Consider the following 115,343-nt stretch of genomic DNA (forward strand, 5'->3'; position numbering starts at 1 on the left):
TTGCTTGGTGACAATAGCCTTGTGGAACCACCTGATCCCATCCCGAACTCAGAAGTGAAACGCAAACGCGCCGATGGTAGTGTGGGGTCTCCCCATGTGAGAGTAGGTCATCGCCAAGCGCCTAATTTAGGTTAACGTGTAGACGTTAAGCTAAAGGAGCGGTAGTTCAGTTGGTTAGAATACCGGCCTGTCACGCCGGGGGTCGCGGGTTCGAGTCCCGTCCGCTCCGCCAACATTAAGAGATAAGCCTCATCGAAAGATGAGGCTTTTTTCGTTATGGCGTCGTGGATAATTCGTGTCAGTGATGCACATGCTTTGGGTTCGAAGTATGTGGTTATCGTCATAGCCGGCCATCCCAATTCCTACGAGTGTACGTTATTGTTATTCGGATCAGTCCGAGATAATTTTAATCTCTTAGCTTGTAGCTGACGCTCTATCCCTACAGGTAACGTCTATCTTTTTCTTGTCCTAATTGACTTAATATCGTTTATATTGAAGTATTTATTATTAAGCAGATACTTAAATTCCAAGAATGATTGAAATTGAGTAATTTGCCCCAAGATCGTCTTAAGTGCTGCAGTTTTGTAGCGTCCATCAATGAGGTCTATGCCATGCTTTATGATTTAACGGTTGTACAATTTAGCAAGATGCTGAAAAATTTAAGCGTTATTCTTGAAAAAGGCGAATGCTTCGCAAACCTCAAGAAAGTTGATATGGCGGTTCTTTTAAACTCACGTTTAGCGCCGGATCAATTCAATCTTATTCGCCAAGTTCAAATTGCCTGCGATACTGCCAAAATTGGCGTAGCACGTTTGACTGATAACTTAGATACAGTACCAAAGCATGATGATAGCGAGACGACGCTGGCTGAGTTGCAAGCGCGTATTAGCTCGGTTTTGGATTATTTAGCGACGTTTAAAGCGGATGATTTTGCTAATGCGGCCACGATCCATGTCTCACAACCACGATGGGAAGGAAAATATCTTACAGGTTATGAGTTTGCCATTGAGCACGCTATTCCGAACATTTACTTCCATGTAACAACAGCCTACGCGATTTTGCGCCACAACGGTGTTGAAATTGGCAAGAAAGATTACCTTGGCGCTATGCCATATAAGTCGTAAATCTAGGCTAGATGTAGTACTGTTGCGCAGCCTAATTGTTGCGCAGCAGCGCTTTGCCGCTCGAGCTTACCAACCTTTCTGCATTACCACCTGTTCTTTCTCTACCTATGTTATGCCGCTTTGTCGCTGGAAATTTAGGGCTCGTTAGGGTTCTGTTACGCCGATGAAGTCAATCAATACTCAGTTTTTCATTTCGACCTTACGTCTCGATTATTTTTATCCTGTTAGCATGTGATTTAATTTTGTTGGCTTAGGTAAATGATATGGGCCGTAAGTTTATGAGTCGCCAAATTATCTATTACTTAAATAGTGAATGGCGAATTGACTCATTATAAAGATGACCTGTTTGTTCGTTTTGAGCAGGGATTTACTGGAAGAGCCTATTTAAGGTTCTAATTAAAGGAGTTAGCTATGTCTATCGAATCTCAAGCCGTCGAGAGTCCAACTGATGCAACGACAACTAAGAGCAAGAAAGCAAAAAAAGCCGCCATTACTAGTGGTTTGCGCCTCAAAGACAAGTTAACCCAAGACACTCGCCGCCGAATTGAAATTCTGCACGAGCAACGCCAATTATCCAATCGTTTCGGCGTGGATATAGAAATTGACTAAAGCCTTTGGCTTGTCGCTAAGTATTAGATATCACATCTAGATATTTAGCCAGCATGTACAGCTTCACGACGCCCGTCGTGAGGCTTGCTCACTCTCCTTAAACATTCACTTCTTAAATTTATATTCCATTATCGTGACCATCTCGCCCATATAATCTTCCCGTGAAATCTTTGACCAACCAAGTGTCTGATAAAAGTCTGCTTTGTCTGCGGTAAACAAATATATTTTTTGTAATCCGAGTGCTTTGGCATAATCAACGACGGCATTGACTAATAATTTCCCTAAGCCTTTATTTCGATAGTGTGGATTAACATACACATTGGCGAGCCAAGGACTTAAGTCGGTTCGGCTGTCCATATCGGCGGCGATTAATGAAGATGATCCCATCACTTGATTTGCCTGTTCGCAGATAAACATCTTGGGGATGGCGGCGTCAGTTAAATACTCGTTCATTTCCTCAATCAACGTAGTGACTGAAGCATCCGCAGAACTCAAATGTACCCATGCTTGATGATGCCACTCCGCCAATTGTGGAATGTGTTGCGGGGCCGATTTTAGGTCGATAACTTTCATATAAATCTCTAGACTGATTGCTGAAAGGGGGAATGGGCAAATTATACCCTCTATTGGCTTGCATGAACTTAGTGGTCATAGGCCGAGTGAGTATACCGCTTAATTCGGGATCGGCAGAAATACGCTGGCTTTAAGCCCGCCTTGTTTCGCATGGCTAAAACCGAGTTCGCCTTGATAACTGTCGACGATATCTTTGCAGATAGATAATCCTAAACCATGGCCCTGGATGCTTTCATCTAGCCGAATGCCGCGCTCAATGATAACGGACAGCGCGGCATCGGAGACGCCTTCGCCATCATCACTCACTTCTATCCCATAGCCTGTGGTTGGCACGTTCTGCTGACTGATATGGATCTCAATATTTTTGCTACCATGCTTGCAGGCATTATCCAGCAAGTTGCCTAAGAGTTCGAGTAAGTCATCCCGATCAAACGGCATCACTAAGCCGCTCGTGTAATGGCTATGAATAATGCGGTCTGGGTAAATGCGCTGCATTACTTGAATCAGCGGCGCAAGATCGTCATCGAGCACGGTATAACGCCCTGGAGTTGACAGGCCGACAATCTTAGTGCGCTTAAGCTCTCTCTCGATGATGTGGTGCAGGTTTGCGAGCACTTTACTGCCCTCACTTCGCTGTTCTGGTGGAAGGCTTTCTAGGTAGGACTGCAGCCCTTGTAACGGACGTTTCATTTCGTGGGCTAAGTTACCCAAGGCATTACGGGAGCGTTGTACTCGCAGGCCCAATTGATTAACTAAGCGATCTATCTCTTCGATCAGCGGGACTATCTCGCTTGGCACTTGGTCAGGATTGATTTCTTGCCCTTGGGTGCGCATTTGCCGGATAGCTTCTGGCATCTGCTCTAAGGGTTTAAAACCGCGTTTAAGTAATTGATACTGTGCTATTAATAGAATGACAATCGTGAGCAACACGGCTGCGCTGGCAAAGGCTAAAAATTGCACTTGGGTTTGTTCGAGCTCGCTGATGTCTTCTGTCACCCACAGAGTAACTAATTGGTCATCTTTGATAACGGCCTGACTGAACATCAGCCAATGTTCTTTGCCGACAAACTCAGTGGCTTGGCGTTGTTCACCAGCGGTCAGCTTAAGCATGTTTACGTTATGGTCGAATAGGGAGCGTGAACGCAGAGTTTGCTCGCCGATTTGAATCGCAAAATAATGCCCAGAATTAACCCTGTGGTACACATTGGGCAAGCGGTCGGTGGTGAGCGCCCATGTGCCATCGGGATTATGATTCAGGGCGGAGATCAGGCTGTCGGCATCGTGTTGTAGACGCGAAGCGACAAAGTCTTGGGTTAATATTTGGATGCCTTGGTATAGAAAATATAATAACAGCACCATGGCAAAGGTGAGCGTGATCAGCAGATTGCGCGTCAGATAACCCTTGAGTGAATACACGCCTTTTACTCCTTGAGTCGATAACCTTGGCCGCGACGGGTTTCGATATAATCCTTGCCTAAACGCTGGCGCAGGCGGTTGACGTACACTTCGATGACATTGCTGTCTTTGATTTGATCTTCTTCGTAAATGCGTTCACTGAGCTCTGACTTAGAGACGATCTTGCTGGGATTGACCATTAAGTAATGCAGCAGACGATATTCAATCTTAGTCAGTTCTATCACTTCACCATCAACATTAGTGACGGCTTGTTTGTCGACATCGAGGGAGACGCCTGCATGCTGCAACACATTGTCGGCGCGGCCAAAGTGGCGGCGGATCAACACTTCGAGCCTTGCGAGTAGTTCTTCAATGTGAAAAGGCTTGCCGAGGTAATCATCCGCACCCGCCTTGAGACCGTCGACCCGTTCGTGCCACGCATCACGGGCGGTGAGAATAAGCACTGGCATAGCCAAGCCTTTTTGTCGCCATTGGCCAAGGACTTGTAAACCAGGTTTGCCGGGTAAACCGAGATCGAGGATCACGGCTTCGAAGTTTTCTTCTTCGCCTAAAAAGGCACCGTCGATACCGTTATCGGCGTGCTCGACGGTATAACCCGCCTTGTTAAGGGCGGGAATGAGGCGCGCGACCAGATCGGTATCATCTTCAATCAATAGCAAACGCATCAGTCGACCTTTTCCTTTAGCCACTCGCCGGTTTTGGCGTCAATTTTGATTTCATACACTATGCCATCATCACGAAGGATTTCGAGCTCGTAGATGATCCTTCCATGTTTTTGCTCGACTTCGAGATCGAGCAACCGCCCCTTTAGCCGTGATTCATAGCGTTGCATTATGGTGTCGAAGGGCAAAACCTTGCCCTCCTTAACCCACTCGACCACTTTGTTTGAAAGATCATCGTCGTGGGCATTGCAGCTGGGGCTGCTAATCATCCCAACGGCCAAAGCCAGGAATATTAACGGTATCTTCATCGAATATGCCCTTCTCTGCGAGGTTGTGACAATTGCTGCATTGACTGAATGAGCCGACTTTGGGGTTATCTTGCACCATACGTCTTGGGATCTCATCGTGTTTGCCAATAAAATATGCCTGTTCTGTGATCTTCTGCGGCCCAGACCCTACGAGCAGCGGCGTGCTGTTTTTCATCACCTTACCATTTTGCGCCGCATGTTGAACCAGATATTCCTCAATTCTAGCAGTGACTTGAGGATCTAGACTGGCGTTGTCACCAAAGTGATTATCAAGATTTGCGGTAATGGCGCGCCACTTATTGGCGGGGAGTAAATTGGCTGGATAAGCCATGTGGCAGCTACCACATTCTGCCGTGTATTCCGCATTCTGTGGAACGGCGCGGCTGAGCTCGCGGCCATCGTCCGCATAGCCTGTGCCGGTTAAGGTTAGGCTGACACCGATAACACCAATGGCTAATGCCGCAGCTGTGAGTGATGAACCTAAGATCCAGCTAATAGGGTGTGCTTGTTTAGTCATGACATCTTCCTTTTTGTGCCGTTACCTTCTGTGAAAGGTATTGAAATTAAATGAGCTAATTAAATGAGCTAATTAAATGAGTTATAAGGTCGACATTTGGCGGTTATTGCAGGCTTAACCAGAGTAAGGCATCGCCTTTTTCCTGCGGCGTGCAGTCGCGTTTAAAGGTCCAGTTACAGTTACGGGTAAACCATTTCTCAATTTTGGCTGAGTCGGTTAACCGATCTGCGGTAATCGACGGCGCCATAGGGTCAATGGGTTTACGGGTATTTTGGTGCATCCCCATGTCGGTGACTTTGGCGGTATGGCAACTGGCGCAGCTACGGCCGTCCATGTCCTGTAGCCAAAGCTTTTGTCCTGCGGCGGCGGTAAAGGGCCCAGCGCCTTGGGCTTGATAGCTTTGCAGCTGAGTGCCGATGCGCTCGGCGCTAAGAGGCAGGCTTTGCACTTTACTGTTGGCGGCGCTAACGCTAAGGCTAGTCAGCAGCAAGGTGGAAATTGCGACGATAGCAAGGCGACTTTTATTCGTGTGTTTGGTTAATCTGTTCATAGGGCATTCCTTTTGGGCTGGATATCTTATTGCTAAGCAAAATGGCTAATGGATTAATCTTTTTGTTCCACAGGGCGTTGTTTCTTGCCCGTGACCATGGCTCTGACTAAGTTTTCTTTGTGTAAAAGGCTGCTGACGATGACGCCGCCAACATGGATAACCACAAGGAACACGGTGAAGTTGGCAAAGAATTCATGGACTTCTTTTATGGCGCCTTCGGGCCAAGTGGCGAAAAAGCTTGTGGCTAATGGGCCGTGTCCATCGGTAGCGTACAGCGCCATGCCCGAGAATCCCGTGATGGCGATGCTGGCAATCAAGGCCACTATCATCATTGCTCCAGCGGGGTTATGGCCTATGTAGTCTTTGACTTTGCCTGTGATGAGCCCTTTGAGGTACACCAGCACTTCTTTAGGGCGAGTGATAAAGTTGCTAAAGCGCGCATTGTGGGTACCCATCACGCCCCACAGCAGGCGAAACACCAGTAAAATTAAGATGCTATAACCTGCGTAACTGTGGATGGTCATCCACTCGTCTTCGCCTTCAGTGAGGTAGGCTAAGGTAAAAAAACCGACGAGTGACCAATGGAATATGCGGATCAACAGGTCCCAGACTTTGATGGTTTGCAGTGTGTTTGATGACATGGTGTGACGCTCCTAAGTGGGTTTAGGTGTAGGCTACTTAACCCAAACTTAAACCTCGCTTAAATTTTGAGGCGCGAACATTTATCGAATTGATGGGGGTGAGTGATGCGCTTGCTCGTGTGGAGAGTCTTAAATGTCAACGAAAACTCACTTGTTAACCTATTGGTATTACGGTAAATTCTGCCATCTCAACCGAGTGAAGGGATTAACTTATTTATGTCTACCGCCGTTATTCGCGCTTTTATCAGCCGCAATCCGAGTCGTAAATCCTTTTGTATTTATGCCGTTTTATTATTTTTGACTGAAGTCTTAATCGCTTTATATGCACCTGCGGGTTTTATTCGTGGTTTTGTGGGCGATGTATTGGTGGTGATCTTGCTGTTTTGCATGGCGCGCGTTGTTGTACCCCCTGTAGTCAATCCGGTAGCCAATAGTACAGACGAGGGTATTAAACGCTTTTTTCAAACACCTTGGCTGGCGTTGGCGGTATTGCTGTTTGCCTTTGCCATCGAGTTTGGCCAATATTGGGGCTTAGTCGATAAGCTGGGCTTGGGCGGAAATCGATTGGCGCGGATAGTGATAGGTAGCCATTTTGATCCACTCGATCTCGTGGCGTATTTTGTTGGCTATTTGATCTTACTGGGCTGTTATTGGAAAAGCCGTCAGTCCTAGTGCTTTGAATCCGCAAGAGTTGCGTGACGTGTATTTTCGCAGATAGACGAGATAAGTGGGGTTAGGGATGCAACCGATAACGGGGTTTTCACTGCTAACAAAGCATGCCGATGGGGTTGAGCCTCATCCACTGAAAATGTCTCTGTATTTTAATGGCCAACCTACTCACACTTTTATTGCAGGCCTAGTGATTGAAGCCCAATATCGCTGCGTTTTATCCAATAAAACCTTGGGGTATTTGGTCATCACTTCTTTTGATTGTCCCTTCGAAGAATCGACCGAGTTTAGTCTGCTTGATGAAGGGTTTAAGCTCATTGCGACAACCTCTTTGGCGCAAATGTACGATTCTTTTCTGCTTTATGCCCATTGGCCTATGAAGGATAACCGACTGAGATTGCACTATTACGGTCAGTTTGTGCTGGATTTAGTGATGACAACGGGCAGTTCTTGGTTACCTTTTCAGCCAAAACTTAAACTGGTTGAAGTTGTCGATCCCCAAAGCGATCCACAAACAGCCTCCTCTCTTGCTGAATTAGCCCAGCGTTTAGCGCGGATTGATAATATAAACTGAGTGAGGTTTGAATTAAATTCAGTTAAAAAAGAAAGGGCTATTCGCCCTTTCATGTTTATCACTTGTATCGATTACTCATGCGGAAAGTGTTATAAGCTTGCTTGCAAAGACGTTTAAAAACCTAAATAAAAGCTTCCTCACATCAGCTTGTTTGAGCCCCAAAACCTTAGAAGAAACCTAAAGGATTCACATCGTAACTTACCAAGAGATTCTTGGTATTTTGATAGTGGTTGAGCATCATCTTATGGGTTTCGCGGCCGATGCCGGATTTTTTGTAACCACCAAAGGCGGCATGGGCAGGATAGGCGTGGTAACAGTTAATCCACACGCGGCCCGCTTGAATGCCACGTCCCATACGTTGAGCCGTGTTCATATCACGTGTCCACACGCCAGCGCCTAGGCCGTACTCAGTATCGTTCGCGATCGCTAAGGCTTCGGCTTCATCTTTAAAGGTGGTGACCGAAATCACAGGGCCGAAGATCTCCTCTTGGAAGATACGCATCTTATTGTGGCCTTTCATAATGGTTGGGCTGATGTAATAACCTTCACTTTGGCCGCCATCGAGTTGGCAAAGTGTGCCGCCCAGTAGCACTTCTGCACCTTCAGCCTTACCTATGGCTAAGTAACTTAAGATTTTATCGAACTGTTCTTTAGAGGCTTGAGCGCCAACTTGAGTGTCGGTATCCAAGGGATCGCCTTGCTTAATGGTTTGCGCACGGGCGAGCACTTTTTCGATAAAGCGATCGAAAATCGATTCTTGGACTAGCACCCGAGATGGGCAAGTACAGACTTCACCTTGGTTAAAGAAGGCCAGCAACATACCTTCGACGGCTTTATTTAAATATTCGTCCTCATGGTCCATCACATCGGCAAAAAACACGTTAGGCGACTTACCGCCAAGCTCAACGGTCGATGGAATTAAGGATTCGGCGGCGCATTTTAAAATGTGATAGCCAATTTCGGTGGAGCCCGTAAAGGCCAATTTAGCGATGCGTTTGCTGGTGGCCAAAGCTTGTCCTGCTTCGGCGCCAAAGCCGTTGACTACGTTAAGAATACCCGCGGGTAATAGGTCTTCAATCAGCTCGAGCAAGACCAGAATCGAGACTGGCGTCTGCTCCGCAGGCTTGAGTACCACACAGTTACCCGCCGCCAGCGCAGGAGCGATTTTCCATGCCGCCATCAAGAGCGGGAAGTTCCAAGGAATGATCTGCCCGACCACGCCCAAAGGCTCTGGGAAGTGATAGCTGACTGTGTTGCCGTCGATATCGGCGGCGCTGCCTTCCTGTGCACGGATACAACCCGCAAAGTAGCGGAAGTGATCGACGAATAAGGGCAAGTCGGCATTTAAGGTTTCACGCACCGCTTTACCGTTTTCCCAGGTTTCGGCGACGGCTAAGTATTCGAGATTTTGCTCGACGCGATCGGCAATGCGCAGTAACAGGTTTGAGCGCTCGGTGACTGAGGTTTTACCCCAAGCGTCTTTGGCTGCGTGAGCGGCATCTAAGGCTAATTCAATATCTTGGGCGTCGGAGCGTGGGATTTGGCAAAAATTTTGGCCATTCACGGGGGAGCGATTGTCGAAGTATTTACCATTGACTGGGGCGATCCATTTACCACCGATAAAGTTGGCATATTTTTCTTTGAAGTTAACGATTGCGCCTGCGGTTCCGGGTTGAGCATAAATCATAGAATCATTCCTTCTTGTTGATTGGCTTAGTGTTCTCTTGCGTAACACTTTAGCGTTGCATACAAATGGATATCGCAAGGAGAGTGCCAAACTGGCAGGAGTTGTACACTTGTTGTGCTAACAGTATGATGAAAAGCTAATTTTGCAGATTTGAATAAGTATGGGCACTCAGGGAGAGAAGTGTGTCCTGTGGTTACTTTGTCATTGAGTGGCACACAGCAATTGTGCCGAAACGGAACACAGCTCGGGGGGCACGGCTATGACAGTTAAACCGCATTTACCATTGACACAGGCGTGGTTGGCCGATTCGTGGCAGCGCAGCATTGGCGCTGGCTTGTCAGAATTTCAGTTACCCCAGGAACTCAGGCTCGATGCTAGTGAACTAAAGCAGAAACATGAGCAATATCAAATGCTCATCGCATTAGTGCAATCCCATGCCTTGCCTTTGTTCAATCAGTTGATGGCGCATTCTAATAGCCGACTCTTGCTCTCCGATGCCGAGGGTTATGTACTTAGGCATTGGGGCGTGAGCCATTACTCCACAAAACTGGCGGATGTGGCTCTGGATATTGGGGTGAATTGGCTTGAGCAGCATAAGGGCACTAATGCGATAGGGACGGCGCTTACGGCCAAACAAGCGGTATCCGTGGTGGGTGAGCAGCATTTTATTCGCCAGAACCGTTTTATGAGTTGCACTGCTTGCCCGATATTTTCCCCCCAAGGTGAGATGCTCGGGGTGATTGATATCACCAGCGAGCAGCAAAGGCACACCCAGCAGACGCTGATGTTAGTGTCCAGTTTGGCGCAGCAGGTCGAGACCGCGCTTTTGTGCCATCTGCCCGATAGTCATTATCGAATCGATTTAGCGGCGCAGCCAAATCTGTTGAATTCGGGTTGGCAGGGCATAGTGATTGCCGATAGTGATGGTCGCATCGTGGGTTGTAATCCCATGGCGAAACAATTGCTTAATCATGCCAAGGTGGGCGATGCCGTCGAACAGTACTTAGGCGATAATTGGAGCCGTGCGGGTGGCTTTAATCAACATTTAGCTTTGCATTTACAGACTCAATCCTTAAATATTCCCAGCGCTAAGGGGCGAGTTGCGATTAGCAATAAATCGCTCAATCAATTGGGGGTTAGGTTTCGCGATCCTCTATTAGAACGCGCTTGGCAACATGCCAATAAGGTGATCACCAAGCAAATTCCGCTGCTAGTGCTCGGTGAAACCGGCGTCGGTAAAGAGCAGTTTGTTAAAAAGCTCCATGCCCAGAGTGCACGTCGCACCGAGCCCTTAGTGGCAGTGAACTGCGCCGCATTGCCCGCTGAATTAGTCGAATCTGAACTTTTTGGTTATCAGGCTGGCGCTTTTACTGGGGCAAACCGCACTGGATTTATCGGTAAAATTCGCCAAGCCCACGGCGGCTTTTTGTTTTTAGATGAGATTGGTGAAATGCCGCTGGCGGCCCAGAGTCGTTTACTCAGGGTATTGCAAGAGCGCGAAGTGGTACCCGTTGGCAGTAATCAAAGTTTTAAAGTCGATATCCAAATCATTGCTGCAACCCATATGGATTTAGAAAAGCAGGTTGCGCAAGGGCTGTTTCGACAGGATTTGTTCTATCGACTCAATGGCTTGCAGGTGCGTTTACCTGCGCTGCGTGAACGGCAGGATATCGAGCGTATTATCCATAAATTACACCGTAAACATCGTATTGCTGCGCAGGATATCTGCCCTGAATTGTTAGGACAAATGATGCAATACGACTGGCCGGGGAATTTGCGTGAGCTGGATAACCTCATGCAAGTCGCTTGCTTGATGGCTGAAGGAGACAGCACCCTCAATTGGCAACATTTACCCGATTATCTGGCGGCCAAACTCACATGCGAGCCGTTAAAAGGAGACCTGTTACAAGCTGCCCCCTTATGTGATGAATTTAAAGAGGTAAGCCGTCAACGTTCTGCATCACCCCTGCAAAGTGGTAAGTTCGCTGTGGAGCCGAATGTCACAAAGGTTCAATCGGATTCCCTAAATGAGGCGATTTATAGCAATGTCCTGCAGGCATACCAAGCCTGTAATGGCAATGTGAGCCAATGCGCTAAGCGTTTAGGGATCAGCCGTAATGCCTTGTACCGGCGATTAAAACAGATGGGGCTTAAGGATTAATACTCGCTTACGGCTCTTGTTACGAAGCTCAATCAATCGCCAAATATCTCCTAATCACCCCACGTTTATCCACTTCGCAATAGACTAAAACCGAGAGGTTTTAGTCCACAATCTCTAGCTTCAGTATCTGACAATGTGACTTTTTGTTGTTGCCAATTTATGTCTAATAGGTTTTATTGATTCATATAATCGATAAAGATCGTTTCTTCTAATTACAAATTCAGAACTATACTGCGGGCAGGCAGAAAAGAGCTTGGCGTTATGCATAGAAGAGGAACTGTTATGCATCTTACTAAAAGCCTTTTAATTATTTCTATGGGTCTGACATTGAATGTGCAGGCTCAAACTTTACCAACAAATACCCTGACACGTGACAATGGTGCACCTGTGGGTGATAACCAAAACTCGACCACAGCGGGCAGTAATGGCAGCGTGTTATTGCAAGATGTGCAGCTTATCCAGAAGCTACAACGCTTTGCCCGTGAACGTATTCCTGAGCGTGTCGTCCACGCCAGAGGCACAGGTGTCCATGGTGAGTTTGTATCGAGTGGCGATTTTAGTAACCTAACTCAAGCGGCACCCTTTGCACAAAAAGGTAAAGTGACGTCCGTATTTGTGCGCTTTTCTACTGTGATCCACTCGAAAGGTTCGCCAGAAACGCTGCGTGATCCCCGTGGGTTTGCGACCAAATTTTATTCGGACCAAGGTAACTGGGACTTAGTCGGTAATAACTTACCCGTATTCTTCATTCGCGATGCGATCAAGTTTCCTGACATGGTGCATTCACTCAAACCATCGCCAGTGACCAATATGCAAGATCCGAATCGTTTCTTCGATTTTTTCAGTCACGAAGCGGGTTCAACCCATATGTTGACTCAGGTTTACAGTAACTTAGGTGTACCTGCCAGTTATCGTGAAATGGACGGTTTCGGTGTGCATGCGTACAAATTTGTGAATCGAGATAACCAAGTTAAATACGTGAAATTTAACTGGAAGAGTCTGCAAGGTGTTAAAGGCTTACGTCCCGATGAAGTGGTTAAAGTCCAAGGGCAAAACTTTAACCATTTAACTGATGATCTTTATAGTGAGATCAACAAGGGTAACTATCCTAAGTGGGATCTGTACGTTCAATTACTCGACCCGACTGAGCTTAATAAGTTTGATTACAACCCGTTAGATGCCACTAAGGTGTGGCTAGATGTGCCAGAACAAAAAGTGGGCACTATGACGCTGAACCGCATGCCTGCAAACTTCTTCCAAGAGACTGAGCAAGCGGCATTTGCGCCATCGAATTTGATCCCAGGGATTGAGCCTTCGGAAGACAGATTACTGCAAGGCCGTATGTTCTCCTACGCCGATACTCAGCTGTATCGACTCGGCGCGAATTTGTCGCAATTGCCGATTAATAAACCCTTAGTGGCGGTGGCAAACCACAACCAAGAAGGTGCGGGCAATATGGGGCATACCCAGTCCGATGTGAACTATCAACCGAGCGTACATTTAGCCTTGGCCGAAGATAATCGTTATCGTGCGGTAACGACTGCGCTAACGGGGACTGTGCAACAAACGGCTATTAGCAAGCAGGATAACTTTAGCCAAGCGGGCGTCTTTTATCGCAGCTTGAGCAAGCAAGATAGAGCAGATCTGATCACTAACTTGGCCGGAGACTTAGGCAAAGTGAACGATGCCAATGTGAAACATCAGATGCTCAGTCACTTTTATCGTGCAGACCCAGAGTTTGGTGAGCTTTTAACCAAGGCCGTAAAGGGTGATCTGGCTGACGTTAAACAGCGTTCAATCTGATGTCGTTATTTTTAGGACTGTTTTGGTCGCAGAGATTTGCGCGTTAACAGTCCGAACCTAGTAAGTCCCGCAAGACGTAAACAAGCTCTTTTCTGCCCAGTTTAAGAGGGCGTCTTGCGGGCATTTCGTCACGTCTCATTGTTTAAATCTCTATTTTAGCTGTGCTGGGAGCCATTGATGAAACACACTATTGCTATCTTATTATTGATTATTGTGGCCCTGAGTATGTCGGTGGCAATGGGGGCGGGTTCGCTTCAAGCGCCATTGGTTACACCCGCAACTGTCAGTCAAACGGACGAGCCCGATACCGCACAAGTACAATTGCTGGTGGACTACTTTTTTGCTGCAGCGCGTACCGGCGATATCACAGTGCTTGAGCATTTTCTCGATGCGGGCTTCCCTATTGACCAGAGAAATAGTCAAACCTATACCGCGCTAATGGTGGCGGCTTATAACGGCCAAGAGGCTGCAACGGATTTATTGCTTGAGCATGGTGCTAATGCTTGTTTGCAAGATAAGCGTGGTAATACGGCAATGATGGGCGCTGTGATTAAGGCCGAATTCAATATTGTAAAGCGGCTATACGCGAAAGAATGCGATGCGAACCTAACGAATAATGCCGGAATGACCTTGACTGAGTTCGCCCGCTACTGGGGTCAAAGTGGCGCTTTACAGCAGGCGAGTTTAAAGCCATAAAGACGCTAAATCTTGCCATCTCTTGCGCTCGATCACTCTGGGTCATTATCTTTAATCTGTTTAGATCTCAGCATTTACTATTAGCAATAAGTCTGCTTGTTAATGATGTCTATGCCTTTTATGGTAACTTTTTGAATATCGTTTAATACGGTTTGGCCTTCGGAGAGCGATTTATGTTTGATGCCTTACTACTGACGCAAGAAGATAAACGTACGTTTGCTCAGGTTTCACAGATCACAGAAGCTGATTTACCAGAAGGGGAAGTCTTGGTTGATGTCGCCTATTCCTCGCTGAATTATAAAGATGGTTTAGCTGTGACCGGTGCGGGCAAAATCATTCGCCAGTTTCCTATGGTACCAGGCATCGATTTTGCGGGCGTGGTGCGCGAATCGACTGATGCGAGATACCAAGTTGGCGATCAGGTGATTTTGACGGGCTGGGGCGTGGGCGAAAACCACTGGGGTGGTATGGCGCAAAAAGCGCGAGTTAAAGCCGACTGGCTGGTGCCCATGCCGCAAGGTTGTGATGCCGCTAAATCCATGATGATAGGCACGGCCGGGCTTACGGCGATGTTGTGCGTGCAAGCGCTGCAACAGGCTGGGATAACACCGCAAAGTGGGGATATTCTTGTCACAGGTGCCAGTGGTGGAGTGGGTTCTGTGGCGGTGACTTTGCTCGCCAATGCAGGCTATCGCGTGGTCGCCTGCAGTGGTCGAGTTGAACAGAATGCGCCTTTATTGAAGGAGCTTGGCGCCGCAGAAGTGATTGATCGCAGTGAACTTGAACAAGATGCTAAGCCGCTTGAGGCGCAGCGCTGGGCGGGTGTGGTCGATACCGTTGGCAACAGGATCCTCGCCAAGGCATTAGCGCAAATGCAATACGGTGGCGCCGCCGCTATCTGTGGTTTAGCGGGTGGTTTTGCATTACCAACAACCGTTATGCCGTTTATTTTACGGGGTGTTAGCCTACTGGGAATCGACTCCGTTTCTTGTCCATTTGAGAAGCGAAAAGCGGCGTGGGAAGCTGTGATTAAAGCACTACCCGCACATTTTTATCAGCAAGCTTGTCAGCAGATATCATTGGCAGAGGTGCCTGATTTCGCGAATAAAATTATCCAAGGCCAAGTCACAGGGCGTGTATTAGTTAAGCTGTAATTTAATACTATTTCGTTAAAGTTAGATTTAACGAATCTCTCTACTTCAAATAAATGGCAACACATTAGTGTTGCTATTTTCGTATTTCATTCATAAAGCACCGGTTTATTTAAATTTAGTTTTCATTCTGTTGTGAACTCACTATTTGGAATGATTTCCATAATTCTGCTTAAGTCATTTTTCTAAAAAAAACTGAAGTTGGTTAATGTTTCCGTCATGTTGTTTATTTGTAGTCGAAGTAAGTCTTGATGTTCTCACGTTTTGGAATGTATTCCATCGTTATGATGTTTATGTCTATTAAAACAACAAGGGTGATGACAGATGAGTAACGCAAATCTGCTAGGACGCCGTAATTTTATCAAAGGTTTAGGTGCCGCTACTGGCGTAGCAATGGTATCGCCTGCGATGGCAGTTTCTGAGAAAGCTGACGGTATTAAGTGGGATAAAGAGATTGAAATTCTAATCGTGGGTTCAGGTTTTGCTGGATTAGCGGCTGCAATTGAAGCGACGCGCAAGGGCGCAAAAGATGTACACATTTTCGAGAAAATGTCTTACTTCGGTGGTAATTCTGCAATCAATGGTGGTTTATTCGCTGCCCCAGGCACACCAATGCAGAAAAAAGAAGGGGTGGAAGATTCAGTTGAAAAAATGGTTGCGGATCAAATTGCCTCTGGCCGCGGCATTGCTGACGAGAGCTTATTACGGCACGTAGCCTCACATGCCGTAGAAGCATTGCAAATGACGTTAGATGCTGGATCTGAATACCATCCATATTTGCAGCAGTTAGGTGGTCATTCCGTTGCGCGTACTTACCAGACAAGCGTGAGTTGTGGTGCAGGTATTACTCAGCCATTGTTAAAAGAGTGTCAGAGAATCGGTGTACGGACTCATAACCGTTCTAAGTTCGAAGGCTTCTTATTAGGTGAAAAGGGTAATGTTGTCGGCGTGAAAATGCGTGAGAACTATCATTTTGGTGAAGATCAACCTGGGAAAGTGCTAAATATTCGCGCTAAACGTGGCGTAATTATGGCAACAGGTGGTTTTGCACAGAACATTGATTTGCGCATGGCACAAGATCCTACCCTTACTTCCGAAGTGGGTTGCACCAACATACCTGGCGCTACTGGTGAAGGCATGTTGGAGATGTTCCGTTTAGGGGCTGTGCCTGTGCATCTTGCACATATTCAATCAGGCCCATGGGCATCTCCAGATGAGGGTGGGTTTGGGTATGTCTCAAATTATTCAATCTTTAACTTCCCGCACTCCATTGCAATTAACTGCATGACAGGTAAGCGCTTTATGGATGAGATTGCTGATCGGAAAACCCGAGCAGATGCAGAATTGGCGTGTCGTGATGCTAAAGGTGAGCCACTACCGCCCATTTTAATCACCAGCTTCAAAGATTCTAAACAGCATCCTAATACTGCTAAAGTTCTTAAATATAATGTGGGCTGGAAGTTCGATACGCTTGATGAATTAGCGAAACACTTTGGTGTACCACTTGAGCCATTAAAGGCGCAAATTGAAGAATATAACAATTATGTCAAAACGGGTATTGATAAACAGTTTGGCAAGAACATGGCGAAGGCTAAAGATAAATACATTAAAGCTCCATTTACCGTCGTTCGTTTATGGCCGAAAGTGCATTACTGCCAAGGTGGTGTCCAAGTGACAACAAAGGCAGAGGTTAAAGATAGTTTAACTGGTAAGCCAATCCCTGGACTTTATGCTGCAGGAGAAGTTTGTGGTGGTATTCATGGGGTGAGCCGTCTTGGTAGTTGCTCTATTCCTGAATGTATGGTGATGGGTATGACGGCAGCTCGCAGCATCATGAACGTCTAAATTTACCCGATAATACGAGGAATAAACCATGAATAAATTAACCATAGTATTCGCGCTGGTATTGGGGTGTTTACCGACGCTATCGCTATCAACTCAGGCTGTTGAACTTCGAGACTATCATAAAGATGTAATTGGTAAAGACTGCAAGGCTTGCCATGACAACGGTATAAAGCAATTTCCGTCAGACCAAGCTTGTTTGCAATGTCACGATCTGGATAAGTTAGCTGAGCAAACTGCTCGTAGTGAAGAGGATAAGTGGCAAAACCCACATAATAACCTTCATTATGGCAAAGAACTGCCTTGCCAAGAGTGTCATGGCGAGCATAAAGCTAAAAAGCCATTATGCAGTAACTGTCATACGTTTAAGTATGACAAGCATAAAGAATAAGATCTCTTAGTGAGAGGCCCATGTTGATCATGGGCTATCCCTAACCTTAGCTCTCCCCCTTATTTTTTAGGATTACAAGTTGTTGGCTCCTCTTAACTTGTGAAAAATGTTTAGCAACATTGGCGGTTTTATTATCCCTGCAAAGACAATTTACTGTTAACCGTTTCGCTTAATATGCTCCTTGGTTGTCATGGCTAAGGGGCTTTTTTCCATTTAATTCCATATTTTTCATTTATAAACGATTTGTAATCTGTTTTGTGGGTTGAGCGGTATTTTCTGCTGTCAAATTGTTGCAAATCAGTGCCGGTTAAATTTTTGGAATGGATTCCAAGCATATTATTCCACTCCAGAACGTGGTGAAAAATAATATGTAAATAAGGGAGAGATGAATGAAAAAGACAATTATTGCGTTGTCATTGTTTGCGGTAAATGGGGCGATGGCTGCTGACTTACCTGACTTCTTAGATCAGAGTGAAATTGATAATGCACAATTTAAGTGTCTGGGTGAGCCAGTAACCTATTCAAAGGCCGATCAGAGGTATGTCAATATGCTTTGGGATGAGACGCTAACTTATCTAAAAGCTTATGCCATAGCTTTAACTAACGGCGAAAACAGTCATTGTCTGAATTCAGATGAGGCCATGATCGACTCGACCCAAGGTGGTCAAAAGATGTGCATTATGGATCGCCGCGATATGAAGCTGATGGTGAAAAACATCTATCAGGTGATCAACAACGCCGATAAGGCCAAGCAATGTTTTGGTGTCCGTGAAGAGGTTAACTGGATCTATAACCCCGGTGGTGAATTAACCAAGAACTCACCTGTTGCGCAGCACTTTAAGCGTACAACTTTTGATGAATTCTTTAAGACGAAGGTGACCAATGAAGAGGTGCAGAAATTAGGTAAAACCTTCACTAATAATTTCTATAAGATGGTCACTGGTGATGAAGTGAAGATGCCTTCGGTATTCCCTTATGACATCAGCGCTAACGCTCTGCCCAATCTGTGGGCAGCCGCAGGCTGGTTCCCTATGTATGCCGAGGAGAGTAAGCGTAACGACAAGAACTTCAACAACATTCGCGGTGGCTACGCCTACGCTGAGATCTTCGGTCATTGGGGACTGCTGCGTATCGATGAGATCAATGGCGAAAAGGTAGGTGCCGAAGTTGGTATGACAGTACAGTCAGTCGATACGCTTTACCCCTACCATAATCACGCTATCTCAGAGATGTACTACAACATGCGCGTGCCAGCATGTACCAATCAGTTTAAGAGTTTTGCAGTTCGTGCAGACTCACCTCTAGTAAAAACAGTCAAGCAAGATGCCACGATGCGTCGAGTACAGTTTGATGCTGCACAGCATAATGGCTACACGATGTGGTTAGCAGGAAGTTACGACCAAGACCCCCTGATGTATTTCCACGAAAACACAATACACGCATTCGATATTGATGGTAGCTGTGAAGCTAAGCCAGAAGAGAGAGCCATAGTTTCTGTCTGGGCAAGAAGTAATGCCCATGACAAGCGTAATGATTATGGAACCACACTGCTTTGCGAATCAGCACAAAATCCTGGTACGCCAGCCAATAAAGATGAAGTCATTCAGTGTGATCTGACTCATTTGAAATGGTAACGACTACGTAATACGGCCAAGTATAAGGCGATATAAGCTTGTGCCGTGTACCTAAGGCGTACGGCAATTAAAATTAAAAGGTGAGATGATGAAAAAGTTAAATTTGTCTTTTGTTGCTGCAATGATACCAATGGCATTAACGACTGGAATAGTACAGGCACAAGAACAACAAGACGGTATAGATGTTGCTGGTACTGTCAGGATGAATTATGCCTATAAAGACTATAGTGAGAGCTCAAAAGACAAAGGTGGCGACTTTGCTTTTGACATGGCGGCGATTAAATTCAACGGTAAACTGGGAGAATGGGGCTTAGCGAGTGAATATCGCTTTTATGATGGTTGGCAGGCACTACGTTATGGTTATGGTTTTTATGAGTTAAACCCTGAGTGGCAACTGCAGTTCGGTGTTAACCAAGTGCCTTTTGGCAACCCAGGTTTTATCTCTAATAGCTTCTGGTTTGGTGTGCCTTATTACCTAGGCTTCGAAGATGATTATGATTTGGGTGTTAAAGGGGTGTATTCGAGTGGTGCTTGGGGCACTGAAATGGCCTTTTATAAGAATGCTGAATATGGGGCAGGTCGCGCAGATCGCTATTCAACTGATCTGTATAGCGGAGTAGTCAATGGTACCGAGTACAACAACGAAGAGACTAACCAGTTAAACCTTCGCCAAACTTATGAAACGAGCTACGAAGGTGGTAAAACCCAGATGGGGGCGTCGATTGAGTATGGCCAGATCTATAACAACAAGACTGGCAACAATGGCGACCGTTATGCCATAGCACTCCACATGGACAGTAGTTATAAAGGCTGGAACCTACAACTGCAAGTAATGCAATATGAATACGACGCCGCCGATGCGGTCGACAGCAATAAGATCGCTGTGGCAGCCTACAATTGGCAGTATGAGATTGCATCTAAAGCGCAGGCATACAGCGTAAATATAGCTAAGACAGTAACGACCGATTGGGGCAGTCTGAAGTTTTATAATGATTTCGGCATGGTGACACCGGATGTTGCCGATGACAGCTTTGATATCAGTTATCAAAATGTTACTGGCTGTGCCATTTCTGCTGGCCCAACTTACACTATGATTGATTTCATTATGGGTAAAAATATGTATGCTTCGACTCGGGATAACGGCCATGTCGGGTTGCCTGAAATGGGGGACAGTTGGGATAAGCGGGTTAATATCAATTTTGGTTACTATTTTTAAGCAGATCTAACAGACTTTGTCGCTGTTATAAAAATGCCAACCTTAGGGTTGGCATTTTTTCAAATACGTTTGCGATTACACGCAGACTAGTTAACAGCATTAGCAAAGTGTTACACATTTGCTTTAATCAAGGTAATCAATTGCATTGTGGCGTCTGTTTGCGTTTCAGGATTGAGATAAAGGGATTCGTTAAATTCGGGTAACGGTGGCAAGCCATGTTCGTATGGATTCAATATTTGCATATGCTCATTGATCCTAAATTCTGCAATAGGTGCGATGGCTAAGTCATTTTCAACTGCCATACACAGAGCATGGGGGGAAGGCGTCGACAGTAAGACATTGATTGGACGCATTGACAGCTGATGGTTGGCAAACACCTGAGCTCGGATAGGGCAGTTTTCGGGATAGAGCGCCATTGGAACGGTATTGCGTTTATGCGCTTGACCATACTTTGCGGCTGCCCAATGAAAGCGGCGTGTAAACAGCAACTCTCCGTTGGCAGGGGCTTGCCAGTGGGTAGCAACGATCAGATCAAATTCACCTTGTTGCAACCGTTTATAAAGGTTGCCACTGACGTCAGTATCAATGACCAATTCGATACAAGTAAACTCTCGGATAAACTCCAGTAAGCAGCTGTTTAAATAGCATGTAATATAGTCAGTAGGCACTCCTAGCCGGATCACTTCTTTATTTTGGCTGTCTTTCAATTCATGAATAGCTTGCGAGTTAAGTTGCATCATTTTATAGGCGTAATTTAACAGGGTCGAACCGGACTCTGTTAATGTCGTACCTTTGTTATCCCTTAGCAATAAAGATTGGCCGACCACTTCCTCAAGCTTCTTAATTTGTAAGCTCAAGGTTGATTGAGTGCGACAGACTTTGTCGGCTGCTTTAGACATGTTGCCACATTCTGCTACTGCAATAAAACTCTCAAGTAATTCTATTTTTAGCATCTAGCTACCTAGTTTATTCATAGTGGTATCAGTATTACTCAATATAGGCTGACTCTAAACTCTGTTATCGTTTGATTGTGAAGTTGCAACCTTTTTGTTTGTTGAAATGTGACGAGGTCGGTATGAGTAGCTGGGAGCAAAGGAGTGATTATTTGATACAAGTTGCACAGCGTAGTTTAAGAGGTCATAAAACGTTTGATTTATGTCGTTCTCATTTGGTAGAGGCGAGTCAAATATCGAAAGGCACAATATACAATCACTTTACAACTGAAGCGGATCTTGTGGTTGCGATTGCATGTGCTCAATACGATGAGTGGTTAGTTGCCGCTAAGCAAGATGTATTGCGTTATCCTGACCCTTTTATACGCTTTTTATATCATCACTGTTACCGCCTTCATCAAGTGTTATCGCAACAGCGGTTCGTGATTGAGCGAGTAATGCCAAATCAGGCCTTGTTATTGCAAACGACTAGTAATTATCGACAGCGCTTTGAAAAATTATCAGTCGAATACAACCGCTGGAATCGGCTAACTATTTCAGAAATCGGTGATGTATCTGGATTTAATCGAGCTGAATTAGTCATGGACTATCTTCGTGGCGCTATGATCAACAGTGACGACTCCAATAGAAAAGCGGATGATATACAACTCTATTGTCAATTTAGTTATGCGTTAAGTCAGTTAATGGGGCATTCAGATAAGCGTATTCCAACTAAGTCAGCATTTGTTCATTGGTTGTCACATTTACCCTGTATATCGGCTATTTCGGCAGTGTAATCGTCACTTTAAGGCCTGTTGGTATACGGTTCTCGGCTTTAATCTTACCTTTGTGGGCGGTGATCGCCGCTTCAGTGATTGCCAGCCCAAGTCCCCAGCCGCCACTTTCTCTTTGTCTTGCCGAGTCTGGGCGGTAGAAAGGTTTAAAAATGGCATCGAGTTCGGCGGCATCTATGCCTGGACCATCGTCTTTTATGGTAATTTGTACTTGATCAGCCGTCGCACTCGCCTGCAGGTGAATATCGCTTGCGGCATAACGGATCGCGTTACGCAGCAGGTTTTCAATCGCGCGGGAAAGTGATTTAGGAAAATGCGCTAACTCAATTTCTTCATCGATATCGATAGTAATGCTTTTACCTTGCTGTTCTGCTTCAAATTCCGCATCGTCTAAAACTTGGCTCAGGGATTCGGCCAAGCCTAAATGTACTTTGGTTTCGTTAGTACTGAGCTTGACCCGCGAGAGCTCTAACAATTCACTGATAAGCTTTTCGAGTTGCTCAGCTTCATAACCTATGCGTTCCGTTTCGGTGGTCTGCTGACCTTTTTTACGGGCGAGGGCAAGGGATAACTGTAGCCGCGTCAATGGTGTGCGTAGTTCATGGGAAATATCCCCCATGAGCCGCTGCTGATTATTCACCATAGCTTCGATGGAGTCGGCCATGCTGTTAAAAGCCGTGGCGAGCTGACCAATTTCATCGTTGCGCTGAGTGGTGGACTTATCGACTCGGTGACTTAGGTCACCCTCTGCGAGGGCATTAGCACTCTTTTTAAGTGAATTTAATGCCTTACCTAAATGCCACGCGAGCAAGCCACATAATAATCCCGAAAGGAAAATCGCTAGGCTTAAGGTTAATAACTTATTTTCGGCGAAGAAGAAGAACCAAGGCCGTGGATGGTTATCCGGTAGGCGGCCATAAAGTGAATAGGTTTCAGCGCCCAGATTAAATTGATAGGGACCAAACACCAGCTCATCTTTAAACTGATGGCTAATCGGTTGTTTTTCTTCATCTGCCATCAGCATAAAGCTGCGTACACCGCGACTCACCCTGTGTGTGTTGATCACTTGGCCTTGGCTGTTGACAAGATAGACCCGTAGAGGTTTACCTTCCATGTCTCTGTGTCTTTCCCAGCGCCGAAGAAAATCGGATTCCAGTAAGGCGGGGTTTTCTTGAATGCGCTTAGCTATCGTCGATAGGACTTTTTCAAGGTGAGGTGGCAGTGGCGCACGGTCGTGATTTTGTTGCAGCAATGGTAGCAGACCCACTAAGGCAATGATTAGCGAGCTGCAAAGCCAAAATCCGAGCAATAATTTGATAAATAAACGATTAGGCACAGTCGATACCGCCGTTATGGAAGCCAAATATAACCTTTGCCACGGATGGTTTTCACCCTTGGCCGACCATCGCTACGCTCGGGGAGTTTTTTACGTAGATTCGATAAATGCATGTCTAAGCTGCGGTCGAAGGGCATGAGTTTTTTGCCGAGTACTTTTTCGTTTAACTCTTCCTTGTTCATCAACTCTCCAGCGTGCAGTGCTAGGGTGTGCAGTAGAGTGAATTCAGTGCCTGTGAGTATGATTAATTGCTCATTACAGTAAGCTTCTTGGCGCGATGGATCTAAGCGCAGATCGCCAAACTCTTGGGCGGGCGCGGCATGGATTTCTTGGGTTGTTAAGTTCGAACGACGAATAATGGCGCGGATACGGGCAATTAATTCTCTGTCATTAAATGGTTTTGGCAGGTAATCGTCGGCGCCTATCTCAAGCCCAACCACGCGATCGATTTCATCGCCACGGGCCGTCAACATTAATACTGGGGTTTGTTTATGTTGGCGCAGTGCGCGTAGCACTTCAAAACCGTTTAATTTAGGTAGCATTACATCGAGTAGGATCAGATCGTAATCTGCGGTCAGTGCCAGATCTAAACCTTGTTTACCGTCGTAGGCCAAGGTTAATTGAAACCCTTCTAACTCGAGCAGTTGCCCTAGTAGCTCAGATAACCCCAGATCGTCATCGATTAATAATATCCGACTCATACTGTTCCTTAATCTCTGTAATGTGGCCTCGTGTGCCTGTTTATCATAGGCACTTTTAGCGCTTTGGCTGAGTATACCTGTTTTGATGTCAATTGCTGTGTAGCAATGTAAGCCAAAGTAAAGAATAGAGTTATTGCCGCAACTTTACAGTGATTTACTCAGGCAACGCCCTCACTTACATATAGGGGTTTAGACTGGAAGGGTCGAAAGTGACTCGGCTTAAAAGGGTCGTCACTGTGTCTTATTACTTGCCATATTAAAGTTGAACCATCGAGGTTAACACTATGAAAACATTATCACCTTTGAAAGCGAGCCTGTTTGCCATTCTAGCGAGTTCTGCGGTTTTCGCGACGGCAGTTAATGCTGCACCTAAGGATGCTGGCTGCGACTTCTCTAAATCTGAATTCCATAAAGGCGACCGCATGGAACATGGCGGCCGACATATGGACCACGGTGGCATGCATCGTATGTTTGAAGGGCTCGATTTAACGGATGCCCAAAAAGCTGACGTCAAAAAGTTGTTTGCCGATCAGAAAGCCACGCGCGCTGATAATCGTCCAACGAAAGAGGAACGCTTGGCACATCGCACTGAGATGCAGGCCTTAATTACCGCGCCTAGTTTTGATGAAACACAAGCAAAGGCACTGATGAGTGCGCAGCAAGAGCAGCGTCAAACTCAAGCCATTGAACGTATGAAGCTGCATAATCAAATATTTAATCTGCTGACACCAGAGCAGCAAGCTAAGTTTAAAGCGCGATTTGAAGCACAAGCTGGTAAAGAACCTCGCGGTTAAGCGTCTTAGCTGATATACAATAGGGTCATAGCTTCCCAAGATAGATCCCTTATGACTCAAACTTCCCAATACGATTTTTGGGTCAAACTGGCTAGCCGCGCTTCCGTGGCTACCGCTTTGATCCTTATTCTTATCAAGATGTTCGCTTGGCTTTATTCCGGCTCCGCCAGTATGTTGGCATCTTTGACGGATTCCTTTGCCGATGCTCTCGCTTCTATTATCAATTTTATTGCCATTCGTTACGCGCTTGTGCCGCCGGATCATGACCACAGATATGGCCATGGTAAGGCTGAGCCGTTAGCGTCTCTAGCGCAATCCGCCTTTATTATGGGCTCCGCATTTTTATTACTTTTCTATGGTGGCGAGCGTCTATTAACACCTGTTCCGGTTGAAAATGCCACCATAGGTGTAGTTGTTTCTATCATAGCGATTGTGATGACGTTAGCTTTAGTCATGTTGCAGAAACGCGCATTAGCGGCGACAAAAAGTACTGTGGTTGAAGCTGATTCGCTGCACTATAAATCAGATTTATTCCTTAATGGTGCGGTATTGTTGGCACTAGTATTAGCGCAATACGGTTGGTGGTGGGCTGACGGTTTATTTGCGGTAATGATTGCATTTTATATTGGTCATCAAGCCTTTGGCTTAGGTTATCGCTCAATTCAAGCCTTGTTAGACAGAGAGCTAGACGAAGAGACTCGCCAGCAAATCACGCAAATCGCGATGGAAGATCCACGGGTGCAAGGGCTGCATGATTTACGCACTCGTCAAGCAGGCAAAACTGTTTTTATTCAATTTCATTTAGAACTCGATGGCAATTTGAGTTTGAATGAAGCCCACAGTATTGCCGATACAACAGGGATAAGAGTCAAAGCCGCCTTCGAAGATGCTGAGGTGATTATTCACCAAGATCCGGTTAAACCTGATGTAAACGAAACATAAATTAAGGATAAGCTATGGCATGGATGCAGAAGCAAAGTCACAGATGGGATCATTCCACTCGATTGATATGTCGCTATCATAGGCTATCGACTCGCTTTGAGTTGATAGCTGAATCTGTGATTTCTGACATTAGCATTCCTATGAGTACAGAAATCACGCTCCTGATGGAACAGAAACCTTCGATAGTAAATCAAGCGGATAGTACCGTATCTCCTGTGATAGCGGGGGCTTGGAGTCAGTTAGTCCTGCGTAAACATCTTTATTACTTACCGCAGAAAATTGATCTCGACATTGCTAACCAAGCTTATCGAGTCCATGTCTGGCCATTATTTCTTTGGCGTACACGTATTACTTGTGTGGCGACTGGCAGAGTTGTCGTATCCGAATGTTTGGATGTGAGAAGGCGTCGTTCCCTCATCCGTTGGCTATATGCGAGTTTTATAGGATTGTTGCGGGTGCTAAGTTAAAATCGTTAGTTGTTTCAATTTAAAAAATAATACTTACAGTAAATATTATTTAGCCACATAACGAATAACAATAACTTCCATTTTCCGACTCAAGCTGAATCAATGCTGTATGATTTGTATTTTGATAATTTAAATCATGACACTTCAGAATTGCTTATTGTAATATCCGCGCAGTCTAATACTTTCGTTAAATCATTGGGGAATTATGATGAATAAATTATCAATTGTTGCTATCTCTTTATTATCAGCATTAGCTGCCACTCAAGTCTCTGCAGCAACCGACACTACTGGATTTTATGTGGGTGGCGCATTAAATAGAGTCACAGCTGATGCTTTTGATGGTCCAGAAACTGGTACTGGTGTAGGTGTATACGGTGGCTATAACTTCAATGAATGGTTTGGTTTAGAAGCTAACCTGTTTGCCACTGGTGACTTAGGCGATAAGGATGTTGATATTAGTGCAGGTGCATTAAGCTTCACACCTAAATTTACTGCACAAATTAATGATATTTTTTCTGCCTATGCCAAAGTGGGTATTGCATCTATGGCGGCGAATGTTGATGGCTATGGTTACGATGAAGACTTTACTGGTTTTGGTTGGACTTATGGTGTAGGTGTTAATGCCGCCGTAACAGAGCACTTAAATATCCGTGTAAGCTATGATGTCACTACAGGTGATTTAGATGCCGACCGTAGCTATTTAGGATTAAAAGATATTGACACTGATATTAAGCAATTCGCTGTAGGTATGCATTATCAATTCTAATTTTTTAGATTTGGCATATTTAATTCATGCCAATGAAAATTAATTTCAAATAGAAAGGGATGTGAAGATATCCCTTTTTATTGTTTGATATGAATAAGCTTGTATTGATATAACGAGTAGTAATGTTATTTTATCTACTCAATCCATCGACAGTTCTTTTAATTTCCGCGTTAAGGTATTTCGTCCCCAGCCTAAACGTTTCGCCGCTTCCTGTTTATGGCCTTGAGTATGGCGCAGCGCAGTTTCTAGCAGTATGCGCTCGAATGCGGGCTGCACCTCAGTTAACAGATCGCTGTTTCCTTCCAAGAGTTTTTGATCTATCCACTCAGTCAGTGCCGATTGCCAATCTTGGCTGCCTTTCGCCGTGTGGGTGACACTCACAGGGTCTTTCAGTAATTCTGGCGGTAAATCTTGGGGTAAAATTTCTTGCCCCGATGCCATTACGGTTAACCAACGACAGGTGTTTTCGAGTTGTCGGACATTACCGGGCCAAGGTAATTGGGATAGTTTTACCGCGGTCTCCTTGGTCATGATCTTAGTTTCCACGCCAATTTCCTTTGCTGCAGAGGCGAGGAAATGGGTGGCAAGTTGGGGAATGTCTTCTCGTCTTTGTGATAGTGGCGGCAAGTGCACGCGGATTACGTTGAGGCGATGGAACAAATCTTCCCTAAAGCCGCCTTTTTGCACTAATAATTCAAGATCTTGGTGGGTCGCCGCTATGATACGCACATCCACTTGCACCGCATTATGACCACCGACGCGGTAGAACTGGCCATCGGCGAGCACTCTGAGTAACCGTGTTTGTACGTCTAACGGCATATCGCCGATTTCATCTAAAAAGAGCGTGCCACCGTTTGCTTGTTCGAAGCGACCTTGGCGGACATTGGCTGCGCCAGTGAAGGCACCTTTTTCGTGGCCGAATAGCTCAGATTCGATCAAATCCTTAGGGATCGCTGCCATGTTCAGCGCGATAAACGGCTTATCTTTACGTGGGCTGTGCTTGTGTAAAGCGCCAGCCACTAACTCTTTTCCCGTACCCGATTGACCATTGATCAGCACGCTGATCGATGAGCGTGAAAGCCTGCCTATGGCGCGAAACACCTCTTGCATCGCTGGCGCTTCACCTATGATTTCGGGTGTTTTGACTTGGGTTTCTTGCGCGGGTGCAGGGCTCTGTTCAGTGGCATGGGTAAGTGCGCGCTCAACCAGAGAGATCGCCTCATCGATATCGAAGGGTTTAGGCAGATACTCAAATGCGCCCGCTTGATAGGCGCTGACTGCGCTGTCTAAGTCTGAGTGCGCCGTCATAATGATCACGGGAATATGGGGATAATGCACCTGCAATCGTTCGAGCAGGCTTAAACCATCCGTGCCGGGCATACGGATGTCCGACACTATCACGTGCGGTTGCGATATTTCTAATGCCTGCCACAGGGATTCGGCGGCGGCAAAGCTGGCGGTGCTGAGCTTAGCACCTTGCAGTGCCTTTTCGAGTACCCAGCGTATCGAGCTGTCATCGTCGAGGATCCACACTTGTTCACTAATTCGCATCTTGCTTCCTCATACGGTATGGGTAGGTACTGTCGAAATTATTTAGCGCTTAAAATTGGTAATGAAATGATAAATTCTGTGTGCCCAGCGCTGGAGAGGCAATCGATCCTTCCCGAGTGTAAACGGGCAATATTATGAGCAATCGAGAGGCCTAAACCTGAACCTTGCTCACGGCTTGTCACCATGGGATAAAATAATGTGTCCATTAGCTCAGGCGGTATACCGGGGCCGTTGTCGATAATCGATAGGGTTAACACTAGCTTGTGGCGCTGTGAGCCTATGGTGACTTGGTGTTGAGTGCGAGTGCGGATCAAAATTTCGCCGCCCGTATGTTCAAGCGCCTGCACCGCATTTTGTAAAATGTTCAGCACAGCTTGCTGCATTTGGTCAGGATCCATCTCGATATCGGGAATGGATGGATCGTAATCCCGTTTAAGCTGAATGTTAGCGGGCAGCGCCATTTCAACTAACTTATAGACCTTTTGCACCACTTGATGGATGTTGTGCAGACTGTGCTGTGTCGGCCTTTGGGGGCCGAGCAGACGGTCCACTAAATTACGCAGCCGATCGGCCTGCTCTATGATGAGGGTAGTGAATTCCTTCAGCGCCGGATCATCCAACTCCCGCGATAATAGCTGCGCCGCACCGCGAAGGCCGCCTAAAGGATTCTTGATTTCATGGGCTAAGTTGCGCACTAAAAACTGTGCCGCTTGCTGCTGTGCATCTTGACTCAACTGCTGATGAATGCGTCTTTGTTGGTCGACTTGGCGCAGTTCGAGCAGGCTGAGTTCAGCCTCGTCATCGAGGGGAATAAGGGTTAAATCAACGGTATGATGTTGGCCATCGAGCGTGACTAGTGCTGCCGTATTGACCGTTAAGCCTTGACCAGCTGTTACTGCATCCATTAATAGCTGGGCGTCGACACCGAGGACTTGATAATGCTCGGGCAAAGTTTGTTCTACGAGTCTATGGCTACCAACACCTAATAATTGCTCTGCTGCTGCGTTGGCATAACAAGGCTTGAGATCCTTATCTATGACAAGTACAGCGGTAACTAAATGATTGAGCAGTGTCTCTTTATCCATCGACCGTTCCTAGAAATAGGGTTGCACCACTATGGTGCGCCAATCTGGTGCAAGCTGCAACTTGTCTTCATCAAACGGTTTAGTCATGAGGAGTTAATCTAACTTCATGTATTTAAAGTTTTTATACTAACTTTTACTATACAAATAGTGACATTAACGCTTAGCTGCTTGATGAAGAAATATCTTTCTTGGTGAACTTGATGCAAAGACTTTGCCGTTTTGAGTCAAAGCGTCAACGACTAAGGTATGTTCACCTCGGTCGATGTTTTTGAGTTTGAAGGTACCGCCAATTTGCGGCTGACCAATGGGGTTGCCATCGAGCTTTAGGGCCATCAAATACTGACTTTTTAGCTCTGGGGTGATAGTCGCAACGACGTCGAAATCGCCATTGTTATCTCTGACGGTTTCCTCTTCGGTCGGAGAGGTAATATTGACTTGATATTGAATAGATTCAATTGCTTGGTTTGCGTTATTTGAGTCTGTTTTAGGTAGGGGAAGGGCAATTTGATTTAAGGTCTTCTCTTTTAGCTCAACGATTTGGGCATTTGGCTGCGGCTCATCTGAGTAATGGACTTTACCATCTTTATCGACCCATTTATAAACCGTCGCTTGCGCTAACATGCTAAATAGCACTAAGCCGATGAGTGTGAGTGAACGCATGCTAAAGTCCCTGTAGCCTTGAGAGAGAGTTAATCAAGATTAGTCTGTTTTACATCAAAAATCATGGTGTTTGTTGCGCTAAGTGGTTAAGGATGTCACCACAGAGAAGGTATAAAGTCGACAGAAAATGGGGAGGCAGAAACAGGGGTTAGTTAAAGTGGGTTAAGCTCGGGCACTAACATGTGCCCGAATTCTATCCATCAATTACACGCTTGCGTCGAGTTGTTTCTCGATCTCACTCGCTTTAACCCAAGCGGTATGTTGGGATAATTGAGTGGCATAGCGTTCAATGTGTTCAAATTTCGCGAGATCGCCACTGTTCGCCAGTAGCTCTACCACGAAGGACATCATGATATCCGCACCCGTGAGCTTGTCTGCAACAAGATAGGTTTTATCGGCCAACATATCATTGAAGTAATGGCTTATCTTACTGACTTCTATCGCCGCATAACCTTCAAGGAAATTGGTTTTACAACCGTCCTTTTGCACGAACATACGCAGTAACAAAGGCAGCATGGCTGAGCTTTCGGCAAAGTGTAGCCATTGCAGATAACTGACATAGTCTGCGCTGTCTCTGGCGGGGGCTAAGGTATCCGCCGCATATTTTTCAATCAGATATTCGGTGATCGCACCCGATTCTGCTATCACTTGACCGTCCATTTCGATAACGGGTGATTTGCCTAACGGATGAATTTGCTTAAGTTCGGGTGGCGCGAGAAAAGTCTGGCTATCACGTTGATAACTCTTAATTTCATAGGGTTGACCGAGTTCCTCTAGCAACCAGATGATACGTTTAGAGCGTGATTTATTGAGATGGTGCAAGGTGATCATGGGCTTTCCTTTGGACACTGAGAGTACATTTTGGCTGTCGCACCATTATGGTGCGACAGCTCTTTTTAACGCATTTAGCACACTTGTGCGCCTGTCTTTGTTCATTTCAAGCTGAGCGTCGCGTATTTATCGCTTAGCCTCTCGCGTTCAATTGCGCAACTATGGTTTCGGCTACGGCTTCGGATGATCCCGGATTTTGGCCTGTGATCAAATGGCCATCTGCGACGACAAAGCTTGTCCAGTCATCACCTTTGACATAATTGCCACCATTTTTCTTCAGCATGTCTTCAACCAAAAATGGCACGACATGAGTGAGTTGCACGGTTTCTTCTTCAGAGTTGCTGAAACCGGTAACACGCTTGCCGCCGACCAATGGCTTGCCATCACTGGTTTTAGGGTGCAGCAATGCAGCAGGCGCATGACATACGAGCCCTAGGGGTTTATTGGCTTGATAAAACTGTTCAATCAAGACGATAGAATGTTTATCTTCGGCAAGATCCCACAGTGGACCGTGGCCGCCCGGATAAAAAATCGCATCATAATCGGCTGCATTGATTTCACTTAAGCGAGTGGTATTCGCTAGCAGTGCTTGAGCCTCAGGATCTTTGCTAAAGCGCGCAGTAGCTTCGGTCTGAAAGTCTGGCTCATCACTTTTTGGATCGAGTGGTGGTTGACCGCCCAGTGGCGAGGCTAAGGTAATGTCAAAACCTTTATCTTTAAAAACATAAAAAGGTGAGGCGAATTCTTCTAGCCAAAAGCCGGTTTTTAAACCCGTATCACCGAGTTTATCGTGTGACGTGATTACCATTAATATATTCATTTTCATACCATTACCTAAGTTGCTCACATCAATATGTGTGAGCTTTGGGTTTAGTTCATTTGACGTTATAGGGCTAAGGTCAAAATGTCACGGCTCATGGTTGGGTCAATATTGCCATGTTCGCCTAGTGCCACCATGCCGTGCAGTTCAAGCTGTTTCACTACAGCATCAACGTGGCTGGCATCGAGATCATAGGCAGATAAATGTGTCGGTATGCCCATGGCTTCGAAGAAAGCCTTGGTTTTTGCGATAGCGGCGTCGATACGCTCGTCATCTGTACCTGTGTTGATGTGCCACACACGGTCGGCGTACTGGAGTAACTTGTCGCGTTTAGCCTCTTTTGTACATTGCAGCAGGGCAGGCAGTATGATTGCCAATGTGCGCGCATGGTCGATATCGTAAAGTGCAGTTAGTTCATGGCCAATCATATGGGTTGCCCAGTCGTGGGGAACGCCGACGCCAATTGTGCCGTTGAGTGCCATAGTGGCAACCCACATTAAGTTCGCGCGAATGTCGTAGTCTTCGGGTTGAACTAGTACCTGTGGACCAAGCTCAATCAAGGTTTGTAACAGACCTTCGGCAAATCTGTCCTGTACGGCGGCGTTAACTGGGTAAGTGAGGTATTGCTCTGTGATATGTACAAAAGCATCGACAACACCGTTGGCCACTTGGCGTTCTGGCAGAGTGAAGGTTTTCGTCGGATCAAGTATTGAGAATTGTGGATAAACCAAATCATTACGGAATGGCAGTTTAGCCTGTAGTGATTTACGGGTCACTACGCTGGCGTTGTTCATTTCGGAACCCGTCGCAGGTAAGGTTAAGACTGAGCCAAAAGGCATAGCTTGAGTCACATTGGCGCCCCAGCTAGTGAGAATGTCCCAAGGTTCACCTTCGAATACCGCTGCAGCGGCAACAAATTTAGTGCCATCGATAACCGAACCACCGCCAACCGCGAGGAGGAAGTCGATATTCTGCTCACGCACTTGGGCGACGGCTTTCATTAAGGTTTCATAGGTTGGGTTTGGCTCAATGCCATCGAACTCGACAACGAAACGATTACCCAATGATTGTTTAACTTCGTCTAACGTGCCTGTTTTTCTAGCACTGCTGCCGCCAAAGAGGATCATCACTTTAGCATCGCTCGGTACTAGGGAATCAATTTCGGCGATAGTGTCTTTACCAAAACGGATGCGGGTCGGGTTGTAATAGTTAAAATTTAGCATGGATGATGTTATTCCTATTATTACTTTAAATGAGCAGCGTTAATTGAGCTGCATTAATTAATAGCCCGTTAAATTAGTAGACCAGTCGTCTAATTTCGGGGCGTGAAAATGTATTCTTTAAAAATCTGGGCTGATCGATATCAGCAAATATTAGTTTTGAGTCGGTATTAGGTTAAAGGGCCGTTTTAGGCGTTAAAATGGCTTTAGTCGTCACGAGTGCACGTTCGAGTGCCGCAGGGCTGTGGCCCAACTTGTTCATTAAGCTGGCGCCTAACCACATGTGATACAACATTTCAGCGGTTGATTGCGGATCTTGCAGGGCGATTGATCTATCTGTTATGCCCACTTGAACGCAAGTCGTTAACCTCTCTATGATGCCGGCGGAGCCTTTAAGTAAGGCAACACGCATGGCTTCGGATAAATCGGCCACTTCGGCGCTGAGTTTCACGACCAGACACTTTTGATCTACGCAGCCATCGGCTTGTACGTGCAACCATTGTTGCCAGTATTGCATCAAGCGTTGATGGCCTGTCAGTGTTGAGTCATTGAATAATGCGTCTAAATCTAATTGATATTTTTCAAAATAATCAGTAATAAGCGCTTCGCCAAATTGTTCTTTGGATTTGAAGTAGTGATAAAACGAGCCTTTTGGCACTTCGGCCGCCTGCAGCAGTAGGGATAAGCCGACGCTGGAGAAGCCTTTGCGTACGATCAGCTTGTAGCCGATGTCGAGAATATGCTGGCGAGTGGATTGAGTTTCAATTTTCATGGGGGTTAGGATAAATCAAATTAGACCGGTCGTCTAGTGTTGTTTTTATCGACGATTTCAACACATTCGATTTAGTATGCTTTACCTTGTGAGTTTTACGCTGCCTTGAGCCAGCTTAATAAAATTGCCAAATTGATAAATGTCAGATGGATAAGGCATTCTGATGGTGAAATGGTTCGGTAGGACAACATACTCACAGTGCTGAGATAAACCGTCACTGTGAGTGTTCGATTAACGATTGATATGAAATATTAATCGCACTGTCACTTAATCGAGATGACTAGAGATAGCTACAGCAATATTCGGCAATGGCTGTGTTACGAATTTTAAAGCTAACATTTGCAGCCAGCTCAAACTGAGTGCCTTCGCTAAATTCTTGCCAAGTCGTTGTTTCTGGAAGTAACACCTCAAAACGGCCGCTAGTCACTTCCATGATTTCACCTTGGGAGGTTGAGAACTCATATTCCCCTGGTAATACAACACCTAAGGTTTGCTTGCTGCCATCGGCAAAAAATACGCTACGGCTAGCCACTTTGCCATCAAAGTAGATGTTGGCTTTTTTAGATACTGACACTTGCTCGAGTAAACTCATTATTAATCCTCTATAAATTGGCTTGAGATGAATTTATATGCATATTTGATAAATTTCAATGCATCATTTGTCGCATGGATGTGCGCATTCAATATAAGTTGATGCTAACGTTCGGTTTATTGCTTATTTCCCACTATATCATTTTGTTTGAAATGGTCGGTATGGCGTGGTTGTCATTTAAAGTTATTAATCATTTTTCTACTTAAAAATAATGAGTTGTCGGAATTTTAGTGAACTTTTGATGAAAATAGTCGGCACCGCTTTGTTTAGCTGAGATTCTTCTCCTATAGTTTTAAGGCAGGTTTGATTCTGCAAAGATTGAAGGAATGGAATTCGACGCGTGACAAGGAGTCTCACCATGGGTTTTACTCGTAAAATTCAGCTTATCAGTTTATTGATTGTCCTATTACCCCTCATATTTGCCACCGCAATAGTGACTTACATTGCTCGAGATGAATTGTTTGCCGAGGCTCAGTCTCGTTTAGTGGCTGTTCGTGAGATCAAGCAACGGCAGATTGTTGGTATGTTTCAGGACTTTTCCGATAACCTGCAGGCCGTCAGCGCCGTAATTGCCAGCCAAAAAAGTCTCGATACACTTACTGACATAGATCAAACCTTGCAGTCATTAAATAAATCCCTCGGTTTTTATGACCTATTTATTATTAGTGACGATGGCACCGTTTTATATACAGTGGCGAAGGAGTCTGATTTCGGCACCAATTTGCGTACTGGGCCCTTCCATGATTCGGGATTAGCACAGTTATTCAATAAGGCATTGGGATCGGCGGGCACAGTATTACTACAAGATTTCTCCGCATACGCGCCTTCAAATGGTCAACCTGCGGCATTTATTGGCCAGTCGATTCAGTTCAATCAGCAAAGATTGGTGGTGGCGGCTCAAGTATCAATCGATCGCATCAACAGAGTTATGCAAATTCGTGAGGGTATGGGGCAAAGTGGTGAAACTTATCTTATTGGCCCAAATAATCGTATGCGTTCTGATTCTTTTCTCGATCCCATTAATCGCACTGTTACGGCTTCGTTTGCGGGAACGGTAGCTCAGAATGGTGTTGATACGCTGGCGGTAAAGGAGGCGCTGGCTGGTAAATCGGGTGTGATGCAAGTGAATGACTATAACAATAATCCCGTTTTATCCGCTTATTCTCCTGTCGTTGAGCTCGGTTTACGTTGGGGTTTGATGGCTGAAATTGATGTGAGTGAAATTGCTGCTCCCGCCTACCGTATGATGTTTATCGGTTTATCTGTTTGTGCAGCAGCCTTAGTGTTGGCATTCGCTGCCGCTAAGTTAGTTACAGGGTTTGTATTAAAGCCGCTCGGCGGTGAGCCTGAGGACATGTGTAACTTGACCAGTATGATCGCCTCTGGCGATTTAACTCATAATTTACCGCATGTTCAAACGGATAATCACCTGATGAGTTGGTTGGCGCGGATGCAAACTAAGCTCAAAGAAATCATCAGTCAGCTGGTGGGCGTTGGGCATGAACTTGAATCTGCCGCCGAACAAAACTCTGCCGCTATGACACAAGCCGATTGCAGTATTCAGATGCAGGCCAAAGAAACCGATATGTTGGCTACTGCAGTTGAAGAAATGAGCTATGCCGCAGCTGAAATCAGCACGAATACGATGAGATCCTCCGATGAAGTGTCCGCCTGTACCCATTCGAGTGAAATTCTTTCGCAAAACTTGGCCAGTACTCGTAAAAGCTTAAAAGTGACCTTGAGCAGTTTTGCAACTATTCATCAACAGGTGGGCAGTCTTGAGGCGGATAGTCAGAAAATCGGCTCAGTATTGGCTGTGATAAATGCGATTGCGGAACAAACTAATCTCTTGTCTCTTAATGCGGCGATTGAAGCAGCGAGAGCTGGCGAGCATGGTCGTGGATTTGCTGTGGTTGCCGATGAGGTGCGTCAGTTAGCGGTGAAGGTTCAGTTAGCAACTCAGGATATTGGGCAAGTGTTAAAAGGTATTCAGCAACAGTCAGGTGTGCTGGCGTTGCATAGTGTGACTTGTTCCACTGAAGCCTCTAAAACCGCAGAAGATGCCGATGGAATGCAGACCGCGGTGGATGATATTGCTTTGCGCTTAGAAACCTTAAAGGCATTAATGATTCAAACCGCAACCGCTGCGGAAGAACAAACAACGGTTTCGGCGACGATTGCGCAGGGGATTGCGGGCTTAAGCGTGGCGGCGGAGGAAAATAGTGCTGCTATCAGCCAAGTGGCCGCGAGTACGCGGAGTCTGTTGGGGTTAGCAAATCAGCTTGGTTTAACAACGGCACAGTTTAAGGTGTAGATATTTTTCGCTGCATTTACAGTGTTCTCACCTTAGTTGGTGCTGTAAATGTGACTGAGCTGGATGTTACACATCCGCCAGAAATGGATTTCTGGCGGATATTTTTATCAGGACTTCAGTTGGTTATCCCATGAGTGGGCATTAACGTTTACGCCAAATTGTCATTTCTGAGATGGAATGTTGGAATTTACGTTTAGTCTCGCGGATCACGAAGGGGATTTCCTTCACTGCGACCAGCTCAAATTGGCCGATCAAGGTTTCGGTCAAACCATCTAAGGTGGTGAAGTTCTCTCCTTTGACTTTAACGCCACCTAACCATTTATCCTTGGGCGTATAATCTTCAAGCCAAGTGTATGGCGAGGCAATCACAAGGTATCCACCTTGATTAATCCGCTGGGCAATACTGGTTAAAAAGTGTTTAGGCTCGTTCAACCTGTCGATAAGATTTGAGGCATAAACCAAATCATAACCTGTGTAGATGGGCTTTAAATTACAGGCATCACCTTGCATAAAGTTGACCTTTTTCGCCTCAAGCTCATATCCCAGTTTCGCGAGACTCGCACTCTTAAATTCCTGTAAGTCGCCTTCGGTACGTATGGTGTAACGTTTTTCACCTTGTTCTGTCAGCGCATAGGCCTGTTGAATAAAGCGCGCCGAGAAGTCGATACCATCAACATGATCAAACACTTTTGCCAGCTCGAAACTCGCGCGACCAACGGAGCAGCCGATATCGAGGGCTTTAGCTGTATGAGTCAATTGAATTTCACTCAGCGCTTGCTGCACACCATTGACGCAGAAGTTAGCCACCCCGAAATATTCGGTGCCATAGTGGAATTCAAGGTATTGGGAAATCAGTTCATCCGTTTCGTATACATTGACCTCGGCCATTTGAGCTGGATTTTGGGGGGATTCCACATAGCGAAAGCCCGCGTGTTGATAAAAATGTCGACGAAACGCATAGCGTGATGAAGCAATTGCCTCATTACCCGTAGAGATCCACGATCCGCCTTTGATGAGATTATGTTTGCCATCGAAGGTTGGGGTGGAGAAATCATCATAAAGTGGGTGTACGGCGAAGCCGTCAAAACCGTCGATTGCGGTTTCTGTCCATTGCCAAACATTACCGACAATATCGAAAAAGCCATTATGTTCGAAGCGATTCACTGGGCAAGAAGAGGCGTAATAAGCCAAAGCAATATTGCCCGGCACTTCATGCCAATCGGGCGCATCGGCGGGCACATTCTCGCGTAAGATGTACCACTCAGCTTCAGTTAATAGACGTATATTGCTTTGCTTTTGTTCGGCTTTCCAATTACAGAAGGCCTTAGCTTCGAGCTGATTCACTTCAACAGGCCAGTTTAATGGCAGCGGGATTTCTTCTGCTAAGTTACGTTGCCACCATTTATCTTGTCTTAAGCGCCAAAAACGCGGCATTTGTGCTTGGGTATAGGCAAGCCAAGCTTGGCCTTCTTCATTCCAAAATTGGGGTGAGCGATAGCCGCCAGCCTCGACGAATGCGAGATACTCTTGATTCGAGACTAAGAATTTAGCAGCCTTAAAGTCGTTAACGTTAAATATTTTATGGCCGTATTCATTGTCCCAACCGTAGGTTTGGTCTTGTTCAGTTTTGCCTAAGGTCACTTTTTGCCCTTTTACAGCCAATAAACTGTTGGCCTCGGCAGGGGCGGTGTCTTGGCACGCAGGCCAGAGGTGGTTGGGTGCGACATATTCCAGCGGCAGTTGGCGTATGATCGCCGATGAGGTTTCTAAATGAATACGCTCATGTTCAATGCCCATCAAAATGATCCAAGCTGGACTATTTTGAGTGATAGGTAACGCTAGAGGCATTTCATCGATAACACGATTGACGACAGCATTAACTTGTTGGCGATAGCTTCGCACCTCTGCCACATCCGGCCACGGATAATGTTGTTCGTTCAAATCATCCCAAGACATCTCATCGACACCAATGGCGAACATGGATTCGAAGTTGTCGTTTACCCGTTCATCGAGAAATTTACCGAGTTTGAGTTTGTTGATATAGAAAGTGGCCGTATGGCCAAAGTAAAAGATTAACGGATGGCGCAGCGGCTCGGCTTTGAGGTAATAGGCGCTATCTTCTTGGATCAAATCATACAGAGACTCGTATAAAGCCCATGTCTGATTAAAGTATTGCTTAAGCTCTTGACGCTTTCCGGCCTCAGTTTCACCAATGAGCTTAAGGGTTTGAGGGGGTTGCGTTATGGGCTTATCCATAGACAAGTAAACTCCGTATTTATCGGCCTGCGGTGCAAGCATGGGAAGATTAATCTATCGTGTGTGACTCTATACGCGATTACTGAGCTCAGGATCACTTTGTCAGCTTAATGTGTCGGTTTGAGGCAAAGTGTTTTACAAACTAACAGAAAGCCCAATTGAGTCCAACATCAGTGCTGGAGCTTAAAGCATCTCAGGTATGACCCTTTGGTTTGGGATTATCTTACAAAGAAAGTGATGCGCTCAATTTAGTGATGCTACTCCTTACAGGGATTAAAATTATTTTATCCCTGAAGAGTATTTTCTCTGTCGGGGTTAAGGCAGAATGATCCCGTCCGTAAAATTATTATGCAGGATATAACGGGATGACAATTAACGCATTATGGATACCCGCCTGGTATGAGCTTGATCCGTCGATCGTAGTGGGTGTGACTGAGGAGTTTGTTTTTCACAAGACTGCCGCAAACGAGGCGTTAAAGTTTTACAGCGGTGCAAAGGAAAACGATGCCGTTAAGGCAACCGGAACTATTTCGGCCATTAAGCACAATGTCTTGGGGGACATTGAAAGTGTCGATGCGCAGGGGCTCGATTATACGCTTGTGTTGCAAGATGGACGGCGTTTGTTAGTCAACGCAGAGGAAAACCCTGGCTTGGTTTATGAGTGGGTTGATGACAGTTGGCAGCCTTCAGATATGGTCATTACAGATTGGACATTAGCAGTACAATTTGCGTCTTTATCACCATTGACGCCAATAAAGTAATTGAAGGTTTATCGTGAGTAACTAGATGGCAAAGTGCAGTTAGCACTCGGGATCCGAGGTTGACTGCACTTTTACTTGTTCAGCAAGTTGTTGGTATTCTTGTTTAATTTCTGCAATATAAACATCGTGAAAATTCAATTCATTAAATTCTTCTATACAGAGCTGATAACGGCGTAGCTGCTCAGATTTTTCTTCGGCGGTATCCCATATTTCCATTAGCATAGCGTTTGATTCCATTCATAAATTTAATATATGTATCCAGCATGCATTTTAACTATGTCTACTGATAATTAATCGAGTCGGCTTCAAAATGGTTACGCTTCATGTTGTTCTGAGACGTTATCTTTTCTATAAATCGATTTTAAACAAAGTGTTAGAGTTAATAGCTATATTATACCGTATGAGTGGATAACTTTTTTCCTCATCTTCTTCGGGACAAATGCTTACATCAAGGCGCTGCCATATCCTTATAATGTTTCTATCTTGATGATTGGATTGTGCCTGTGAGCATTTTGCTCTAGATTGATATTTCTTTGTTTTTATCTTCTGGCCTTGATGCTTTTTTGCCCTTTGGAGCCGTGTAATGGCTAATATTCTGTTAGTTGCCAATCTCAACTGTGATCGGATCTTACTGCTTGATAAACCTTTAAAAACAGGTGGACGTTTCCATTATCAAGATGGCGGCCAAAGGCTCGGCGGCGGTGGGGCAAATACCGGATTAGGTTTAGTCTGGGCAGGGCATAGCGTCGCGCTGGTGAGTCAAGTGGGCCGTGATGACATGGGGGATTGGCTCATTGCAGAAGCCAGTACTCAAGGGCTCGATTGTCGTTTAGTGCAGCGCCGTGCCGGCAATACATGCGAAATGCTGCTTGTAATGACGCCAGATGGCGAGCGCACCATTATTCGGCCACAAAGACCCATATTTGAATTATCTGTACCGCCGAAATGGCAGCCATGGGACGCGCTGTATTTTAATACTTCCGCAGAAGGCTCTGTCAGCTGGGCAAAAACAGCTTTAGAACATTGTCTTGTGGTCGCGCAATTAGCCAAGGACGACAGACAGAGACCTTGTCATATTTTATTGGCCTCCATGAGTGATATTCAGGGGCGTTGTGATGGCGCATCTTGGGAATATGGCAAAAGCATTGGCGGCGATTGTCTGCGTTACTTTATTGTCACCGATGGTATCAATGGGGCTAAGGTTTACACGCACGATCAAGTGCAGCATGTTGCCGCTATCCCTGCCACAGTTGTTGATACCACTGGCGCGGGTGATGCCTATGCGTCAGGGTTGATCCACAGTCTCTGCATCGGCCAGTCGATTACTGAGGCCATGGCAGAAGGGGCGATTTGGGCGGCATTTGCGGTGGCAACTGATAGTTCTATTCCGGGTGAGGCACTAAAACAGTATTTAGAGGCGAAGCAAATCGCATGAAAATCTGCGGGTGAGCAGTTTGAGTCATCTTTTTGTCATACGTCCTTGCTAGAGTATGTCTTGTGGCGCATAGCTTGTCCCTTAACGTTTTCTTGTACTTTTCTCCCATTTATTGGTTAGTATGTTTTTGCCTCGTTTCCCCAACGAGGCATTTTTTTGCTCAAAATAAAGTTATTCCATCGTAGAACGCCAATACGACAGAAATCTTGTGCGGCCATGGCGCAATTGCGTTAACATTTATTCAACTAAAATAGTTATCGTTAAATTAAAATAATAAGCCACTCAAGGTGTTCTGTAGTCTTTGGAGTTGAGAATGGGCAATAACGCTTGGAATGATAAAAATAAATTTATTTGGCTTCTGTCTGTTTTGCTTTTGGTCGCCTTTTTAGTGACCAGCGGTATCAGTTACAAAGTGGCCCATGATTCACTGAGCCAACAAATAGAGAGCAATACCTTACCGCTCACAAGTGACAATATTTATTCAGAAATTCAACAGGATTTGTTACGACCCATCTTTATTTCATCCTTGATGGCGCAGGATACCTTTGTTCGGGATTGGACCTTAAGTCATGAGCAAGAGCCCGAAAAACTCATTCGTTACCTTAAGGAAATCCAAGAAAAATACGGTACTGTCACTAGCTTTTTTGTGTCTGAGAAAAGTCGAAATTATTACCATTCCACGGGCATTTTAAAACAAATCCAAGATGTAGAGCCTGACGATGCTTGGTATTTTCGAGTGCGTTCTTTACCTGAATCTGAGCATTATGAGGTCAATATTGATGCCGATACGGCTGACCGCAGTAAGACAACCGTATTTGTGAATTATAAGGTTTTTGATTTTGAAGGAAAATTCATTGGTGTTACTGGTGTGGGGTTGGCGGTTGAAAAGGTTAAAGCCTTAATTGAGTTATATCAAAAGCGTTATAACCGCCGAGTGTTCTTTACCGACCGGCAAGGTAATGTCACTTTGCATGGCGATCAATATGACGGTACGGATTCGCTGCAAACGAACGTAGGGCTTGATAATTTGGCTACGCGTATTTTAACCAGCCCAAGTGCCGCCTTCAGCTATCAGAAAAATGGGAAAACGGTTTATCTCAATAGTCGCTTAGTTCCTGAGTTTAAGTGGTATTTAATTGTTGAGCAGGAGGATGCGCCACAAGAGCGGGAACTGTTAAATACGTTTTGGGGTAATTTGGCGTTAAGCCTAATGGTGACTCTAGGTATTTTATTCATCTCAAACATGACCTTAGGTCGTTATCAGCGCAAACTAGAAATTATGGCGTCTACCGATAAGCTCACTGGCGCCGCTAACCGTCAGGTGTTTGATGAGTACTTTAGGCTGGCGTTAGATAAAGCTAAGCTGACACAATCGCCGATTTCAATACTCTTGCTGGATATCGATCACTTTAAAAAAGTGAACGACAGTTATGGGCATGGGATTGGTGACTTAGTATTAAAAACCATGACTAATATGCTGCGTGGCTTACTACAACAACAGGATATTTTATGTCGCTGGGGCGGTGAGGAGTTTTTAATTTTACTCCCTGAGATGGATTTATCTCGAGCGGCAGAACTGGCAGAACAGATCCGTGACCTCATTTCCCAGCGGGAAATTAAAGTGAATGGATTACACATTTCTATTACTGCCAGTATTGGTGTTGCTGAGCATCAAGTGCAAGAGCCCGCAGAGGACCTTATCAAACGTGCCGATCTGGCCTTGTATCAGGCAAAAGAAGCGGGCCGAAATCAAGTGGTGTTAAATCATTCATAGACTCTACTCGGTTCTTCTTGGCAGCAATGTTTAGCCTACCTTTGTGGGTTATGGCGCGGGTTGATTGTGTTATTGGCGTATCGCGGTTTACACTCTGACAGTAATGCGCGATAGGTCATTGATTTGGAGTTGCAGATGTCAAAGTTGTTGATTAATAAATTGTCTGGATTGTACTTAGGAACTCATCTTCAAGAAATGTCCGGTGTTGCTACGGGGATTGATGGTAAGCAAGCGGCTCAACAACTGTTAGTGCATATCGACCATGTTGAAGGGGACGCGCAGGCCGATCCAAAACACCATGGCGGCCTTGATCGCGTCCTACATCATTTCCCCCGCGAGCACTACGGCCAATATCGTCGTTGGGACTTAATCACCCAGCTCGAAGATGCGCCCAGCATGGGAGAGAACATTAGCACAGTTGGACTGAACGAAACTCAAGTCAATATTGGCGATATCTTGCAAATTGGCGCAGTAAAAGTGCAAGTGACTCAGCCGCGTTCACCTTGTTTTAAATTGAATCTGCAATTTGGCCACAGAGAATTCGCCCTCGCTATGCAGCAAAGCCAATTATGTGGTTGGTTTTATAGAATCTTAACCCCAGGGATTATTCAGTTAAACGATAGGATTGAATTAGTTGAGCGTCGTACTGATATCAGTGTTGCCGAGGCCATGTCACTCTATTTCTCGCCAACGTTTAATGCCAGTGCCTATGATCGTTTAGCTTCCTGCGAGGGATTAGCGCTGAGTTGGGTTAATAGCCTACAACGCCGCTTAGCATTACAGACAGTAGAAGATTGGCAAATGCGTTTATATGGGCCGAGTGGAAAATAAGGCTTTATATTCAAAATGATAAAACAGGGATGACCTATGATTGAACCCGTTACAAAAAGTGATAAAGATTTTGGCTTACTGGTATACGCCTCAAGTTTTATTGGATACCTAGTGCCGTTGGGCTCTATTCTTGGTCCTTTGATCATTTGGCTGATGAAGCGTGAAGAGTCCGCATTTGTCGATCAATGTGGCCGTAGTTGTTTGAACTTTAAATTGAGCCTGTTGATTTATGTGATCATCAGTGGCGTATTAGCTTTGGTCGGCATTGGTTTCATCTTTTTAGCCATACTCGGCATATTCGATTTGGTGTGCACTGTGCTGGCGATTATTAAGGCCAGTGAAGGTAAAGTGTATCGCTATCCATTAACGATTAAATTTATTGCTATGGATTAATTACCTCTGCGAATTAAAGAAAAACGCCTTAGATGGAAACATCTAAGGCGTTTTTTATGGCGTAAGTTTTAAGGTTTTACACCTTAAACTTGGCCACTAAGGTATCTAAGCGGTGTGACAGTTGATTCAAGGCTAAACTCGCCTGTGCCGCCGCTTGTGCAGTATTGGCAGTACGTTGAGTAATGTCATTGATTTCAGTGACGTTACGGTTGATGTCCTCCACAACTGTGGATTGTTCTTCCGTTGCCGCAGCAACTTGGATATTCATGTCGCTGATAAGACCAATGCGATCGCTAATGCCAATTAACGATTTGCTGGCTTCATCAACGGCCACAACGCCTTCGTGGGAGCGGGTACGACTCTGGGCCATCGCATTAACCGCGCGGCTGGCTTCCGATTGCAGTTTGTCGATCATGCCTTGCACTTCATTGGTTGATGCCGCGGTGCGTGAGGCTAAGTTACGTACTTCATCGGCCACGACAGCAAATCCGCGTCCAGCTTCGCCGGCACGTGCAGCTTCAATGGCCGCGTTAAGTGCTAACAAGTTAGTTTGCTCAGAGATTGCGCGGATCACATCTAAAATACCACCGATGGATTTAGTGTGGGTCGCGAGGGACTCAATCACTTCACCCACTTGGCCAACGTCTTTTGACAATTGGTTAATGGTATCGCGGGCACGGGTTACCACAACTTGGCCGCTGCTGGCTTCAGTATCTGCATCTCTGGCGGCAACCGCAGCTTGGGCGGCATTACTGGCAATTTCGTTAACCGTCGCGCCCATTTCATTAATGGCCGTTACCACCATCATAGTGCGATCTTTCTGCTCGTGGCTGTCTTCTAAGGTTTGCTGTGCCTGATTCGACACATCCTTAGCCGAGAAACCGAGCTGTTCGCTGGTTTGTGCCACTTCGATGACCGAATCTTGGATCTTACTGATAAAGCTGTTAAATCCTTTAGCGAGCTGTGCAATTTCATCTTCACCATTGACTGGTAGACGTTGGCGTAAGTCACCTTCACCTTCGCCTATGTCGTGGAACATGGCGGCAACTTGGGCGATTGGACGACTCACTGAACCTGCCACCACGATGGCGAGTACAATAAAGCCCGCTGCAATTATTAGCGTCCAGATTAAGATCTGATAAGCCGCTTCGGTTAATAGTGCGAATACTTCGGCCTCTGGCACCTGTGCGACTAAGTACCAATCCATAGATGCGATATAACTACTGGCGACCAGCATGTTTTCGCCATTGATTTTGGTATTGATCAGATTGAAATCACTGCGGTTTAATAATGAGCTTGAACTCGCATCCTTGTATAAGTTGCTTAGGCTGCTCTTACCAATTTGGCTCGTATCTGGGTGGAGTTTTACCTCACCTTTAGCATCCACTAAGTAGACTAAACCGGTTTCTTCAATCTTAAACGAGCTCAGCAAACGCACCATGTCATCGAGTGATTTAGCAAGCCCGACTAAGCCGCGACCATTGGGTTGTTGGTAGTTGATGAAGAGTTTGACTTCGCCGTTGGCCTCAGTAAATACGTTCAACATACGTTCTTGGCCACTGTCTCGGTAACCAAAAAACCAGCCATCCTGCGCAGGAGTGAGCACTCGCAGAAAACCATCTTGAGTGTAGTAGGCGGCAGTTTGTCTGTCGGCGTAGGAGGCTTGCGCTAGCTTATACTGACGAGTGATGTCTTTGAGTTGGGCTACGACTTGGGTTTCTTGGGCCTGCGGTCTACCGTCTTCGAGCCATTGCAGTAACATGCGGCTACTGGCCAATTGTTCTGCAGCATTCATTAAAGTGGAAATGTCGAGATCGATCTTATTGCGAATTTGCATCATTAAGCTCGGTAATTCCGAACCTAACATCCTTTGTTGTACGACATTTTTCGCGCTACGTTGGCTTAATACGCCGACGAGTATGGTCGACAACAGTACTGCAAATGTCACTGTTAACAGAATTTTCTGCTTAATGGTGAGGTTATTAAATATCATAAATATCAATATGCCTGTGTTGGACTATTTTGAGTTATCGGTCAACGCACTCTTGTACGGTAAAAGATTATCGGACAGAAATGTGAAAAGTTAACCTTAGTCTAGGCCGGTTGCCGAATAAAACAGCGTATAGAACACTTATTTGGCCTAACCTGTTGGTCTTGCTGTAGATCTAATTATGTAGAGTATAGATGGAAATGAGATGGTGATTGAAAACGAACTCTTTTTTGTGTGGCAATTGTGGCCAATGTCGCGAGTAAGGGCAAGCAAAAAAAGTGAACTATTCGTGTAAAAGGTGAAAAAAAAGGCGCTCCATTGAGCGCCATTATTTACATTTATCATCCAAATGTTACATGTTGGGGTAGTTTGGACCACCACCGCCTTCCGGTGTAACCCAAGTGATGTTTTGGCTCGGATCTTTTATGTCGCAGGTTTTGCAATGAATGCAGTTTTGCGCATTGATTACAAACTTGGGTTGACCCGCCTCTTCGACGATTTCATACACGCCTGCTGGGCAGTAACGCTGTGCTGGCTCATTAAACTGAGTCAAGTTAATGCCCAGTGGAATGCTGCTGTCCTTGAGACGTAAATGGCAGGGCTGATCTTCCTCATGATAAGTGCTCGACAGATACACTGAGGACAGTTTATCGAAGCTAAGCTTGCCATCGGGTTTTGGATAATCAATCTTGCTGTAAGCGCTCACAGGTGCCATTTGCGCATAGTCTGGGTGCTCATCACGCAGTGTGATAGGGAACTTTCCGCCAAACCAGTTTTGATCTATATAGTTGAATGCGCCGCCTAAATAGGTACCAAATTTGTGCATTGCTGGACCAAAGTTGCGGGATTTATGCAATTCTTCGTATAGCCAGCTTTCTTCAAGGTGGGTTTGGTAACAGTCGAGATCTTTACCGCCTTCAACCCCAGCCATCATGGCTTTACCTAAGGTTTCTGCTGCAACAATTCCGCTCTTCATCGCAGTGTGAGTGCCTTTGATTTTCGCAAAGTTCAACGTACCCGCGTTGCAGCCTATGATAAGACCGCCAGGAAAACTCATCTTAGGTAGCGAGTTTAAGCCGCCTTTAGTAATCGCGCGGGCGCCGTAACTGAGGCGTTCGCCACCCGTTAAATACTTAGCAATCACAGGGTGGGTTTTATAGCGCTGGAATTCGTCAAATGGGCTCAGATGCGGATTTTTGTAGTTCAAATCAATAATAAGGCCGACCGCAATTTGGTTATCTTCCATGTGATAAAGGAAGCCGCCGCCCGATGCGCCCTCGGTTAATGGCCAGCCACCTGTGTGAACGACTTTGCCTTGTTCGTGTTGCTCGGCGGGGACTTTCCAAATTTCTTTGAAGCCTAAACCGTAATGCTGTGGAGTTTTACCATTATCTAAATGGTATTTTTCGATAAGTTGCTTGCCTAAGTGGCCGCGGCAACCCTCGGAGAAAACGGTATATTTAGCGTGCAACTCCATGCCAGGCATAAAGCTGTCTTTGGGTTCGCCATCGGCACCCACTCCCATATCGCCAATCAAAATACCTTTAACGCTGTTATCGGCGTTAAATAGCAGTTCACTGGCGGCAAAGCCGGGGAATATTTCGACACCAAGTTCTTCTGCGCGATTGGCAAGCCAGCGGGACAGATTACCGACGCTGATAATAAAATTGCCGTCGTTGTGCATGGTTTTTGGCACAAAAGCATTAGGCATGACTCTGCCGTCGGTGGCTGAGCTGAGTAGGTAAATTTCGTCGTGGGTGACAGCGGTTTTTATTGGAGCATCTTTTTCGCGCCAGTCGCTGAATAGCTCGTCTAGCACTTTTGTCTCGAACACTGCGCCTGACAGAATATGCGCGCCCACTTCTGAGCCTTTTTCTACCACACAGACGGTAATTTCTTTACCTGAATCCTGTGATATTTGCATTAATCGACATGCCGTGGCCAAGCCAGCTGGACCAGCACCGACGATAACAACATCGAATTCCATTGATTCGCGTTCCATCAGTTCACCTCTTCCTTCATGTTTCCCCGATTTTTATCGAGTGTTGTAGTTTGTAAACGGGCGTTTTATTGCTTGCACCACCTTACCTGAAAATAAGATAAGGTCACAGTGGATTAAGCTGCTGTTTAGTCTAATTCAATACAAATGTTTAGGTGAGGACTGTCACAGATTATTCACGCTAGCGTGATCTAGGTTAATAAATACCTGTTTAGGGGTATAGCTAGTGAGTACTTTCGGCCTATAATCACCGACGACGGTTCTCCGAGCTTGCCTGCCTAAGTCGAAAGATATGGAGGTGTAGCCGTGGTAATAATGCCACCGGGGTGGGATAAGAAATGCTCTCACCTCCCACACTTGGAAAGGTGATCATGTCTCAATTACAAGACAGCTTTGGTCGAAAATTTCACTATTTACGGATGTCAGTCACTGACGTTTGTAACTTCAAATGCAGTTACTGCCTCCCTGATGGTTATCATCCTGAAGGTAAACCAAAATTCTTATCTCTCAATGAGATAGAAAACTTAGTCTCCGCATTTAGCCAAGTCGGCACCCAAAAAATCCGCATTACAGGCGGTGAACCTACCCTGCGTAAAGACTTTACCGACATCATTCGTGTCGTCGCTGATAACCCGCGCATTCATACTATTGCGACGACCACTAATGGATATCGACTCGAAAAGCATGCCAAAGAATGGTTCGATGCTGGCTTGCGTCGTATCAATGTGTCCGTGGATAGTTTAGATCCCAAAATGTTTTACCAGATCACCGGCGAAAATAAGTTTGATGAAGTGATGCGGGGGATTGATGCCGCCTTGTCAGCAGGTTTCGAGCGAGTAAAAATCAATGCCGTACTGCTTAAAGGTTTAAACGATAAAGATTTGCCACGTTTTTTACACTGGATTAAACACACGCCAATCGACCTGCGTTTTATCGAGCTGATGGAAACGGGTCTTGGTCGTGAGTATTTTGAAGCCCATCACCTAGCGGGCGCCGACATCAAAGCACAGTTACTGGCAGATGGCTGGCAATTAGATACGCCAAGTGCCTCCGATGGTCCAGCCCAAAATTTCAGCCGCAGCGATTATCAGGGCCGTATCGGCTTGATCATGCCCTATGCCAATAATTTTTGTGCTACCTGTAACCGTTTACGGGTATCTGCTAAGGGTAAATTGCACTTGTGCCTCTTTACGGAATCCGGTGTCGATTTACGTGATCTGCTACAGCATTCTAACCAGCAAGCGGAATTAATTGAGCGTCTGCACGGTCAATTAGCCCAGAAGAAAGAAACCCATTACTTGCATCAAGGCATCACAGGTGTCACTCAGCATCTTGCCTCTATTGGCGGCTAGACTAGGTTTTAGGTCTGTTGCCATAGCCAATTTAGCGCGAGTACAAGCAAAATTTCCCTTGTACCCTGTTTTGACCTTAATTAAAGGATCGCTCCAATGAGCAATGTATTTACCCATATTAATGCCGATGGCAATGCCCACATGGTCGATGTCACTGAAAAAGCTGTTACCGAGCGTGAAGCCCGTGCAGAAGCTTTTATCGAGATGGCAAGCACGACACTTGAGATGATCATGAGTGGCAGCCACCACAAGGGTGATGTGTTTGCGACCGCGCGTATTGCGGGCATTCAAGCCGCGAAAAAAACCTCAGACCTTATCCCTCTCTGCCATCCGCTAATGCTGACTAAGGTTGAAGTTGATTTAGAGGCACAACCTGAACATAACCGCGTGCGTATTACTAGCCTGTGCAAGTTATCCGGCAAAACGGGCGTAGAGATGGAAGCGTTAACTGCAGCTTCAGTGGCGGCATTAACTATCTACGATATGTGTAAAGCCGTGCAAAAAGATATGGTGATCTCCCAAGTCCGTCTGTTGGAAAAGCGTGGCGGCAAGTCGGGACATTTTAAGGTTTAGCGGATCAAAAACGAGAGAAGACTATGATTAACGTGTTGTTTTTTGCTCAAGTTCGAGAATTATTGGGTACAGCTAAATTAAGCCTTGAGGCGAGCGAGCAGACACAAACTGCCGAAGCATTACGTGCGACGCTGGCTGCCACCGACGATAAATGGGGCAAAGTATTAAGCTCTGACAAATTGCTGGTGGCGGTAAATCAGACCATTAGCCAATGGGATACGCCTGTAAACGATGGTGATGAAGTCGCCTTTTTCCCACCCGTTACCGGAGGTTAATATGCGCTTATTAGCCGCAGTTCGAGTTCAAGAGGTCGATTTTAGTGTGGCTGACGAATATCGCCAGCTCGCACAAGATGATAGCGATGGTGCCGTAGTCACCTTCGTCGGCAAAGTGCGTGATTTTAACGATGGCGCCGCGGTGACAGACTTAACCTTAGAGCACTATCCTGGCATGACCGAAGCCGTGCTAGAACAAATCGTTGCCGAGGCGCGTAGCCGTTGGCCGCTCAATAAAGTGACGGTTATTCACCGTGTCGGTACTATGGCTCTGGGTGAGCAGATTGTGTTTATCGGCGTAACCAGCGCCCATCGCAAGGCCGCTTTTGCTGCTTGTGAATTCTTAATCGACTTTTTAAAAACCAAAGCGCCATTCTGGAAATTAGAAGCGGGCGAGCAAGGTAAAAGTTGGGTTGAAGCGAAAGATGCCGATGAACAAGCGGCTAAGCTATGGCAACACAAAGACTAGTCGCGTGGCAGAGATACTCGTAGTCACAACGCCGCTTGCCAGTTTAAGACCCGCGCGAATATTGCACTAAGGTGACCCAATGCAGAGTTTGACCCGTTTCTTTCATACCTGTGTTTTTGCATTACTCTGGTGCTTGGCGGTCGTGCCATCTAGCAGTCGAGCGGCGGATAATACAGCGATTCCCGCAATTGCCGCTGCCTCTGATTTACGTTTTGCCCTCGATGATATTAGCCAAAAATTTACCAATGAAACTGGGCTAAAAGTAAAAATATCCTATGGGTCATCGGGCAATTTTGCTACTCAAATCCAAAATGGTGCGCCCTATGAATTATTTTTATCTGCGGATGAAAAATATATTCAGCAATTGCATAGTGCTGGCGTTGCCCGCGATGCTGGCGTGCTTTATGCCCAAGGGCAACTCGCTATTGTTGTACCTAAAATAGGTCGTTTGTCCGTTGATCCTGAACTTAAGGGGTTAGCCGAAGCACTCGCTGCAGGAAAAATTACCCGTTTTGCTATTGCTAATCCTGATCACGCTCCCTATGGCGAAAAGGCCAAAGAAGCATTGCAGTTTGTGCAGTTGTGGGATGCGATTCAACCTAAATTGATCCTCGGGGAAAATGTGTCCCAAGCAGGGCAGTTTGCGATTAGTGGTTCAACCCAGGGCGGGATTATTGCGCTCTCTTTAGCTATGTCTCCTACTTTTGCCAAACATAGTGATTACGCCATAGTGCCAGCAAAAATGCATAGTTCACTGTTTCAGCGTATGGCATTAATGGCCAAGGCGGGTGAAACAGCTCAGCATTTTTACGATTATTTAAGAGCCGATAGTGCTCGTCGTGTTTTGGCCGATTATGGTTTTTCATTGCCAGAGCAACCATGATGGATTGGCAGGCACTTTGGTTATCGGTCAAGCTGAGTGGCATCACAGTTTTAGTGTTGATTCCTTTAGCTATTTTGGCTGGACGGGCATTAGCCTATCGTCAATTTGTCGGCAAATCTTGGGTCGAAGCGCTGATCATGGTGCCCTTAGTATTACCGCCAACTGTGATTGGTTATTACTTGCTGGTGGGGCTTGGCAGTCAAAGTTGGCTCGGACAATGGATTGAGCAAGTCATGGGTCAGCAACTCGTGTTTCACTTTTCAGGTCTGGTTATCGCCTCCGTTTTAGTCAATATTCCCTTCGCTGTGCAGCCGATACAACGCGCCTTCGAAGCTGTGCCGAATGATGTTCGCGACGCAGCCGCTTGTTGCGGCATGAGTCGACTTAAAATTTTACTTAAAATTGAATTGCCTATGGTGTGGCCGGGTGTGTTAACGGCATTCGTTCTGTGCTTCTCCCATGTGCTTGGGGAGTTTGGCGTTGTGCTGATGATGGGCGGCAATATTGCTGGCGAGACTAAGACGATTTCGATTGCAATTTATGACAGTGTGCAATCATTCGATTTTAATGCCGCTGGCACTATGTCATTAGTCTTATTGCTGTTTGCCGTGACGGCGTTAGCACTAACAACCAGTCTATCGCGGCGTTTAGGAGGTCAGCGTGGCGCAAATCATCGCTGATCTGCAGTGTCAGATCCAAAATCACAAACACATTAAACTCAACGCCGATTTCCGCTGTAAAGCGGGTGAAGTACTTGCTGTAGTCGGGCCATCTGGCGGTGGAAAAACCACGCTACTACGGATGATCGCTGGGTTGAATCATCCCGATACGGGACAAATCCACTTTGGCGATCGACCTTGGTTTGATGATAAAGCGCGTATCGCCTTAAGCCCGCAGCAACGCCATATCGGTTATATGCCGCAGCATTTTGGGCTATTTCCGAATCTCACTGCCTTAGAAAATGTAGTCGCCGGGCTGGATCATATTCCCAAGGCGGAGCGCATTCCGCGTGCGAAAGATTGGCTCGAACGGGTCAATCTACAGGGATTACCCGATAGATTACCGGCGCATTTATCGGGCGGCCAGCGCCAGCGCGTCGCCTTAGCGAGAGCGCTTGCCCGTGAACCGTCGGTTTTGTTGCTGGATGAGCCTTTTTCTGCGGTGGACAGGGAAACTCGCGAGCGTTTATACCTTGAGCTTGCGCGCCTCAAAGAGCAGTTACTCTGCCCAGTGATTATGGTCACCCATGACTTAAATGAAGCCTTGCTGCTGGCTGATTCGATGATTTTGATCAGCCAAGGCAAGATGCTACAGCAAGGTGCACCTTTCGAGGTATTGTCGCGGCCACGAAATGAAGCTGTGGCTAGGCAGATGGGGCTAAGAAATATTTTTGATGGTGAAGTGGTATTTCAAGACTGCACTAAAAATCTCACTTGGCTTAAATTTGGCGAGCAGCTAATTGCCTGCGACTATGGCAAAGATCGCCCTGTTGGAAGTCGAGTCCGTTGGGTTATCCCCAATCAAGGTATTCGTTTTAATTCGATATCCAAAGGGCGTTTATGCCGCAGTTTTAATAAATTAGATGTCACGATCGACGCTATGCTAGTGATGGGCGAATCTGTTCGGCTTATCTGCTACGTCACTGGCACCCCATTACAACTTAACACCGAAGTTTCGCTGCATTTTGCCCAAAAGCTTGCTCTTACTAAGGGGATGCAAACTACGGTGGCACTCAAATCCGAACAAATTCATATTTTGGAATAGCTTAGTCCACCATGATAACTCTGAGTAAACCAGCCACCATTTTAGGTGCGATTTCGCATTATCGCGTCTAGCTCAGTTATCAATTGGGCTATTGTCGTTTGAAATTGAGCCAATTCCGCTTCAGCATTATTATTTCCCTGTTGCCTCATTTTTTCTTCGAGTATCCAAGCGTGCTCTGCTATTGATGTGAGCCCTAACATACTGATAGTTCCTGCACATCTATGGATCTTATCCGCAAGTTGAGGTGTTTTAAGTTGGATATCCTGAAGTGAGGTTTCGAGTTCAGTTTTAAACATTAATAGCATTTTGCTTAATGTCTCTTCCCGACCAAAGGCATCCTCTAATATTTTTATATCGATAAGTGCTGGTTTTGCAGAGGGTAGCCATTTCAAAAGCATTTCATACAGCTCATCTAAGTGCAGTGGTTTTGCCAGTAAGTCATCCATCCCAACTGCGATGCACCTTTGCTTCTGCTCATTTAGCACGTTGGCCGTGAGTGCGATGATGGGAATATGTTGCCCCTCGATTTCCTGCGATCTCACTTGTTGGCAAAAAGTGTAGCCATCCATCACTGGCATGCGGCAATCGCATAACACTAAGTCATATTGAGTCTTTTGCATGAGGGCGAGCGCTTGGGCACCGTTATCTGCGATATCGCATGTTAGGCGTAACTGTTTCAGCTGTCGCTGCACCAATATCTGATTAAGTTGATGATCTTCAACTAATAATATTTTGCATTCTGGCCAGTTAAACTTAAATTGAATATCCCTTTGCGGGGTTGAGACAATAGTATCAATCCACCCCATGTTGATGTAACACACATCCTTCACAGCCTGTGATGTTAAGGGGTTAGCATTCAATAAACATTGCTCATTTTGATATCTATAACCCAGTGCTTCATTAAAGTGAGTGCAGAGTATGTGTTGCCGATCATCCGAAGCATTATCAGTAAACAACAGGTCTGCATTGGCTTTATTCTCTGTTAATACAATGCCTAATGAAGCTAAATGCCAAGATAAAGTGTGACGTAATTTTATATCGCCGATGGCGATATATGCTTTTAATCCCTGCAATTGTTCATCAAATTCATTCTGAGCCACCACAGGTAAGCGAATGCGTAAACCAATAAATGTGCCTAAATGAGGGGCGCTATTCAGGATGATGTCGCCGCCCATCATTTCGGCGAGTGTATGGCTAATGGCAAGGCCCAAACCTGCACCACCATAGCTACGTGTTGTCGAGACATCAGCTTGCTCAAAAATATTGAATATTCGCGCTTGAGTCTCAGTGTTCATGCCGATACCCGTATCTTGTACGCCAATGAGCAGTAATTGTTGACCTTCTTGTTCGGCTTCAAGCTTGACTGAGACTTCAATAAACCCGCGTTCAGTGAATTTAATGGCGTTATTTACCCAATTGAATAGGATTTGCTTTATGCGAAGACTGTCTCCTGTTACCCGTGCTGCTACGCCTTGGTCAACGTGTAAGTAGAGGCTTAAGCCTTTAGTGCGTAAATCATTCATGACCATATTAAGCGTACTATCGAGAACTTCACGTAATAGTATTGGTGTTGATTCTAGACGCATTTTTCCCATGTCTATTTTAGAAAAATCGAGAATATTATTAATGATTTGGAGGATTTCTTCCGCGCCATTACTAATGATTTGCACCATTTGTTTTTGTTCTATGCCAAGAGGGGTAAAGCTGAGTTGCTCTGCCATACCCACGAGCCCATTCATGGGCGTGCGGATCTCATGGCTCATGGCTGCGAGAAATTCAGCTTTTCTTTTAGTGGCTTGCTCGGCGTTTTCTTTTGCGATGGCTAGAGCATTTTCGACGATACGCCGTTTATTGATTTCTTGCCTGAGTTTTAAATAGGCTATGGTTAAGCCGCCAATGAAAAGCAGTAAACCTATCGCAATCGGCAGTAGTGTTTTAAGTAAAGTGTGCCAAGAGATGCCTTCGCTGTAATTTACGGCTAGCCAAGTATTGCGGATCTGCTGTTTTTCTTTCTCACTCATACTGGAGAAAACACGGTTAATTAATGGGATAAGTGGCCAATAAGGTTCACGAACGGCAACAGCGAGTTCATCTTTATAAGGCGTTGGTGCCGCTACTCGTAATTCATCGTCAAATTTGTCGTCGATAAGCATAGTCACAACGGCCAAATTACCTATGTAAGCCGCTGCTTTGCCCTTTGCGACTAAGGTCAGACCTTCGTCGGGATTGGCAGAAACTACAACATCGATATTCGGATAGGCTTTTTTAATGCTTGGCAGCAGTAGATTATCTGTGATGACCACGCGTTGAAAGTTCAGTTCTGACAGCCCCGCGATTCGCGGACTGTTGCGGGCAGTGGCTATAACAATAGGGAAAGACGTAAACACTTCGCTCATGTGCCAGTTTGGATATCGTGCTTTTAATCTCGTTGGAATAATGGCGAGATCAATCTCATGGTTAACGAGTGCGCTTTGGATTTCATCCCACGTTCTGGTTTTTTGTGCCGCATAATCTAGCCCTAGCTTTTCTCTAAATTGCTCAAGGTAATCAGCAAGTAAACCAACCAAGATGCCTTTATTGTTAACCGAAGAGAATGGCATCCAATGACTTACAAATCCGACTCTGAGTGAAGGTAAACCTGCCAGCCATTCGCGTTCATTGGGTCTAAGTAGAAAATTACTGTGGCCTAAAAAATGAAGATCGCCCATACCTAGCCAAGTCACTTCGAGAGCATTGCGCTCTTCGACACTCAGAGCCATTAAGGCATTATCGAGTTGTGTTACAAGCAGGCTATTGTTCTTCGTGATCCCTAAATGTAAGTTTTCCATCATCAGGGGGGCTTGGGCAACGATAAGAAGTTCAGGGTGTGCACTAATGTATTGGTTAGCAACATGAAGATTACCGATATAGGCATCGGTCGTTTTATCAATGACGGAGGAAAGTGCTTGTTCTGTATTAGAAAATGTTACTTCTGTTACGGTTGGATAATGCAGTTTGACTAATTTCTCAGTCGAGAATCCTTTTTCAACGGCGATCCGAGCTTGGCCAAATTCACTCACATCGCGAAAAAATCGGCTGTCGTAACGAATAACGACAACAGTGGGAGAGGTGTAGTATGAGCGGCTAAACATAAGGCATTGAGTACGTTCAACAGTACGAAAAGCGTCAAGCAAGACATCGACTTCCCCATTACAGCCAGCAGAATAGAGGCTCATCCAATTGGGATAAACCTTCCAGTCAATTTGATAATTAAGATTTTTGGCGAGCAGTTGTATGAGTTCGACACTAAATCCCGTTGTTATCTGGTCATTAATTTGTTGAAAAGGTCCCCAGCCGTTGGCGAGTACGCCTACTCTAATTGTTGTGGTTTTGGGCTGTTCGGCATGTGTGATAAAAGTCATGCATAGCAGGGATAAGCAACTGAAGATGCAAAGAAGTTGGTAACGCATTTTTTGAGTAGCACTCATCTCTATGACCAAAGTGTATTAAGTCTCGAAAAAAACACCGATGCCAAGTAGTATAGATAAGGCATCCATAAGTTCACATTATCACGAGGAGTTATATATGGCTTTTAAGATCATCCTTGCCGACGATCACCCTATTATACTCACTGGCGTGCGTAGTTTGATGGCTGAAATGCAGCCAAGTTGTGACATTGTTGCTGAAGCAAATAATGTTTCCGAATTATGGCGTACATTAGAACAACATGAATGTGACTTATTGATCACAGACTTTAGTATGCCTAATGATGACAATGTCGATGGTATGGCCATGATTAAACAGCTAAGGCGAAAATATCCAAATTTACCCATAATAGTGTTGACTCAAGTACATAATTTAGGTGTATTACAAGCGTTGTTACAGATTGGAATACAAGGCTTATTATTAAAAAAATCAGTCATTGCCGAATTAGAAAAAACAGTTAAAAAAGTATTGTTAGGCTCTGTTTACATTGGCGAAACCGTCCGTGAATTATTAAATGAACAAGGTATTAATCAATATACCATCCCTGTTGAACTTTCACTGAAAGAAATAGAAGTGGTACGTTTACTGGCAAATGGTATGTCAGTGACTCAAGTTGCCAGTTATTTACACCGCAGTGTAAAAACCATTAGTACCCAAAAAAACAATGCGATGCAAAAACTCGGTTTAAAGAGTGACAGTGAGTTGTTTCATTATGCACAGCAACAGGGCTTGTTTTAATGTTAAAGTGGAGGGATTTCAGCCTCGAACATAATCGTCACATCCCCTTGGTAAGTGCTTCCTGGATATTTCATCATTTCAGTTAAGTTGGTTTTGCTAATTTCAAACAATAGCTTTCTTGCAACATTGATATATTCCCTATCTGTATTTGTAAAATGGTACTTTGATGTCGATAGCGGATATGATTTCCCTTCACCATTGATATAACTGATTTCAATATTTGTTTTGTGACTGTTTTTAATGTTTTTCAGCTGACACTGGCCATTGTTTTGATATTGGCAATAACTCAATGAAACATCAAATGGTGCGCTAAACCAAAGCTTAAACGGCAATTCAGCCTTCAAGTTTGGGGGTGTTTTTCCACTATTAATCCATTGAAACCAGCCCTTGGGCGGTTGCAATATCACTTTATTGCTGCCAGCAGGGAACTCAACCTTAAGTTGATGCGTGACCCTTAAAGTAAATTCTATCGTTACGTTTGAGTCTGAATAGGTCGCATCGCCAAAATCGAGATCTTTATTGCGTCCAAGGCTCAACGTTAAGCTGCCCTTATAAGTGCCATTTTCCATTTTTAAAGGATCGGGGGGTTGCAGCTTATAGCCAATATAAATTCTTCTAAGAGTGATTTTGTCTGAAGAGAAAGATGATTGGAATTTATTGTAATAACACACTCCACCAGATTTTTGATTGGCATTTTTTATGTCGTAGAAATAATCCAATGACCAAGCGCCTGCCCATATGTTTAGTCTAAAGTTACAATCACCTTGCACATTATGTTCAGGCCAGTACGTTCCAGTTGTGCCAGCCTCTTTTATTATATTGGGTGTTTGAGCTGCACCGATTTGCGTTAATTGAAACTTCATTTTATAGACTTTGCCACTTCCTACCTTAGTTAATTCAATAGTTTTCTCTCCGGTAAATTTTTGATATGTGATCGCATGTTCTAATTTACCATCATTACTAATGAGCCTTGAGGTAATGTTTGTCGGTATACTAATAGCTTGTTCTTTGTCTAATGAGGCTGTACCTTTGCACCAAAAATCACCGTTCGCAGCTTCAGGCACTGAACATGGTGTCGTGTTAATAAACTTACTACCATTAATATCATAGGGCGCAGGTTTATATTCAGCGGTGACTTGAATGGTAGCCGCTTCTGTTAATGGGCTGAGTAGTAGATAGCCCATCAAAGTATATAAAGCGTAACGATAATTCACTTGGCTAGGTTCTCTGTTAATGTTTGTTGTGCCCATGTTTGGGCATTACAAGTGATATTGCCTAATAGCAATAGATTCTGTTCACGTTTAACTCGGTGTAAATCGAGTTCAAGGTTGCACTCTTGTATACCTTGATACTCCACTTGCAAGCTCGGATGGTGTTCACTCATTTCGACGGCAAAAAAGCCATCGGCCTCACTCAAGCTGCGCCCCGCATGGTTGGCTATGAGCGCGCCTTTAAGCGGCAATCCCTGTTGATTCACTAAGCGGCCAATCACAGTAACAGTCTTCATGACTCTGATTTGTTGGTAACTGACGCCTCCCTTATTGAGGTGGTAGTGCAATACGCTCGGTTGGATGACTGAGGGTGTGTCATCGTAGTCTTGTATGGCGAGTTGTACGCTACCACTGCGATAGGCGGTCACTGGCACTAAGTTGCGCCCAGGCTTTAAGGTGACACTGCCACCGTGCTCATCTTCTGCTTGTAAAAGGATGTCTGGGGTATCAGCTATGACATCGATTATCATGCCCGCATCGTGGTTTTGGCTTTGGCCTGAGATGCTGAGTTCACCTTGTTGCCCTAGTGCAAGCATACTATCGAGGTTTATGCCGCCTGTGATGCCGCTGTTATAGGAGGATGACTGTGCATAGGCATCCCCGCTAACAATATTGTTGCTAAAGCGGCTATTGGCGGTTGCGCCAACACCATAGCTATCCGTGTTTAGTCCCATCCCTATGGTTTCAATGCCACGCCAGTCTAGTTGCTGTTGGTAATCAACATAGGCATGCTGTTCTTGCCCGCCAGAACGTGAAGTTCTGCTGCCTAAGCCACCACCCATTCGACGCGTTTGATCGCCTAAGTTCATACTGAAATAAAGTGCTCCGCCTTGGTCGCGCTGGCCTGAAGTGTTAATGCTGCTGGGACGATCGAACGCATTTAAACTCCAGCTCATTTGGCGTCCCCAGAGTTTGCCGTTGTACTGCCAACCTAAATCAATGCCTTGACCTTGCTCAGATTGATGTGACAAATAGGCCGAAACAGAGTGACCATTTCCTAAGTTATGTTGCAAAGATACACTTGTCTTTTGGGGATTAGAGTTCGTGATATCACTACTTTGCGATTGATTGAGCTGTTGCTGATGGCTGAGTACAAAGCTGCCGTGTCTATAGCTATAAACTGCTTGCAAATCAAAATCGCTGCCCTGTTGTTCATTCATCACCCAGTTACCAAAAAAGCGCAGTTGTTGGTTCCAGTCCCAATCAGCCGAAATGCTGTAGTGCCAACCTTTATCCATAAATTGAGCCGCAGCGCCAAGGATGATCGCCGGTGTTAATAAGTAGTTTGCGAGTACCCCCGTGCTGAGTCCGCGTCTGCTTTCATCATCCCAATTCGTTATTTCTTGTAACTTTTCTCCAGCAAACAAGTTCACCCGAAAGGGCTCTTCAGTGTTTTGCCATTGAATGGGTTTGTTAATGATTTCTCGACGACGTTCAGTGACTTGGCCATCTTCTAGAATCCGAATTTCAACTTCATATATGCCAGATGGTAATACTTTAGTATCAATGGCTTGTAAGCCAGCGTTAATCTGTTGCGAGTTGATCAATTGTCCATTTTGATAGATTTCTACCACACCTGCACGATTCGGAGTGACATAAATGGGTGTGGCACTGGCATAGGCTTGATCGACCAATAACTGATTAGAGTCACCCAACATCACGCCCATCACAGCTTGTGAGCTGCCGCTATAAATGATGGGCTGACGAACTAAACCTTGGGCATAAGGGGAGAAATACCCGAGTCGATAGAAGTGTCCTTCGTTTTGGTGTTCTGTATACAACTGTTGAATAGTCGAGTTGAGTGTCTCTTCATTATTTTGAGTGACTTCACCTTCAAGCAGTGTGGTCCACTGGCCTAAACTTGCTTGGGCTTGCAAATTATAACGGCCTGCGTAATCGCTCTCATTGGATTGACTCCAATTGAGTTGTTGTCGAAATAGCGCGCCGTAGCTGCCTTGTTCAGGCAAGGCATAGTAGTGTGAGTTTGATGGCTGCTTTTCGATATTGGCCGTTAAAATAGATAATTGAGAGTTCTCCAAATTATATTCAATCGCTAATATGCCGCCCTGACAGCCTTTTGAGCACAAACCCAACTTATGTTTTTGGTTTAATTGCGCTATCCATAATTGTTGCTGACGTTCGTCAAGATCGCTTTCGCTCACGTCTATGAGTTTTAATAGTTGCACACTGGTATCGAGTCCTAACACTATTTCACCTTCGCCAAGCAATTTATTATCAATGGTGATTCTTACTGTTAATGGGGCATTGAAAAAATGCTCAGAAAATCCATCAGGTAAGTCTTGATATTGCTTTAGCAGCTTGAGCGAGTCCGATGGCGTGTTATTAGCCAAAGAGCAAGAGCTAAAGATTAGCGTTGCGATCAGAATAGTCAGGATCAAAGATGACAAGTGTGTTGCCTCATATCGAAAAAATGAAAAGCATGAGTCGTTAACTTGAAAATTAATAAAGCTCCCTTTGCGGGAGCTTTTTTGAAATTTAACTTAATAAATCTCTATGGTTTTTTAGGTGGTGCTTCAGATTCGAAAATCATATTGACCATGCCTTGGTAGTTACCTGCGACATAGCCGCTTGCTGGGACAGTTGGAATGATCTCTAGTCCAAGGGTTTTACCCGTTTTAGCATTGTCGACATCGACTAATTCTGTCGCAGATGTCTTCAGTTCAATACCGCCCACTTTAACTGTTAGTGCAATATTATCATTGCCACTGGCGATAATGGCTGGGTTTGATAAGTAACCTGTAATAGCACCAATGGTACTTTTAACTTCTAGTTGCTTATTTAATTGATCTAGCTTTTTTGTATGGGCGTTATATGCTAACTTTTGCTGGCTGTTGATCCAGTTATCATTGCCTGTTGGTTGCACAAAAAAGTTCTCTGACGGAATTTGTGCAATCACAGTGACTTGATGTTCAATCTTTTCAGCCGCAAATGAGTTCATGGCCACTAATAAGGTTATTGGGGCCGCTTTCCATATTTTCATTACAGTCTCCTTTAGGATGCATTAGTTACCAATAACTATGCTTTTGGTTTTATCACCTTCAATCAATTGAAAGTGATAGCTTTCGTTACTATTTTTTACCAGTTGTTTTTTTGAACCGGGTAAGATGTGCAATTTGGTCGCTGTGGAACACTCTTTGGTTTTTTTGTTACATGATTCAAAAAAATCTAAAATGATAGTCGTATTCCCGTTATTTTTTATTTCTGCGCTATTTGTGTCTTCCGTTATTTCAGTTGAGTATTTAGGTTCTTCTGGGGTGATAAATAAAAATGCCCCATAACCTGTTAGTATTTGTATTCCGGCCGTGAGTTCTTCACGAATTTTTTCAGTTTTTTGCTCATCAAATCCATCATTGTTTTTTGGCTGCACTGGTACAAAGCGAACTCTAAAGTAACGTTCTGTGTCTTTTTTATCTAAGAATAACAATCTCGTTGCTTGTACTCCCTTGGCTGGGATAATTAAGCGAGACGGGCTCGCTATCAAGGCGCGGTTTTCTGTTTCCTGTTCTGGCACTTCATAGGGTTGGCCATTTTCATCATATTTTATTTCGTTAATCGATATTTTAATAAATGCGGTTGAATCACCTATGTTCATTATTTTTTTCAAATAAGTGGTTTTATTGCTAGGCATATAGTCAAATAAGGTTCCTATGCTTATTTCTGCCGCAGCATAAACTTGAGAGCTATAAAAAATAATACCAAACAGCGCTAAATATAATCGCATTATTATTGAGTTACCTTGTATTGAGTTGCCTTTATTTCATTTTTGGTTGATGTTGCTGTTCGATTGGAACAACATTTTAGCTGTATTTTATATGGATGATTTTTATGCGTTAATAGGAATAGTCCTATAATAAAGTGCAGTGATTTTTTTGTTTTTAGGATTTATCTGATAGAAACGAGTGCCAATTTAGTTAAAAATAAGTCAGATATATTAATATTCTGTAGGTATCTATGCTGTCAGTTAAGCGTAAAAAAGTGAGTGAAGATATTGCAAGCTGCATTATGTCTGATGTGGTTATGCCTTTTTATCAGCCTATTATCGGGGTTGATAAAACCGTTATAGGATATGAAGCACTTGCACGCCGTTGGGATGCCAAGCGTCATGCATATACAGGTATTGATTTTTTATTGTTAGATAAAAATGCTGCTTTGCATATTGATATATGGATGTTGAGGTCGATTATCAAAGACTTACCTCGATTAGCCGATCAAGGCGTTGGCATACTGTCCATTAATTTAAATCCCATGCCATACAGTGTGACTTACCAAAATTTATTACAAATGCTGTTGCTTCAAGCAAAAGTGCTGTGCATCAAAATTTGGTTTGAAGTGTTAGAACACACTTTATTAGATGATAAACAGCATGAATTGATTGAAATGTTACGGGCACGAGGAGCCAGCATCGTACTGGATGATTTTGGCACCCAAGAATGTAATTTCTTGCGTATGATGGTATTGCCCTATGATGTCATCAAGTTAGACCGTTCCCTTTTGCTGCAAGCTTGTTGCTCTTCACATTCAATGCGTATGTTGACGAGCTTAGTTGAGTATTTACAGCGATTAGGAATGCAGGTTGTTTGTGAAGGTGTGGAGACTTTGACGCACATTGATGTGGCAACCTTATTGGGATGCGATTATCAACAGGGGTATGCCCATGCTATGCCTGCGCCGATTTCACACTGGGATAGTTAGGGCGAATCACGCACTAGCTGCAAATTAACTGAGGCTGTTTATTTCGTTTTTCGCTTACCGAGTAATCCAATCCAAAATGTCCCTTCCAATAGCATGCCTAAGATGATGAACACCAATGCACTGGTGGCGCTGCCATAGGCATAAGCGCTTAATGCTGCTATTAGTAACAAGCTTAAGCTTATCCATCGTATGACTGGTTTCATTTTCGCTCCGATTTAAAAATACCGTTACCTGACGCTAAGTTATCTGACTTTAGTCGAGGGCGATTTATTTGCCAATCCCACTTTTTAATGACACAGATAGACTAAAATACCCGCTAAAATTCAATCCTCTTGATTCTAAATGGCGAAATTGAGGGTTATCACTGAAAATGTCATGTTTAAAAATCCTCAGATGATCAAAGCTTAATCTTGTTTCCATCGGTGTTTAAGCTGGTATTAGGTAGACTTTACACATTAGCCACAAAATGATTTAGTGTTTGGCTTATCAGCGATTTAGGTTCTGTTGACGTTGGATTTCAGATCAATTGATGGCCGAACCAGAGTTAACGCTGACACAGTGTGATTCTATATCCAGTGGTAAATTGTGAGGGATTAGCTTGGAATTGCATACAGGCGCAATAGGTCCATCGACTTCTAACTGATTGTCTCATAAGATACAAACTTAGCTGATTTAAATGGAGGGGCCATGAGACTATGGTTGCTAGGATTCATGTTGGTATCTGGTGTCGCAACGGCGGCTCAGAGCATGTATTCGATGTTTGCGGGTGGAGACTATGTACCGCCGTTGAGCGTTATGCAGCAGATTGAAAAAGGGTTCTCCGGTGTGATTGCCGAATTTCATATGGAAGAGCAAGAGGGTGAATTAGTCTATCAATTTGAGTTAATTAATCCTTTAGCAAACTCTATAACGCGGTTTGAATATCGTGCCAGTGATGGTAAGTTACTGAAACAAAAGGCGAGTAAAGTAAGCGCCGATGATCTGGGTGAGGTTGAGGCAACGCGTATGATCGCGGCAAAAGATCAAACCTTTTCAGGTCTAATCGTTAAGGCCACTAAAGATCATAAAGCCTTCTTAACCGAAGCAAAGTTAGACCACGACTTAGGTATCAGTTATTTAGAACTTAAGCTGCTAGACGATACGGGTAAGTTTAAGTTGGCCTTTGATGTCGAAAATTTACGACCGTTACCTTTACTCAAGTGGGATTGAAATATCTAAGTCAATCGAGTGCTCATACGAGTGCTTAAGATTGAGGAGCGCAACATACAGATGAAAATACTTTTAGTTGAAGATGATGCGACGACGATTGATTACATCGTCAAAGGATTTCTTGAGCAGGGCCACAATATCGAAACGGCGAGCGATGGTCATCAAGGCCTGTCACTCGCGACGAGTAGTCAGTACGATCTCGTGATCCTCGACCGCATGTTACCTCAGCTCGATGGCTTAAAATTGCTGGCCGCCTTAAGGGCAACGGGTAATCAAACACCAGTGCTGATTTTATCCGCTTTAGCGCACGTTGATGAGCGAGTAAAAGGCCTGCGCGCGGGCGGCGACGATTATATGACTAAGCCGTTTGCTTTCTCCGAGTTATTAGTTCGCGCTGAAAAACTGATGCACCGTGGGCAATCTGTGCCTGTGACAACTGATCTCGTTGTTGGTGGTTTGAAGATGGAGTTACTGACCCGTAATGTCACTTTAGACGGGCAGGAGTTGATGCTACAGCCAAAAGAGTTCCAGTTACTTAAGTATCTGATGGAACATGCTAATCAAGTTATTAGCCGCACCTTATTGTTCGAAGCAGTGTGGGATTATCACTTCGACCCGCGCACGAACGTCATCGATGTGCATATCGCAAAATTACGCCGTAAATTTGAAGAGTTAGGCCATGGCGAGCTTATCGAAACCGTGAGGGGAGCGGGTTATCGCTTACGACAAAGGCATTAAGCCTTACCAAAGCAGCGCCTGGCGCATCACAATCGTTTTTTCGACCTTAGTGATAGTGATCATCGGGGCGTTGCTATTTGCCCTTTATCGACAGTTGATTATTGAGCAGCAGTATCAAGTGACTCAATATTTAGAGTCAGAGACCCAACGTTATCAGCAACTTGCCCTAACGGTTGATCGCCGTAGTTTTGCCGCTCAAATCCGCGCCGCCGATCCACAAACGGCCCTGATCGCTTGGCGTAATAGCTACGATATGGTCGGTGCCTTGAGCTTTATGCCCGAAGGCATGCCCATGCTGCCGCAAACGCGGGATTTTCCTATCTTAACCGGTGGCCCAGATAAGCTGCATATTCTTACCGGCGGCCTAGTGATGACCCGTTACGGCCCAGTGTTGATTGCGACCCGTACCGATAACTTAGCGACATTAATTGATAAGTTTATCAGTGCCGCTGCAACGGCTGTCATGCTTACCGTAGTGTTGACTTTAGCGCTCGGCTATCTGTTTTCTAAGGCGATTTTACGTCGATTAGTGCAATACAACCGCTTGAGTGAACAGATTGAACGCGGTCACTACGACACCCGCTTACCCTTGAGTTGGCGTCAGGATGAGTTCGATATGTTGGCGCTGCAGTTTAATAATGTGCTGGATATTCTCGAAAATAACCTGATGGCAGTGCGTGGTGCGACCGATAATATCGCCCATGATTTACGTACTCCATTGTCACATATCCGTATTGGTATTGAAGAGTTAGCGAGTAAGCCGAGCAACGAGATTAGCGAAGGTTGCGCCATTTTGACCGAGGAGCTCGATCATTGTTTAGCGACGTTTGATGCCATGTTGTCGCTCACGCGTATCGAAGAAGGTCAGCAGACACTCGATTTGCAGGAGTTAAGCCTAGCACAACTGTGTACTGACTTATTGGATATGGCCGATGCTGTGGCTGAATCTAACGAGCAAACCTTGAGTTTATCGCTACTGACAGATCATAAGATTTTTGGTGATAAATACTTATTATTCCAAGCCTTATATAATCTTGTCGATAATGCGATGAAGTATTCTGGCCAAGGTGCGCGGATTGAGATTGTTCAGTCAGGCCCACAAATTCAGATCCGCGATAATGGCCCTGGTATTCCAGACGAGAGTAAAGAAAGAGTATTCGAACGCTTAGTGCGCCTCGACCCTAGCCGGCATTTACAGGGCACTGGTTTAGGATTATCTATGGTCAAAGCGATTCTCTCACGGCACAATGCCAAAATTAATCTCACGGATAATCATCCCGGCTTAGTGGTCACTATTCAGTTTTAAGTCGATGATCCGCATTACAACGCCGAGTACTCCATGTATCGAATCATAGCCGATGAGGCTGATTTTATTGTTATTTCCAAATCAGCCAAAGTGCATTTCCACAGTCAGGATGGGACTGCAGGCGTGGTGGCGCAGGCTGAGCAAGATTTAGGGATTAAGCTGTTTGCTGTTCATCGACTCGATACACCCACGTCCGGTCTGTTGATTCTGGCTAAGAGCGCGGTCGCCGCCAAGCAATTTACTGAGCTGTTTACCGCCCATAAAGTGCAGAAATATTACCTCGCCCTCGCGAAAGGCAAGCCGAAGAAGAAGCAAGGCTGGGTGATTGGTGACATGGCAAAGTCGCGTCGTAGCATGTTTAAGTTACTGCGGACTAAAGAGAATCCAGCGATTACGCAGTTTTTCTCCTTGAGTGTTGGTGAGGGGTTGCGTTTATATTTGCTTAAACCCCACTCAGGTAAAACCCATCAATTAAGAGTTGCCTTGGCGAGCTTAGGTGTACCCATTTTAGGGGATGATTTATACGGCGGAGAGGCCGCGGATCGGTGTTATCTGCATGCCTATTGTCTGCATTTTCGCTATGGTGATGACGTGACAGGTTGGCATGATTACGCTTATAGGGATTTGCCGACTCAAGGTGAGCATTTTGGCGCTGAAGGTGTCACTGAAGCGCTAGTTGCATGGCGTGAGCCCGAGACTTTGGCTTGGCCAGCGAAAGGAGATTAATCTTTGCAGCGTTATGTTGCAAAAGCCTAGCAAGCTTGGCAAATACGGTCTCGGCCCTCAGATTTTGCGCGGTACATAGCTTGGTCTGCTTGAATGAGTAGTTTGTCAGGTTGGCATCCTTGATAAATCGTGGCGTAACCTAAACTGGCATGAATTTTTATCGTAACACCTTGCCAGATAAATGAATTGTCCTTAAGTACTTGATGCAATTTCTCGGCGACGACTCTGGCCGCGGGAGCATCAGTCGCGGGTAAAATCACCAGAAACTCCTCTCCACCGTGACGACATAGGGCGTCATTTTCTCGCAATACCGATCCAAATAGTCTCGCCGCCGTCAGCAGGGCGAGATCGCCCGCATCGTGCCCGTATTGATCGTTTATGTCTTTAAAATGATCAAGATCCAATAAAATCATACTGTAAGGTACTTTATCCCGCAGCCAGCGTTGATGGATATTGTTTAAAAACTTATGCATAGCACGGCGATTCCACAGGCCTGTGAGTTGGTCCCGCTCCGCTAACATGCGGATTTTACTGACAAGCCGAGTCATGGCATTACCTATCATCACGATATTGATCAATAGGGCCAGAAAGACATAGAACCAAAGCACAGGTATGGCTTCTTGCGTGTGCATGGCGATAAACATAGGACTTTCTTCGGGAGAGAGTAAGGCGATAAAGATACGAATGATAAAAATACCCACCATGGCGACTAAGGGCATGACCATAGCGATGGCAACTCGATTTCCCGTATCGCGTTTGATGGCAAGATAGTTATCTCGAGTTAACATGGCGAAAATGAGCGCGGCGCAGGCTGAGAATACGATGGCCAAAATGCGTTCGGAGCTGAAATTAGGTGGAACCAAGAGCATCACACCAGCGGTGAGTGCTAAAAGAATAAGATCCGATTTTACACTGGGCTTGAGTCTAAAAAGCGCCTTCGTTCCCCAACGCGCTAGAATGAAGCCAAATAAAATCGCCATATCCGAGCAGAACCAAAAAAAGTAACTGGAGGCTTCGGTGCGTTGGCTGTTGAGTATGATGCCAAGGAGGACGAACAAGTTCGCCAGAGAAAAGCGCATACTGGCTTGAGTGGCAATTTTTAACGGTTGTGCAATGAGTCCCCATGCGATGGCAGCCGTGCTAGTAAGCAGGCAAATAAACTTGATGAGTAATAAGGCTTGGGGATCAAATATCATTCTTTTACTTCATATTTTTCTTTAACTATAGATGCTTTTAGGGATTTTCGGTTGGAGTTTAGTGGATATCTTAGTCTACTCTGGACAGATAATGGGTTGAATATCCTTTTTCATTTTAGGGAATGGTAAGGGCCTTCATTTAGGCTGCGGCTGGGATTATTTACGCCCTGCAAACTAAAAGGTTTGCAAATTCTGAGTCTTCCTGCGAAGTTAGATCTTGTTGATTTGCCTACAATCTCCGTTTTGAGGATGTTCTGTTATGGATACAAATAAACTACTTTTAGTCATTATTGCGATTTTATTGCCCCCAGTTGCTGTATTTTTGAAGGCGGGAGCGGGTAAAGATCTGCTAATAAACATCGTGTTATGTTTACTGTTCTGGTTCCCTGGTTTATTACACGCATTCTGGGTCGTGACCAAGGCATAATTTGCTTTCTTCCACACAATAAAAAAGCGCAATTTAATTGCGCTTTTTTATGTTTCAAAATGGGCCTTTCACTTAGAAAGGTAAGGTGTAGCCTATTGTTGCAGTACGTCCCATCCCTTTGAAATAACGATCATTCGTACCCATGGTTTGTGAGTAATAATTGAAATAATCCTTATTAAATAGATTTTGCAAACCTAGGCTCAGGGTGCCAGTGTAAAGCGGCATTGAGAAGGAAGCATCGACTGTCGTGTAACCATCAAACTCTGCATACTTATTGCCCGCCGCGTTTTTAAAATCGCGGTCCATGTAGTAATTGGCTTGAACGCGGGTCGACATTTCATTATCGAAGCTATGGGTCCAGAACAGGTTGATACGGTTTGGTGAAATATTTGCACCATCGAGATCGGTATCGACTTGGCTATCACCATTTGAATCGTATTCGCCCTGCTGGAAGGCGATATTCATGCCGAGATCATCATTGCTGGTAATGTAGGCGGTGACATTGGCTTCAATACCATCGATCACACTCTTTTCGCGCTTCACGTCGTAGAAACCATCACTATTTAAGGCCAAACGTGAACCAAAATCAGTGGCGGAACGATAGTAAGCTAGCTTAGCGCTTAAGTATTTACCTTGGTAATCGGCGCCGACTTCAACGTTATCTGTGACTATCGGCGTGAGTGCCAGTGAGCCATCTATGCTGGGATTGTCGCCGGGGAAGCTTTTACCATCACGCAGAATTCGGCCGATATCCGGCATGCCAAAACCTTGGTTATAGCTGGTATAAACACGAATGTCAGGAGTGATTTTATAAGAGATACCGACGTTAAATAAGGTTTCATCGAAGGTGGCTGAACCGCCCGCAATTTGCTTATTGCCTGCACCCCATAGGGTTTTGTAGTCATCTACACTTAACTCGGCATGTTCGTAACGAACACCAGTCGATAAGGTTAAATTTTCAATTAAGTCATAATCTAACTGCAAGTATGGCGCAACGTTGTCATAGGTACTTTCGGGAACCCATGAAAAGCCTGTTTTTACTAAATCTTGCTCAGTGGTGTCGCGGAAAAGGTCGACACCGTAGGCCGCATCAATTCCTGAACCTGCAATATCCTTAGCGATTAAGGCGCTTTTTAAACCCCATTTAACCGAAGAGTTACGCGATTGCTCGTAGTACAAGCTTTCACCTTTACTGCCGACACCGCATTGGATGACTTGGTCGCTGCCTTCGAAGGATGGATCGTAGAAGCTATCGAAACAGCCGCCACCATAAACCGCTTTAAAATCTTGATTAAAGAGTTGCAGGCTAAGTTGCTGGCCACCAATGTTGGCGTGGGTGTAAGTCAAACTTGTGGTGGTCACTTGGTTGTTGGCGGCTTCCCATGGCTGAGTTTCTTTAACTGCACCTGTGGGTACACCATTGGGCTTGTCACCTGCAACGGGCATCCAATCGCCATTGTTGTCTGCATTGTAATGGTTAACCATTAATTCAAGGCGTGACTCATCGAAGTTATGGCCAAGCTTGATGAAGAAGTCTTTGCTTTGACTGTCCATCGACTCGCCTTGAGTCGTGTCGACACCCACTACGTTATGATTGGCATCGTAATAGACGCCATTATTGCGGTAGCTAACCGAACCTATCATGTCGATAAATTCTGACTCGCCAGAAAACGCATAGCTAGCACCAAAGCTTAAGCCATTGGATTTCATTGAATCAGGCACTGTGACATCGAAACTAGCAACCTGTTCGCTGTCGCCTGTAGGCTTTTTAGTGATGTAGTTGATGATACCGCCCTGGGCACCGAGACCGTGCATGGCATTGGCGCCGTGAATGATTTCGATGCGCTCAATCATGGCAGGATCTATAGTTTGTCCCTCTCTACCACCACTGCGAAGTGGGTTCGATTGAGGCACGCCGTCGATCATAATCAATGGCGGACGACCACGCAGGGTTTCACCTGTGTTACTCATCTTCTGGCGGCTCGGTGAAAAGCTAGGCGCTAAGTTACCGATAATAGTCGATAAATCTTTAGTGGTGCGGAACTGTTCTTCTAATTGGGCGCGGTCGATGATAGTGACAGTATTGGGGATCGAGCTGGGGGATTTATCCATTCGACTCGCGGTGACAGTGATTTTTTCTATGTCTTTATTTTTGTTGTTTGGACTGTTGTCGGTGGCATCTTGGGCCGCAGCGGATTGGGTTAACGCTGCCAATACGGCTAAAGCAACAAACGAGGTTTTGAATGTCATATAACTTCCTGCTAAGGGCGAATGAGTTTGTTACACCGGCTCCCTTGGCATAGGTTAATATTCCATTAAATTGTATTACAAATGATAACGATTTTTATTATTCGCGATTTTAGGGGAGGAATTACAGCTTGTCTAGTCACGCCATACAGGAAATTGCATGATTTGACGACAGTATGAATAAATTGCGACACAGCACTCGGTATCGAGAGGTTTTACTGTAAAGGCCATGCATATAGTGCGAGTTCATGTCGGTAAAGCATTACCTTGTTTGGCATTTGTCTTTGATTTAGGAGACCTATGTTTTAGTCGCAGGTTTGATTATTTGATTGGGCTACGCGTTTGCCTTAGTGCTTTCGATTGTCTGGCGTGTTGATGGAAGGCTATAATCGCCCCCCTTTATACCGTATCTCGCATTGGTACTCTGATGAACCGTAAAAAGAAGATTAATCAAACCTTGAAGAGCAAAGCAAAAAAGGCCAATGCCAAACTGCAATCTAGCAATAAACCTAAATATATTGCGAAGGCAGAGAGAGAAGCATTAGCTGCGGCAGTTGAGCATGAAACCCCATCAAAAACCGCAGAACCTCAGCTTGATATTGCACTGCCAATAAGCTGATTAAAGTAAGTCGTTAAACCTATAGTGCAGTTAAATACTCTATAGGGTTTTGATAAAAGGCCTTTTTATAACCTTGGGTTGAAGTATCCATCAGCCAAGGTTTAGGCAATAAGCTCAAAATGGAATAGTGCAAATGGGGCGGTTTACCTTGTGCATTACCCGTATCGCCGACAGTGCCCAAAGTGTCACCTTGGTAGGTAATCAATCCCGTGGCTGATTCAATTTGGGCTAAATGGGCAAAGTAATGAATTTGCCATTTAGGACCTAAACCAACCACCACATTTCCTCCTTTGAAGAAGTCACCTCGATACAAGATCAGCATAGGCGTTGGCGCAATCACTGCGGTGTTTTTGGCGGCGAAAATATCTATCCCCTTGTGAACGCCCGATGGACCCCAAGGTTCATACCAAAAGGTTTGGCTGTTCCAATCTTTACTGCTGGCACCTTTTACTGGGATCGCGGGTGACTCAGGGATCAGATAACCACCAAGTAGCAGTAACGTCAGTGCTAATCCAACATATTTCAATTTCATTTTTTATCCTGCATTAAGTGTTTGCGTACCTTAAGTTTTAATGAAAATCGCTAAATTCCCGCCAACTTTCAGGATATTGCAAGCGCTCGGCTTCTGAAAGCGATAGCCAATAGGGGCGCCAAAAATAGCTGCACCAAAAGTCAATATTACCTTGAAGACTGCCGAGGGTATCGGGATCTATATTGGGAAAGCTTTCCCATGGATTGGGCGGGGCAGATTTGAATCTGATTAATGCTTCTAGCAAGGGTTTGTCATTGGTCACTAAGGTTATGCACACACCCGCAAAATCGTCATATTGGTTCAGTAATACGCAGGTCGCTTGGGTTGGATGTTCGATAAAACCGTTAAAGTTGACCGTTTGCTCGGGCAATGTGTTAAAGCCTGCCTGGCTAAGTAAAGTGTTTAAGGCCTCTTTACCTTGGTAAGTCAGCAAGCAATGCAATTGATAAGCAAAAATATCTGCTCTGTCCATAGGTACAACGAGTGGATAGGTTTGTATGATTGGCAAGCTGATATTGGGCATCTGGGCTTGATGAAAAACAGTGTGTAACTCAGTTTGTGGCCTAGATTGCTTGAGGCTATTACTGTTGCGCGCAAAGCGTTGTTTAATCCAAGTTAATACTGACATTATTGTTATTTCTCAGTGAACTTTACTGGTGAATGGCGTATTTGCGGATTCTGCAATCGGGGATGCCGTGATTTCCGGAGCCTGCCATCTTAACCAACCTTTTACTCGAGGCGCATCAATATACCAGAGGCCGTTTTGTTGAATTAATGCCAACCGTTCGCGTGATGGGCCAAAGGGGCCAGGATTTTGCTGAGCAATTTCAATACTGCTATCGGTAACTGAGGCAATGATCGCAACGTGACCATAGGGGTTAAATATCCATGGAGAAAACACGAGTAGATCATCCTGCATAGGTTTGGTCTGACTCGCATTAGTGTATTGCCGCATAGCGCGTTTTTCATTCCACATGCCATCGCTTAACTTGTTATCAAAAAAGTCTCTAGCATGGCCTAAAGCATCAGGCATTTTATGCTGGTAGCGTTGGTAAAAGTAGCGCTTAACAAATTCAACACATTGATATTGAATACCTAAGTTATAACCATCTATAGATAGGTTGCGTCCTGAATGGGTATTAACTCCTCCGTTATAATAGATATTAACCCCGTTTAGAGTGTCGATGACTTCTCCTACTTGATGGTGGGAATTAAAGTTAATCCGAGTTATCAGACTGTAGGCACAGTATACGAGCCCCATCAGTATCGCGAAAAAAGCTAATAGAATGGATAAGCGTCTAATCATCTTTAGTACGGCAAGCTAAAAAGAGTTGTTGAGTAAGATACTTATCTCACTTTCGGGCTGCGTATTTTATGTTCTGAAGAATATGGGCGTCTAGGGTATGGGTTTTATATTGGCACAGGTTAATACTTTTGGGTGATCTAAGGTTATCTAAAGCAAAGGCCGCATTAGCGGCCTTTGTTATTTTGGCGGTTAGAGTAAAGCGGTTGCGAGTAGATAACCGACAGCCGATGCTGTCGCTACACCGATAAAGCCTGGAATGATAAAGCTGTGGTTAATAATGAACTTACCTATTTTAGTCGTACCTGAACGGTCAAAGCCGATACAGGCCAGATCACTTGGATAGGTTGGTAGCACGAAATAACCGTAGCTTGCAGGGAGGAAGGCGATTAAGAGTTTTGGATCGACCCCTAAGGCGAGTCCCATAGGTGCGATTGCTGTGAGTGCTGCCGCTTGGCTATTAACAAGCTTAGAGATGAGAAACAGCACTAAGGCATAGGTCCAAGGCTGGCTTTGTACTACATGGGACAGGTTTTCCTGCAGTACATCCATATGGCTGATGAAGAAAGTATCGCTCATCCACGCCACACCAAATACTGAGAAAATTGCCACCATGCCCGCTTTAAAAACGGGACCGTTAGAGATGTTAGTCGGTTTGACTTTACAGGTCATCAGGATAAAAGCACCTGCAATTAACATCATCATCTGGATCACTAAGTTCATCGAGAGCAAGGTCGACTTACCTTTAACGTCAAAGGCGGGACGCAATTCACTAAATGAACCTAACAGTACCACAGCAGCGATAGCGGTGAAGAAAATCCCCGTTGCCCAGTAAGCTTCCTTCGGATATTTTTGATTTAACAGGGTTTCGCTCTTGTCATAGATAAAGGCTCTTTGGACTGGATCTTTAATGCGTTCTTGAAATTCTTCATCTTTATCTAAATCTTTACCACGACGCAGACTCCAAAGTGCAGCAGCCATGACACCGCAAAGCGATGCTGGCACTGACACCATTAAAATTTCGAGCAGATTGTAAGCACGGCCTACACCCTGTTGTGATGCCAGAATCGACACCATAGACACCACCGCTACCGACACGGGCGAAGCACAAATCGCCATTTGTGAAGCGACAGATGCCACCGCCATTGGGCGCTCTGGGCGAATATTTTTCTTCAGCGCGATATCGGAAATAATCGGGAACATGGTGTAAACCACATGGCCAGTACCGCAAAGGAAGGTCAGCGTCCACGTGGTCAGCGGCGCTAGAATCGTGATGTATTGTGGATGACGGCGCAGTAAGCGCTCGGCATACTGCATCATCACATCTAATCCCCCCGCGGTTTGCAATACGGCTGCACAGCCAATGACTGCAAGTATGGTTAGCATAACTTGTACTGGCGGTTGTCCCGGCGCTAAACCGAAAACAAAAATCAGTAAAAATAAGCCAATACCGCTGATGAGGCCGAGTCCCATGCCGCCGTAGCGGGTACCTAGCAGTAGGCAGCTAAGCACTACTATAAATTCCATTAAAATCATCCGATTTACCTCTGCGGAACTACCGCTTAGCTATTAGTTGAGTGATGAGTGTCTTCAGGAACATTCTGCGGAGTAAAAGTGTTTGAAAAATTGCGCTGGCGCATGGTGTAAATAAAAAATGGCATTAGTTTTTTCGGAAATTTGACCTAACGCTAGAAACACGTGGCGATAAGTTGCATTCTGGTTACGAGTTTTACGGATTGGGCTAACGCTTTGAGCTCACTCCGTTTAAAAGAACGATAACAATACTCAAGGATAAGCCCGTGAAACCAGCCACCTTTAATACCGAAGCCTTTGATGATTGGATCCGCAGCCGCTTTGTGGAACTCAATTCCGAGCTAGAACAGCTTTACTACCAACAAACAGATCGGGCCAATGTGCTCGATATCGGCGCAGAAGCTAAGTTGGCGCTGGAGAGCGAAGGGCGAGAGTTGATTAAGACCTTGCTCGATGAGGGGAATACTGATGAAGGTTTCGACAGTGCCTTCGATTTACTCGGCAATGTGGGCTTGTATATGGCGGCCTGTCGGCGCCATGAAATTACCGAGCCCTCGCGGGAAACGACATCGCCATTAGCTGAGGCTTCTGCGCTCGCCATGCATATTGGCGCTTCAATAGGCGTCACGCCGCGCTTTGCCACCGCACATTTAACTACTCACAATCGTGCCCACAATGGCATTTATAAGCGCTTTACCGATCTGAGCGCCGAAAAGCTGTTTGTGGATTACAACACTAAAGGCATTTTGGCCTATAAACGCGCCGCCGATGCGCTATTGAAGATCCAGCCTTTGGGCATTTCCCATCCCATCAGTCACGATTTACTGCGAGTCGCTAAACAGGCCTTGCAAGATGTGATTGAGTCGAATACTCAATTATTCAACCGATTAGATACTGACCGTTTCTTTTACTGTGTTCGTCCTTACTACAAACCTTATCGGGTGGGCTCGGTCATTTATCGCGGCGCCAATGCAGGGGATTTTGCTGGGATTAATGTGATTGATTTAACGCTAGGTCTCTGTTTTGCAAACGAAGCTTCTTATTCGCAAATGCTGGTGGACAAGTTTTTATACATGATGCCAGAGGATCAGCAGATATTGCGCGAGTGCATGCGTCGGCCGAATTTGATGGATGACTTCCTGCAGGCAAAAGACTGCTCAACCCAAGATTGGTATCAAGAAAACTTGCGACTCTTCATCGAAGTCTGCGAATTACATGGCGAGACTGCGATTCAGCACCATAATGAGTTAGTGACTAAATATATTGCTGAGCCTTCGACAAGTATGGAGCAGCAGCATTTAGCTAAAGTCACCGCCAGTGGTCCGCCACTGCATGTGCTACTCGGCTCATTGGAGCGACTCAGAGATAGACGCGCCGCCGCTCAGCGCAGCGATATTCGGACTCGTTATTGTGATATTAAAAAACTAAAAGAGAGTTTGAGATAACACTATGTTTGAAGATTTTAAAAAGGACTTTTACCTAGCAGGTCCAGGATATCTATTAAACCATTCCGTTGGCCGGCCATTAAAATCGACCGAGCAGGTCTTTAAAGAAGCCTTTTTTGCGCCTTGGCAGGAGTCGGGGCGTGAACCTTGGGGCCAGTGGCTGGGTGTGATTGATGATTTTACCTTTGCTTTATCTAAACTATTTAACGGCCACCAAAAGGATTTTTGCCCTCAGGTCAATCTTTCCAGTGCGCTGACTAAAATTGTCATGTCCCTCGACAGATTGAACCGCGAACACGCCGTTGTGTTAATGAGTGAGATTGATTTTCCCAGCATGGGTTTTGCCCTTAAAAAAGCGCTGCCTGCCAGTTGCGAAGTACGCTTTATTCCTAAAGGGCTCGATATCACCGACCCTAATGTGTGGGATACGCATATCAGCCGCGATGTGGATCTGGTGTTTGTCAGCCATGCTTACTCGAATACGGGGCAGCAGGCGCCATTAGCCAATATTTTCACTATAGCCCGTGAGCGAGGTTGTTTGAGCTTAGTGGATGTAGCGCAATCGGCGGGGATTATTCCGCTGGATCTCGCGCGCCTACAACCCGATTTTTTAATCGGTTCGAGTGTGAAATGGCTCTGCGGCGGCCCTGGTGCTGCTTATCTTTGGGTTAATCCCGCCATATTGGAGAGTTGTCAGCCTAAGGATGTGGGTTGGTTTAGCCACGAGAATCCGTTCGAATTTGATATCCATGATTTTCGTTACCAGCATTCCGCGCTGCGCTTTTGGGGAGGGACACCATCAATCGCGCCTTATGCCATTGCCACCCATAGCATTCATTATCTTGCTGGTTTAGGTACTCCGTTGCTGCGTAAATACAATCAGCAATTGATTGATGCTGTGGCGCAAGAGCTCGACCATGAGTTTGTGTCGCCGCGGGATACTGAAAAGCGCAGCGGTACGCTTATTCTGCAGTTTGGTAAACAGCAGCATCAAATGATGACGGCATTGGCGAACGCGAATATTAGTGTCGACGCCCGCAGTATGGGGATCCGGATTTCTCCGCATATTTATAACAATATGGCTGATATCAAGTTGTTACTTGATGTGATTAAAGCAAATCGCTAACTTAAATGATTTAAAATGGCTTACTAGGCTAGGTTGTACTACGTAATTACAACTAACAAGGCACAACACTCTGGGAGGCAAACCGCGACATGGTCGTTCCCGTATGCCGGCGTTAACTCACCGTCACACAGGCAACTTGAGGTTATTTATTGGGTGCGATCATGCTTAAATCTTATAGTCATAGCGGCAGACCATGGGTCGCGGGGTGTGGAGCTTGGGATCGCTGGGCGTGATCGCTAAATCTGCAGGTAGCATAACAGTATCGATGATCAACGCACTGCTCATATCAACGAGTGTCAGCGGGATGGTAAAGAGCAGCAAGGGCGGGGCCGCCAACGCTGAGATCATCATACACTCCTCGCCATTATCAACAGCCGTTTGCACACTTGAGAAAGAGTGGCCCCAAGTTGAATCTTCTCCCATCCTCGACGTTATCGTTGCACATCCCGTGAGAGAACAGCACACGACCAACCAAGTCAACCAACGCATAACCACTCCATTGTTTATATGTGAAAAACTGCATTGCTTCGGTATGATCTACTCACTTGATCAACTGAGAGCGTTAGTGGTGTGGAACCAGATCAGGTTTCATTTGACGCCAACCTGTTCTGTTTCAATAGCTTGGCATTCTAACTATATGATTATATCTGTCAATTATTCATCAACAGAAACGAGATACAACCAAGCTCAATAACCTAGTTGTTAACGGCGACTATAGTTTTGGATTGGTATTAATCATGGAGGTTTGTATGCCGTGTCCTCGCAGAACTCAGATGAGTTTTGAACATACTCTTTAAAATCAGTCTCCACTTCCCTCACTGGCCATCTAGCTACTTTTATTACTTTCCTTAAAACTGCTTCAGTAAATATTCGCTTGAGGGTAGGCCGAGAGCATATTATGTTGCTGATTTAAAATGGATGGCTGGATTTACTGCTTGGCGATGACCACGCTACAAGTAGAGCCTACCGAGAGGTAACAGGATGAACAATAAAGCAGCGCCGCAGCAGTCGGCGTCGACAGAGCAAGACACACAACCGTTGAACGACAGCCGGTATGAAGACCTGCCGCGCAGTGAGTTCCTGCAATTACCCAAAGAGGAGCAAGACCGGCTCTATCAGTTGCGTCAGCAGCGGGTGCGAGAGGCGCCCACGCTTTATGAGTGGGATCTTAAGGTAGCGACTGTGTATGGCATGGGGTGGATCATGGTCCTTATTCCGTGCGGGATTACGGCTCTAGTTGGGTTGGTGACACGCTGGTATGGATTTGAACAATGGTATTATTTTCTCATCATAGTGATGATTTTTGGGCCATTTATGCGCTATCTCTGGTTGGCCGACAAACAGTACCACTATCGGCTCACCACAGAGGGGCTGGTCACCACTTATCATGATGCGATTCCGGATGCAGCCTACGCGGTAGTACGGGGGCTGGCTTGGTTTGGAGTGGTGGTTTGTATTGTCGGGGTGGCCTTTTTAGGCCCGGCCGTCTTAGTCGGCGCGGGTGGTTTTGCCGTGATGGCATTTTTCTTCACAGGTTTTAAAAATATAGAGACAACTTATGAGAGTCCTATAAAAAATGGGCATCGTCATTTGATTAAGGTAACGCGGAATCGTCCATTTATTGCCTGCCAATCGGATGTACGAACAATGGGCTTACGTGCAAGTATTCGCCTTCATTGCCCATTGGATAAGATGCACATTATCTTGTCATTGCTGATGACGCAGTTACCTGATTCTGAAATCCGTGTATTTAAAAATGAGCGCGTGTTAGATGGCGTACCATTTGCGTCATTTGAGTCAGGCGAACCTGCCCAGCTGGTAGATTTCGCCCCTGAGAATACCCATGCCGTCTAACGCTTTCTTTCGCGCCTGTTATTGGCGCGAGACTCGGTGTTCATCAGTGGCAGCTTTGCCACCAAGATGCTAACTGACTTTTTAGCGGCAAGGTCGTCAAGGGCGAGAAAACATTAAGTACGAGCTGTGTGGGTAGGTTAACGATGACCGTGCAGTCCGTGGGTACAGCAAAGGAATAGCTATATGAATAAGAGAGCAGCGCCGCAGCAGTCGGCGTCGACAGAGCAAGAGACACAACCGTTGGACGACAGTCGGTATGAAGACCTGCCGCGCAGTGAGTTCCTGCAATTACCCAAAGAGGAGCAAGACCGGCTCAATAAGCTACGTCAGCAGCGGGTGCGTGAGGCGCCCACGCTTTATGAGTGGGATATTAAGGTAGCGACTGTGTATGGTCTATTTTGGTTAACCTTCCTGATCCCGTGTGGTTGCGTAGCACTTATAGGGTGCTATTTGCTATCTGGCGATACTAGCTTGGGTATAGGGTTAATCATCATGGCTTTAATTATGTGCTTATCTGCTCGTTACCTCTGGTTTGCAGACAAACAGTACCATTATCGGCTCACCTCCGAGGGTTTAGTTACCACCTATCATGACGCGATTCCGGATGCAGCCTACGCGGTAGTGCGTGGGCTGGCTTGGTTTGGGGTGGTGGTTTGTATTGTCGGGGTGGCCTTTTTAGGCCCGGCCGCCTTGGTCGGTGCAGGAAGTTTTGCCGTGATGGCATTTTTCTTTACTGGTTTTAAAAATGTAGAGACTACTTACGAGAGTCCTATAAAAAATGGGCATCGTCATTTGATTAAGGTAACGCGGAATCGTCCATTTATTGCCTGCCAATCGGATATACGAACAATGGGCTTACGCGCAAGCATTCGTCTTCATTGCCCATTGGATAAGATGCACATTATCTTGTCATTGCTGATGACGCAGTTACCTGATTCTGAAATCCGTGTATTTAAAAATGAGCGCGTGTTAGATGGCGTACCATTTGCGTCATTTGAGTCAGGCAAACCAGCCCAACTATCAGATTTTGCCCCTGACAATCCCCAGCCTAGTTGAATAAAGCGTGGACACTTAACAATAATGGCGCTGTAGTTGCCGCGGCAACAGCAACAATAGAGATGGATGGTTAAAAACTGATCTAAATTAAACGAGGGTGCGGCATAAAACCACCTATATAGTCGGAAGTTAACTGGCGTGCCTTCTCTGAATGATAAAAGAGTGGTTGGCGATGATGCCTATTTAGAGAACAACGCGACGATTGAATCTGAATAAAAGTTGTATATACCTTCAAAATACAAAAAGCCCCGATAGCGTTGCTATCGAGGCTTTTATATTTTCTGTATCAATTACATAAAGCGAGCCGGTTGTATAGCGCTAGCCATTACAGGCTGTAGTACATTTCAAACTCAAGTGGGTGAGTTGTACGTGCTACGCGCTCAGCTTCTGCTGTTTTCAGTACGATATAAGATTGGATGAAATCTTCACTGAACACGCCGCCTTTTGTCAGGAACTCATGGTCAGCTTGCAGATTTTCAAGGGCGTTTTCTAATGACGTTGCCACTTGTGGGATTTCAGCCGCTTCTTCTGGAGGCAGATCGTACAGATCTTTGTCCATCGCTTCACCTGGGTGGATCTTGTTTTGGATACCGTCAAGACCCGCCATCAGCAGCGCTGCGAAACCTAAGTATGGGTTTGCATGTGGATCAGGGAAACGTGCTTCGATACGACGGCCTTTAGGGCTTGGTACCACTGGAATACGGATTGATGCAGAGCGGTTACGGGCAGAGTAGGCCAACATAACAGGTGCTTCAAAGTGTGGCACTAAACGCTTGTAAGAGTTCGTGCTTGGGTTAGTGAAAGCGTTCAGCGCGCGAGCGTGCTTGATGATACCACCTATGTAGTACAGAGCCGTTTCACTTAAACCTGCGTATTTGTCGCCAGCGAACAAGTTAACACCGTCTTTCGCCAGAGATTGGTGAACGTGCATGCCGCTACCGTTGTCACCAACGATGGGTTTAGGCATGAAAGTCGCCGTCTTACCGTAAGCGTGTGCCATGTTGTGCACTACGTACTTCAGAATCTGGATTTCATCCGCTTTCTTAGTCAAGGTGTTGAAGCGAGTTGCGATTTCGTTTTGACCTGCAGTCGCCACTTCATGGTGATGCGCTTCAACCACTTGGCCCATTTCTTCTAACACTAAACACATAGCGCTACGTAGGTCTTGTGATGAGTCAACCGGTGCAACTGGGAAGTAACCGCCTTTAACAAATGGACGGTGACCTGTGTTGCCGCCTTCGTAGCTAGTGCCTGAGTTCCAAGCCGCTTCTTTAGCGTCGATCTTAACGAAACAACCTGACATGTCAGTACCGAAACGGACATCGTCAAATAGGAAGAATTCTGGTTCTGGTCCAATCAATACAGTATCAGCGATACCAGTAGAGATCAGGTAAGCTTCTGCTTTTTTGGCAATTGAGCGTGGGTCACGGTCGTAACCTGTCATAGTACCGGGTTCAAGAATGTCACAACGGATCAGCGCTGTAGTTTCTTCGGTGAAAGGATCCAGTACGAATGTCGTTGGATCTGGCATCAGTACCATGTCTGATTCGTTAATGCCTTTCCAACCTGCGATAGAAGAACCGTCAAACATTTTGCCGTCTTCGAAGAAATCAGCATCTACCTGATGAGAAGGAATAGATACGTGCTGCTCTTTACCTTTAGTGTCGGTAAAACGTAAATCAACGAACTTAACTTCTAATTCTTCAAGTTGCTTTAAAACTGATTCAACTGACATTCTCAAGCCTCCGGTAGGGTAAAGGGATGCCCCTTCTATAATCTTTTAACTCAAGTGATTTATCTTGAGCCAAACTTACGAGCTATAAAGCGATATCCATGCCAATAATGTAACTTACTGATTAACATGGTTTAAAATCTTTGTTGCACTTAATTGGATTCGCGTGTGCACCATAATAGTGCTTTTGTCTGTGGCATTTTGGTGCATTACTCCATTTTGGTGCGCACTGAATTGATTCATGCAAACCTTAAGCTGGGATGCACAGCGATAACATGCACCGCTTATATGGCAATGAGATGGCAATGACACTTTGGCTTTCACTATCTCAGTAAGTACTGCCTCTGTGAAGCTCACACATACTTTCAGCGCCGATCGGGACTATTTACCACCGCATAACCGCCGCATAATTGTCATAAAACCACGCTAGTCTGTCCAACTATGCCACGCATTATCAATCCAATAGTGGTTTATTATCATATTATTAGGAAAGAGTTCGTTCTCATGTGCGAAATGTCTTTGCTGTTCACAGGCCAAGTGAAATCAGTGATGCGTAAAAAGGTATCCCGTGACAATGAAGTGAGTCTTAATGCCATCGGGTGTAAACGCCAACATGAACGTTAGATTAAGTGTGCCGCAGAATTTATTGCAGTGTGTTCACGTGGTAATTTCTCTGTGTCTAAGTCGATTTTGCTGATGCTTAAATCGACATTAGCAGTGCTAACATTGAATACGAAAAATAGCAAATTCAGCGGCTTAACTCGGATTTTTCCTACGAATATGGCAATTAAACAGAGCGTTAACTCTGGCTACAGAGGATTTTACTCAGTGGATGATTGACGGAAATTACCCAAGGATTGGCAGATTGTTTTATAAGTGTTCAAAAATAATCCTGTGCGCCAAGGCCGCTCTGGAGTAGAATGGCACGCTTTTTATTGTGGTAGATCGAGCTCGATCACCATAACGAATTACTGAAATATCCCTATTTTTGTTTGATGGTAAGAGGTTTATCCGTGCTAGAGAATTTACGTAACATCGCCATTATTGCACACGTTGACCATGGCAAAACGACCCTGGTAGACAAGTTGCTGTCACAGTCAGGCACCCTTGCAACCCGAGGAGAAGCCACTGAGCGGGTGATGGACTCCAACGATCTTGAAAAGGAACGTGGGATCACGATTCTGGCAAAGAATACTGCCATCAAGTGGAACGACTACCGTATTAACATCGTTGATACCCCAGGCCACGCCGATTTCGGTGGTGAGGTTGAGCGTGTTCTGTCTATGGTTGACTCAGTATTATTGCTGGTTGATGCCGTTGACGGTCCAATGCCACAAACTCGCTTCGTAACGAAGAAAGCGTTTGCTCAAGGCCTAAAGCCAATCGTTGTTATCAACAAAATTGACCGTCCAGGTGCACGCCCAGATTGGGTTATTGACCAAGTATTCGACCTGTTCGATAACTTAGGTGCAACTGACGAGCAGCTAGATTTCCCAATCGTTTACGCTTCTGCGTTAAACGGTTTTGCAACTTTAGATCCGGATGTAGCGAGCGATGATATGACGCCGCTGTTCCAAACTATCGTTGAAAAAGTATCTTTCCCAGATGCTGACGCCGAAGGCGCGTTCCAGATGCAAATTTCGCAAATCGACTACAACTCATACGTGGGTGTTATCGGTATCGGCCGCATCAAGCGTGGTAGCGTTAAAACGAACCAACAAGTGACTATTATTGGCGCTGATGGCAAAACTCGTAACGGTAAAATGGGACAAGTATTAGGTTACATGGGTCTAGACCGTACTGAAGTTGAAATTGCTAACGCTGGCGACATCGTTGCTATCACTGGTTTAGGCGAGCTGAAAATTTCTGACACTATCTGTGCCGTTGGTGCAGTAGAAGCTATGCCACCTTTGACTGTTGATGAACCTACTCTGACCATGACTTTCCAGGTTAATACTTCACCTTTTGCAGGTAAAGAAGGTAAGTATGTGACTTCACGTAACATTCTGGAGCGTCTGCAAACAGAATTAGTCCACAACGTGGCACTGCGTGTTGAAGAAACAGAAAGTCCAGATCGCTTCCGTGTATCTGGCCGTGGTGAATTGCATTTATCAATCTTGATTGAAAACATGCGTCGTGAAGGTTACGAGTTAGCCGTATCACGTCCAGAAGTTATTCTGAAAACTATCGACGGTGAACTGTGTGAACCATTTGAAACGTTGACTGTTGACGTTGAAGAAGAAGATCAAGGCACAGTAATCGAGAAATTAGGTACCCGTAAAGCTGAAATGAAAGACATGCAGCTTGATGGTAAAGGTCGTGTACGTATCGACTTCATCATCCCAAGCCGTGGTTTAATCGGTTTCCAAACTGAGTTTATGACAGCGACTTCTGGTACTGGTCTAATTTATCACTCATTCGACCATTATGGTCCGCACAAAGGTGGCGATATCGGTCAACGCGCTAACGGCGTATTGATCTCTAACGCAACGGGTAAGGCATTGACCTTCGCACTGTTCGGTCTGCAAGATCGCGGTCGTCTCTTTATCGGCCACGCCGCTGAAGTATACGAAGGCCAAGTGGTTGGTATTCACGCTCGCTCAAACGATCTGACAGTTAACTGTTTGAAAGGTAAGCAGCTGACCAACATGCGTGCTTCTGGTACTGACGAAGCCCAAGTGCTGACGACGCCAATCACAATGACACTTGAGCAAGCGCTTGAGTTCATCGATGATGATGAATTAGTTGAAGTAACGCCTAAGAACATTCGTGTTCGTAAGAGACACTTGACTGAAAACGATCGTAAGCGCTTTAACCGCGGTTAATGCCAGCCTGTTAATTCAGGTGACACGCCCTTAAGGTGAGTCAATCGGTTTAAAAAGCCCTGCATAGGAAACTGTGCAGGGCTTTTTGTTGGGATAAATTGAGTAATGGGTATTATTAGTCCTCATCCATCACCCGTATGCAATTGCGCCCAGCGGATTTTGCGCGGTAGAGAGCGGCGTCCGCTTGGCGAACGAGTTCTAACACATTTTGTTTGTTAGAGGGTTGCAGATAGGCGACGCCTGCGCTCACTGTCACAATCCCAAGGTCGGTATTTGCATGCGGAATGGCAATGGCTTGGATCAGCTGATGTATATGCTGCGCTGTATCGAGTACCGTTTGTTTGTCGACATTTGGTAATAGAATGACAAATTCTTCGCCGCCGTAGCGAGCGACTAATTCGCCCGCTCTGCGACCGGACTGGGACAGTGTACTCGCTAATTGTTTAAGGCAATCATCTCCGGCGAGGTGGCCATAGTGATCGTTAAATTGTTTAAAGTGGTCAATATCGAGCATGATGAGGGCCAGTGATGAATTGCTCCTTTGTCCACGACTCCACTCTGTTTGTAACATCATGTCAAATAGGCGGCGATTGCCGATATTGGTTAAACCGTCGGTATTGCTGAGTATTTCAAGTTGCCTATTGGCTTCTGCCAGTTCACTAGTTCGAGCTGTGATCATGGATTCAAGTTCGACGTTACGCTCCTCTAATCGCGCGATCGGGTAAATCTCCCCTTTGTGGGCTAAGCCGTAGGGGATGGATATGCCACTGTGGACAATCATCCAGTCGTTGTTTTCTCGGTGAAATATCAACACTAGCCGTGCTGTCTCGCGGGAAAGCATAGGATTAGGGATAGGTAAGTGGATATGGAAAAAGGCTGTCACAACCACGAGGTTGTCGGCAAGGTCTTGTAAAGAAAGATCTAACATTTCGATGTGGATTCGCTCAGGCACTTGTGCAAAGTCCTGACGAGTGATTCGCACCCATTCTTCCCTGCTGGTGACAAGCTGGTCACTGCTCCCTGCATAGCCGCTAAAGTTATCACTAAAGCGACGAGTTAGCCTGTCATCACGGGAGGCATACATCTCAATATATTCGTCAAATAACGAATGGATCAATTGCTGTCGGTCGGGTCGCATAGGTTAGCTCCGTTGGGGAACATAAAACCATTTTTCTAATATCCGTATAGGAATATTATCTGCGATAAAGTCTAGCTGTTGCCTGATTGTAATCAATTTTATGACGTATATATTAAAAATACTGCAGAGAGTGATGTAAGCCATTATCTGCAGTATGTTTTGTGAGACAAAATTGTTTTGCATTCACTTAATGTATCATTTAGCCCAAGTATTATTTAACACAGCCTGTTGTGATAGTTGGAATTCAAGTTTTAGTTGTTCTGCATACTTAGGAGCATCATTTTGAGTAAAATCTGCACTATCACTCTCTGATATGATTTTATCTCCCGCAATTAAAAACGAACCTGAGTTAGTAAATGCGCCTAGTAAGTCCCCTTTTACTACTATGCTGTAGGGTTTTCGATCTCTATAAAGTGATCGTCCAACAGATGCGAATTCGTTATTAAAACCGAGTAAATCAAAAGCTGTAGGTAAAATATCTAGTTGGCTTGCAAGTATTTTATGCCGTTTAGGGGTTATGTTTTGCCCTGGACGGTAAATCCATAACGGAATATGGAATGCACTTTCTAAGCCCGGCGTTTTCGTATTGAACAAGGTATGATCTGCTAAAATCATGAAAGTCGTATTTTCGTACCAGTCCTGCTTTGAAGCTTCTGTAAAAAATGCTTTAAGAGCTTCATCTGTATATCTAACTGTGTTCAAAAAATCTGTAAATGTATCTTGGCCATACGGATAAACCTGTAAGTGCTTCGGTGTTTCTACGTATGGCATGTGGGTGGTGCCTGTAAATGAAAAACTGATAAAAGGTTTGTCACTTTTATTGGCCAGTTCGAGTGTTTTCATTAGCATTTCATAGTCCCAACCAAATTGAGCACCATCGGGATCGGGATAATCTGAGCGGGTAATGGGGATATCACTGCGACCTAAATATTGCTGAAAACCCGCATAGTTAGCGATGGAATCTAGGCGAATGGAATCGCGTTTTGAGCTTTGCAGCATTTGGGTTTGGTAGCCGTGTGATTGGGCGATATTACCGATTTTTGTGAGGCGTGATAATTCGAGACCACCACCAATATAGCCCACACTTTCTAGGGGCGGTAGGCCGAATAAGCTGGCTTGAACCCCTAAATTACTGCGCTGACCGACGGCGTAAAAATTGTCATATACTTCGGCTTTTTTAGATAATTCATCTAAAAATGGTGTGACTCTATAATCTGATCCGGATAAGCCATCGACATAGGCGTAGCTCAATGCTTCAACTAAAATAATGACTAAGTTACGGCCATTGGGGCTATTTTCAGGGAAGTGACTGAGAAATGGATATTGATACGCTTCATCTTCAGTTTTGTTCAGACGGGCTGCAAGCTGTTCTGCGTTGAAATATTTGTAATCTGTGCGTTGGTAGCTCTGTGCTGTTCCTTTGGCCCCCGTGTAAATGCCATTTAATATCAAATTAGCTTGCTGCTCATTCTGGCTATCATAGGCATCGATAATCCCTAATGGCTTACCGTGTAAGTCTAATCCGCGCATGCACAGGATCAATAAGGGTAATGCGAGTAAAAATGTACCACATTGAGCTAGAAATGATTTATGCGGTTTGGCGACATAGAAAAGGGTACGCCATTTTTTTAGCCAAAAAAGGATGGCTGAAATAACTAATACTAAGCTAAATATGGTCAGAGCAAGATGATCTTTGACTAGAAACGGAATAATAAATGATGTCTCTGTCATGAGTAGAGGCAGATCATTAAATGTGTGTCTGTTTACTACCCCAAAATAGATGAAATCACCCATCAGTGCGATGGTTGATAGCATCAGCATAACTAGACCTAGTTGCAGTCCAGTTCCTTTTATCATTGAGGCAATTCGGCCCTTTGCTGGGGTTAATATGAGTAAGGTCGGCAATAGCAGCACATAGCTTGCTGTCATTAGATCAAATCTAACTGAAGTGAACAGTATCGTCATGACATCGATACTTCCCGCAAAATAATCGTGATACGCAATGTAATTGGCTAAGCGGAAACAGGCGAGAATGAATAACATTGAGACATAAAGAAACAACACACTGCGAAATTGACTTAACTTCATACGATTAATTTGATCATCAGACATTGAGAAATGGCGCATAATAGCACAGCAGTCGTCACGAGTTCAAAATCAGGCAAAGCTTGTTGGTATTGCTTAGCAGGGGTTGCTGATGAGAGGTTACTGGATTGCGTTAGCTGAGTGTGTCACTAGGCGGCACGTGAGGTCTTTTCTGGATAGTATTACTTGGCAGTGGCTTTATTGCTGACGCCTATCATCGCTGTGGTGCGACCGAGGACGTCGGGATACTCGATAGGACTTAGAGCCCTATCGAGTGAGCAGTCAAACTTATGATTTAGCTTTATCTGCCAATTTTACCGCATTGACACTTTCACCTTTGAAGCTGATAGTCACATTTTTCTGAGCGACTTCATTATCTTTCAGCAAAGTTTTAGTGGTTTCTGCCAGCATTGGAGAAGCTGCATTTAACGCACTAAGATCATAGGCCCAAACTTCTAGATCCGCTTCATTATAAGTACTAGCAGGCGCACCTAATTTTTCAGTGATTGTTTGCTTGGTTGAGCCTTCTTTAATGCCGAATGTATTTTTAATCGCTTCATTCGTTGCGCTGTCTAACGCATTGGTTGCCGTATCATTCACTGTGTCAGTGACAGATTGAGTTGCTGATTTAACGATTGAATCGAATGGGCCAGCATAAGCAAATAATGGCAGAGCAGTAAGAGCGATCAATAATGATTTTTTCACACAATAATTCCTTTGGTTAATACATTCCTTTATTAAATGCGCGCGAATTAGACCAGTAATTAGATTTTGTGTCAATTAAGCATCTGTTCTATATGATTTTATTTTAATCCTTTTAGATTATTCCTACTAAGTTGGTCAACCTTTAGTTGTACCTAAAGGTTTCCATTTTGAGGTTTTCTAGTCTTATCTGCTGCTGTTTTTCAATTTCGTTAGTGTTTTATTCCATCGCAATTGGATCCCGTCATATGTGTCATTTTAGGTGTTCTAGTGATGTCGCGTGTTTTAGTGCCCAATTCTATTAATCACTTGGATCAATTCCATGCGGATGTTGTCTGGTGTTTGGCTATGCCAGAAACCAGCTAAGTAAGCGCCCAGCGGTAGGATAAATAATGCGATAAGCACTAATGCGAGCAATCCTTTATGACCGAGCCTGTGGCCAGATTTCAGTCCAAGGCCGAGGGCGGCAGATTTAGGGCAAGCCGCGACACAGCGCATGCAGGCTTGGCACTCGTCACTGCGAACCGTGGTTTTAGTGTGCACTATGATGTTTGCTGGGCAAGCGCGGGTACACTTGTCACATTTCATTCCTTTCGCTTCGATAAGACAGTGCTGGGTATTGCGGCGAATTTTTAATGGGCTCGCAAAGCTTAAGATCCCAAGCATAGCACCATAGGGACACAAGTAACGGCAGAATCCCTGACGACGCCATGCCGCTAAAGCGAGGATCAGCGCAAATACCAGTAGCGTGATTAGGCTGGGTGTTAGGAAGAACAATGCCATCTTCAAGTCGGCAATCTTATGATAATTACCTTCAAGATAATGGGGGATGGATTGTGCTGGCATACCAATGACTATGTAGCAAAGTGCTAGGAGTAATAGATATTTCAACATTCGCAGTGGCCAATCTAGCCAAGCGGGTGGTGTAAGCTCTGATTTAATAAAGCGTTTTCTAAAGGAATACAGGTATTCCCCTGCCAAACCTAATGGGCAAGCCCAACCGCAAAATGCCCGCTTGCAGAGTAAACCTGTGAGTAATACCGCCGCTAGCATGACTGCTGCCGCAGGATGGGTTTGATCCCACAAATTGAGGCTGATAATGGCTTTAAGCTCAATGCCACCCGCAATCGGTAAAAAGGCATCGACTACGTCTGGGCGCATTAGCCAAGGTGTGATTCCTTGCTTAAGCAGTACGGTATTGATTGTGTATTGTATGGCAACCAGCAAGAGCGATAGCGCTAAAACATGTTGAGTCCCTTCACGAAGGGTATTGATTTTAATTTCACCCTTGAGTGCATCAGGCGCAAATTTATGCCCAAGTAGCATCAGTGGTAGTGCAATAAGAAGCCCGAGAGCCAGTGGCCAATAAAGACTCATTGCCACCGCACCGATACTGAGCAACAGAGTGGCGACAGCGCCCCATTTCTGGCCGCTCCAATAGCTGAGGGAGGCGAGATACATGAGTGCCAACATCAGCGTGAGTGATTCGATAAAAGTCATAGTGATGAATACAGCTAATAAGTTACAAGTACAGGCTCTGAGTGGTGAACTGAGGATAAGTTTTTGAGTAATAAGTGAAATTGTGCGTCAGATCTAAGATTCGCGCTATCAATCAATTAAAGCGCGCCATAGCTCACAAAGCTAAGTGTTTTAGTCTTGCACAAATAAAGTATGGCTTGCAGGGACAGCGTGCGAGGTCACACAAAGAATAAAAAGCCCCAGCAATTTATTTTGCTAGGGCTTAGGCGTTCAGTGGGGCATTTGGATTAATTTTTTGATTTTTCGAGTGCTTCGATAAATTTGCTCGATTCGTTAATCGAGGTGTTCATCTCTTTAATCAGGGCCGAAATATCGGTTTGCAGACTCGCAAATTCGCTTTTAATCGCACCAATGGCTTGGGCGTTCAAGTTATGCTTGAGATACAGCATATTATCTTTCATGGCGGTGAGTATCGGCGGCATTTTTGACTCGGCACGGCGCATACTTTTGATCAATTGTTCATAGGCGCGGCGCGTTTCTTTGAGTTTAGCTTCACTGTTGCGGCGTAGGTTGGCTTTACTGATCTCGCTAATTTCATTTTGCCACTCATCGAATAGTGCTTCGGCTACATCTTCGACTTTATTGATGCGGTTGCTGACGTTGTCGGCGGCACTTTGAGCCGATTCGTATTCATCTTTGGCTCTGCTATAGGCTTTTTCTAAGTTGCCATCACTGTAATTGAGTAGCGCTTGCATTTCTTCTAGGGCTGAGCTGAACTCTTTTTGAGCATCCTGTTGGGATTTTTTCGCATCTTTAACTCTGTCGACCATAATATCGCGTTTATGGTAACCGACCTTTTCCATTGCGCCGTAGTAGGCACTCTGGCAACCACTAAGCAGGAGACTTGTGGCAATCAGCCCTGAAGCTATCAGTCTTTTCATTGGGTGTTCCGTCGCTGAATGAAATTAATTAATCGGCTTTAAATCGCGCCGCATCGATAATGCTCCACAGATGAAAGATAGCACCTATTACCGCGGGCACAATCAGCCACCAGAGGGCATAACCCACCACTGTGATAATGAAAAATAACAGTGCGGCCATTATTCTGCCTTGCAATAATTGGCCTAGCCCAGGAAAAAATAGGCTAGCAATAGCGGAAATAACGTTACCTGCAGATCCTTGTTGAGACATCAATTCACTCCTTAGACTTGTAAATTAAGTGTTTATTGTACGAAGATAACGAGTCTATACCAACAGAATCAAGAGAAACCCGTGACTAAGAAGATAGAACTGGCACAAATTCGCGCCTTATTCCTCGGGATCTGGCACTTCCTGCTGCATTTGAGACGGCGTTTAGTTGAAGATCAAATCAATATCCGCGCCGGACATTTAGCCTATGTCACACTGTTGTCACTCGTGCCTATGGTGGCGGTGACTATGTCTATGCTGTCAGCTTTTCCGGTATTTAAGGGGATACGTGGACAGATAGAAGGTTTCGTTTATCAGAATTTTTTACCCGCCGCTGGCGATACTGTGCAAGTGTATATCAATGAGTTTGTGGCCAATGCCTCTAAGGGGACTGCGGTCGGGATTGCGGCCTTAGTAGTGGTTGCCATTTTGCTGATTTCTGCCATTGATAAATCGCTTAATAACATTTGGCGCACTAAAGAGAAGCGTTCAGTGGTGGTGGCTTTTTCTATGTATTGGATGGTCATCACTTTGGGCCCGGTATTGGTGGGGGCCAGTTTGGTCGCCACTTCCTACGTGGTGTCATTGAAGGTCTTTGATGGTCAGTTGTCGGGTGTGGTGCCCGTGTTTCTTGAGCGTTTGCCCATGCTGTTCTCAGTTGCGGCATTCTTGCTGTTGTATATGGTGGTGCCTAATCAAAAAGTGAAGTTTCTACATGCACTATTAGGGGCGATTGTTGCCGCAATCTTGTTTGAGTTAGGCAAAAAAGCCTTTGCTTTGTATGTCACTCAGTTTCCGAGTTATGAAGCGATTTATGGTGCTTTAGCCGTGATCCCCATTATCTTTGTCTGGGTGTATTTATCGTGGATGATAGTATTACTCGGCGCGGAAATTACCGCCGCTATGCCTGAATATTTAGATTATGAGTCGAGCTCAGATGATGACGAAACCGCTCTGAATGCTAAGCCCCTAGAAAATGCCTCTCAAGATAATTCCGCTGCGGTGTTAACTTCGGCTGAGGTGACGGCACTCAAGGCGGTGGCTAAATCTGAATGACCCCATTAGAGGATTATTAATGGCGATGACACTGAATGCCTGAATCCTTCCCATCTTTTATCCGTCGCGACTGGTTTAACGTTGGCAATGGTCAGCAATTGCATCTGGCGCAATACGGTAATCCACAAGGTATCCCACTGCTGTATTTGCACGGCGGTCCAGGAGCGGGTTGTGATATCGGTGATTTAGCTTTATTTAATGGCGATCAATATTGGATTTTGCTTTTAGATCAACGCGGTTCTGGGCAATCTTTACCCTTTGGCGATTTAGCCAACAACCATCTGACTGGTTTGATTAGCGATATTGAGGCGATTCGCCTCGCATTGGGTATTGAGCGTTGGTGTTTAGCAGGTGGTTCTTTTGGGGCCACATTAGGCTTAATTTACAGCGGATTATTCCCAGAGCGGGTGATTGCACAGGTACTGTGGGCGTTATTTATTCCATCCAAAGAAGGTCTCGACTGGCTCTATGGCGCTGACGGCGCGGCAAAATTGCAACCTGCTGCTTATCGATTCTTCAATGACATTTTTCCGGTTCAGTTATCGCTGACTGAACTGCTGGATTCGTATCATCTAGGTTTGGCATCGGCCGATGAAAATGTGCGATACCATTTTGCGCGGCGTTGGGTACAGTGGGAGTTGCAGCTTGCGGGGGCGAGGTTAGTGCTACCAAGGCTGTTACCCGAATCCGTATTAGCATTAGCCAATATCGAGTTACACTTTGCTCGACATAATTACTTCAATGCCATGAATGTGTTACAGCGCGTGACGCCTAGAGTGAAGGCGCGTAGTGTGTTATTGCAAGGAATGCAGGATGCGATTTGCCCAGCGGCGCTATTGCGCGATTTTTTGGCTGGGTTAGAGCATGCTATTACAATTCAATCTGTTGTCGATGGCGGACATATGCTCAATAGTGAGTCTCTGTTTTTGGCGGTCACAGCAGAAATCCATGTTATGTGGTCGTGGATACATCAAAGGGAAATACAATGAAAACATTGCTCATCAGTGCCACTTTACTCGGATTAACCGCCTGTGCTACCACGGCCCCTTCTCAAACAAGCGCTATTGATCAAGTGGCGACTCAGGAGGTCGTGAGTGCCCCTGTCGCGCCCAAAGTTGTTGAACTCGGTGGGTTGACCAATGAAACTGCCGCTGATCGCTTGTACCAAGCGCTGATTAACGCAAATTATCTGGCCACCCAAGTTGCGCCGACTAAAGTTGCTGTGCAGTTTGGCAATAACCAATTTTTGCTTGAGCCGAGTATCAATTCAGCGGGAATTGACCGTATTTTAATGAATCGCTTCTATGCTGTGCACCCGCAATTACAGGCTAGCCAAGAGTTGCCTGCCGTGATTGGCACCTTGAATCAGAAGCTTAATTTTGCCAAGTTTGTGTTGTTGGACCAAGGCGCAGTGATCCAAGTACAAGGTACAGTGACCTTTGCCGACCGTATTGAAATAGAAGAGTTACGTCGTTTTATGCTGTGGACGAATGGCGGCTTAGCGCAGGTCGTACAATCTTTGCCTGATGGCGTAGAGCAATATATCCGCCCGCTCCCGCTAATGCCGCAAATGGTTCCCGTTAAGCCTTAATCTAAAAGGAAAAGTTGTGATTGCGTTAATTCAAAGAGTGAGTCGCGCCAGTGTAGTGGTTGATAACCAAACCTTAGGTGAAATCAATAAAGGCTTGTTGGTTCTGCTCGGTGTCGAGCAAGAAGATACCCGCGAGAAGATGGAAAAGTTGGCGACTAAAGTCATGAGTTATCGCGTTTTTACCGATGAAAAGGGCAAGATGAATCTCAATCTAGAACAAGTCGGTGGGTCTTTATTAGTTGTGTCACAATTTACCTTAGCCGCTGATACAGGCCGAGGCTTGAGGCCGAGTTTTTCAGGGGCGGGTACGCCGGAACAAGCTTTAGGCTTGTATGAAGAGTTTGTCGCATTCTGCCGCGCTAAGGGCGTTCACACAGAAACCGGACAGTTCGGCGCCGATATGCAAGTGTCCTTAGTCAATGATGGCCCAGTGACCTTTAATCTGCAGGTGTAGCTTCTATCGTGATGTTTATCTAGGGGTCTAGGTGATGGGGGCTAGGCATAATCAATGTCGCTTGTACCAAGAGGGAGTATTAAGGGAATGCACATGGATCAATTACTCATTAAATTACGCCAGACTTGGCACAGTACGATCCCCGTTAGCGAGTTTATGCAGATAATGCCACTCGATTACAGCGAGGGAGAATTTCGAGTCACAGCGCCGATGATGCCCAATATTAATCTGCATCAGACCATGTTTGCGGGCAGCATTTATACCTTGATGACCTTAACAGGCTGGGGTGCCGTGTGGCTAAATCAACAGTTGGTGGGCGTGGCGGGTGATATTGTGCTCGCCGATGCCCATATTCGTTATCTTGCTCCTGTGACTTGTGACCCTGTGGTAAAAGTACAATGGCCAGATGTGGATCTCAGCCCGTTACAAAGGGGGCGCAGGGTTAAGGTGAAGCTGGAAGTGCAATTGTATTGTATGGATTCACTGTGTGCGGTTTTTGAAGGCCTGTATGTTAGTACGTCGAAAGTATGAATGCGTTGAAAACAACTTAGTGTATTTGTATGTCGAAGGTGACGTATAACCTTTCTAAAAAATCGAAGCTAATCTCAGATTTTATCCGCTTTATTTCTTTTTTATGGGCTAATACACTAGCGTCATAGAGTTGAGATATTCCATCTGACTCTGAGTCATTTACCTATTTTCGGAGCAGATTATGTCTAAAGTCTTAATTTTAAAATCAAGCATTCTTGGCGGTTATTCACAATCTGCCGTGTTAATTGACCACTTAGCGAGCCACTGGGGAAACCAAGGCGCCGCTATTACAGTACGTGATTTAGGCGGTAAAGACGTACTGCCTATGGTAGACGGTGAAATCGCTTCTGGGTTACGCGGTGGTGCAGAATTATCGGCACGTCAGCAAGAAATGCTCGCCTTATCAGATACCTTAGTCGCTGAATTAAAAGCGAACGATACGATTGTTATCGCTGCACCTATGTACAACTTTACGATTCCGGTTCAACTTAAAAACTGGATCGATTTTGTCGCCCGTGCTGGTGTGACTTTTACTTACACTGAAACGGGTCCAAAAGGATTAGTGGAAGGTAAACGCGCTGTGTTAGTGACGACCCGTGGCGGCGCTCACAAAGATGGCCCAACGGATCATGTTGTACCTTACTTGAAAACGGTTTTAGGCTTTATGGGGATCACCAATGTTGAAGTGGTTTACGCCGAAGCGCTGAACATGGGTCCTGAAGCCCACGACAAAGGCATGGGCGAAGCGAAACACAGTATCGATCAGCTGAAAGCTTAATTGTTCCGTTGATTAGCTGAGTCATTTGATTTAGCTGAATAAATAATGCCAGCCCTTAATAGGCTGGCATTTTTGTATGTGCATTTCAGCTAAGCACGCTTGGCTTAAGTGGCTAGGTTTGAGCGGCTAGACTCGAGTGGCTAGTTTTAAGTGGCACGCTTAGCTGTTTATTCGCAAAGGCTGCAGCCATTGGCGAGGGTGCTTGTCTCAATATAACGCACCTTAGTGCAGGCTTGGTCGCGATTACGACTGATGATAAAGCGTGTATGGCGTTCAGTTCCAAGCGGCTTTTCAGCAGGGTTAACCTGTGTGGCTTCAAACTGTAACGTTTTGGCATGATTTGTTTTATGCATACACCACCTCGCAGATATTTAAGTCATCACAATGTACAGACTGGCCTGATTAGCGCCGCACAACCAAGGCTTAAATTAGCTCGGCTGGCAGCAGACTAAATCTTTAAGCGAGCCACCATTTACCACGCAGCTAAAGCCATTGGCCTTGAGAATGTCGCAGCCCTTTTGTGCTCGAATCCCTGCGCCACAGTAGAGCACGAAGGGATGTTGCTTATTGTCGACTTGGTGTAACCATTGGTCGAGCGTTGGCAATGGCACATTAATGGCTTGGGGCAAGTGACCTGAGGCAAATTCCTCTGGTGAACGCACATCAATCACCCGTGCGCCTTGCTCAATCAATTGCCAACATTTTTCGCCCGAGTGGCTGCCGGATAACTTAGCCAGTAAAGATTGAAACATAGCATTGCTCCTACCATTAGAAAATTTTCAATAAGTTTATTCTAATGAATTGGCGAGTGCAAGCGCTGCAGATTATCGGCAGTGAATGGTTTGGTCTTTGGCGTTGTTGGTACTTGAACTCTGCATTACTGGCGTTAGATAAGCTACTACAAGCTAAATTCATTGCCTCTTTGATAGTGAATGATGTCGTGGAATACCACGGCTTGGTCGTTTAGATTGCGATAGCCATGGGGTTTGTCGGCCGCAAATCGTACTGCTTCACCTTGCTTGAGTGGTTGCCACTCGCCATCGACTAGCACTTCCATAGTGCCGCTCAAGACAATGACATGCTCAGTGACACCCGTTTCATGGGGCTCAGAAAGGCGCTCATAGTTTGGCAGCAGCGTGAGTTCAAACATCTCGAAACCGAAGCGCTCTTCAAAGGGGAAGAGTGAGGCGACTAGCATGCCGTCGGTGGCGGGTTGTTGGCGTAAGTCGTCGGGCTTACGGAATACTGCGCCTTGGCTCTGGGGTGTGGGTTCGAGAAAGGTCGACAGCGAGATATTGAATCCACTGGCTATTTTCCATAGCGTCGCAATGGTTGGGCTTGATTCACCGCGCTCGATTTGTCCTATCATGGCCTTACTAACGCTCGTCTCTTGGGCGGCTTTATCTAAACTCCATCCCTTTTGGTTGCGAAGTGCTTTAAGCGTGGTGGCGAGATAGCTATTTATCGTCTGCACAATGGCCCCATCATTTTTATGAAAATTTAGTTTGTACGTTATAACGCACAGGTGTTATCTTGTCCATCTCGTACGTTATAGCGCACAAAAGCTATCTTGTTCATTTTATAAGTTATAGCGCACAAAGTAATGGCGACACTAATTGCAGAGAAAAGGGGTGGATATGTGGCGAGATGCAGGGAGTTTATCAAAAATATCAGCGGGTTTTATTGCGGTATTAGTGGGTTATAGCAGCTCGGCTGTGATCATCTTTCAAGCGGCGGAGGCTGTGGGTGCGACACCTGCACAGATCAGTTCATGGCTGTGGGCTTTAGGTGTGGGCATGGGCGTGACCAGCATAGGGTTATCTCTTTACTACAAGAATCCTATTCTAACGGCTTGGTCTACACCGGGCGCGGCGCTGATGGTGACTAGCCTAGCGGGGTTGAGCGTAAACCAAGCCATAGGCGCGTTTCTGGTGAGTTCGATTTTAATCACTCTTTTCGGGGTGGCGGGCTGGATGGATAAACTTATTCGTATCACGCCGCAGTCAGTCGCTTCAGCCATGTTGGCGGGGATTCTGCTGCAATTTGGCCTAGGGCTATTTCAGGCGATGCAAACCCAGCTGAGTCTAATTTTGATCATGTTGTTGGTGTTTGTCGTCGTTAAGCCTTTTGCGCCGCGTTACATCATCTTGCTGACCTTGTTGGTGGGTATAGGCATGAGTTTTCAATTAGATTTACTCAAGCTAGATGCTGTTCAGTTGCAACTGGCAATGCCGGTGTGGACGACACCTGAGTTTTCGTTGGCGAGTGTGATTGGCGTAGCATTACCGCTGTTTGTGGTGACTATGGCCTCGCAAAATATGCCGGGCGTTGCTGCGCTGCACGGTAATGGTTATAGGCCACCCATTTCACCTTTGATCACGAGCACAGGGTTAATAGGGGTTATCCTCGCGCCCTTTGGCGGTTTTGCCTTTAATTTATCCGCCATCACAGCCGCTATTTGTATGGGTAAAGAAGCAGACCCGAATCCCGCGACCCGTTACTGGGCGGCGGTATGGGGCGGGGTGTTTTACTTTATCACTGGGTTATTGGGCGCCACTGTGGTTGGCCTGTTTTCCGCTTTCCCGAAGGAATTAGTACTGGCCATCGCCGGATTAGCACTACTTGGCACTATCGCCAATAGCCTGACCGCCGCATTAGCTAAAACCGAAGATCGCGAAGTGGCAGTGATCACTTTTTTGGTGACGGCCTCGGGTTTTAGTGTGCTGGGCATCGGCAGTGCATTTTGGGGGTTGTTACTTGGGTTTATTATCCATTGGTGGAACGGGCACAGAACTGCATCAGTAGTTAAGCGAGCGAATACTTAACTGCAGCAAAAGCGCCTTAGAGATGAATTTCAAAGACTAAGGCGCATGTGTTTTAGATTTTCTTCGTCATAAACACGCTATTGGGATCGAGTTGATAGGTGTCGAAGGGGCCGCAGATTTCAAAACCAAATTTGCAGTAGAGCAAGCGAGCGGGGTTAAAGAAGTCCATCGAACCTGTCTCTAGACTCAGGCGTTTGACGCCAGCGCTTTTGGCATCGTTAATCAAGTGCTGCAATATCTTAGACGCTATGCCCTGTTTTTTATAGGGCGCGGCGGTGCGCATGGATTTGATCTCCGCATGCTCGGCATCTAACCATTTTAGTGCACCGCAGCCCGCTAAATTGTTGCCATCCCAGAGGGTCCAAAAGCGAATATTGGGCTGACGCAGGCCGTCAAGATCTAATGCGTGAACGCTTTCAGGCGGAGAGGTTGCCCGCATATCGTCGAGGTGTTCCTGCAGTAAAGCCGCAATCTCAGGCCCTTTAAGGTCATCTAAGGTTATTTTCATGGCTCTTATGGTGGATTTCATGGCAGATCGGGTGCTCCCTATTATTGTGGCTTATCCATAATGGCGTCATCGCGCTTTGTCGTCTGTTTGCCAATGCGCCATGGTGGATAAGCAAATGCTAGGCCAAGCGTTTTTAGCTTTAGCTAAAGCTAAACGCAGAATCAAAGTCAAAGTCGTGGGGTTTCACCCCACACCCGACCAAAAGGGGAAAAGCGCCTGTTCCCCTTTTGGATACCCCCCGGCGTCCCCAACGGAGTTGAAAGCCCCTTGTGCTCATTGACAAATTTGCTATCGCTTCCGAAGGATGCGTCCCTGCACCTGCGAAAGCTAGTCGGTCATCCATGACCGAACTCACGCAATTTGTCTATTCGCCCTGCGGCAACTCCGAGGTGATGGTATATTCTTTTGACTTTAGAGTTGTCTGATCGTCCTTAAAGCATAAAAGAGTAGTTGTCCTGTTTCTGCCTGTAGTAGGAGTTTTAGCCTGAATTTAGGGGCGGAGTGCAGTAAATCAACGTCAGAATTTCCCCAAATTTAGCGCGGCGAATAACTACTAATACGTTAGCAATAATTATAATTAACAGAGGTGGATATGGGGTGGAAAGGTACTGTTAGAGCAATCAATGCAGCAGCTAAAAAAGCTGAACGAAATGCTAAAAAGTCTCAGAGAGAGCTAGCACTTAGACATAAAGAATATGCAAAAATGCAAGAGTTAGAACAGGCCGCGTATGATGTAGAATTTTTTGAAAATTATATAGAAATTGTTCAATCGATGCACAAAGAGTGTGGTGATAGCATTAATTGGGAAAAAGTTGCAGTTATAGCAGAACCGAATAAACCTATTTTCATCAAAGGATTAGAGTCGGAGGCGATTAGTCAAAAAGAACAATATCAACCGAGTTTTTTTGACCGTTTATTTAAACGTATTGAAAACAAGCTGAGAGTTCTAGATGTCGCAATTGAGTCTGCTAAAAAGCAAGATCAAATTAATTTTGAGTTGTCACTTGAAAAGTGGCAGCAGAATTATAAAGAGTGGGCGGAAAGTGTTGAGCAAGCTAATTTGCTTATAGCTGGTGAGCCAGAAGCAAGAATTAACACGATCAAAGAGCTTAATCCTTTTAGCGAGTTAGACACTTTAGGTTCTAGTTTGCATTTTTCAGTATTGGAGAATTATCTTCTAACCATAAATATAAATATTCGTGGCGCAGATATTATTCCAAATGAGCAAAAATCGTTGCTTAAAAGCGGTAAGTTGTCAGTTAAGAAAATGCCTGTAGGTAAGTTCAACGAATTGTATCAGGACTATGTATGTAGTTCAGTTCTGCGCGTGGCTAGAGAAACTTTTGCAATCTTGCCTGACGAGTTTGTGTTGATTAATGCTACCGATAAGCTGTTAAACAAGGTTACTGGATATCTTGAAGAGCAAACTATATTGTCGGTGTATGTATCAAGGAGCACTTTGGATAGTTTGAATATGGATTTAATAGATCCTTCTGACAGCATGCGAAATTTTATCCATAACATGTCCTTTAAGCCGACAAAAGGCTTTGAGCCTGTTGTGCCAGTAGACGTGGTAACACTTGCGTAAATTGAATGACTAAAAGGGAACTGTTAATGTGTGGTATTGGCATTTGTTATTTTTTTAAAATCGCCATCGCTAAATGTTAGCTCTAGTCTTTGAACCTAAGGTTACACAGATGCTCTAAAGGCAAACCATGGTGATTGGTGAGACGACCGCCCGCCCCATGGACGGGGCGGTCGAGCATCCAAGGATGGACTTGAACAACATCCGTGTTTAACTGCCAGTTCGCCATCCATGGCTCTCGTTCATAAGCTTAGAAACCTTAGGTTTCTATTCACCGTGTCGTCGAGCCAGTACCATGGTTGGCCTCACTCTGAACAATATCTATGTTTAACTGCCTCTTCGCCTTCGGTAACTCTCGTTTATCAACTTAGAGCCTCTAGGTTCTTTCACAGTGTAGTGAGTGATTACCATGGCAAGCCTGTATAGGCGAATATAAAAATGGCCGAGGATAAGCTCGGCCATGATTTGCTCGATTAAGCGTAAAACGGGTAGGTTTAGTAGTACTTCTTCAAATAACTCTCGGCGTAGTTTTTGAGTTTTTTGTTTGAGCTCGCGGTTGCCATATTTTCAATCACATCGCGGTAAGCGGTATTCCCCGAACTAGCTAGCGCTTTTGCCATGTTGGCATAGGTATCGATGGCGAGTTTGTCATCGGCCATTAAGCGTGGTGTTTTCAATTCGTTACTGAGTACGGCTAGGATAAAATCATCGTACTGGCGGTCATCTATGATGCGTTTAGCCGCGAGACGCATTAATTCTAAATCATTGCTGCGTAGGGCATTGGCAAAGGCATTATTTTGCTGACTTTGATCGGCAGTATATTGGCTTTTATCCGCAAGAATCGCATTCCATTTTTTATATATCGTTATGTTTTCTAAAGCTTGACCTGCGTATTTTTTGAGTTTTTTAGGATAATCACCATTAACAATCTTGTTGATGGTTTCGCTGTACTTATCATTGCCTGAATAAGCTAAGCCTTTGACTAACCAAGCACTGTAGTCAATGGCATTTTTTTCAGTGGCTTGGGGCAAAGATGCGAGTAGCTTTGCTTCGAGCGCATCAAAAATGGCAGGATCGGATAAACCAGCGATGGTGAGTGATTCAATGGCTTCTTTTTGCTTGAATTGGTTATCACCCTTAAAGATTTCTTGATAGGTTTCTACCTTGTATTCCTGAGCCAATAAAGGCGAGCTTAATAAACTGATGCTAAGCAGCATACCTGCAAAGAGTGGTTTCATGGTGATGTCCTTATGTGGTTTTTATATGTTGTTATTGGGCCCAGCGTTTAAAAATCAGCGAGGTATTAATGCCGCCAAAGGCGAAATTATTACTCATCACATAATCTGTATCGATTGGGCGCGGCTCGCTGCGGATATAGTCCAAATCGGCGCATTGTGGGTCGATACTTTCAAGGTTGAGTGTCGGCGCAAACCAGCCAGCATTCATCATCTCAATACTCACCCAAGCCTCTAACGCGCCGCATGCGCCTAAGGTGTGGCCCGTGTAGCTTTTAAGGGATGAAATCGGCATACCAGCACCAAATACTGCGTGGGTCGCGTGGCTTTCGGCGATGTCACCGCGATCCGTTGCCGTGCCGTGGGCGTTCACATAACCTATGGCGCTAGGCTCAAGCTGTGCATCTTTGAGGGCCAATCTGATGGCGATTTCCATGGTCTGCGCGTTTGGTTGGGTGACGTGTTGGCCATCTGAATTCGTGCCAAAACCGACTAACTCAGCGTAAATCTTGGCGCCGCGCGCCTTGGCGTGTTCTAGCTCTTCGAGCACCAGCGTACAGGCGCCTTCGCCAATCACGAGGCCATCACGGCTCGCATCGAAGGGGCGTGGCGTGAGTTCGGGCGTTGAGTTTTTAGTGCTAGTGGCAAACAGGGTATCGAACACGACAGCCTCTGTGGGGCAGAGTTCTTCACCGCCGCCCGCCAACATTAAGGTTTGATGACCGTATTTGATGGCTTCATAGGCGTAACCTATGCCTTGGCTCCCCGAGGTACAGGCGCTGCTAGTGGTGTGAATTCGGCCTTTTAAGCCGAAAAATACCCCCACATTCACCGCTGTGGTGTGTGCCATCATGCGGATATAACTCGTGGCGGTGACGCCCGACATATCACCGGTTTTCAACATATCGCCAAAGGCGATGATGGCATCGGTACTGCCAGTGGACGAGCCATAGGCGATACCCATTTCACCCGAGGATACGATAGGATCGTCTAACAATCCCGCATCGATTAATGCAAGTTCACTGGCGCGGGTCGCCATGATGGAAACCCGACCCATAGAACGAATTTTCTTGCGTGAATAATGGCTTGGCACTTCAAAGTCGCTAATGGGCGCGGCTAAGCGGGTATTGAGGCCATCGTATTTATCCCATTCGCCCATAGTGACAACACAGTTTTTCTGTGCCTTAAGGCTTGCCGCTATCGTCTCCCAATCATGGCCCAGGGCGGTAATGCCGCCAATGCCAGTGACGACCACTCGTTTCCCTAAGCGGGTTTGATTTGTCGGCTCGCTCATTTAGATCATGCCTCCATTGACCGATATCACTTGGCGAGTGATATAGGCGGCATCGTCAGACATTAAAAAGGCGGCTAAGGCGGCGATTTCACTGGGTTTACCCATGCGGCGCATCGGCACTAATTGCTCGACCATATCCTTAGGAATATCGGCCACCATGTCGGTTTCAATCAAGCCGGGAGCGATACAGTTGACGGTGATTTTGCGTTTTGCCAGTTCTAATGACAATGCCTTAGTCGCGCCGATAATACCCGCTTTTGAGGCGCTGTAATTCACTTGGCCACGGTTGCCCGCAATCCCAGACACCGAAGCTAAGGTGATGATGCGCCCGCCCTTGCGGCCTTGTACCATAGGCATGACGCAGGGGTGGATGACATTATAAAAACCGTCTAAGTTAGTGTGGATGACGCTGTCCCACTCGCTTTCTGTCATAGCAGGAAAGGCGGTGTCGCGGTTGATACCAGCATTGAGGATCACGCCATAATAGGCACCATTGGCCTCGATATCAGCTTCAATGGCGGCTCTGACGGTGGCGCGGTCGGCGACATCAAATTTCAGCAGGCTCACATTCACCCCAAGCGCGCGAACTTCTGCGGCGGTGGCATCGGCAGCCGTTTGGTTACTGTGGTAATGCAGGGCGATATCGAAACCCGCCACGGCGAGTTTTAGGGCGATGGCTTTACCAATGCCTCGGCTCGAACCGGTAACTAATACTCTGTTATTCATCTGTTTTCTCCACCCCATTTTATCGTTATGTGTCGGTATGGGGTTTCATGTATTTATGGTAAAAAGGTCGCTTGTTAAGGCGCTTTAAGGCTTTTTTATCTACATCATTGCTTTAGTGCCCAAGGCTTCTATTTGCCGCGTCTTGATTGCCTGCAAGGTAGGCTTGTGTGTCCTGAGGTTGGAACACATTTACATTGGCTTGGGCTACTAAGCTCTTTTCTAGGTTAGAGCCGGCTTCGGGCAGCAGATAAATTTGGCAATCGAATACCGCTAATCCCGATTCCTCCTGATAGAGGCGGCTGACTTGGGTGCGATAGGTGCGCCCGAGCTCATATTGCTTTGCATACAAGGTTAATTTGCGCGATCCCAATAGAAACCCGACGCGGATTTTATCATTGCGAAGCTTTGCCTCAACCCCTGCAAGGGCGGCAATACTTTGGGCCATATATTCGATACCCACATAATTGGGTACGGCTTGATATTTATCATCGAAATAAGGGCTCTTGGCCGTGATAGTGACTTCGGTCTCTAGGTTATCGCGCCGATAGCCAATGATTTTATCGAGCAAAATCATCGGTGCCCTATGGGGAATAAAATCGGCAATATCCTGTTCGGCAAAGGGTTGGTTGATCTTAAGCAACTGCATGGTACTAGGCCTCGTTACGGCAGAAAATCAGGCTGGCATTACTGCCGCCAAAGGCGAAGGAATTGCTCATCACATAATTAAGCGCGCCCTTAGCGGCGACTTGATGGCGCTCGACCAATGCAATGTGCGGATCCTGTGGATCGACTTGTCCGTCCCATTCATGGGGCGGCAGGGCTTGGCGGTGATTATGTGCTGAAAGTAATAAATAACAGAAGGCGGCTTCAATGGCGCCAGCGGCACCTAAGGTATGGCCGACTAAGGGCTTGGTCGAGCTACAAGGGGGCGTGTTCACGCCAAACACTTCAACTACGGCGCGGCTTTCCATCGCATCATTTTTAGGCGTGGCTGTACCGTGTAAGTTTATGTAACCAATGTCTTTTGCTGCAATGTGTGCATCTTGCAACGCCGCGTGCATGGCTTTGATCGCGCCTGCGCCTTCGGGATGTGGCGCCGACATATGGTGCGCATCGCTCGACTCGCCAATACCCGCTAGCATGACCTCTGACTCGCCCAACGTCAGGACGAAAAGCGCCGCGCCTTCGCCGATATTGATGCCATCACGGTTGATGCTAAAAGGATTGCAGTGGCCTTTCGAGACAGACTCTAAGGCGTGAAAACCATTGACTGTGAGTTGGCATAAACTGTCGACACCGCCGACAATCACAACATCACAGAGATTCGCCTGTAATAGGCGTTTGGCACTGGCAAACACTTTAGCGCTGGATGAGCAGGCGGTCGAAATTGTGTAGCAAGGGCCGTCTAGCTCAAAATATTGGCGTAAAAAGTCGCTAGTGCTGCCGAGCTCTTGCTGGAAATAATGGTAATCCGCCGGAAAGTATCCGTATTGATTGCGGTAGCTCAGCGCGGCTTCACCTTTTGAAATCCCTGACGTGCTTGTGCCTAGCACAACACCAATACGGGCATGACCAAAATCCCGTTTCGCTTGTTCAACTGTGGTCGCAATTTGCAGTGCGGCGCACAGCAGTAATTGGTTGTTACGGCAATCGAACTGAATGAGTTTTTCGGGAATGGTTGGTAGCGCTGCCGTCACGGGGGCAACTAAGGTTGGGTGCTCGAACAGGAGAGTGTTATTGCGCAGCATCGCACTGCTATCACCGGCGATCAGGCGGTCTAAAACCTGCTGGGGATCTTGCCCTAGCGGGGTACACAATCCAATCTGTGTAATAGCTACTCTGTTCATCATTGTGTGTCTTTTTACCATGGCACAGTTAAGTGCGGATGCTAACAGATTAAATAGGTTCGATTTCTAGCTCAAATTTAGCTTGTGGCATAGTTAAGCTGATGTGGGCTTGCCAAAGAGCATCGCCGATATTTTGTTGATAACGGATTTGCACCACATGGGTTTGCTGGCCGCTTTTACTGATCAAGGTATCTTGACTATAGATCTGGCGACAGGGGATTGTATTCACTCGGGTGCTTTCAAGCGTATCGCCCTGATTTCTCCCAACCGTATCGCAAAGACCTGTGACTAAATGACCTCCTTCTAAATGGGCGCGAATACTCTGCTCAGGCCAATAGATCAGTTGCATCATCGCCATTAAATACTCAGCTTTAAAACTGTTCCCTAGCAGCACGCTTTGTTCACTGCTGAGTGTATTACCATCATAAACTAAGGTAAACAAAGCCTGTCCGAGTGGCGCTAAGCCAACGAGCGTCATGCGCTCATCCTCTAACTCTAATTGAGTGAGTAACTCGTGGGACTTATCACCCACTTTAATGCTGACCTTTTGGCTAAAGGACTGGGGCGAAGTTAGCTTAACTTTGCTGTCGGTTTGCGGGCTGCTAATGTCGGTGGGTTTGGCCGTCGGCTTAGTCAGAGGCTTATCGGCTGCGGGGGCAAAATCATGGGGCAGTGACGCCAAGCAATAACGCATGTCTTTAGCTAGGCCGACACAGGTTTGCCTGAACAGCAGTTCGCTACATCCCGTCAGCCCTAGACTGATGATCAGTAGCGCGGGGAACACTCGCCATTTCGCGTTAAAGTTGAGCGACATGCGGTTACGCCTCTGCAAATTCAGGAATGGCAACTTGGTTTTGGCACAATTCGACCACCATGTTCAGGCGGCGCTCCGAGTCTTTAACGAAGGGATTATTGAGGTCCCAAGCGTAGCCCGCCAGAATCGAGCAAATCATTTGCTTGATGCGTGGATTCGGTTCTTCATAGAAGATCACATCCTGAAAGCGGCCATCATACCAAGCTTGCACATAGGTGCGGAAGGTATTCACCCCCTGCATTAAAGGTGCTGAGTAATCGGCTTGCCAGTCAACCGTTTCGCCATTGAGTTGTTTAGTCACACATTTTGCCGCCATCGATGCCGATTGCATGGCGATAGTGACGCCGGAGGAAAATACCGGATCAAGGAACTCGCCGGCATTACCCAGTAGGGCGAACTTGTCGGTCGCAAGGCGTGACACATTGGCTGAATAGCCCTTGAGCGTGGCGCATTCTTGCACCACCTTAGCGTTTGCCAGTAGGGCTTTTAGTCCTGGTTCTTCATTGACTATGCTCATCAATTGTTGCTCAAGCGAACCTTGTAAACGCGCAAGTAATTGCGGTTCTGCCACTACGCCGAGTGAACAACGGCCATTGCTAAAGGGAATGAGCCAATACCAAATGTCCTTATGCTCAGGGTGGACACTGATCAAAATCTTATTTCGATCAAAGTTGGGATCGCTGATGTTATCTTCCACATGGGTGAAGATGGCGCTTCGTGGTGGCAGACAAGAAGGGCTTTCCAAGTCGAGTAAGCGTGGCAACACGCGGCCAAAACCACTGGCATCAAGCACATATTGGGCGCTGATTTGATAAAGCTCGCCCTGTTCATTGCGCACCATTAAGCATGGATTCTCGGTTAAATCTATCGCCTCGACGGTTTCGCCGTAGCGGATTTCGACCCCTTGGCTTTGGGCGGTATCGGCTAACAGTTTATCAAAACTGGCGCGCTGCACTTGGAATGTGGTGCCCGGCCCTGGGGTAAATTTATCGGTAAAATCGAAGGTAGTGTAAGTGCCATTGCGACGAAAGGCGGCGCCATTTTTATGTTGGAATCCGGCGGCATTGAGCGCATCTAACATGCCGGCTTCTTCGATAAACTGCATGCAGCAGGGCAGTAAACTTTCACCGATGGAGAAACGGGGGAAATGTTGTTTTTCTAACACCAGCACGCGCTTGCCTTGTTGGTGTAGCAAGCTGGCGGCAATGGCGCCTGAAGGTCCTGCGCCGATAATAGCCACATCGACGGCAAGTGAATTTGGCATAGCCGATAAATCGTGAGCGGGTGTAGGCATGTAAAGTACGTTCCTTGTCGTTATCAGGACTTTTTAGTCGTTAAAATCAGTGGCGAAAGTAAAAAGGTTAAACCTATACCTAGTGACAGGGTTAAACCAAAATAATGAATCGCTTGGGTCTGGCTAAAGGCGAGTAAACCAAAGGCTAATAGGGTCGAGCAGGCGGACATAAATACCGCCATCATCACTGCCTTGCCGTGGTTTTGAGCAGAGGCAAAGAACAAGCTGTAGTCTATCCCAATCCCGAAAACTAAAATGAGCGCGAGTGCATGGAACAGACTCAGTGGCGAGCCTGTTAAGCCTAAGGTTGCAAGCGTTAGCAAGGCAGCAAGGGCTGGCACTGCAACCACAACCGCGGCTTTTTTAATGCCAAAATTCAGGCTAAACAACAAGAGTGCGATACCGAGTGCGAGCGCTAACAGCTTTAGGGTTAACAGTCGGTAATGGCCCATGACCGCGGAGATATCCGCGACTTTATCGATAAGTTGTACGCTTTGAACATTGGCAAAGCGCGCCTTGAGCGCGTCGATCTGCTGAATGCCGCCAAGCAAGACAATGGCACCATGCTCAGCGCTCGCGCCGCCATCATTTAGCGCTTCATAGTCGGTGGCGTTGCCATTTGGTGCTAGCCACAGCGGTGCGAGTTGCTTGCCTGCCTCTAACTTAAAGAAATCCGCTGGGGCGATATATTGGTCTTTAGCCGCTAAGTAGCTTGCTTGCAGCTCTGGCTTTAAGTTCTCATCCAACCCAAGGTTTGTGAGCACAGTATCTATCTGAGTTTGATAGATTTCACCCTGTAAGCGATAAGCCGTGTCTTGCCTTTGATGGCTGGGCAGATAACGGCTGAGGCTGACGTAGTTGCCTAACTCTTGATTGGCGATAGCGGCATTCAGCAGTGGCGACACTCGCTCAAGCTGTTGTAGTAGTGCTTCTTCACTCGCGGCGCGTACCAGTAAGAATTGATTATCTGTGCCGCCGCTGAGTAGCTGCCTGAGCTTATTTTCAGGTTCAGTCACGCTCGCGGGGCTTTGCTGCAAATGGCGAATATCGTCATCGACGGTTAACTTGGTTACGCCAACCAGACACCACACCACTATCACTAAAGCAAACATGCCCATGCCTAAAGGTGTGGTCAATCGGTTGGATAACTGAGTGAGGTTGGCAAGGTACTTCCCCGCTAACGCTAATGGGTGGGAGCCCGATGGCAAACGACTTCCCGCTAACTGTGGGTAGGCGAGAATGAGGGTGAGATAGGCCCCGAGTAGTCCCGCGGCGCAGAAAATCGCCACTTGCTGCATCCCAGGAAACGGCGCTAAACCTATGCCCACATAAGCTAAGGCACTGGTGATAAAGGCAAGTGTCACTGTGGGGAAGATATACGCGACCGTCGCCTGAGCGCTCCGTTCGGTATCGCTTAAGCGCTCGCAGTAAAAATGAAAGCTGTAGTCGATGGCAATGCCAATCAAGCTAGTACCAAACACTAAGGTGAGTAAATGCAGCTCGCCAAATACGCTTAAGGTAAAAGTCACGGCCAGCAACAGCCCGCTGGAAATGGTGACGATTGCCAGCAGTAGCGGCATTACAGAACGAAACGCCAGCCAGACTAAAGCTATTACCCCAAGTAAGGATGCAAGACCAAGGATCGAGATTTCACTCTTAGCCGTTTGGGTCGCCGCAATCGCGTGAAACAGGGCACCAGCCTTAAGCAGGGTAATATCGGGATAGCTTTGTTTAACCGCATCCAATCCTAGGGTTAATGCCGTCATCTGCGCCAATTGCGCATTGGGATTAAAAGCGCTTTCTCGCCCCTTTGCCATAACAACCGCAGCGACATTATCGCCTTGATTCGCTAGCAGAATGCCTTGGCTGGCTCTGACTTTGGAACTCGGCGCGAGGGCGAGTAAATTGGCGGGGAATAACAGCAGCGGATCTTGGGCAAGCAAGTTGCTATTGGCGTAGCTAAAGGCGTTGTAAAGCTGCGCTGTGGCCGCTTCAATCAGATTTCCAATGTCTTTCGTTGCTAACGCCTCAGCTTGTGGCGCTGTCAGCAATTTAAATCTGTGGGGGAAATAGTATTGCCCCAACGCTTCACCGAGCTGCATATCGGCGCTGCGAATATCTGTGAGTGCAGCATTTTTTCCAGTAGCAACAAGGTCAGTTTCAAGCTTTTGCATCAACAGCTTAGCCGCAGAGATTGCCGTGGTTTCATCCTTGGCGACGAGCGCAATATAGACTTGATCGGCGAGCGTCGCTTCAACTTGGTTAAGGGCGCGCTCTGTGAGTTTGTCCTGCTGTAAATGGGGCAGCATAGCAAGAATATCGCTCTGCACCCTTGCGCCGTTTTGCCAGAGTTGCAACGTCCACAAACTGGCAGACAGCATCAATAGCAACCAAATGGCGAGGCGCCATTTAGGGGATGATTGTATTAGCGCTTGATTGGCGCGCGCGGTGAAATTGGCGGCCATGGTTAAGGTTTATTCGCCTCTATCGCCACAGCATACTGCGCTAATTCGGCTTCGCTGAGTTTACCTTGTGAAAGCGCACTAAAGTCGATGCGGGTCATATCCTGTGGTGTCACATTCGGCGCGGCGCTCAGCAGCACTAAGGATTGCAACACATCGCTACCTTCTAACACCATATTGGCGATGGCTTTTTTCATTAAGGGATCTTTGGGCGTTAGGCCTAATTGCCATTGACCGTCTGTGCTCAAGCCTTCTGCGATGAGGAAGTGCAGCTCGAAGTTTTCGCTTAAACCGGAAATATCACCGCCGAGCATAGCGCGCACTAGGCTGGGCAATAAATCCCCCATAGCGGCTGCGCTCGCCGAGGCATCGGCCTTGCTGACTTGGACTCGACCTTGGCTATCGCGCTGAATAAGCTGCTTATCTTTTAAAATCAGCAGGGATTCGAAGGGCTTTATCTGTTGCCAGATCAGCCCTTGGGTCTGATCGAAGATAAACTGCCCTTGGCTGATTAACGGCTTTTTGAGCACCTTTAACTGCCGAGATTGCACAAACTGGCCTCGCACCGTTTCGCCCAAGTTAAGCTTTTGGCTCAGGGCGACAAGCTGCGCGGTATCCGCATTTTGGCTAAAGAGCGCTTGATAAACACCGGGCTCAGCTAAGGTTTCTGCTTTGAGTGGCAGGGTTATCAAAGCACAAGCCAAGCCGCAAGCAAGGCAGAGGAGTAATGCACACTTCGCCAGCACAGGATTCTTCGTCAACGCAGAGCTCTTGGCTAGTACTGAGTTCATTAGTCTTCAACCTTAGCGAGCAGGGTGGCGATTTTGTCACGGAACACCTCTGGGGTGACAAAACACAATTCTTGGGTGCACATATCGACCGCCGCTTGAATGGTATAACCCTTAGTGATGCGCGCACCCGTTTCAACGTCGCGGATTTGATAATTGATTTTTAAGCGGTTTTCCCACTCGACTAACTCGGCGCGGACTGTGATTTTTTGCTCGAAGGTGCTGGCTTTGACGTATTTAATCTGCAAATCGATAATTGGCCACGCATAGTTAGATGCTTGCATTTGGCGGTAGTTGTAGCCCAACTCATCGAGCAGTTTGCAGCGAGCAATCTCGAAATAACGCAGGTAATTGCCATGCCAAGTGATCCCCATGGAATCCACATCGTGGAAGGGGATTTGCATTTCCATATCGATAGTGAGCAATGATTTCATCTGCACACTTCCCATTCGCCCGCTTGGATTTTAGCTATGGTTTGGCGCAGCACGGCTTCAAGCGGCCTATCTTCAATTAAGGTCTCAAAATCACCGCGCACTTGGGCGAGGGTTTTCGCCAATGAAGGTGTGAGCGAGGCTTCGTCCAGTTCATTTTGGGCGATACGTAAACCAATACCTTGGGTCATGGCGAGCAATGCTGCCGCCGCGACTTGTTCGGTCAATTGCAGCACGCGCATACAGTCGCGGGCGGCAATAGTGCCCATGCTCACCTTGTCTTGGTTGTGGCATTCGGTCGAGCGTGAGAATACGCTGGCGGGCATAGTGTGCTTGAGCGCTTCTGCTGTCCACGCCGATACCCCAATTTGCACCGCTTTAAAGCCATGATTAATCGCGCGGCGCGGGCCGGTTGAGCCGGATAAGTTAGCGGGTAAGCCATTATTAAACTTAGGGTCCATTACCAGTGCCATTTGGCGATCGATAAGATCGGCTAAGTTAGCCACAGTATTTTTCAGCGAATCCATCGCAAAGGCGATATGGCCGCCGTAAAAATGGCCACCGTGGAGAATATGCTCGCCTTCGCCGTCGACAATCGGGTTGTCGTTGGCGCTGTTGACTTCGGTTTCGATAAACTGACGCATAAACGGCAGCGCATCTTGCAACACGCCGATAATGTGCGGTGCGCAGCGGATGGAATATCTGTCCTGCAGCCTGTCCGAATTGCGCGGATGTTCGTGGTGATTTAAATCTTCCCGTATCCAAGTGGCGATTTGGTTTTGCCCCGGATGCGGTTTAGCGGCAAATAAGATTTCATCAAAATGGTTCGAGTTACCTTTTAACGTTAACGAAGCCATAGCGGTAATGCGGCTACTTAAGCGGGCAAGATATTGGGCGCGATCGAAGGCTAAACAGGCCAAGGCCGTCATTACAGCCGTGCCGTTCATCAGGGCTAAGCCTTCTTTTGGCCTCAGTACGTGCGGGGTGATGTTGAGCTTAGCGTAGACATCTTGAGTCGCTTGGCGTTCACCTTGGTAGATTACTTCGCGCTCACCGACTAACACGGCGGCCAAATACGACAGCGGTGTTAAGTCACCGCTGGCACCGACCGAACCTTCTTCTGGGATTACAGGGACTATGTTGAGATTGAGCAAGGTTTCGATGCGCTTTAATAGCTCATAGGTCACGCCAGATTTGCCAATGGCTAAGGAGTTTAAACGGCAAGCCATCACAGCGCGGGCCTGCATTATGCTTAAGGTCTCGCCTAAACCGCAGCCGTGGAAGCGGGTTAAATGCAGTGGCAATTCGTGGACCAGATCTAAGCTCACATTGACTGTGCAAGAGTCGCCATAACCAGTTGTTACACCATAAACCACGCCTTCTTCGTGCAGCAGACTATCGATAAAGCGCGCACCTTTTTGGATATATTCTTGATAATCCGCATCATCACAGAGCTTGACTGGTGCGCCCTTGGCGACGGCAACCACTTGTTCTAATGTAAGAAATTTACGGCCGAACTCAACAGTCTTTAAGTCTGATTGATTCTTTGAGTCGGCGGCTTGGGTGTGGCTCATGAATGACTAGTCCTGTCTGTCTTATGATCCTGCTGTGGGATCTGCGGTGATGTTGACTCTGCCGTTACAGCATCGGCTTGTACTGAATTGGCTGATACGCGTTCTAACTCGCTGTCTTTACGCCAAAAATCGAAGAAGTTAAACCATTGCAAAGGCTCGCGTCTGGCAAAGTATTCTAAGCGTTCGCTGTAGCGATTTACCGCCTGCTGTAATCTGTCCATTCTGCCCGCCCTTGGGCCTTTAAGTGTTTCGGCGAAGTGCTCTAAATGCACCCGATAACGGCCCTGTTCCCGCAGGCAAAACATTAAAAATACAGGGCAATCGAGTAAGCCGGCCAAAATAAACGGCCCTTGAGGAAACGCTGCATCTTGGCCCATAAAGGGCGCGTACATGACGCGACCTTGGGTATTCGGCGAGGTTCTATCGCCCGCGATCACCACCAGTTCACCGTCTTCTATTTTTTGCTGCAACAGCATAGACGTCGCGGGGTTAAGCTCGGTCACTTGAATAAGATTAAGCGTGCTCTCATGGTTTAACTGCTTGATTACCTTGTTAAAATTTTCAGAATGGCTCGTTAACACCATGACATTCACTTTGACTTTGCGCTGGTGGATTGAAATGGCGCGGCAGAGTTCTAAATTGCCAAGGTGAGACACCAATAACACGGCGCCTTTGCCGCTTTCGAGCTGGTCGGCCAGCACTTGGCGATCGGGGAAATCCACTTGGCTCAATTGGATGCGATCGCACCAGGCATCGATTCTATCGAGTGCGGCATTTCCAAAGGCTAAAAAGTGATTCAGGCAATCGCGCCAGCCTACAGGCTGATTCAGCTTAGGATGTTGCGGCTCAAGCGTTTGCACGCGGCGCAGGAAATCTAACGAGGCTTCGCGGGTGACTTTGCCCGTGAGAAAGAAATAGCAAATCACCGGATACATGATGGCGCGGCACAACCAATGGCCGCCAATACGATAGCTCTCGGCTAACAGTTTGATGCCCCAGTAACTGCCGCGCTCCTTCATGCCCGACCAATGGGTGGCTGTAGTTGATGATGTTGCTGACGAGCAATGGGAGTTTTGCGCGGCTTGTTGCTGTGATTTACGCTTCAATAGCCAAGGCAAGCGTTTGAGCATGCCGAAAAACAACTTGGTATGCAGTTTAGTGATGCGCACATTGTCGGCCACACCTTGAAAGTGACTAACACCACCTTCGGGATAAATCACCTTAGTCGGCTGGAATAAAATTTCCACCCCTTGCCAGTAGAGTTTGACGAGGATTTCAATATCAAAATCCATTCGTTCCGTTAATGCTTGCTGGCACAGTAATCGCTCGGTGGCGGCGAGG

The 115,343-nt window shown here is 45.9% G+C and carries 111 protein-coding genes, 1 tRNA gene, 1 rRNA gene and 1 riboswitch (1 of these 114 running past the window's edge); of the genes, 53 read left to right on the forward strand and 60 right to left on the reverse strand.

Annotated features, from left to right (window positions below; translation table 11 throughout):
* The first annotated feature begins 3 nt into the window (after positions 1-3).
* From rrf to KFE26_RS09270, 4 genes are all read left to right on the forward strand, one after another.
* Positions 4-119 (forward strand): 5S ribosomal RNA (rrf, locus tag KFE26_RS09255).
* 36 nt (positions 120-155) lie between these two features.
* Positions 156-232, forward strand: a tRNA-Asp gene (locus KFE26_RS09260).
* A 379-nt stretch (positions 233-611) separates the two neighbouring features.
* The gene (locus KFE26_RS09265; protein ID WP_063885021.1) at positions 612-1,124 is read left to right on the forward strand and encodes a DUF1993 family protein; all 513 of its coding nucleotides are present in this window, start codon (positions 612-614) and stop codon (positions 1,122-1,124) included.
* Between the two features lie 411 nt (positions 1,125-1,535).
* The gene (locus tag KFE26_RS09270) at positions 1,536-1,733 is read left to right on the forward strand and encodes a hypothetical protein (protein WP_006079715.1); all 198 of its coding nucleotides are present in this window, start codon (positions 1,536-1,538) and stop codon (positions 1,731-1,733) included.
* 105 nt (positions 1,734-1,838) lie between these two features.
* On the opposite strand, the gene KFE26_RS09275 is transcribed toward KFE26_RS09270, so the two are convergent.
* From KFE26_RS09275 to KFE26_RS09305, 7 genes are all read right to left on the reverse strand, one after another.
* Positions 1,839-2,306 (reverse strand): GNAT family N-acetyltransferase, encoded by a 468-nt coding sequence (locus tag KFE26_RS09275; protein WP_212600213.1) that lies wholly within the window; start codon positions 2,304-2,306, stop codon positions 1,839-1,841.
* A gap of 99 nt (positions 2,307-2,405) precedes the next feature.
* Positions 2,406-3,722 (reverse strand): sensor histidine kinase, encoded by a 1,317-nt coding sequence (locus KFE26_RS09280; RefSeq protein ID WP_212600214.1) that lies wholly within the window; start codon positions 3,720-3,722, stop codon positions 2,406-2,408.
* Between the two features lie 5 nt (positions 3,723-3,727).
* Positions 3,728-4,387, reverse strand: a complete 660-nt coding sequence (locus tag KFE26_RS09285) for a response regulator transcription factor (RefSeq protein ID WP_006079718.1) — start codon at positions 4,385-4,387, stop codon at positions 3,728-3,730.
* Entirely contained in the window at positions 4,387-4,653 is a 267-nt protein-coding gene (locus KFE26_RS09290) for a PepSY domain-containing protein (RefSeq protein WP_012196525.1), read from the reverse strand. The genes KFE26_RS09285 and KFE26_RS09290 overlap by 1 nt, the downstream gene beginning before the upstream one ends.
* Entirely contained in the window at positions 4,646-5,209 is a 564-nt protein-coding gene (locus KFE26_RS09295; RefSeq protein WP_212600215.1) for a diheme cytochrome c, read from the reverse strand. The genes KFE26_RS09290 and KFE26_RS09295 overlap by 8 nt, the downstream gene beginning before the upstream one ends.
* Before the next feature lie 103 nt (positions 5,210-5,312).
* Positions 5,313-5,759 (reverse strand): DUF1924 domain-containing protein, encoded by a 447-nt coding sequence (locus KFE26_RS09300; RefSeq protein ID WP_113941379.1) that lies wholly within the window; start codon positions 5,757-5,759, stop codon positions 5,313-5,315.
* 53 nt (positions 5,760-5,812) lie between these two features.
* Positions 5,813-6,400, reverse strand: a complete 588-nt coding sequence (locus tag KFE26_RS09305) for a cytochrome b/b6 domain-containing protein (protein WP_212600216.1) — start codon at positions 6,398-6,400, stop codon at positions 5,813-5,815.
* A 216-nt stretch (positions 6,401-6,616) separates the two neighbouring features.
* Here KFE26_RS09305 and KFE26_RS09310 point away from each other — a divergent pair, with 216 nt between their 5' ends.
* Together KFE26_RS09310 and KFE26_RS09315 are read left to right on the forward strand one after the other, a co-directional pair.
* The gene (locus KFE26_RS09310) at positions 6,617-7,072 is read left to right on the forward strand and encodes a DUF2809 domain-containing protein (protein ID WP_212600217.1); all 456 of its coding nucleotides are present in this window, start codon (positions 6,617-6,619) and stop codon (positions 7,070-7,072) included.
* Between the two features lie 67 nt (positions 7,073-7,139).
* Positions 7,140-7,643 carry a hypothetical protein gene (locus KFE26_RS09315; RefSeq protein ID WP_212600218.1) on the forward strand — a complete coding sequence of 168 codons (504 nt, stop codon included), beginning with the start codon at positions 7,140-7,142 and terminating at the stop codon, positions 7,641-7,643.
* A gap of 166 nt (positions 7,644-7,809) precedes the next feature.
* Here KFE26_RS09315 and KFE26_RS09320 read toward each other — a convergent pair whose 3' ends face one another.
* A complete protein-coding gene (locus KFE26_RS09320) occupies positions 7,810-9,330 on the reverse strand; it encodes an aldehyde dehydrogenase family protein (RefSeq protein WP_011918478.1) in 1,521 nt (506 codons plus the stop codon).
* 259 nt (positions 9,331-9,589) lie between these two features.
* Here KFE26_RS09320 and KFE26_RS09325 point away from each other — a divergent pair, with 259 nt between their 5' ends.
* From KFE26_RS09325 to KFE26_RS09360, 8 genes are all read left to right on the forward strand, one after another.
* Entirely contained in the window at positions 9,590-11,491 is a 1,902-nt protein-coding gene (locus KFE26_RS09325; protein WP_212600219.1) for a sigma-54-dependent Fis family transcriptional regulator, read from the forward strand.
* 282 nt (positions 11,492-11,773) lie between these two features.
* Positions 11,774-13,294 (forward strand): catalase, encoded by a 1,521-nt coding sequence (locus tag KFE26_RS09330; protein WP_283090729.1) that lies wholly within the window; start codon positions 11,774-11,776, stop codon positions 13,292-13,294.
* A gap of 177 nt (positions 13,295-13,471) precedes the next feature.
* Entirely contained in the window at positions 13,472-13,990 is a 519-nt protein-coding gene (locus KFE26_RS09335) for an ankyrin repeat domain-containing protein (RefSeq protein ID WP_212600220.1), read from the forward strand.
* 173 nt (positions 13,991-14,163) lie between these two features.
* Positions 14,164-15,144 carry an MDR family oxidoreductase gene (locus KFE26_RS09340; protein WP_212600221.1) on the forward strand — a complete coding sequence of 327 codons (981 nt, stop codon included), beginning with the start codon at positions 14,164-14,166 and terminating at the stop codon, positions 15,142-15,144.
* 321 nt (positions 15,145-15,465) lie between these two features.
* The gene (locus KFE26_RS09345; RefSeq protein WP_212600222.1) at positions 15,466-16,986 is read left to right on the forward strand and encodes a flavocytochrome c; all 1,521 of its coding nucleotides are present in this window, start codon (positions 15,466-15,468) and stop codon (positions 16,984-16,986) included.
* A 28-nt stretch (positions 16,987-17,014) separates the two neighbouring features.
* Positions 17,015-17,374, forward strand: a complete 360-nt coding sequence (locus KFE26_RS09350; RefSeq protein WP_212600223.1) for a cytochrome c3 family protein — start codon at positions 17,015-17,017, stop codon at positions 17,372-17,374.
* 389 nt (positions 17,375-17,763) lie between these two features.
* The gene (locus tag KFE26_RS09355; RefSeq protein WP_212600224.1) at positions 17,764-19,008 is read left to right on the forward strand and encodes a hypothetical protein; all 1,245 of its coding nucleotides are present in this window, start codon (positions 17,764-17,766) and stop codon (positions 19,006-19,008) included.
* Between the two features lie 85 nt (positions 19,009-19,093).
* Positions 19,094-20,224, forward strand: a complete 1,131-nt coding sequence (locus KFE26_RS09360) for a hypothetical protein (protein ID WP_212600225.1) — start codon at positions 19,094-19,096, stop codon at positions 20,222-20,224.
* 110 nt (positions 20,225-20,334) lie between these two features.
* On the opposite strand, the gene KFE26_RS09365 is transcribed toward KFE26_RS09360, so the two are convergent.
* Entirely contained in the window at positions 20,335-21,177 is an 843-nt protein-coding gene (locus tag KFE26_RS09365; protein WP_212600226.1) for a LysR family transcriptional regulator, read from the reverse strand.
* 122 nt (positions 21,178-21,299) lie between these two features.
* On the opposite strand from KFE26_RS09365, the gene KFE26_RS09370 reads away from it, so the two are divergent.
* Entirely contained in the window at positions 21,300-21,953 is a 654-nt protein-coding gene (locus KFE26_RS09370) for a TetR/AcrR family transcriptional regulator (RefSeq protein ID WP_212600227.1), read from the forward strand.
* On the opposite strand, the gene KFE26_RS09375 is transcribed toward KFE26_RS09370, so the two are convergent.
* Positions 21,937-23,286 (reverse strand): ATP-binding protein, encoded by a 1,350-nt coding sequence (locus tag KFE26_RS09375; protein ID WP_113941371.1) that lies wholly within the window; start codon positions 23,284-23,286, stop codon positions 21,937-21,939. The two genes, KFE26_RS09370 and KFE26_RS09375, sit on opposite strands and share 17 nt — an antisense overlap.
* Positions 23,287-23,300: 14 nt before the next feature.
* Entirely contained in the window at positions 23,301-23,987 is a 687-nt protein-coding gene (locus KFE26_RS09380; protein WP_105251061.1) for a response regulator, read from the reverse strand.
* 284 nt (positions 23,988-24,271) lie between these two features.
* Here KFE26_RS09380 and KFE26_RS09385 point away from each other — a divergent pair, with 284 nt between their 5' ends.
* The 4 genes from KFE26_RS09385 to KFE26_RS09400 all read left to right on the forward strand — a co-directional run bounded on the left by KFE26_RS09385 (position 24,272) and on the right by KFE26_RS09400 (position 26,956).
* Entirely contained in the window at positions 24,272-24,781 is a 510-nt protein-coding gene (locus KFE26_RS09385) for a Spy/CpxP family protein refolding chaperone (protein WP_113941370.1), read from the forward strand.
* Positions 24,782-24,832: 51 nt separating this feature from the next.
* Positions 24,833-25,723, forward strand: a complete 891-nt coding sequence (locus KFE26_RS09390; RefSeq protein ID WP_212600228.1) for a cation diffusion facilitator family transporter — start codon at positions 24,833-24,835, stop codon at positions 25,721-25,723.
* Positions 25,724-25,737: 14 nt separating this feature from the next.
* Positions 25,738-26,190: a hypothetical protein gene (locus KFE26_RS09395; RefSeq protein WP_212600229.1), complete on the forward strand. Its 453-nt coding sequence runs from the start codon at positions 25,738-25,740 to the stop codon at positions 26,188-26,190.
* A gap of 208 nt (positions 26,191-26,398) precedes the next feature.
* Positions 26,399-26,956, forward strand: coding sequence for a porin family protein (locus KFE26_RS09400; RefSeq protein ID WP_212600230.1), 558 nt, complete (start codon positions 26,399-26,401; stop codon positions 26,954-26,956).
* Positions 26,957-27,094: 138 nt separating this feature from the next.
* On the opposite strand, the gene glnG is transcribed toward KFE26_RS09400, so the two are convergent.
* From glnG to KFE26_RS09440, 8 genes are all read right to left on the reverse strand, one after another.
* On the reverse strand, positions 27,095-28,507 hold the full coding sequence (glnG, locus tag KFE26_RS09405) for a nitrogen regulation protein NR(I) (RefSeq protein ID WP_212600231.1): 1,413 nt from the start codon (positions 28,505-28,507) through the stop codon (positions 27,095-27,097).
* Positions 28,508-28,545: 38 nt separating this feature from the next.
* The gene (gene glnL, locus KFE26_RS09410; protein WP_113941365.1) at positions 28,546-29,592 is read right to left on the reverse strand and encodes a nitrogen regulation protein NR(II); all 1,047 of its coding nucleotides are present in this window, start codon (positions 29,590-29,592) and stop codon (positions 28,546-28,548) included.
* A 153-nt stretch (positions 29,593-29,745) separates the two neighbouring features.
* Positions 29,746-30,252, reverse strand: coding sequence for a DUF4124 domain-containing protein (locus KFE26_RS09415; protein ID WP_212600232.1), 507 nt, complete (start codon positions 30,250-30,252; stop codon positions 29,746-29,748).
* A 204-nt stretch (positions 30,253-30,456) separates the two neighbouring features.
* Positions 30,457-31,083: a glutathione S-transferase family protein gene (locus KFE26_RS09420; RefSeq protein ID WP_212600233.1), complete on the reverse strand. Its 627-nt coding sequence runs from the start codon at positions 31,081-31,083 to the stop codon at positions 30,457-30,459.
* Between the two features lie 133 nt (positions 31,084-31,216).
* Positions 31,217-31,909 (reverse strand): type 1 glutamine amidotransferase domain-containing protein, encoded by a 693-nt coding sequence (locus KFE26_RS09425; RefSeq protein WP_212600234.1) that lies wholly within the window; start codon positions 31,907-31,909, stop codon positions 31,217-31,219.
* A 59-nt stretch (positions 31,910-31,968) separates the two neighbouring features.
* On the reverse strand, positions 31,969-33,126 hold the full coding sequence (locus KFE26_RS09430) for an iron-containing alcohol dehydrogenase (RefSeq protein ID WP_212600235.1): 1,158 nt from the start codon (positions 33,124-33,126) through the stop codon (positions 31,969-31,971).
* Positions 33,127-33,298: 172 nt separating this feature from the next.
* Positions 33,299-33,895, reverse strand: a complete 597-nt coding sequence (locus KFE26_RS09435; RefSeq protein ID WP_212600236.1) for a TetR/AcrR family transcriptional regulator — start codon at positions 33,893-33,895, stop codon at positions 33,299-33,301.
* A 280-nt stretch (positions 33,896-34,175) separates the two neighbouring features.
* Positions 34,176-34,487: a pyrimidine/purine nucleoside phosphorylase gene (locus KFE26_RS09440; RefSeq protein WP_063884943.1), complete on the reverse strand. Its 312-nt coding sequence runs from the start codon at positions 34,485-34,487 to the stop codon at positions 34,176-34,178.
* Between the two features lie 358 nt (positions 34,488-34,845).
* Here KFE26_RS09440 and KFE26_RS09445 point away from each other — a divergent pair, with 358 nt between their 5' ends.
* Entirely contained in the window at positions 34,846-36,801 is a 1,956-nt protein-coding gene (locus tag KFE26_RS09445; protein ID WP_105251072.1) for a methyl-accepting chemotaxis protein, read from the forward strand.
* Between the two features lie 141 nt (positions 36,802-36,942).
* Here the strand turns inward: KFE26_RS09445 and ovoA are convergent, their stop codons facing one another.
* Complete coding sequence (gene ovoA, locus KFE26_RS09450; protein ID WP_212600237.1) at positions 36,943-39,057, reverse strand: 5-histidylcysteine sulfoxide synthase; 2,115 nt, start codon at positions 39,055-39,057, stop codon at positions 36,943-36,945.
* Between the two features lie 365 nt (positions 39,058-39,422).
* Here ovoA and KFE26_RS09455 point away from each other — a divergent pair, with 365 nt between their 5' ends.
* On the forward strand, positions 39,423-39,818 hold the full coding sequence (locus tag KFE26_RS09455) for a hypothetical protein (protein WP_105251074.1): 396 nt from the start codon (positions 39,423-39,425) through the stop codon (positions 39,816-39,818).
* A 39-nt stretch (positions 39,819-39,857) separates the two neighbouring features.
* On the opposite strand, the gene KFE26_RS09460 is transcribed toward KFE26_RS09455, so the two are convergent.
* Positions 39,858-40,040: a hypothetical protein gene (locus tag KFE26_RS09460; RefSeq protein ID WP_212600238.1), complete on the reverse strand. Its 183-nt coding sequence runs from the start codon at positions 40,038-40,040 to the stop codon at positions 39,858-39,860.
* Positions 40,041-40,401: 361 nt separating this feature from the next.
* Between KFE26_RS09460 and KFE26_RS09465 the strand changes: the two genes are divergently transcribed.
* From KFE26_RS09465 to KFE26_RS09480, 4 genes are all read left to right on the forward strand, one after another.
* The gene (locus tag KFE26_RS09465; RefSeq protein ID WP_212600239.1) at positions 40,402-41,253 is read left to right on the forward strand and encodes a PfkB family carbohydrate kinase; all 852 of its coding nucleotides are present in this window, start codon (positions 40,402-40,404) and stop codon (positions 41,251-41,253) included.
* A 313-nt stretch (positions 41,254-41,566) separates the two neighbouring features.
* Positions 41,567-43,027: a diguanylate cyclase gene (locus KFE26_RS09470; RefSeq protein ID WP_212600240.1), complete on the forward strand. Its 1,461-nt coding sequence runs from the start codon at positions 41,567-41,569 to the stop codon at positions 43,025-43,027.
* 135 nt (positions 43,028-43,162) lie between these two features.
* Positions 43,163-43,858: an MOSC domain-containing protein gene (locus KFE26_RS09475; protein ID WP_198572493.1), complete on the forward strand. Its 696-nt coding sequence runs from the start codon at positions 43,163-43,165 to the stop codon at positions 43,856-43,858.
* Positions 43,859-43,894: 36 nt separating this feature from the next.
* On the forward strand, positions 43,895-44,251 hold the full coding sequence (locus KFE26_RS09480) for a DUF4870 domain-containing protein (protein ID WP_105251079.1): 357 nt from the start codon (positions 43,895-43,897) through the stop codon (positions 44,249-44,251).
* A gap of 76 nt (positions 44,252-44,327) precedes the next feature.
* Here KFE26_RS09480 and KFE26_RS09485 read toward each other — a convergent pair whose 3' ends face one another.
* Positions 44,328-46,244, reverse strand: coding sequence for a methyl-accepting chemotaxis protein (locus KFE26_RS09485; protein WP_212600241.1), 1,917 nt, complete (start codon positions 46,242-46,244; stop codon positions 44,328-44,330).
* 349 nt (positions 46,245-46,593) lie between these two features.
* A complete protein-coding gene (locus KFE26_RS09490; RefSeq protein ID WP_105251081.1) occupies positions 46,594-48,243 on the reverse strand; it encodes an electron transfer flavoprotein-ubiquinone oxidoreductase in 1,650 nt (549 codons plus the stop codon).
* A 247-nt stretch (positions 48,244-48,490) separates the two neighbouring features.
* Positions 48,491-48,624: riboswitch (molybdenum cofactor riboswitch) on the forward strand.
* On the opposite strand from KFE26_RS09490, the gene moaA reads away from it, so the two are divergent.
* The 7 genes from moaA to KFE26_RS09525 all read left to right on the forward strand — a co-directional run bounded on the left by moaA (position 48,612) and on the right by KFE26_RS09525 (position 53,556).
* Complete coding sequence (moaA, locus tag KFE26_RS09495) at positions 48,612-49,592, forward strand: GTP 3',8-cyclase MoaA (protein ID WP_105251082.1); 981 nt, start codon at positions 48,612-48,614, stop codon at positions 49,590-49,592. Its footprint overlaps the riboswitch before it by 13 nt.
* 141 nt (positions 49,593-49,733) lie before the next feature.
* The gene (moaC, locus tag KFE26_RS09500) at positions 49,734-50,165 is read left to right on the forward strand and encodes a cyclic pyranopterin monophosphate synthase MoaC (RefSeq protein ID WP_409437984.1); all 432 of its coding nucleotides are present in this window, start codon (positions 49,734-49,736) and stop codon (positions 50,163-50,165) included.
* A gap of 23 nt (positions 50,166-50,188) precedes the next feature.
* On the forward strand, positions 50,189-50,440 hold the full coding sequence (moaD, locus tag KFE26_RS09505; protein ID WP_212600242.1) for a molybdopterin synthase sulfur carrier subunit: 252 nt from the start codon (positions 50,189-50,191) through the stop codon (positions 50,438-50,440).
* Between the two features lies 1 nt (position 50,441).
* Entirely contained in the window at positions 50,442-50,909 is a 468-nt protein-coding gene (moaE, locus tag KFE26_RS09510; RefSeq protein ID WP_212600243.1) for a molybdopterin synthase catalytic subunit MoaE, read from the forward strand.
* Between the two features lie 79 nt (positions 50,910-50,988).
* Positions 50,989-51,792: a molybdate ABC transporter substrate-binding protein gene (modA, locus tag KFE26_RS09515; protein WP_212600244.1), complete on the forward strand. Its 804-nt coding sequence runs from the start codon at positions 50,989-50,991 to the stop codon at positions 51,790-51,792.
* Positions 51,792-52,472 carry a molybdate ABC transporter permease subunit gene (gene modB / locus KFE26_RS09520; protein WP_212600303.1) on the forward strand — a complete coding sequence of 227 codons (681 nt, stop codon included), beginning with the start codon at positions 51,792-51,794 and terminating at the stop codon, positions 52,470-52,472. Before modA ends, modB begins: the two co-directional genes overlap by 1 nt.
* On the forward strand, positions 52,453-53,556 hold the full coding sequence (locus tag KFE26_RS09525) for an ABC transporter ATP-binding protein (protein ID WP_212600245.1): 1,104 nt from the start codon (positions 52,453-52,455) through the stop codon (positions 53,554-53,556). Before modB ends, KFE26_RS09525 begins: the two co-directional genes overlap by 20 nt.
* Before the next feature lie 41 nt (positions 53,557-53,597).
* Here KFE26_RS09525 and KFE26_RS09530 read toward each other — a convergent pair whose 3' ends face one another.
* Entirely contained in the window at positions 53,598-56,957 is a 3,360-nt protein-coding gene (locus KFE26_RS09530; protein WP_249195640.1) for a transporter substrate-binding domain-containing protein, read from the reverse strand.
* Positions 56,958-57,120: 163 nt separating this feature from the next.
* Between KFE26_RS09530 and KFE26_RS09535 the strand changes: the two genes are divergently transcribed.
* Positions 57,121-57,759 carry a response regulator transcription factor gene (locus KFE26_RS09535; protein WP_212600247.1) on the forward strand — a complete coding sequence of 213 codons (639 nt, stop codon included), beginning with the start codon at positions 57,121-57,123 and terminating at the stop codon, positions 57,757-57,759.
* A gap of 2 nt (positions 57,760-57,761) precedes the next feature.
* Here KFE26_RS09535 and KFE26_RS09540 read toward each other — a convergent pair whose 3' ends face one another.
* The 4 genes from KFE26_RS09540 to KFE26_RS09555 form a co-directional block, all read right to left on the reverse strand.
* Positions 57,762-59,009 carry a hypothetical protein gene (locus tag KFE26_RS09540; protein WP_212600248.1) on the reverse strand — a complete coding sequence of 416 codons (1,248 nt, stop codon included), beginning with the start codon at positions 59,007-59,009 and terminating at the stop codon, positions 57,762-57,764.
* A complete protein-coding gene (locus tag KFE26_RS09545) occupies positions 58,970-61,438 on the reverse strand; it encodes a fimbrial biogenesis outer membrane usher protein (protein ID WP_212600249.1) in 2,469 nt (822 codons plus the stop codon). Before KFE26_RS09545 ends, KFE26_RS09540 begins: the two co-directional genes overlap by 40 nt.
* A gap of 104 nt (positions 61,439-61,542) precedes the next feature.
* Positions 61,543-62,031 carry a CS1 type fimbrial major subunit gene (locus tag KFE26_RS09550; RefSeq protein WP_212600250.1) on the reverse strand — a complete coding sequence of 163 codons (489 nt, stop codon included), beginning with the start codon at positions 62,029-62,031 and terminating at the stop codon, positions 61,543-61,545.
* Positions 62,032-62,052: 21 nt separating this feature from the next.
* A complete protein-coding gene (locus KFE26_RS09555; RefSeq protein ID WP_212600251.1) occupies positions 62,053-62,772 on the reverse strand; it encodes a hypothetical protein in 720 nt (239 codons plus the stop codon).
* Between the two features lie 230 nt (positions 62,773-63,002).
* Here KFE26_RS09555 and KFE26_RS09560 point away from each other — a divergent pair, with 230 nt between their 5' ends.
* Positions 63,003-63,743 carry an EAL domain-containing protein gene (locus tag KFE26_RS09560; protein ID WP_212600252.1) on the forward strand — a complete coding sequence of 247 codons (741 nt, stop codon included), beginning with the start codon at positions 63,003-63,005 and terminating at the stop codon, positions 63,741-63,743.
* 38 nt (positions 63,744-63,781) lie between these two features.
* Here the strand turns inward: KFE26_RS09560 and KFE26_RS09565 are convergent, their stop codons facing one another.
* On the reverse strand, positions 63,782-63,946 hold the full coding sequence (locus KFE26_RS09565) for a hypothetical protein (RefSeq protein WP_105251095.1): 165 nt from the start codon (positions 63,944-63,946) through the stop codon (positions 63,782-63,784).
* Between the two features lie 484 nt (positions 63,947-64,430).
* On the opposite strand from KFE26_RS09565, the gene KFE26_RS09570 reads away from it, so the two are divergent.
* The 4 genes from KFE26_RS09570 to KFE26_RS09585 are packed head-to-tail and all read left to right on the forward strand — an operon-like array spanning position 64,431 to position 67,722.
* Positions 64,431-64,952: a hypothetical protein gene (locus KFE26_RS09570; RefSeq protein WP_212600253.1), complete on the forward strand. Its 522-nt coding sequence runs from the start codon at positions 64,431-64,433 to the stop codon at positions 64,950-64,952.
* 60 nt (positions 64,953-65,012) lie between these two features.
* On the forward strand, positions 65,013-65,690 hold the full coding sequence (locus tag KFE26_RS09575; RefSeq protein WP_006079763.1) for a response regulator transcription factor: 678 nt from the start codon (positions 65,013-65,015) through the stop codon (positions 65,688-65,690).
* Between the two features lie 49 nt (positions 65,691-65,739).
* Entirely contained in the window at positions 65,740-66,996 is a 1,257-nt protein-coding gene (locus KFE26_RS09580) for a HAMP domain-containing sensor histidine kinase (protein ID WP_212600254.1), read from the forward strand.
* A gap of 33 nt (positions 66,997-67,029) precedes the next feature.
* A complete protein-coding gene (locus KFE26_RS09585; protein WP_212600255.1) occupies positions 67,030-67,722 on the forward strand; it encodes a TIGR01621 family pseudouridine synthase in 693 nt (230 codons plus the stop codon).
* Between the two features lie 26 nt (positions 67,723-67,748).
* On the opposite strand, the gene KFE26_RS09590 is transcribed toward KFE26_RS09585, so the two are convergent.
* Positions 67,749-68,918, reverse strand: a complete 1,170-nt coding sequence (locus KFE26_RS09590; RefSeq protein WP_212600256.1) for a GGDEF domain-containing protein — start codon at positions 68,916-68,918, stop codon at positions 67,749-67,751.
* Positions 68,919-69,177: 259 nt separating this feature from the next.
* Between KFE26_RS09590 and KFE26_RS09595 the strand changes: the two genes are divergently transcribed.
* A complete protein-coding gene (locus KFE26_RS09595) occupies positions 69,178-69,345 on the forward strand; it encodes a YqaE/Pmp3 family membrane protein (protein ID WP_212600257.1) in 168 nt (55 codons plus the stop codon).
* Between the two features lie 72 nt (positions 69,346-69,417).
* On the opposite strand, the gene KFE26_RS09600 is transcribed toward KFE26_RS09595, so the two are convergent.
* Positions 69,418-71,595 carry a TonB-dependent receptor gene (locus KFE26_RS09600; RefSeq protein WP_168826443.1) on the reverse strand — a complete coding sequence of 726 codons (2,178 nt, stop codon included), beginning with the start codon at positions 71,593-71,595 and terminating at the stop codon, positions 69,418-69,420.
* Positions 71,596-72,019: 424 nt separating this feature from the next.
* On the opposite strand from KFE26_RS09600, the gene KFE26_RS09605 reads away from it, so the two are divergent.
* Positions 72,020-72,211 carry a DUF2986 domain-containing protein gene (locus KFE26_RS09605; protein WP_113941341.1) on the forward strand — a complete coding sequence of 64 codons (192 nt, stop codon included), beginning with the start codon at positions 72,020-72,022 and terminating at the stop codon, positions 72,209-72,211.
* A gap of 19 nt (positions 72,212-72,230) precedes the next feature.
* Here the strand turns inward: KFE26_RS09605 and KFE26_RS09610 are convergent, their stop codons facing one another.
* From KFE26_RS09610 to KFE26_RS09625, 4 genes are all read right to left on the reverse strand, one after another.
* A complete protein-coding gene (locus tag KFE26_RS09610; protein WP_105251107.1) occupies positions 72,231-72,743 on the reverse strand; it encodes a M23 family metallopeptidase in 513 nt (170 codons plus the stop codon).
* Positions 72,744-72,780: 37 nt separating this feature from the next.
* Positions 72,781-73,371, reverse strand: coding sequence for a hypothetical protein (locus KFE26_RS09615; protein WP_212600258.1), 591 nt, complete (start codon positions 73,369-73,371; stop codon positions 72,781-72,783).
* A gap of 12 nt (positions 73,372-73,383) precedes the next feature.
* Positions 73,384-74,004 (reverse strand): CHAP domain-containing protein, encoded by a 621-nt coding sequence (locus KFE26_RS09620; RefSeq protein ID WP_247651570.1) that lies wholly within the window; start codon positions 74,002-74,004, stop codon positions 73,384-73,386.
* Positions 74,005-74,238: 234 nt separating this feature from the next.
* Positions 74,239-75,582, reverse strand: a complete 1,344-nt coding sequence (locus tag KFE26_RS09625; protein WP_105251110.1) for an anaerobic C4-dicarboxylate transporter — start codon at positions 75,580-75,582, stop codon at positions 74,239-74,241.
* A 263-nt stretch (positions 75,583-75,845) separates the two neighbouring features.
* On the opposite strand from KFE26_RS09625, the gene KFE26_RS09630 reads away from it, so the two are divergent.
* Together KFE26_RS09630 and KFE26_RS09635 are read left to right on the forward strand one after the other, a co-directional pair.
* Entirely contained in the window at positions 75,846-77,024 is a 1,179-nt protein-coding gene (locus tag KFE26_RS09630; RefSeq protein ID WP_105251111.1) for a PrnB family protein, read from the forward strand.
* A gap of 4 nt (positions 77,025-77,028) precedes the next feature.
* On the forward strand, positions 77,029-78,150 hold the full coding sequence (locus tag KFE26_RS09635) for an aminotransferase class V-fold PLP-dependent enzyme (protein ID WP_105251112.1): 1,122 nt from the start codon (positions 77,029-77,031) through the stop codon (positions 78,148-78,150).
* Between the two features lie 165 nt (positions 78,151-78,315).
* Here KFE26_RS09635 and KFE26_RS23995 read toward each other — a convergent pair whose 3' ends face one another.
* Positions 78,316-78,639, reverse strand: a complete 324-nt coding sequence (locus KFE26_RS23995) for a YceK/YidQ family lipoprotein (RefSeq protein ID WP_212600259.1) — start codon at positions 78,637-78,639, stop codon at positions 78,316-78,318.
* A 492-nt stretch (positions 78,640-79,131) separates the two neighbouring features.
* Between KFE26_RS23995 and KFE26_RS09645 the strand changes: the two genes are divergently transcribed.
* Both KFE26_RS09645 and KFE26_RS09650 read left to right on the forward strand, forming a co-directional pair.
* Positions 79,132-80,004 carry a hypothetical protein gene (locus KFE26_RS09645; RefSeq protein WP_212600260.1) on the forward strand — a complete coding sequence of 291 codons (873 nt, stop codon included), beginning with the start codon at positions 79,132-79,134 and terminating at the stop codon, positions 80,002-80,004.
* Positions 80,005-80,187: 183 nt separating this feature from the next.
* The gene (locus KFE26_RS09650) at positions 80,188-81,060 is read left to right on the forward strand and encodes a hypothetical protein (protein ID WP_212600261.1); all 873 of its coding nucleotides are present in this window, start codon (positions 80,188-80,190) and stop codon (positions 81,058-81,060) included.
* Positions 81,061-81,385: 325 nt separating this feature from the next.
* On the opposite strand, the gene glnA is transcribed toward KFE26_RS09650, so the two are convergent.
* A complete protein-coding gene (glnA, locus tag KFE26_RS09655) occupies positions 81,386-82,795 on the reverse strand; it encodes a glutamate--ammonia ligase (RefSeq protein ID WP_113941334.1) in 1,410 nt (469 codons plus the stop codon).
* A 1,010-nt stretch (positions 82,796-83,805) separates the two neighbouring features.
* On the opposite strand from glnA, the gene typA reads away from it, so the two are divergent.
* Positions 83,806-85,617, forward strand: a complete 1,812-nt coding sequence (gene typA / locus KFE26_RS09660; RefSeq protein ID WP_105251119.1) for a translational GTPase TypA — start codon at positions 83,806-83,808, stop codon at positions 85,615-85,617.
* Positions 85,618-85,732: 115 nt separating this feature from the next.
* Here typA and KFE26_RS09665 read toward each other — a convergent pair whose 3' ends face one another.
* From KFE26_RS09665 to KFE26_RS09690, 6 genes are all read right to left on the reverse strand, one after another.
* Complete coding sequence (locus KFE26_RS09665) at positions 85,733-86,755, reverse strand: diguanylate cyclase domain-containing protein (protein WP_212600262.1); 1,023 nt, start codon at positions 86,753-86,755, stop codon at positions 85,733-85,735.
* 195 nt (positions 86,756-86,950) lie between these two features.
* A complete protein-coding gene (locus KFE26_RS09670) occupies positions 86,951-88,612 on the reverse strand; it encodes an LTA synthase family protein (protein ID WP_249195643.1) in 1,662 nt (553 codons plus the stop codon).
* Positions 88,613-89,128: 516 nt separating this feature from the next.
* Positions 89,129-89,545, reverse strand: coding sequence for a hypothetical protein (locus tag KFE26_RS09675; RefSeq protein ID WP_105251122.1), 417 nt, complete (start codon positions 89,543-89,545; stop codon positions 89,129-89,131).
* 282 nt (positions 89,546-89,827) lie between these two features.
* Positions 89,828-91,042: a 4Fe-4S binding protein gene (locus tag KFE26_RS09680; protein ID WP_105251123.1), complete on the reverse strand. Its 1,215-nt coding sequence runs from the start codon at positions 91,040-91,042 to the stop codon at positions 89,828-89,830.
* Between the two features lie 266 nt (positions 91,043-91,308).
* Complete coding sequence (locus KFE26_RS09685) at positions 91,309-91,962, reverse strand: DUF2959 domain-containing protein (protein WP_105251124.1); 654 nt, start codon at positions 91,960-91,962, stop codon at positions 91,309-91,311.
* 28 nt (positions 91,963-91,990) lie between these two features.
* Positions 91,991-92,212, reverse strand: a complete 222-nt coding sequence (locus KFE26_RS09690) for a hypothetical protein (RefSeq protein ID WP_006079786.1) — start codon at positions 92,210-92,212, stop codon at positions 91,991-91,993.
* 81 nt (positions 92,213-92,293) lie between these two features.
* Between KFE26_RS09690 and KFE26_RS09695 the strand changes: the two genes are divergently transcribed.
* The 6 genes from KFE26_RS09695 (at position 92,294) to azoR (ending at position 96,619) form a co-directional block, all read left to right on the forward strand.
* Complete coding sequence (locus KFE26_RS09695) at positions 92,294-93,265, forward strand: virulence factor BrkB family protein (RefSeq protein ID WP_212600263.1); 972 nt, start codon at positions 92,294-92,296, stop codon at positions 93,263-93,265.
* Between the two features lie 35 nt (positions 93,266-93,300).
* Positions 93,301-94,254, forward strand: a complete 954-nt coding sequence (locus KFE26_RS09700) for an alpha/beta fold hydrolase (RefSeq protein WP_212600264.1) — start codon at positions 93,301-93,303, stop codon at positions 94,252-94,254.
* Positions 94,251-94,856: a hypothetical protein gene (locus KFE26_RS09705; protein WP_212600265.1), complete on the forward strand. Its 606-nt coding sequence runs from the start codon at positions 94,251-94,253 to the stop codon at positions 94,854-94,856. Before KFE26_RS09700 ends, KFE26_RS09705 begins: the two co-directional genes overlap by 4 nt.
* Positions 94,857-94,872: 16 nt before the next feature.
* Positions 94,873-95,310: a D-aminoacyl-tRNA deacylase gene (gene dtd, locus KFE26_RS09710; protein WP_212600266.1), complete on the forward strand. Its 438-nt coding sequence runs from the start codon at positions 94,873-94,875 to the stop codon at positions 95,308-95,310.
* Positions 95,311-95,403: 93 nt separating this feature from the next.
* A complete protein-coding gene (locus KFE26_RS09715; protein WP_212600267.1) occupies positions 95,404-95,841 on the forward strand; it encodes a thioesterase domain-containing protein in 438 nt (145 codons plus the stop codon).
* Positions 95,842-96,022: 181 nt separating this feature from the next.
* A complete protein-coding gene (gene azoR, locus KFE26_RS09720) occupies positions 96,023-96,619 on the forward strand; it encodes an FMN-dependent NADH-azoreductase (RefSeq protein ID WP_212600268.1) in 597 nt (198 codons plus the stop codon).
* A 167-nt stretch (positions 96,620-96,786) separates the two neighbouring features.
* Here azoR and KFE26_RS09725 read toward each other — a convergent pair whose 3' ends face one another.
* The 3 genes from KFE26_RS09725 to KFE26_RS09735 all read right to left on the reverse strand — a co-directional run bounded on the left by KFE26_RS09725 (position 96,787) and on the right by KFE26_RS09735 (position 98,093).
* Complete coding sequence (locus KFE26_RS09725) at positions 96,787-96,972, reverse strand: hypothetical protein (RefSeq protein ID WP_212600269.1); 186 nt, start codon at positions 96,970-96,972, stop codon at positions 96,787-96,789.
* 75 nt (positions 96,973-97,047) lie between these two features.
* Complete coding sequence (locus KFE26_RS09730; RefSeq protein WP_105251132.1) at positions 97,048-97,371, reverse strand: rhodanese-like domain-containing protein; 324 nt, start codon at positions 97,369-97,371, stop codon at positions 97,048-97,050.
* Between the two features lie 146 nt (positions 97,372-97,517).
* Positions 97,518-98,093, reverse strand: coding sequence for a helix-turn-helix domain-containing protein (locus KFE26_RS09735; protein ID WP_212600270.1), 576 nt, complete (start codon positions 98,091-98,093; stop codon positions 97,518-97,520).
* A 163-nt stretch (positions 98,094-98,256) separates the two neighbouring features.
* Between KFE26_RS09735 and KFE26_RS09740 the strand changes: the two genes are divergently transcribed.
* The gene (locus KFE26_RS09740) at positions 98,257-99,444 is read left to right on the forward strand and encodes a benzoate/H(+) symporter BenE family transporter (RefSeq protein ID WP_212600271.1); all 1,188 of its coding nucleotides are present in this window, start codon (positions 98,257-98,259) and stop codon (positions 99,442-99,444) included.
* A 52-nt stretch (positions 99,445-99,496) separates the two neighbouring features.
* Here KFE26_RS09740 and KFE26_RS09745 read toward each other — a convergent pair whose 3' ends face one another.
* Positions 99,497-99,973: a GNAT family N-acetyltransferase gene (locus tag KFE26_RS09745; RefSeq protein WP_212600272.1), complete on the reverse strand. Its 477-nt coding sequence runs from the start codon at positions 99,971-99,973 to the stop codon at positions 99,497-99,499.
* A gap of 571 nt (positions 99,974-100,544) precedes the next feature.
* On the opposite strand from KFE26_RS09745, the gene KFE26_RS09750 reads away from it, so the two are divergent.
* Entirely contained in the window at positions 100,545-101,540 is a 996-nt protein-coding gene (locus KFE26_RS09750; RefSeq protein WP_168826486.1) for a hypothetical protein, read from the forward strand.
* An 82-nt stretch (positions 101,541-101,622) separates the two neighbouring features.
* On the opposite strand, the gene KFE26_RS09755 is transcribed toward KFE26_RS09750, so the two are convergent.
* The 13 genes from KFE26_RS09755 to KFE26_RS09815 form a co-directional block, all read right to left on the reverse strand.
* Positions 101,623-101,766 carry a hypothetical protein gene (locus KFE26_RS09755; RefSeq protein WP_212600273.1) on the reverse strand — a complete coding sequence of 48 codons (144 nt, stop codon included), beginning with the start codon at positions 101,764-101,766 and terminating at the stop codon, positions 101,623-101,625.
* Positions 101,767-102,031: 265 nt separating this feature from the next.
* The gene (locus tag KFE26_RS09760; protein WP_212600274.1) at positions 102,032-102,775 is read right to left on the reverse strand and encodes a hypothetical protein; all 744 of its coding nucleotides are present in this window, start codon (positions 102,773-102,775) and stop codon (positions 102,032-102,034) included.
* Between the two features lie 31 nt (positions 102,776-102,806).
* Positions 102,807-104,066, reverse strand: a complete 1,260-nt coding sequence (locus KFE26_RS09765; protein WP_212600275.1) for a beta-ketoacyl-ACP synthase — start codon at positions 104,064-104,066, stop codon at positions 102,807-102,809.
* Complete coding sequence (locus KFE26_RS09770) at positions 104,067-104,792, reverse strand: 3-ketoacyl-ACP reductase FabG2 (RefSeq protein WP_212600276.1); 726 nt, start codon at positions 104,790-104,792, stop codon at positions 104,067-104,069.
* Positions 104,793-104,904: 112 nt separating this feature from the next.
* Positions 104,905-105,438 carry a hotdog family protein gene (locus tag KFE26_RS09775; RefSeq protein ID WP_212600277.1) on the reverse strand — a complete coding sequence of 178 codons (534 nt, stop codon included), beginning with the start codon at positions 105,436-105,438 and terminating at the stop codon, positions 104,905-104,907.
* A 4-nt stretch (positions 105,439-105,442) separates the two neighbouring features.
* Entirely contained in the window at positions 105,443-106,642 is a 1,200-nt protein-coding gene (locus KFE26_RS09780) for a beta-ketoacyl-[acyl-carrier-protein] synthase family protein (protein ID WP_212600278.1), read from the reverse strand.
* A 46-nt stretch (positions 106,643-106,688) separates the two neighbouring features.
* The gene (locus KFE26_RS09785) at positions 106,689-107,453 is read right to left on the reverse strand and encodes a DUF3261 domain-containing protein (RefSeq protein WP_212600279.1); all 765 of its coding nucleotides are present in this window, start codon (positions 107,451-107,453) and stop codon (positions 106,689-106,691) included.
* A 4-nt stretch (positions 107,454-107,457) separates the two neighbouring features.
* On the reverse strand, positions 107,458-108,747 hold the full coding sequence (locus tag KFE26_RS09790) for an NAD(P)/FAD-dependent oxidoreductase (RefSeq protein WP_212600280.1): 1,290 nt from the start codon (positions 108,745-108,747) through the stop codon (positions 107,458-107,460).
* A gap of 23 nt (positions 108,748-108,770) precedes the next feature.
* Positions 108,771-111,212 carry an MMPL family transporter gene (locus KFE26_RS09795; protein ID WP_212600281.1) on the reverse strand — a complete coding sequence of 814 codons (2,442 nt, stop codon included), beginning with the start codon at positions 111,210-111,212 and terminating at the stop codon, positions 108,771-108,773.
* Between the two features lie 2 nt (positions 111,213-111,214).
* Positions 111,215-112,000 (reverse strand): outer membrane lipoprotein carrier protein LolA, encoded by a 786-nt coding sequence (locus tag KFE26_RS09800; protein WP_212600282.1) that lies wholly within the window; start codon positions 111,998-112,000, stop codon positions 111,215-111,217.
* Positions 112,000-112,431 (reverse strand): thioesterase family protein, encoded by a 432-nt coding sequence (locus KFE26_RS09805; RefSeq protein WP_212600283.1) that lies wholly within the window; start codon positions 112,429-112,431, stop codon positions 112,000-112,002. Before KFE26_RS09805 ends, KFE26_RS09800 begins: the two co-directional genes overlap by 1 nt.
* Positions 112,428-114,002 carry a histidine ammonia-lyase gene (gene hutH / locus KFE26_RS09810; RefSeq protein ID WP_212600284.1) on the reverse strand — a complete coding sequence of 525 codons (1,575 nt, stop codon included), beginning with the start codon at positions 114,000-114,002 and terminating at the stop codon, positions 112,428-112,430. Before hutH ends, KFE26_RS09805 begins: the two co-directional genes overlap by 4 nt.
* Positions 113,999-115,343, reverse strand: the 3' portion of a protein-coding gene (locus tag KFE26_RS09815) for a glycosyltransferase (protein WP_212600285.1). 515 nt of this gene lie beyond the right edge of the window; only the last 1,345 of its 1,860 coding nucleotides appear in the window; its start codon lies off the right edge, out of view; its stop codon occupies positions 113,999-114,001. Before KFE26_RS09815 ends, hutH begins: the two co-directional genes overlap by 4 nt.

Source organism: Shewanella sp. M16, assembly GCF_018224605.1.
Lineage (GTDB): Bacteria > Pseudomonadota > Gammaproteobacteria > Enterobacterales > Shewanellaceae > Shewanella > Shewanella oncorhynchi.

Excerpts from the sequence above, each read along its gene's own strand:
- KFE26_RS09265 (WP_063885021.1), top strand. The coding sequence starts at position 612 with ATGCTTTATGATTTAACGGTTGTACAATTTAGCAAGATGCTGAAAAAT.
- KFE26_RS09270 (WP_006079715.1), top strand. The coding sequence starts at position 1,536 with ATGTCTATCGAATCTCAAGCCGTCGAGAGTCCAACTGATGCAACGACA.
- KFE26_RS09275 (WP_212600213.1), bottom strand. The coding sequence starts at position 2,306 with ATGAAAGTTATCGACCTAAAATCGGCCCCGCAACACATTCCACAATTG.
- KFE26_RS09285 (WP_006079718.1), bottom strand. The coding sequence starts at position 4,387 with ATGCGTTTGCTATTGATTGAAGATGATACCGATCTGGTCGCGCGCCTC.
- KFE26_RS09290 (WP_012196525.1), bottom strand. The coding sequence starts at position 4,653 with ATGATTAGCAGCCCCAGCTGCAATGCCCACGACGATGATCTTTCAAAC.
- KFE26_RS09295 (WP_212600215.1), bottom strand. The coding sequence starts at position 5,209 with ATGACTAAACAAGCACACCCTATTAGCTGGATCTTAGGTTCATCACTC.
- KFE26_RS09300 (WP_113941379.1), bottom strand. The coding sequence starts at position 5,759 with ATGAACAGATTAACCAAACACACGAATAAAAGTCGCCTTGCTATCGTC.
- KFE26_RS09305 (WP_212600216.1), bottom strand. The coding sequence starts at position 6,400 with ATGTCATCAAACACACTGCAAACCATCAAAGTCTGGGACCTGTTGATC.
- KFE26_RS09310 (WP_212600217.1), top strand. The coding sequence starts at position 6,617 with ATGTCTACCGCCGTTATTCGCGCTTTTATCAGCCGCAATCCGAGTCGT.
- KFE26_RS09315 (WP_212600218.1), top strand. The coding sequence starts at position 7,140 with ATGCAACCGATAACGGGGTTTTCACTGCTAACAAAGCATGCCGATGGG.
- KFE26_RS09320 (WP_011918478.1), bottom strand. The coding sequence starts at position 9,330 with ATGATTTATGCTCAACCCGGAACCGCAGGCGCAATCGTTAACTTCAAA.
- KFE26_RS09325 (WP_212600219.1), top strand. The coding sequence starts at position 9,590 with ATGACAGTTAAACCGCATTTACCATTGACACAGGCGTGGTTGGCCGAT.
- KFE26_RS09330 (WP_283090729.1), top strand. The coding sequence starts at position 11,774 with ATGCATCTTACTAAAAGCCTTTTAATTATTTCTATGGGTCTGACATTG.
- KFE26_RS09335 (WP_212600220.1), top strand. The coding sequence starts at position 13,472 with ATGAAACACACTATTGCTATCTTATTATTGATTATTGTGGCCCTGAGT.
- KFE26_RS09340 (WP_212600221.1), top strand. The coding sequence starts at position 14,164 with ATGTTTGATGCCTTACTACTGACGCAAGAAGATAAACGTACGTTTGCT.
- KFE26_RS09345 (WP_212600222.1), top strand. The coding sequence starts at position 15,466 with ATGAGTAACGCAAATCTGCTAGGACGCCGTAATTTTATCAAAGGTTTA.
- KFE26_RS09350 (WP_212600223.1), top strand. The coding sequence starts at position 17,015 with ATGAATAAATTAACCATAGTATTCGCGCTGGTATTGGGGTGTTTACCG.
- KFE26_RS09355 (WP_212600224.1), top strand. The coding sequence starts at position 17,764 with ATGAAAAAGACAATTATTGCGTTGTCATTGTTTGCGGTAAATGGGGCG.
- KFE26_RS09360 (WP_212600225.1), top strand. The coding sequence starts at position 19,094 with ATGATGAAAAAGTTAAATTTGTCTTTTGTTGCTGCAATGATACCAATG.
- KFE26_RS09365 (WP_212600226.1), bottom strand. The coding sequence starts at position 21,177 with ATGCTAAAAATAGAATTACTTGAGAGTTTTATTGCAGTAGCAGAATGT.
- KFE26_RS09370 (WP_212600227.1), top strand. The coding sequence starts at position 21,300 with ATGAGTAGCTGGGAGCAAAGGAGTGATTATTTGATACAAGTTGCACAG.
- KFE26_RS09380 (WP_105251061.1), bottom strand. The coding sequence starts at position 23,987 with ATGAGTCGGATATTATTAATCGATGACGATCTGGGGTTATCTGAGCTA.
- KFE26_RS09385 (WP_113941370.1), top strand. The coding sequence starts at position 24,272 with ATGAAAACATTATCACCTTTGAAAGCGAGCCTGTTTGCCATTCTAGCG.
- KFE26_RS09390 (WP_212600228.1), top strand. The coding sequence starts at position 24,833 with ATGACTCAAACTTCCCAATACGATTTTTGGGTCAAACTGGCTAGCCGC.
- KFE26_RS09395 (WP_212600229.1), top strand. The coding sequence starts at position 25,738 with ATGGCATGGATGCAGAAGCAAAGTCACAGATGGGATCATTCCACTCGA.
- KFE26_RS09400 (WP_212600230.1), top strand. The coding sequence starts at position 26,399 with ATGAATAAATTATCAATTGTTGCTATCTCTTTATTATCAGCATTAGCT.
- glnG (WP_212600231.1), bottom strand. The coding sequence starts at position 28,507 with ATGCGAATTAGTGAACAAGTGTGGATCCTCGACGATGACAGCTCGATA.
- glnL (WP_113941365.1), bottom strand. The coding sequence starts at position 29,592 with ATGGATAAAGAGACACTGCTCAATCATTTAGTTACCGCTGTACTTGTC.
- KFE26_RS09415 (WP_212600232.1), bottom strand. The coding sequence starts at position 30,252 with ATGCGTTCACTCACACTCATCGGCTTAGTGCTATTTAGCATGTTAGCG.
- KFE26_RS09420 (WP_212600233.1), bottom strand. The coding sequence starts at position 31,083 with ATGATCACCTTGCACCATCTCAATAAATCACGCTCTAAACGTATCATC.
- KFE26_RS09425 (WP_212600234.1), bottom strand. The coding sequence starts at position 31,909 with ATGAAAATGAATATATTAATGGTAATCACGTCACACGATAAACTCGGT.
- KFE26_RS09430 (WP_212600235.1), bottom strand. The coding sequence starts at position 33,126 with ATGCTAAATTTTAACTATTACAACCCGACCCGCATCCGTTTTGGTAAA.
- KFE26_RS09435 (WP_212600236.1), bottom strand. The coding sequence starts at position 33,895 with ATGAAAATTGAAACTCAATCCACTCGCCAGCATATTCTCGACATCGGC.
- KFE26_RS09440 (WP_063884943.1), bottom strand. The coding sequence starts at position 34,487 with ATGAGTTTACTCGAGCAAGTGTCAGTATCTAAAAAAGCCAACATCTAC.
- KFE26_RS09445 (WP_105251072.1), top strand. The coding sequence starts at position 34,846 with ATGGGTTTTACTCGTAAAATTCAGCTTATCAGTTTATTGATTGTCCTA.
- ovoA (WP_212600237.1), bottom strand. The coding sequence starts at position 39,057 with ATGGATAAGCCCATAACGCAACCCCCTCAAACCCTTAAGCTCATTGGT.
- KFE26_RS09455 (WP_105251074.1), top strand. The coding sequence starts at position 39,423 with ATGACAATTAACGCATTATGGATACCCGCCTGGTATGAGCTTGATCCG.
- KFE26_RS09460 (WP_212600238.1), bottom strand. The coding sequence starts at position 40,040 with ATGCTAATGGAAATATGGGATACCGCCGAAGAAAAATCTGAGCAGCTA.
- KFE26_RS09465 (WP_212600239.1), top strand. The coding sequence starts at position 40,402 with ATGGCTAATATTCTGTTAGTTGCCAATCTCAACTGTGATCGGATCTTA.
- KFE26_RS09470 (WP_212600240.1), top strand. The coding sequence starts at position 41,567 with ATGGGCAATAACGCTTGGAATGATAAAAATAAATTTATTTGGCTTCTG.
- KFE26_RS09475 (WP_198572493.1), top strand. The coding sequence starts at position 43,163 with ATGTCAAAGTTGTTGATTAATAAATTGTCTGGATTGTACTTAGGAACT.
- KFE26_RS09480 (WP_105251079.1), top strand. The coding sequence starts at position 43,895 with ATGATTGAACCCGTTACAAAAAGTGATAAAGATTTTGGCTTACTGGTA.
- KFE26_RS09485 (WP_212600241.1), bottom strand. The coding sequence starts at position 46,244 with ATGATATTTAATAACCTCACCATTAAGCAGAAAATTCTGTTAACAGTG.
- KFE26_RS09490 (WP_105251081.1), bottom strand. The coding sequence starts at position 48,243 with ATGGAACGCGAATCAATGGAATTCGATGTTGTTATCGTCGGTGCTGGT.
- moaA (WP_105251082.1), top strand. The coding sequence starts at position 48,612 with ATGTCTCAATTACAAGACAGCTTTGGTCGAAAATTTCACTATTTACGG.
- moaC (WP_409437984.1), top strand. The coding sequence starts at position 49,734 with ATGGTCGATGTCACTGAAAAAGCTGTTACCGAGCGTGAAGCCCGTGCA.
- moaD (WP_212600242.1), top strand. The coding sequence starts at position 50,189 with ATGATTAACGTGTTGTTTTTTGCTCAAGTTCGAGAATTATTGGGTACA.
- moaE (WP_212600243.1), top strand. The coding sequence starts at position 50,442 with ATGCGCTTATTAGCCGCAGTTCGAGTTCAAGAGGTCGATTTTAGTGTG.
- modA (WP_212600244.1), top strand. The coding sequence starts at position 50,989 with ATGCAGAGTTTGACCCGTTTCTTTCATACCTGTGTTTTTGCATTACTC.
- modB (WP_212600303.1), top strand. The coding sequence starts at position 51,792 with ATGGATTGGCAGGCACTTTGGTTATCGGTCAAGCTGAGTGGCATCACA.
- KFE26_RS09530 (WP_249195640.1), bottom strand. The coding sequence starts at position 56,957 with ATGACTTTTATCACACATGCCGAACAGCCCAAAACCACAACAATTAGA.
- KFE26_RS09535 (WP_212600247.1), top strand. The coding sequence starts at position 57,121 with ATGGCTTTTAAGATCATCCTTGCCGACGATCACCCTATTATACTCACT.
- KFE26_RS09540 (WP_212600248.1), bottom strand. The coding sequence starts at position 59,009 with ATGGGCACAACAAACATTAACAGAGAACCTAGCCAAGTGAATTATCGT.
- KFE26_RS09550 (WP_212600250.1), bottom strand. The coding sequence starts at position 62,031 with ATGAAAATATGGAAAGCGGCCCCAATAACCTTATTAGTGGCCATGAAC.
- KFE26_RS09555 (WP_212600251.1), bottom strand. The coding sequence starts at position 62,772 with ATGCGATTATATTTAGCGCTGTTTGGTATTATTTTTTATAGCTCTCAA.
- KFE26_RS09560 (WP_212600252.1), top strand. The coding sequence starts at position 63,003 with ATGCTGTCAGTTAAGCGTAAAAAAGTGAGTGAAGATATTGCAAGCTGC.
- KFE26_RS09565 (WP_105251095.1), bottom strand. The coding sequence starts at position 63,946 with ATGAAACCAGTCATACGATGGATAAGCTTAAGCTTGTTACTAATAGCA.
- KFE26_RS09570 (WP_212600253.1), top strand. The coding sequence starts at position 64,431 with ATGAGACTATGGTTGCTAGGATTCATGTTGGTATCTGGTGTCGCAACG.
- KFE26_RS09575 (WP_006079763.1), top strand. The coding sequence starts at position 65,013 with ATGAAAATACTTTTAGTTGAAGATGATGCGACGACGATTGATTACATC.
- KFE26_RS09585 (WP_212600255.1), top strand. The coding sequence starts at position 67,030 with ATGTATCGAATCATAGCCGATGAGGCTGATTTTATTGTTATTTCCAAA.
- KFE26_RS09590 (WP_212600256.1), bottom strand. The coding sequence starts at position 68,918 with ATGATATTTGATCCCCAAGCCTTATTACTCATCAAGTTTATTTGCCTG.
- KFE26_RS09595 (WP_212600257.1), top strand. The coding sequence starts at position 69,178 with ATGGATACAAATAAACTACTTTTAGTCATTATTGCGATTTTATTGCCC.
- KFE26_RS09600 (WP_168826443.1), bottom strand. The coding sequence starts at position 71,595 with ATGACATTCAAAACCTCGTTTGTTGCTTTAGCCGTATTGGCAGCGTTA.
- KFE26_RS09605 (WP_113941341.1), top strand. The coding sequence starts at position 72,020 with ATGAACCGTAAAAAGAAGATTAATCAAACCTTGAAGAGCAAAGCAAAA.
- KFE26_RS09610 (WP_105251107.1), bottom strand. The coding sequence starts at position 72,743 with ATGAAATTGAAATATGTTGGATTAGCACTGACGTTACTGCTACTTGGT.
- KFE26_RS09615 (WP_212600258.1), bottom strand. The coding sequence starts at position 73,371 with ATGTCAGTATTAACTTGGATTAAACAACGCTTTGCGCGCAACAGTAAT.
- KFE26_RS09620 (WP_247651570.1), bottom strand. The coding sequence starts at position 74,004 with ATGGGGCTCGTATACTGTGCCTACAGTCTGATAACTCGGATTAACTTT.
- KFE26_RS09625 (WP_105251110.1), bottom strand. The coding sequence starts at position 75,582 with ATGATTTTAATGGAATTTATAGTAGTGCTTAGCTGCCTACTGCTAGGT.
- KFE26_RS09635 (WP_105251112.1), top strand. The coding sequence starts at position 77,029 with ATGTTTGAAGATTTTAAAAAGGACTTTTACCTAGCAGGTCCAGGATAT.
- KFE26_RS23995 (WP_212600259.1), bottom strand. The coding sequence starts at position 78,639 with ATGCGTTGGTTGACTTGGTTGGTCGTGTGCTGTTCTCTCACGGGATGT.
- KFE26_RS09645 (WP_212600260.1), top strand. The coding sequence starts at position 79,132 with ATGAACAATAAAGCAGCGCCGCAGCAGTCGGCGTCGACAGAGCAAGAC.
- KFE26_RS09650 (WP_212600261.1), top strand. The coding sequence starts at position 80,188 with ATGAATAAGAGAGCAGCGCCGCAGCAGTCGGCGTCGACAGAGCAAGAG.
- glnA (WP_113941334.1), bottom strand. The coding sequence starts at position 82,795 with ATGTCAGTTGAATCAGTTTTAAAGCAACTTGAAGAATTAGAAGTTAAG.
- KFE26_RS09665 (WP_212600262.1), bottom strand. The coding sequence starts at position 86,755 with ATGCGACCCGACCGACAGCAATTGATCCATTCGTTATTTGACGAATAT.
- KFE26_RS09670 (WP_249195643.1), bottom strand. The coding sequence starts at position 88,612 with ATGATAAAAGGAACTGGACTGCAACTAGGTCTAGTTATGCTGATGCTA.
- KFE26_RS09680 (WP_105251123.1), bottom strand. The coding sequence starts at position 91,042 with ATGACTTTTATCGAATCACTCACGCTGATGTTGGCACTCATGTATCTC.
- KFE26_RS09685 (WP_105251124.1), bottom strand. The coding sequence starts at position 91,962 with ATGAAAAGACTGATAGCTTCAGGGCTGATTGCCACAAGTCTCCTGCTT.
- KFE26_RS09690 (WP_006079786.1), bottom strand. The coding sequence starts at position 92,212 with ATGTCTCAACAAGGATCTGCAGGTAACGTTATTTCCGCTATTGCTAGC.
- KFE26_RS09700 (WP_212600264.1), top strand. The coding sequence starts at position 93,301 with ATGCCTGAATCCTTCCCATCTTTTATCCGTCGCGACTGGTTTAACGTT.
- KFE26_RS09705 (WP_212600265.1), top strand. The coding sequence starts at position 94,251 with ATGAAAACATTGCTCATCAGTGCCACTTTACTCGGATTAACCGCCTGT.
- KFE26_RS09715 (WP_212600267.1), top strand. The coding sequence starts at position 95,404 with ATGGATCAATTACTCATTAAATTACGCCAGACTTGGCACAGTACGATC.
- azoR (WP_212600268.1), top strand. The coding sequence starts at position 96,023 with ATGTCTAAAGTCTTAATTTTAAAATCAAGCATTCTTGGCGGTTATTCA.
- KFE26_RS09725 (WP_212600269.1), bottom strand. The coding sequence starts at position 96,972 with ATGCATAAAACAAATCATGCCAAAACGTTACAGTTTGAAGCCACACAG.
- KFE26_RS09730 (WP_105251132.1), bottom strand. The coding sequence starts at position 97,371 with ATGTTTCAATCTTTACTGGCTAAGTTATCCGGCAGCCACTCGGGCGAA.
- KFE26_RS09740 (WP_212600271.1), top strand. The coding sequence starts at position 98,257 with ATGTGGCGAGATGCAGGGAGTTTATCAAAAATATCAGCGGGTTTTATT.
- KFE26_RS09745 (WP_212600272.1), bottom strand. The coding sequence starts at position 99,973 with ATGAAATCCACCATAAGAGCCATGAAAATAACCTTAGATGACCTTAAA.
- KFE26_RS09750 (WP_168826486.1), top strand. The coding sequence starts at position 100,545 with ATGGGGTGGAAAGGTACTGTTAGAGCAATCAATGCAGCAGCTAAAAAA.
- KFE26_RS09755 (WP_212600273.1), bottom strand. The coding sequence starts at position 101,766 with ATGGCGAACTGGCAGTTAAACACGGATGTTGTTCAAGTCCATCCTTGG.
- KFE26_RS09760 (WP_212600274.1), bottom strand. The coding sequence starts at position 102,775 with ATGAAACCACTCTTTGCAGGTATGCTGCTTAGCATCAGTTTATTAAGC.
- KFE26_RS09765 (WP_212600275.1), bottom strand. The coding sequence starts at position 104,066 with ATGAGCGAGCCGACAAATCAAACCCGCTTAGGGAAACGAGTGGTCGTC.
- KFE26_RS09770 (WP_212600276.1), bottom strand. The coding sequence starts at position 104,792 with ATGAATAACAGAGTATTAGTTACCGGTTCGAGCCGAGGCATTGGTAAA.
- KFE26_RS09775 (WP_212600277.1), bottom strand. The coding sequence starts at position 105,438 with ATGCAGTTGCTTAAGATCAACCAACCCTTTGCCGAACAGGATATTGCC.
- KFE26_RS09780 (WP_212600278.1), bottom strand. The coding sequence starts at position 106,642 with ATGATGAACAGAGTAGCTATTACACAGATTGGATTGTGTACCCCGCTA.
- KFE26_RS09785 (WP_212600279.1), bottom strand. The coding sequence starts at position 107,453 with ATGTCGCTCAACTTTAACGCGAAATGGCGAGTGTTCCCCGCGCTACTG.
- KFE26_RS09790 (WP_212600280.1), bottom strand. The coding sequence starts at position 108,747 with ATGCCTACACCCGCTCACGATTTATCGGCTATGCCAAATTCACTTGCC.
- KFE26_RS09795 (WP_212600281.1), bottom strand. The coding sequence starts at position 111,212 with ATGGCCGCCAATTTCACCGCGCGCGCCAATCAAGCGCTAATACAATCA.
- KFE26_RS09800 (WP_212600282.1), bottom strand. The coding sequence starts at position 112,000 with ATGAACTCAGTACTAGCCAAGAGCTCTGCGTTGACGAAGAATCCTGTG.
- KFE26_RS09805 (WP_212600283.1), bottom strand. The coding sequence starts at position 112,431 with ATGAAATCATTGCTCACTATCGATATGGAAATGCAAATCCCCTTCCAC.
- hutH (WP_212600284.1), bottom strand. The coding sequence starts at position 114,002 with ATGAGCCACACCCAAGCCGCCGACTCAAAGAATCAATCAGACTTAAAG.